The organism is Candidatus Zixiibacteriota bacterium (assembly GCA_029860345.1).
Taxonomy (GTDB): Bacteria; Zixibacteria; MSB-5A5; order GN15; family FEB-12; genus JAJRTA01.
In genome coordinates, this window is the sequence record JAOUBJ010000001.1 from 519,043 (window position 1) to 634,385 (window position 115,343).

Genomic DNA, 115,343 nt, shown 5'->3' on the forward strand with positions numbered 1-115,343 from the left:
AGCCAGGACTTTTACAATCCCACCGGATCGATGACCGATTTCTATCTGGAAAACTCCTACGGCAACTTCGTTGTCAGAGGGGATATCTTCGGCTGGTACCGGATGCCTGAGACCTACGCTTATTATGTAAGTGATGACGACGGCCTCACCAGAGGCCGCGAGGTGGCGTCAACAGCCCTGGACTCGGCGCGCAACTACGTGGCTAACTGGAACAGGTACGACTCCAACGGTGATAGCTACTGCGATGGGCTGGTCATTATCCATGCCGGTGGCGGCGCCGAGACGGGAGAGTATGGTATCTGGTCGCACAAGAGCAACATCACTCCGGTCTGGATAGATGGCGTCAGAATCTCCGCTTACACCATGAATCCGGAAGAGACCTACAGCGAGATATCACCGATCGGCGTCTTCTGCCATGAGTACGGTCACTTCCTGGGTTTGCCCGATTTATACGATGTAAGTGCCGCACCGCTCTCCAATGGATTGGGCGATTGGGCTTTGATGGCCACCGGAAGTTACAACGGCGCTTCCCGTCAACCGGCGCACCTGACCGCCTGGTCCAAAGCCGAGATTGGCTTCCTGCAACTCACCGATGTTGCCGAGAACCTGAGTCAGGTTACGATTTCCAACGTTGAGGACAATGCCCAGGCCTATCGCCTGCAAAACGACCTCTCCACCGTGTACGAATACTGGGTTGTCGAAAACCGTCAGCAGGTGGGCTTTGATGTTGGTCTGCCGTCATCAGGATTGTGCATCTATCATATTGATATGCACGCGCCCGGCCCCAGCAATCAGAACCCCGATTGGTACCACGTGGCTATGGAGCAGGCCGATGGTGACAACGCCCTGGCCTACAACAACAGTTTCGGCGACGCCGGTGATGTCTGGCCGGGCAGCTCGAACGCTCGCGCTTTTCACGACCTCACCGTTCCCGATACGCGGACCAACAACTCGGGACCCTCCAACAACGGCGCTACTACCCGTATCGGTCTCTGGAATATCTCCAACTCTGATTCTACAATGACCGCCGATCTGGATGTAGACTGGTCGCGTCCCTGGCCGCTTGAGGTCGGAGCCGATCCGTATCAGTTTGATGACAGCCCTCCGGGGGGGGATGGCGACAATGTTCTTGAACCCGGCGAGACTATCAGTTTCTACTGCACGCTGACCAACGTAATGCGTCCGGCCCACAACGCCACGATCTTGCTGGCCACTGACAATCCCAACGTGACATTCACCGTGCCCGAAGTAAGTCTGACAAGCTCGTTCGATGACGGTTCGTACACGAATCTCTCACCGATTGAGTTCGTCCTGGCCGATGCCTTCGTGCCGGTGATCGATTCGTTCACGCTCACCGTAACCAGTGACTCGACACCGTCGAACGAGGGCAGTGCGTGGTACACAACCGAGTTTCAACTTGAGACCGACCTGGGGCCGCCCCAGATTTTGATTGTCGACGATGACCGCGGTGCCGACTATGAAGATGTGTATCACGACATTCTCTATCGACAACGTATCCCCCACGTCATCCACCACAAAGATACCGCCGGCTCTCCATTGGGATCGACTTTGCAGCAATACCACATGGTCTTTTGGCACACCGGTGACTTCGCCGATTCCGTTTTTGATGCGAATGATGTTACAGCCATGAAGTCGTACTTCGATGCCGGCGGCAACCTGATGGTATCCACTATTTCCGGTGCTCGTCAGCTTCACACGTTGGACTCAGCCTTTATGAGCAACTATCTCGGAGCGATTTGGGAGTCCAGTCTGGCCTGGCCGTTTTTTCAGGGCGTTACCGGCAGCGAATTGGGTGACAACACCAAGTACCGCTATATGCCCTCGGTGCCGTCGCCGTTCGACGTCGACCTGGTCTCGCTTGTTGACAGCAGCCAGGCAGCCATGACCCTGGGGGGACGTCCTGATATCTGCGGTCTGACCTACCGCAAGTCCTACAACTCTGTGCTACTGACGCTTCCCATCGAATACCTGTCCGATCAGTTCAGTACATACAACACCAAGGACACCCTCATAATGCGCGTGGTCGACTTCTTCGGTGGCATTCCGATCGTATCCGCCGGGTCGGGTTGTTGTGAGGGAATCAGGGGTGATATCGCCGATCCCATGGACGGTATTATCGACATAGCTGACCTGGTCTACTTGATCGACTACATGTTCCTCACCGGGCCGGAACCGCCGTGCATGACCGAGGCCGACGTCAACGCCGACGGCTCGGAACAAGTTGACATTTCCGACCTTCTGTATTTGATTGACTATATGTTCACCGGCGGATCGCCGCCCGCAGCCTGTCAATGATTGCGTGGTCTCGCTTTCCGCCTGAAACCGGCATGTACACGCCTGATTTCGGAACCGACAAGATGACAGAGACCCGCCGCCACACCCCACCACCTCCCAATAAACCACCGCACTCGCATCGATTGTCAGTCGCTCTCGTCTGTTTGCTTCTCATCGGACTACTGCCGCTGATGACCCGGGCTGTCCCGCCGACCGACGAAGCCATCGAGAAATGGGTGGCCGAGGGAGTCTGGAAGAAAAAAGTGGAAACCTTCAACGCCTTCCGAATGGCCGGAGGCAACAGCCCGGAAGAGCACACACCGCTCGACCATCGACGTCTTGCCGGTAGCATGGCCTTGACCGACGCTATCGATACCGTGCATCTACTGGTCATCCTGGTTGACTTTGTCGACCACCCCTGGCAAAACGGCACTGAAGGTGATCCCAGCCTGATCGACTCGGTGCTTTTTTCCGAAGGTTACCTCAACCCGACCGGCTCGATGACCGATTTTTTTCTGGAAAATTCCTACGGAACCTTTCTGGTAAAAGGTGACCTCTACGGCTGGTATCAAGCACCGGAGACGTATGCTTGGTATGAGAACGGTGACGACGGCATGAGTCGCGGCAGAGATTTGGCCCGACACGCCGTGGAGATCGCTGCGCCGGACGTGCCGGATTTCGGCAAGTACGACTCCAACAACGATGGTTATTGCGATGGCTTGATTATCATCCACTCAGGCGCCGGGGCCGAGACCGGGGCTTACGGCATCTGGTCGCACAAAAGCAGTATCGAACCGCCGCTGGCCTACGACGGTGTTACCATGTCGGCCTACACCATGAACCCGGAGGAGTACCAGGGCGGTCTGTCACCGATCGGCGTGTTTTGTCACGAGTATGGACACTTCCTTGGTCTGCCGGACCTGTACGATATCGACTATGATCCTCCCTCGTCGCGCGGGTTGGGCAATTGGGCGCTGATGGCTTCAGGCAGCTATAACGGCGATTCGCGGGTACCGGCGCAGTTGATCGCCTGGTGCAAATCGGAGGTCGGCTTTCTAAACCTGATCGATGTCACCGAAAACATGCACCAGGTAGCCATTCCGTCGGTCGAGGACAACCCGGTGGCCTATCGACTGCACAACACCGTTACCACCGACAGTGAGTTTTGGGTGGTTGAAAACAAACAACCGTTTGGCTACGACGCGGCCCTGCCTGCATGGGGGTTGTGCATCTTTCATGTCGACAACAACGCTCCCTGGCCGAACATAAACCACCTCTGGTACCACGTCGCTATGGAGCAGGCCGATGGTCAAAACTCAATCGCCCTGGGCAACAGTCGGGGCGACGCTGGTGATCCCTTCCCCGGTGCTTCATGGGCGCGTGCTTTTCATGATCTGACCAACCCCAGTACGCACACCAACGATTCAGGCATTACGCACGGCGCCACCACGCAGATAGGCGTCTGGAATATCTCCAACTCCGACTCGATAATGTACGCCGACTTTGATCTCGAATGGTCACGACCGTATATCGAGCTGAGCAATTACGATTCGCTGGTGCTCGACGATGCCCCCCCCGGTGGCGATGGCGACGGCTACTTTGAACCGGGCGAAACGATCCGCTTCTACTGCCGAGTCACCAACCAAATGCGAACGGCCTTCAACGCCCAGGCAACCCTTACCGCCAACAGTCCGCATGTTACCGTCACGGTCGGGCAGGCCGCGGTTGCAGCTACTTTTGACGAGCTGGACTACATGAACTCCTCACCCATCGAGTTCGTGCTGGCCGATGCCTTTGTGCCGACTATAGATTCATTCGAACTTACAATAAGCTGTGACTCTACGGGATCGACAGCCGGTGGTGACGCCTACTCCAGAAGCTTCAGCTTTGAGGCCAACATCGGCCCGCCGCAGGTGTTGATCGTCGATGATGACCGAGGTCGCAACTATGAAGAGATGTATGCCGATGTGCTATATCGGCAACGCATCCCTTATGCGATTCACAGTAAAGAAACCGACGGTACCCCGTCCGGCGCAAAACTGTCGGACCATCGTATAGTCTTCTGGCACACCGGCGACTCATCGAACAACGTTTTGCAATCAGGCGATCTGGCGGCCATGAATCAGTATCTCGACAACGACGGCAATCTATTGCTGTCGACTATCTCAGGCGCCTTTGACCTGACCTTGCTCGACTCATCTTTTCTGCATGACTATCTCGGCGCGGTAGTGATAGGCGCTCATCGATCCTTTGCTTTCGATGGTGTCGACGGCAATCCTATCGGCGACAGTCGCAAGTTCCGCTATATAGCCGCACCGCCGGTCTGGTCCGACAATGCCATCGTAACCCCGGTCGGCGGCGGATCGGCTGCTCTTACGGTTTGGAACAATGGCAGTGTCTGCGCCGTCACCGTCGACTCATCGTGGCACAGCCTGTTGGTCAATCTGCCGGTGGAATATATCACCGACGATTTCGTGGCTCATGGATACGGCACGAAAGACACGCTGCTTTTGAGTTGTATCGATTTCTTCGGTGGCATCCCCATGATCGGCAACCCGGCGCCCTGCTGCGTCGGCATCCGGGGTGACGCCGCCGATCCTATGGACGGCGTGATCGATATCACCGATCTGGTCTATTTGATCGATTTCATGTTCCGGGGTGGTCCCGAGCCGCCGTGCTTTGAAGAGGCTGATGTCAACGGCGACTACGCCGACCCGCTTGAGATAACCGATCTGTTGTACTTAATCGATTACATGTACACGGGCGGTCCGCCACCGGTTGCATGTCCCTGACCACGGTTGCGGCCGACCGTGATCCGCCGAATGCGAGACACAAACTAGTGCTGCGCTTACCGCGCAGCGGCGGGCCTTGTGTCCGCCGACTTCAGTCACCCCGAGCGGAGTCGAGGGGGAATTCCTTCGGGGCGACGCAAGGCCGCCCCCTACGCGGAACCTGGTGCGATACGAACGCCCCTGTATGTCGTGTATACTGAACTCAATTCGGGTCGGGCGGCATCCCTGTGAGGCTGCCATCTTCGCCAAAACCGGAAGACGGCGGAACAAGCGAACTTGTTCCGCCGCTTCGTTGCAGCGACAGCCCTACGAGACGCAGAGACGGAGGGTCTACTCGACCAGACAGGCTGGGGGGGCCGCCGCTCCGTTGAACATGTAGTCAACCAGGTACACAAGGTCGGCTATGTCCACTTGTTTGAAAACATCGCCGATCAGATCGCCGTCGATGTTGGCCTCCTTCCAGCAGGTAGGTTCGGCGCCGCCTGAGAACATAAAGTCGACCAAAAACACCAGGTCGCTGATGTCTACGATATCAGCCGGGTCGCCATCGATGTTACCGCGGATATCTTTGCAACAGGAAACCGTTTTTACCACGCCGTTTGACGAGATCGGCTCGTATTCGGCCAGCACACCACTGAATGTAGGCCGTCGATCAAACGAGCTGTACTGATACCCATCCACCTGGATCACCGCACTGTCACCGACATCGGGTATGCCGACGGTGTGAAAGAAAAGTCGCAATATCGGACCCGTGCCCGGCATAAGTCCGGGGTAGGGGCCTTCTCCCACTCTCATGCGTAAGGTGAATCTCTTCGTCGCCGGCGACAGGTGAATCATCTGCGTATAGGTGAACGATTCGGTACGACATCCGGCGACGGTGAAGGAGTCGTAATACAACTCGAGATCACCGGAGTATTCGACGGGAATCATGATGTCGTCGGCAGGAGCATTGTTGGTGGCATACAGTGTGACTTCGACCGAGCCGGCTTTCTCGATTTCGACCTGCTCGCCGACAATGGTATCGGCCAGGACAGTTATGTAATGTTGTCTGTTTCGGGTGCGAGCATCGGACTGGGCGTCGATGGTGAGACCGACATCGTAGATACCGCCTTCGTTGAAAGTGCGGCTGACTGTCTGACCGCTGGCGGCTTCGCTGTCGCTGAAAGCCCAGGTCCAACTGTCCACCGATAACGACGAACTCCCTTCAAAGGTCACATCGAACGGCGCCCAGCCAATCACGGTGTCGGCGTGGAAGTTGACACCACCGTCGGTGGCGATCATTCGGCTGGAGTCCATGGTGCAGGGCAAACCGGCTGAGTCGGCCAGATAGTTCGCCCAATTGGTCAGACTGTAGTTGTAGAGACTCCGGGAATCATCCGGGTTCGTTTCGCTACTCGGATACTGGGCGATTGGGGTCAGTATGTGTTTCGCTGAATACCACGATACGGCCACCGGATCGGTCGAGGCCAACAGCATGTTGGTGCGCACAATCGTGTCGAGCGTTAGGGGCCCGGTACAGGATGTCCAGTTAGCGTCAACAATGTTCAGCCGGGGCCACGTCTCTTCCATGATCCGGGCCACCAAAGCGTAGGGGCCGAAGTAGAGGACGTCATGCAAGGGGTCGATACCGCCATAGCGTTGATAGTAGTAGGCAATTGTACCCATGCCCACCCAGTTCTTTACTGCGATAGTTGCACCGCCGCGAAAGTGCGCCTTGAGCACCGGGAAGTTGATTATGCACAGCTTCTCCAGGTCATACGTTTGGCTCTCTGTATCCCAGATTCCTTTACCGGCAGAGATATAGTAGTCTCCCGAGGGAGACTGGAACTTGGGATAGGTCACATGAGTCGATGGATCGTACAGATAGCCGTCGCTCATGTCGCCCTGGTCGTACTCCTGCGGTACGGCGTAAAAGATGGAGAACCAGTCCAACAGAAACACCGGGTATCCCTTGGCGTAAAAAGTGTTCACGACATCACCAATCGACTGCCGAATGTCGTCGGAATTGTTGTCGGCGTCGTTGATGCCGGTGCCGTGATCCTGAGTGTTGTCGGCGACTATTATCTCACCGCTAAAGCCGTCGGGATGTTCGAGGATTTGCGTAATCAGTCCCTTGACCCGATCATTGCTGGTAGTATTCTGGGCCGTCCACTGGTAGTTCCCTTTTATAACGACAACGTTGTCGGCGCCCACGATTCCATCAGGATGTTCGGCGGTACGGTATAGGTGAATTCCTTCGGTCGTCATTACGTTCCGCAGTTCGTCCATAGCCGCATCCCTGAGCGATGCATCCGGAACCGAGGCACTACCGGCCGCCAATGATGTCAGACTCGGTGCGATATTGTCCAGCACCACAACTTTTGCAATCGGATCAGGCACCTCCCAGACCGGAGGTACTTCGACTGCACTGGGCGTCCATCGTCTTTCCTCCGATTGAGAAACGTCGGGCGCTCCCGTAATCATCCAGACGACACCGGCCAACACCATCGCCACCGCGCTCACTTTGGCGAATCGTCTCAGCAGGAGACTTCCGGCCAGGAAGGCCGCCGCCGCCAATATCCACGACCCAGCCACCGGCATTGCGGCTCGCTGGCACGGATAGGTCAGCCGCTTGGGATTGGCCCCGCTTCGCACCAACAGCCAAATCAGGGCCATCGGTCCCACCAGCCAGTGCCAGTTATCTTTGATTTGACATAGTTTTCGCTTCGCATCCATTTTTAACCTCTTGAGCTTTTTGTCCACCTTCCAATGGCTGAGGTGCCGACCTTTCTGATTTCCAGCACCCGGGGGACCATGTCATCACCTACGGTTCAGGCCGGGCATGCTCCCGGCGGCGGACCGCCGTTGAACATATAGTCAACCAGATGAACCAGGTCGGCGATGGTGATATCATGAGTATAATCGCCCATGAGATCACCGTCGATGTTCGCCTCCTTCCAGCAGTCCGGATCAGCGCCGCCTGAAAACATAAAGTCGACTAAGTACACAAGGTCACCGATGTCAACGACGTCCAGTGGATCACCGTCGACATTACCTCGTATGTCTTTGCAACAGTCGGAAATCCGGACGACGCCCGCGACTGTGGCCGGTGCATAATCGGGCCAGACCCCGGCGAATAGCGGCAGATGATCGCTGGCGCCCACTGTGTAGCCATCGAGAAGAATCGCGACCGAATCGCCCGACGATGCTCCCACGGTGTGAAAGTGCAGCTTCACTACCGACCCGGTTCCAGCCTGCAAACCGGGGTAGTTGCTCGATGTTTGAAGTTGCAACGTGAGTTTTTTGCCCACGGGCGAGTAATGCAGAATCTGTACATCTTCAAAGAACTCAGTTCGACATCCGGCCACCGACATGGAGTCGTACTGCAAATCCAATGTACCTGAAAACTCCACCGGAATTGTAATACTATTCAGAGGTAAGACATTGGCGCCATTGATGACCAATTCGATATTCCCTCCGATCGGTAAGTCGAAGGTCGAGGCGGCGAGCGTATCGGCCAAGGCTGCGATATAACGATGTTTGGTGCGAGTACGAGTGTCGCCGTCTGAATCGACCGACACAGTCACGTCGTACAATCCGGGGTTTTCGTATGTGTGGGTGGCTGATGGTGTGGTGGATGAGCCGCCATCACCGAAATCCCATTCCCAGCTGTTAACGGAGAGCAGGGAGGTAGCTTCAAAACCGACTTCCAGCGGAACCGATCCAAAGGCAGTATCGACTTGAAAATTGACGCCCCCGTCAGAGACGGTGATCTCAGCCGAGTCTTTCGTGCACGGCATCCCGGCCGAGTCGACCAGGTAGGCTGTCCAGTTGTCCAGACACTCGCCATACAGCCCCGTTGCCAGATCGGGATCGGTCTCATTCGGACGATCTGCAACCGGGGTGAGAATGTACTTGGCGGCATACCATGACACCGCTACCGGATCGGTCGAGGCCAGGATCATATTTGTGCGGGCAAGAGTATCCAAAATGTGCGGACCGTCACAGGTGGTCCAGGAAGCGTCGACGATACTCAGTCTCGGATACGTTGCCTCCATAATCCGTGCCGTGAGCGCATAGGGAGTAAACAAGTAGGTGTAGTGAAGCGGGTCTATACCGCCGTAGCGCTCGTTGTAATAGGCTATGGTGCCCATGCCTATCCAGTTCTTTACCGCGATAGTAGCACCGGCCATCCAATGCGCCTTAAGGACGGGGAAGTTGATGATACACAGTTTGGAGGAATCGTAGCTGGATGTCTGCGGATCCCAGATGCCCTTGCCGGCTGAGATGTAATACTGCTCCGATGGAGATCGGAATTTCGGATACGTTACGCGGGTGTAAGAGTCATAGGTAAAACCATCGCTCATGTCGCCCAGTTCATACTCCCACACGACTTCGTAGAACATGCTGAACCAGTCGACCAGGTACACCGGGTAACCTTTGTCGTAGAAGCTGTTGACAACATCAACGATTGATTGTTCTTGGTCATCCGAGTTGTTGTCGAAATCGTTGATGCCGGTACCGTGATCCTGCGTGTTATCGGCTACTATTATCTCGCCGGTGAAGCCATCGGGGTGATTCAGGATTTGCCAAATCAGACCCTTGACCCGGTCTGCGCTGGTCACGTTCTGGGCTGTCCACTGGAAATTGCCCTTGATAAGCACGACGTTGTCGGCCCCTACAACACCCTCCGGCTGTGACTGATTTCGATACAGGTGAATTCCCTCGGCCGTCATCGCGCCCAGCAGTTCATCCATAACATCGTCGCTGAGATTCTCATCCGGCACGGAGGCGTCGCCTGCAGCCAACGTGACCATGGCCGGGCGAAGACCGTCCAGGACCACAACTTTGGAAGTCGGGTCGGGCACTTGCCATACCGGAGGTGGCGCGATGCTTTCCATCTGCCAGCGAACCGTCCGTGACTGCGAGACATCAGGGGAGCCGGCTATCATCCAAATGACTCCAGCCAGCACCATTGCAACCGCGCTCACTTTGGCGAATCGTCTCAGCAGAAGACTGCCGGCGAAAAAGGCGGCAGCCGCCAAGACCCAAGAAGCCGCAACCGGCATCGCCGCCCGCTGGCACGGATAGGTCAGCCGCTTGGGATTGGCGCCGCTTCTCACCAACAACCATATCAGGGCCATCGGTCCCACCAGCCAGTGCCAGTGGTTCTTGATTTGACACAGTCTTCGCTTCGCATCCATTTTTTACCTCTTGAGCTTTCTGTCCGCCGTCCCATAGCTGCGATGTCGACCTCTCTGACTTCCGGCACGTCCGGACAGTGTCGTCACCAACGGTTCAGGCTGGACAGGCACCCGGCGCCGGTCCGCCGTTGAACATATAGTCAACCAGGTAGACCAGATCAGAAATCGTCACCAAAGCACCGCCATCAGCGTCGACATCGGCTTGCGTCATGCAAGCCGGGGCATCGCCTCCGGAAAACATAAAGTCCACCATGTAGACCAGGTCCGCGATCGATATCTGACCGCCGCCGTCATAGTCAATGTCACCACGTTGGATACAGCAGCAAGCGTCACCAATCCCGTCGCCATTGCTGTCTTCCTGTCCGGGGTTCGGTGTGCTCGGGCAATTGTCGACCTCGGCGCACCAACCATCGGAATCGATATCGTTTTCAGCATCATTGGGACACAGGTCGCACACATCGCCGATCATGTCACCGTCGACATCGACCTGTTCCGGGTTGAAAACGTCCGGACAGTTGTCCACGCCGCAGGCGTCGGCCGGCTGGCCGGGGTCGGCGTAACCGTCGCGATCCGAGTCAACAGCGTAGCAAAGGTCGCCACCTTCGATGGCGTTGACGAATTGATTGACATCAAGGTCGGTATAGATATCTTCAATACCTGACGGCCAGGCAATAACCAGCGAATCTATCAACACCGCGTCACCAAGACCGAATTCCGCGTTAAGTGAATTCTGAGTGCAGTATCCGTTTTGCGACGAGATCTCGTGCGTTTGCCACACCGGCGCGCCGTCTATAGTCGCCTTGACCGACAGTCTGGCGCCGACGGCTGAATTGTTGGAGACCACGCCAACACAGTTGACATTGATCCAACTATTGGCGCTGCCGACCTCGTTGCGATACAGATTGTTGTTCTCCGACTCACCAAACCAACGGGCCACCACCAAGTCCTGGTCACCGTCGTTATCATAGTCACCCCAGGCGCATCCGTAGGCCCATCCGGTGTCTTTGGTAATTGCATAGTCCGTGATCTGAGCGAAGTTTCCGCTGCCGTCATTCTCATAAAACAAACATGGTTGCACGCCACCATAGCCCACGGCTACGAACAGATCGAGATCACCGTCGTTATCATAGTCAATCCAACTGCTGCCGATGGCATTCTTGGAGTCGGATACGACTACCCCACTGGTCACGCGCTCAAAAGTACCGTCGCCAAGGTTGCGATAGAGAAAGTTGTTGGACAAGCCGTTGTTGGCAACGAACAGATCAAGGTATCCATCGTTGTCATAGTCGCCCCAACTGGCCCCCCAGGACTTGCCGTAATTGCTGACGATGTCCTGGCCGGTAACCTGCACAAAGGAACCATCACCCTGGTTCTCAAAAAGGGAGTTGTGGGCGTTGGACTCGTTGGCCACAAATAGATCGAGATCGCCGTCGTTGTCGTAGTCGCCCCAGACGCCGCAGCGGGAGGGCACTGCCTCATCGACGATCGGTCCTGAGGTCACGGCTGTGAAGGACTCATCACCATTGTTGAGATAGAGAAAGTTCCGCAAGTTGCCTGAGGAATTGGCCACGAACAGGTCGAGATCACCATCATTGTCCAGGTCGCCCCAACTGGCTGCTTCGGAATAGCCACTGTTGGTCGCGGGCGGCTGGGCGGTCACCTGGGTGAACGCTCCGGCGCCGTCGCCCAGGTAGAGCAAATTGTTTTGATTGTACCAGTTGGCCACGAAGGCATCGACATAGCCGTCGTTGTTATAGTCGGCCAGGGTGGCGCCGTCGGAACTGCGACCGTCGGATACAATGTCGCCGGTAACAACTTCGGTGAAGCTGCCGTCCATGTTGTTTTTGTAAAGCATGTTGTCGTCGCCGCCGCTCTGCCCGTTGCTGACGAACACATCAAGCCAGCCGTCGTTGTCGACATCGACAAAGTTGGCGCTGCGTGAACCGCGACCATCGGACACGATAGCACTGAAAACGACCTCAGTGAACACATCAGCGTCGCACAGATCACCAACACCGTCGCCGTCAGTGTCATCCTGACCCGGATTGAAAACGGCCGGACAATTGTCGGTCGGGCAGTCACCCTCGCCGACATCAAGCAGACCATCGCCGTCGGAATCGACACCGTTGCAAAGAGCCGACAAACCTTCGACGGCCGTGTAATCCTGGTTGACTGTCACGTTCAGAATGGTGTCGGCCATGCCGGACGGCCAGGCGATGATTACCTGGTCAACGACCGTGGCATCGCCAAGTCCAAAACTCAGCCGGACGTCACTCTGGCTGCGGTGGCTATAATTAGTGCGCACCTCTCGCATTTGCGTAACACTGTTGCCGCCGATTGTCGCCGTCAGACGCACCTGCGCCCCGACACCCATACTGTTGGACACGACGCCGAGTGTCTTGATTCTGATCCAGTTGCCGGTCGAACTCTCATTGGTATACAAGTAATTGTCGTAGTCTTCCCAGTTGGCCATATAGATATCAAGGTCGCCGTCGTCATCGTAGTCGGCTGCACCGGTACCGGATGAATTCCCCAGGCGCGTCACGATCTCACCGACAGTTATCTCTGTAAAATCACCGGCGCCGTCATTCTCATACAATCGGTTAGGCGCCATGTATCTGGTGATCAGGATATCCAGATCGCCATCGTTGTCGAAATCACCCCACGTACCGCTGCCTGAAGGGCCGGTGTTGGCGGCCACCACACTGGACGTAAGCTCAACAAACACACCCGCACCGTCATTGCGATAGAGTTTGTCCGGTTCGCCGGGCGGGTTATACTGACCGTTGGCCAGCAACAGGTCCAGGTCTCCGTCGTTGTCATAGTCACCCCAGCTACCGCCATGCGAGGATGATGCATCCGAAGTCACCGGACTACCGGTCACTTTCGTGAACGTCCCATCACCTTCGTTGTGATAGAGAAAATTGTGTTCATGACCGGTGTTGGCCACGAACAGGTCCAGATATCCGTCGTTGTCGTAATCGCCCCAGGCGGCGCCCCACGAGTAGCCAATATCCGTTAAGAATGGTTCATCGTAGATACGTGTAAACGTCATGTCTCCGTTGTTATGATAAAGAGCATTGGTGCTCAGACTGTTGGGCACAAAGAGATCGAGAAAGCCGTCGTTGTCATAGTCACCCCAGGCACAGGTGTATGACGTGGCCTCGTCGGTCACAATGGCGCCCTCGGTGACCTTGGTGAAGCTTTGGTCTCCGTTGTTCAGATAAAGAAAATTCGCACGGTTCGACTGATTGGCTACATAGAGGTCCGGGAAGCCGTCGTTGTTATAGTCACCCCAACAGGGACCGGACGAAAAGGGCTGGAAACCGCCGCTCGCTTCGTTGACAATCGCCCCGTCGGTGATAAAAGTGAACTGCGTATCACTCTCATGATGATACAGAAAATTGTTCTGATCTTGCCAATTGGCAATAAACAGATCGACCTGACCATCCCGATCATAATCGCACCAGGCGACACCTGCTGAGATACCACCATTCGATACAACTTCGGCGAATTGAAGTCGCGAGAATGAGATTTCGGCGTATACCTGCGGTGACAGTAAGAACCCCGCAACGGTTACTGCCACCAGCAGGTACACGAACCTTGACTGGGTCGACCGAACCCGCCCGAAAAGGCGGCTGGTCTGTAATTTGTTTTGGATGTAACTTTTTTCCGTCTGCCTCGTTGTTGCACGCATCGTGAGTCTCCTATCTCTCAATTGATGTGCTGCGTCTCATAAGTCGTGAGTCCCGCAATCTGTCGACTAGTCGATCAACTAAATGGTCGTCCGGATTTCATCAACCTTACATTGATTCCGGATCAACACGACTTACCCCATTGACGAATCAGGTTCCCCGGCGTTGCGGTTGTGTGACCACCAGCGGCGGCGCGGGACGAGCGGCTATTGAAGAGTGATAAACGGATTGATCAGAGATCGCCGAGGACTTGATCTAATTGCGGGCGGAACCGTCGGCTCAGCGGCAAACGGCTGCCGTCCTCAAGCTGCACCAGGTAATCTCCGTGGAGATGAGCTTCAAGTTGCTTGACCCGGTCCAGGTTGACAATTACAGTGCGATGGATACGCGCAAATCCGGCCGGGTCCAGTTGCTGCATGATCCCCTTCATGGTTTCGCGCAGAAGATGCGTTCGCCGTCCGACGTGCAGTTTAACGTAGTTGCCGGCCGATTCGACCCAATCGATCTGGTCGATTTTGAGGATGGTAATGCGCCCACTTTCTCTGATGAGGATACGTCGGCGCAGTCGTTTCTCTTTATAGAGGCTGTCCATCAGCGACTCCGCCTCGGACGAACCATCGCCCCCCTGCCTTAGAGCCAACTCGCGCAGGGCACGATCGACGGCATCATGAAAGCGGGCCTGGTCGTATGGTTTGAGCAAGTAGTCCACGGCGTGAACTTCAAACGCTTTGACGGCATATTGGTCATAGGCAGTCACAAAAACCACGACCGGCATCCTCTGAGGACCTATCGTCTGAAAAACCTCGAATCCATCAAGCTGAGGCATCTGGATATCCAGAAAGACGAGTTGCGGCGCCGTTTCGACAATCGAGTGTACCGCCTCGCGACCGTTGGCACATTCGCCGATGATTCTGATTCTTGGATGATCTTTCAGCAGGGTGCGAATTCGCCGGCGGGCCAGCGGCTCATCATCAACAATGAGCGTTTCAACGGCATTGTTCATTGATGATCTGTTCCGGCCGGAAGCGGCGGCTCAGCGTTAAACGGCAGGCTGATCGTTACCCTCAGGCCCTTTTGGTCACCGTTTTCAAACTGAACCGACTGTTGGTTGCCATAGAGTTGTTTGAGCCGCTCACGGGTGTTGGCCAAGCCCAGGCCGTTCGACGAATCGCCGGTCGGGTCGCCGTTCAGCCCGGGACCGTTATCGGCCACGCAGAGTCTGAGCACAGCACCTTCCTGACGCGCCGTTATCGTGATTTCTCCCTGTCCGGAACCACGCGAGACGCCATGTTGCACGGCATTCTCCACCAGGGGCTGGAGGATCAGATTCGGTACCCTGGCGTCCAGGGTCTCGCCGGCGATTTCACGATTGACGATGAGCCGATCCTGAAACCTGAGCTGTTGAATCTCCAGATACCCGTCCAAAAAGGCCAGCTCTTTCCTTAGTGATACTTCCTGCACCGACTCAGAATCTAAGGCCACTCGCAACAGATCGCTCAATCGGGTTGTCATTTGATCGGCAGTTTTCGGTTCGGTGTGGATCAGCGCCGTAATGGCATTCAAGGTGTTGAACAAGAAGTGCGGATGAAGCTGCATCTTCAGCGCCTGCAACCTCGCCTCGGCCAAACGACCTTCCACCGCCACCAGACGCTTTTGCTCGTCGCTGTAACGACGGTAGTATCGAATAGCGTAACAAACGAATGCGATCAGAGCATAAGTGAGCACGGCGCCATGCAGCCGCGTCCAGATAGCACCTGTGAACCAGGGCCAGATACTGTCAAAGGTCATCCCCACCTGCAGATCGTAGAGAAGACGCAGACCGACAAGAATCATTGAATAAAGATAGATGTGTACGAGGCCGATCAGTATCCCCAGTCCCAGATGAGCCAGCCCGGCTCGTACCCAGTTCTTTCGGTCGACTGCTATCCATGCTGTAATACGCACTATTAGCAGGCTGAGCAGACCCCACATGTACCATTCGCCCATCGCCCACATGGCCGCCTGTTTCCAGGGTACCCAGGGAACACCGTCGATACAGTAGATAGCCCATTGGCGCGGCGCCTGCGCCAGCCCCAAAAAAGTCCAGCCGGCAATCAAGAGCAACCACTTGCGCCACCCCCGCATAGCGAATAAGGCGGAACTGACCTTCGGGCTGGTCGGCTGATCTGACGAGCTGTCTGCTATCTTTGTAGTATCCATCGTTTGCTAACCTGGTAAAGGCATCTACCTTCAATTAACGGACATTTGGCACCTTGGCAAGAGGATTCTTGAGAAGCCGTTGATGGTCTTGTACGAAATCTGTTTGACAACGTTACAATGTTCTTGCATCTAATCGGCTATGAAAGAAACTACCCAACTGATTTTCGACGGTCACAACGACACCGTCATGAACCTCTACTACCCCCACCGTGGAGGTGGTCGGTCTTTTTTTGAACAAAGCGACAAGGGACACATCGACCTGCCCAGAGCCTTAGCCGGTGGCTTTGGAGGCGGTCTGTTTGCGATTTTTGTCACCAACGATGACTGGATGAAAGGACCGCCCAAAGAAGATGTGACCATTAGCAAGGGTGGGTACTCCGTCAAACTAGCCTCGCCCGTTTCGCTGGAATCGGCCCGGGCTACGACGCTTATGCTGATGGAGCATCTTTTCCAACTGATAGACGAGTCCGACGGGCAGATGCGTCTGGTGTGTACAGTTGACGAGATCGAGCAGGCTATGCATGAAAAAGCCCTGGCTGTGGTGTTGCATTTTGAAGGCGCCGAAGTTATCGACACCGGTTTTGAAGCCTTGCACAAGTACTACCAACAGGGTTTACGATCGCTTGGCATCTGCTGGAGTCGTCCCAACGATTTCGGATGCGGCGTGCCGTTTATGTTTCCATCGTCGCCGGATGTCGGCCCCGGCCTGACCGACGCCGGGAAACAACTGGTGCAAGAATGTAACCAACTCGGTGTCATGATTGACCTGGCTCACTTAAACGAGAAGGGATTCTGGGACACAGCCGCCATCACCGACAGACCTTTGGTGGTGTCACACAGCGCCGCCCATGCCCTCTGTACGTCGGCCCGAAATATGACCGACCGTCAACTGGATGCCATCGGCGAGTCAGACGGGCTGATTGGAGTCAGTTTTTTTCGCAATGACCTGCGCGGCGACGGCGAAGTTGAACCGGACACGCCGCTGTCGGCCCTGGTCGACCAGATAGTGTATCTGGTGGAACGCATCGGTATTGACCATGTCGCCCTTGGGAGTGACTTTGACGGTGCCACAATTCCCAAAGAACTGGGCGATGTGGCGGGATTGCCCAAACTGGTTGATGCGCTAAGGTTGGTTGGTTTTAATGAGGCAGCCCTGACCAAAGTTTGTCGCGACAACTGGCTTCGGGTGCTCAGAGCGACTTGGAATTCGTGAAAGTTTTGTTGACAACATTCAAATATCAGTCCATGATTGAGGCGGATGAAAGACAGATTCAGAACTCAAGTTTGTGTGATCGGTCGACATAGATGAACTATCCGTTTTGGGACATACCATTCGGCTACGGAATGATGATGGCGACCATCGCCACCATCCACGTTTTTGTCTCCCACTTTGCTATCGGCGGCGGACTCTACCTGGTGGTGGCCGAAACCCTGGCCCGACGAAACCAGGACAAGCTGAAGCTCGACTTCCTCAAAACACTCAGCCGCTTTTTTATTCTGGTAACGCTGGTTTTCGGTGCTCTGACCGGTGTGGCCATCTGGTTCATCATCGGGTTGTTGAATCCGGCCGGCACCGAGGCGTTGATTCATCATTTTGTCTGGGGATGGGCAGCCGAGTGGTGTTTCTTCGCCATCGAGATTCTGGCGGCCATCTTGTACTACTATGGTTGGGAGAAAATGTCGGCGCGCAACCACTTGATCCTCGGCTGGATATATTTCATAGCCGCCTGGATGTCACTTTTCATCATCAACGGCATTCTCTCATTTATGCTGACCCCGGACGGCTGGTTGACCAGCGGCAGTTTTTGTGAAGGCTTTTTCAACGACACCTTTTGGTCATCGTTGGTCTTGCGCACCGGTATCTGTGTCATGCTGGCCGGATTGTACAGTACGCTGGTCGTGTCGCGTTATAAGAAATCTGACTTCAAAGCAAGTATCGTGCGCCTGAACGCTGTTTGGGGACTGGTAGGGCTGGCTATCATGTGGCCGGCCTTTGCCTGGTTCTGGGAGAGTATTCCCGACTCGATTACCACTCTGGCTCGGGAAGCCATGCCCACCACGACAAGTTCCGAAGCGCTGGCCTGGTGGTTCGGCGAACTGTTGCTTATCGGTTTCCTGTTGGTCGGTCTGCTCTTGCACAAACGGGTCAACCTGGTGGTGAGCATCATAATGATGGCCCTGGGGCTGGCCTGGTTTGGGTCGTTCGAGTGGATGCGCGAATCAATCCGCAAACCGTATGTCATATACGATTACATGTACGGCAACGGACTGGAACTGGCCAAGGCCGACACCTACTCAGAAGACGGGCTGTTGCCGCACATCAAATACCGCACCGGCGACGACGGCGCCGATCTATTCAGGCGGGCCTGCCGAAACTGTCATACTATCGATGGATACCATCCGCTGAAACCGGCATTAGATGGTACCGACGAAGTGTTCATCGCCGGGCTTATCAAAGGGGCGGATGTCTTCAAAGGAAACATGCCGCCATTCCTGGGAACCGAAGTGGAAGCCAACCTGATCGCCGCACATCTCTACAAACAACTTGACCACAGGTCGCTGAAGGACATTTACAATCTGGATGGTGTGGACTTGGGACGCAAAGTGTACCAGGTCCGTTGCGGCAAGTGTCATGAGTTTTACGGTTTCAACGACAAGTCGGAGTCGCTACTGGACCTCGAGCCCGAGGATGTTCACGACATTCTCGATATGGCCGGCGACTTCGCCGATGAGATGCCGCCATTCACCGGCGACGACACGGAGCGCGAAGCGCTGGTCAGATACCTGCAATACATGACCGAACAGGCCAAGGAGTCCACCGAATGAACCTGCCGGATTACAATTTTCTTTCGGTGCCACTGTGGCTGATAACAGCTTTGCATCTGTTGACCCTGACGGCGCATTTTGTCGCCATGAATTTTGTCTTCGGCGGCACCATGGTTCTTTTGTTCAGCCGTCTGGAAAACAAATGGCAGCAGGCCGAAATCAGGAAGTACGTCAAGCTGCTGCCTTCGGTAATGGCCGCCACCGTCACCCTGGGCGTGGCTCCGTTGCTCTTTTTGCAGTTGGTATATGGTCGCGTAGTCTATTCGGCGGCCATCGTGAGTGGCTGGTTCTTCCTGTTTGTCGTGGTCGCCGCGATGATTGCCTACTACTTGCTCTATGGCGCTTCCTTCGCCGCTGATAAACCGGACCGTGGCTTTGGACGATATCTCTGGCCCGCTCTGGTCACCCTCGCCTACGTTTCGTTCGCCTACAGTTCCATCTTCTCCCTGGCCGAACGTCCCGAACTCATTGAGATGATGTACGCCCAAGATCAAAGCGGTGGCGCCATCAATCCCGATATCGGCGCCTATCTGTTTCGCTGGCTACACATGATTCTGGGCGCCATCACCGTGGGTGGTTTCTTCGTGGGGATGATTGGACGAAACAACGATGCAGTTTTTCAGATTGCTCGGCGCGCCTTCCTGTACGGTATGGTGGCGGCAATGGCGGTCGGCTTGGTCTACCTTTTCACCCTTGGTGAATACATATTGGCCTTGATGCGATCGGTCGGAATCTGGGCCCTGACCGTTTCAATCTTCTTGTCATTGGGCTCGATGCATTTCTTTTTCAAGAAGAAATTCCTACCGGCCGGACTGATGTTATTCGTCTCGATGTTCGGCATGGTCGCCACCAGGCATGTATTGCGACTGATCCGTCTCGACGGTGTTTTCGATCCTTCCACCATACCGGTCGATCCACAATGGTCGGTCTTCGCGATCTTCCTGGTCTGTTTTGTCCTGGCCATCGTTTTGATCACATACATGTTGCGACTTTTCTTTAGTGACCGCTGATTATCACCTGATGAAGCCAACTTGTTGGTCGGCACTTTTTGCTTGCTTTGGCCGCATCTTCCCGCTAATTGGCCGATATGTTCAGACTCGCCGCACAAGATCTGGCCAAACGGTTCGGTCATCGAAAGCTCTTCAAGGATTTGTCGTTTGATCTGACAACCGGCGACTCGCTGGCCGTCACCGGCTCCAACGGTTCCGGGAAATCGACCTTGATGATAACCCTGCTGGGTCTGCAACGGCCGACCCGAGGCAAGATTATCTTCTCGGAAGGTGACACCGAATTGGACGACAGCGGCCGGCGGCGGCGGATAGCCTTTGTCTCGCCTTACTTCAACCTCTACGACCACCTGACCGCCGAAGAAAACCTGACCTTTTTCGCAACGGTGTCAGGCGGCAGTCTCACCGGTAAAGAGATCAACAGCGTGATGGAACGGGTCGGCCTTAAGGGACGGGGCATGGATTTGGTCGCGGAGTTTTCATCCGGAATGAAACAGCGGCTCAAATACGCACTGGCCGTGACATGCAAACCGGATTTTCTTTTTCTGGACGAACCGACTTCCAACCTCGACTCCGACGGCAAAAAGTTGGTCTTCGAAATCGTCGAACAGATGCGTTCGGACAGTATCATGGTTATCGCCACCAACGAAGAAGAGGAGTACCGCCTTGCCACAGCGCAGTGCCGGCTGGGTTAGTAAAGCACTGGCCGTATACGCCAAAGACTTGCGGTTGGAGTTGCGCAGTCGGTATGCACTGAACGCGATCCTGATGTTCGCGATAACGACGCTGGCCGTCGTATCGTTCTCGCTGGGCCAAAGCGGCCTCTCTGCAAAACTGTTGGCCGCGCTGTTTTGGGTGGTGATCTTTTTCTCAGCAATGTCCGGACTGGCCCAGGTGTTTATCCGCGAAGAAGAATCCGGTACCGCCCTGGCGCTGAGATTGTTGGCCGATCCCGACCCGGTCTTCATCGGCAAACTGCTCTTCAATTTCAGCCTGCTGGCTATCATGACCCTGATCGTAACGCCCCTCTTTTTCATCTTCACCGATGCCCCAACCGAACATGCGCTGACTTTTATTCCGGTCTTGGCTCTCGGCGTGATCGGACTCAGCGGTGCGACAACGTTGGTCGCGGCGATCATCTCGCGCGCCTCGGTCAAGGGAGCGCTGTTTGCCGTGCTCTCGTTCCCCATCCTTATGCCGCTGTTAATGGCGTTGGTGGCGGCGACCGAGACCGTTTTCGACGGCGGCAATTTGTGGGCGGTGGCTTCGGAGCTTCAGTTTCTTACCGCCTACGCAGTCGTAATGATTACTGCTTCCATCATGCTCTTCAAGTTCGTCTGGCAGGATTGAAGTCCGCAGGCTTGTCATACTGGCGTAGGCCAGTATCCAGTCTTCAAGTACGGTGCCCCATCCAAAGCCTCGCGACAGGTGGGTACCCCAGTATCTACTAACGATCCCACCCGACGCAAAGCCTCTGGTTGGGGTACCGTTCTTGCCAATAACCGTAGGTCGCCACAGTCAGTCGTCTTCTGAGGGCAGGAGCCCTGTGCTCCTGCCAATTTAGGCGGCATCGCAGGGATGCCGCCCTACGGTTTCGAGGCGCAGGGTCTCACCCGCCAAGGCGGAAAGGACCCAGCGCAACATTGAGTCGTCTTCGTTTCGTGGGCGGCAGACGTCCCCGCCTGAACCTGATAACGTGGCGCACGAGAACGTACACCACGCACAGAATTGGCAGGTTTGAAGACAGACCTGCCCTACAAAAGAGACCTGAAGTCCGGGCCACCCGACCCTTCGACTCCGCTCAGGGTGAGGCCAGGAGACTCAGGGGGACAAGCGGTGCGGAGCACGCAAAAGTGATTTATCACCCTCAAAACCGCACCAATCTTGTATAATCTCAGACGCAAAACGACGCCGTTTCGGTGGCCGAAACAATGTTGCTTTTTCGCAGGTTTAGGTTATACTTGCGCCGAGTTGATACGGAATTGGAGACCGGTTCGATATGTGGTGGAAAATCTTACTATTTCTCGCGATGTCGGCGATGATAATCGCCAGCTATATCACCCCTATGCCCCAGCAACAGATCGGCGAGTCGAGCCGGATTTTTTACTATCACATCCCACAAGCATGGATATGTGTGCTGGCTTTCGCAATGTCGATGATCTACTCAATAGTCTATCTGAAAAAGCACGACATCAGTTTCGATGACCGGGCTGCCGATGCCGCCCGACTAGGGTTGGTCTTCTGTCTGCTGGCCACATCGACCGGTTCGCTTTTTGCCAAAATCACCTGGGGTTCCTACTGGAACTGGGACCCACGGCAAACCTCGGTGTTCATCCTGCTGCTAATCTACGGCGCCTACTTCGCGCTTCGCGGCGCCATACCGGATCAGCAACGGCGCGCGGCCCTTTCGGCCGTCTATTCTATTTTTGCTTTTGTAACGGTGCCGTTCTTGGTCTTCGTGCTGCCACGCATGATTCCATCGCTACACCCGGCCGACTCGGTGGTCGATTCAGACATGAAATTCACAATGGGACCAATGGTGCGAGTGATCTTCTTCTCATCTTTGGCCCTATTCACCGTACTATATCTTTGGATGCTGAACTTGAGCAATCGTGTCAGTCGTCAGGTTCGCGCCCGAGAAGATTTGGAGTTTTGAAATGGACGGCATATATGTAGCCATGGCCGTGACTTTGGTCGTTTGGATCGGATTGTTCTTGTATCTGGTCCGTCTTGACGGCAAGGTCAAAAAACTCGAGGAGAAAAATCGTTGAACGCTAAGTATATCATCGGGGGCATAATAATTGTCCTGTTCGTTGTTTGGGGCGGATACTCGTTCATGCAGACAACGATTCAGTATGTGTCAATCGACGAGGCCCGAACCGCTGAACGAACGGTACAGGTCATGGGTAAGATCGATTTCGATGTGGTCAACTTCAACGCCGAGCAACAACGACTGGAGTTTGCGATCTATGACGCTGAGGCTACCAACGAAGCTACAGCCAAGCGGATGCCGGTGGTGTACCACGGCGTCGTTCCGGGCAATTTTGAGCAGGCAACGTCGGTCGTCCTGAAGGGCAAGAGTTCAGACGGAGTCTTCGAAGCTGAACAGATGCTTGTTAAATGTCCCTCCAAGTATCAGGGTGAAGGAACCGATGGTTACCAGGATATCGAGAAGCACCAGGATGGCAATGCAGCCACAGGAGCGTGAATCATTATGAGTTGGAATAGTCCCGGAGAGTTGCTGATTCTGTGCGCCTTCGGCATGAATCTGTTGATCGGGTTTTCATTTTTCCGCGCCGCCCGCGGCCACCACTCGGCTGACGGACTTGCGCGTAAGAGTTATCACACCTTTATGATCTGCGCCACTGCGGCGTTGGTTTACTTGTTCTATCTGTTCTTGAGCCATAACTACGCCATCGGATATGTCAACGAATACTCCGACAGCACCCTCGGTTTCTGGCTTATGTTGTCAGCCGTCTGGGCGGGCCAGGAAGGGAGCTACCTTTTGTGGCTGTTCCTCAGCGCAGCGTTCGGCTATGTCATTCTGAGATGGGGCGGACTCTACCGCAATTGGGCGATGGTTGTTTACTCGGCGATCAATCTGTTCTTCCTGTTTATACTGGTGAAGCTCTCACCATTTGCAATGATCGATCATGTGCCTCCTGACGGCATGGGTCTCAATCCGCTGTTGCAGGATTTCTGGATGGTGATTCATCCGCCGGTCATTTTCGTCGGATATGCCTCTGCCGGTGTGCCGTTCGCGCTGTGTTTGGCTGCTCTGATCACCAACAAGTACGCCGATTGGGGCAGGCAGATTTTCCCGTGGGTGGCCGTGACCGCTCTTATGATCGGCATGGGTAACATCCTCGGTGGTTACTGGGCGTACAAGACGCTGGGTTGGGGCGGCTATTGGGCCTGGGACCCGGTGGAGAATTCTTCGCTGATCCCATGGTTCTCATCACTGGCCCTACTGCACGGTCTGCTGATCATGAAACGAACCGATGGTGGACTCCGCAAAACCAATATTCTACTGGGAGCGCTGACCTTCATCCTGGTAATCTACGGCACCTTTCTCACCCGCAGTGGCGTGCTGGCCGACTTTTCGGTACACAGTTTTGTCGACCTCGGCACCAATGTCTACCTGATCGGGTTCTTAATTGCCTTCACTGTGATGACGATAGCCCTCTTTGCGGCCCGCGCTCGATCGGTGGGTCATGTTCGCATCGACTACAATTTCTGGGGACGTGAGTTCACACTGGTCGCGGCAACGGCGTTGCTGTTTATATTCTCGATGATAGTCTTGTTCTGGAGTTCTCTGCCGTTTTTGACTTCTGTTTTTTCCAACGAGCCCAGAGCAGCCGACATCAAAACATACAACGACTTCGCTTTGCCGTTAGCAGTCATCTATTCACTTATGCTGGCCGTGTCACCGTTTACCAAGCAGGACAATTTCAAACTGGCGTCGTGGCGCACTCGTCTGATTGCGAGTGCTGGTGTGCCGTTGGCTGGTGCTTTCGGTATCTTATGGGCTGTCTTTGGCATCGGCCTCGTTTTCACCGTTACTTTTTCAATAACCATCGCCGCTATGGCCATGTATCTGGCCAAGCCGGACTGGCGCAAAAAAATGGCGCCATCGCTGGTCGGATTGGTCATTGGTTTGGGCGTGTCGCTTCTGGTTGGCGTTCGTGAGCCGATGTTTCTTCTGTTGTTTGCAATGACCTCGATGGCTATTGTCACCAATCTCGGCGCGGCCGCCGGCTGCCTGCCCAATCGATGGAAATCTATGGCCGGACATCTGACTCACTTTGGGTTCGGAATCATGGTTATCGGCGTGGTTGTGTCGTCCGCCTTTGCAACCAATGAACAACTGATTCTGACTACCGAAGAGGGTGGCGAAAGCTACGGCGTACAGCTGGAATACATCGGCATGGCCAACGGCATTATGCATCCCAGAAACGAGTTGATTCTCACTCTCGATGACGGGGACGGCGGCCATGAGATCAGGCCGGAGTTGTACTACTCCGAACGCATGGACGGGTTGATGAAACGCCCACACATTGAGAGATACCTGCTGAACGACCTCTACTTCGCACCTCAGCAGATTCAAGCGGCTGAGGGAGGCGGGTTACAGATAGCCAAAGGCGAGACGCATCAGCTTGGAGAGTATCAATTGACCTTCCTCGCCTTTGAGATGGGTAGTCATTCAGAAGGGTCGGGAGATCTGAAGGTCTCAGTCAACTTGGCCGTCGAACATAACGGCCATGTCGACACCCTCACCCCGGGGCTGGTCTATTCGACCGATCAATACGGCGAACCTACGTACATCAGCGAACCGGCCTTTCTTGACGATCTCGGTACCATACCGGTCAATGTCGAGAAGGTCCTGGCCGATCAGGGAGCCGTCTTGCTGGATATCCCCGGCTTGATGGAAGGCAGTTCACCCGAAGTGCTGGTGTTGGACATCACCAAAAAGCCGTTGATTGTGCTCGTATGGATCGGCACCACTCTGTTGTTGGCCGGGTGCGTGGTCTCATTTTTGCGCAGACGCTCGGACGTAGCCTGATCGCCCGGCCGAGTGATCGTTGGTGAGGGAGTGTCGAGAGACCTGCGGAGTCGTCATTGCGAGGTATCACGCCAAACGCGTGATGCCGCGGCAATCTCATTTCGATATACTGATGTCATGCCGAGCGGAGTCAAGGTATGAGATTGCCGTGCTCCTCCGCGAAGCGCGGACTCGCTCACAATGACTGCAATCAGGACCTGTCCAACAAACCAATGAGGCTTCAACTATGATCGGACGCACGATACCGTTTCTGTTCCCGGCGCTCTTGTGTGTCGTCGCAGTGGTCGGCGCCGTTGAGGTTCCTTTTCATCCCGATCGTGGGCTGGTCGAGGTCGAGGTGCTGATCGACGGTAGGGTCAAGGGTCGCTTTGGAATCGACACCGGCGCCGATCGGCTGTACATCGATCAAAAGTTCGCTGAGAAAAACAGCCTGTCAAAAGTTGGGGGACCGCCACCCCGATTGATAGTCGGTGTCGAGGGTTCCAGTGCCGCCTCATGGGTCGAATTGCGCTCGCTCAAACTCGGTAGCGAGCAACTGTATAACCTGAAAGCATCAGCTATCGATCTGGGCGCACTCATCAAGGACCAGCGTCTGGGCTACCCGGACGGCCTGATGGGTCATGAAATCCTGCGGCAGTTCTATGTGACTGTCGACTATCCGCGCCGGAAACTCGAAATGAAGATGGAAGAACCGGACGTTTTCGCCACGAAGAAATTCGTGAGCATCCCCTTCAAAATCCACCGTCACTTAATAGTGGTCGAGGCTGTGTTCAACGACAAAGTAACAGCCCCGATGATTCTTGATTACTGCGCATCAACTACCCTGGTCACCCCAGACTTGGCGAAACGGTTGGGGATATCCAGTCTGGTCGGCGCTCGGGCCAGAATGGAGTCGATCCAGGTGGATGACAGTCTCTCGACCACGGGTGTCATGGTGAGCGTGCGGGATTTGAAAAACCTCAGACAATCAGCCGGACAGGTTCAGTTTGAAGGTATCCTGGGGGGAAGTTTTCTGAATCGTCACAAAATCACGGTCGACTACAAGCGAAAGAAGATCCACCTGCATACGAGATAGATTTGTAGGTCCGGTCTCTCTTCTCCTGCAGACCTGACGCGACCATCAGGACCGCAAGGGTCCAGACCTACGACTGGGCCGGTGTCATCTTCGCCTTGAGCAGATTGCGCTCAAGAACCATACCGGCTTGGTTGGTCAATGACATTATGGAGGCCAGCGTATCGTCCGTGATAGCGCCGCCCTCCCGTGGCGGTGCAGCCAAAACCACATACTGGACGTCATCGAGGATTTTCAAGGGAACAGCCGCAAAACAATCTACTTTGAGCCTATGGGCTTCATCTTTGGTCATGGCGAATTCCGGGCTCTTTTTGTAGAAGGTGACAGCCCGACCGGCTTTGCGCATGTGCTCGAACAATCCCCCCTTGGCCGAAAGGTTTAGAGCCTGTACCGCCTGTTGCGATTCCAGTCCGAAACCGACTCGACCGGCAAAGCTGTCCCACTTGGAATCGTACTCGAAAACCAGTACCATGCCCATCTGTAACCCTCGGAATAGCGCCTCACAGACGACTTGCAGAATCTCGTCGGCAGCTTTGGCCTCCATCAGGGCGCTGGTGGCGTTACGCAGAAAAGCCAGTTGCACTTCTTGATTACTGATTTTTTCGCGCATTCCGTGTTCGTCTTCTTCGGTGGCCTGGGCTGCCTGATGTTCGAACTCGTTATCGATATCTATCTGGAGGTCTTTGGCAATCTCGGATATCTGGTCGCGGCATTCTGTCAACAATTGCACCATGCTCTCTTTGGATATGTCGATCAGCGCCTTGGCCTGCGCTATTACGGCGCGGTAGGTGGGAGATTCCGGATCGGTGCCGCCCATGACATGGGAATAGAGGAGATCGGAGAGATAAACAATGTCGACGACGATTTCATCGGAATTGACGCCGGGTGGAAGGTCGATGCGGTGATGACTCGCTATAGGTTTGGACAACGTATCGGGCAGGTTCCAAATCCCCGCGACATACTCGCCGGCTTCCTGATGATCGATACCCAGGATGACTCGCTCGGTCTCACAGATATCAGGCGCGTCCGGTTCCAGTTTGGCTATCTGTTCGTATTTGTCCGGGAAACCACCGGCCAGAATAGCCTGACCGATGTCGTGAATGAAGCCTGCTATGAAAGCCACTTCGATCAGTTTCTTTTGATTGCTTTTGTGCGCAAGATATTTGGCAATCACGCCCGAGCTCAGAGACCGCGTCCAGAATGAGGTCAGATCGAAATTGCCTTTTTCAGAGAGTTTGTTGACCACCTCATAGACCGACATGGAGATTGCGATATTATGCACAGCCCGAAAGCCCATCATCACAATAGCGTGAGTAACGGTATTGATCTTGCCTGCGTAGTTGCCATAGTAACTCGAATTGGCCATGCGCAAAATACGGCTGGTCAATTGATGGTCGGAGAGAATGCAGTTGGCCAGATCAGCCGCTGAGCTTTTGGGGTCTTCCGATACCTGCTTGATTTTGAAAATAATCTGCGGGATCGATGGCAGATTGGAAAACTTCTCGAGTTTCTGTCTGAGGTCTTTGGCAATTGTTCGCTTCATGATTCTTCAAATATGGAGATTTCGGCTTCGTAATGTTCGGTGATTTCCTCAAGTAACTGCTCGATCCCGGCTTCGTCCAGCGAGAGCGCCTGGGCGGATCTAAGATCGCTCAGATTCTCGACGACGGCGTCGCCAAAACCGACACCCAGCCTCTTGGCCAGACAATTGCCCAGATGCACCACATGGGCCACCGGTGCAGCTTTGCCTTCCTCAACCGGCGGCAGCAGATGGTGAGCGAAGATAGCTTCGGTCAGGGCGGTCGGAAAATCCCAGGCTTCCAGCAGTAAAGCAGCGACATCGCAATGGTTGAAACCCAACTCGCGGGTCTCGACGTTTAGAAAGGTCTTCTTCTGTTCCTCCACTTCGGCCACGATCTCTTGGTAGCGGGTGGGCATCTTCTGCAAAAGCACCAGCTTGCCAATGTCGTGCAAGAGCGCTGCGATAAAAGCCTGTTCCGCCTCCGGATGCCGGACCGACTTGGCCACCTGACGCGCCGCCACGGCCGCCGAAAGCGAATGACGCCATAACTTAGCCTTGTATCCCTCGGCGTCATCCTTGGTGTACATAGAGTGGGCTGAGGTGGCCACTACCATCGACTGCACCGTGAAGAAGCCGAGTATCATTATGGCTTCTTCCAGGGTGGTGACGTTCTTGGGCCGTCCATAGAAGGAAGAATTGGAGAGTTTCAGCACTTTGGCAGTCAGTGACTGATCGCTCATCAGCACTTTTGAGATATCCTCAACCCGCGAGTCAAGATCGGCCGTCAGACCCATGACGGTGCTGACGATTGTCGGCGAGGCGGGCAGTTCGCCCACCGTTGCGATGATATTATCAAGTTCGACTTTGGTGTCTGTGTTCTGTTCCATTAACGTTAGTCCCCGTTTTCTGGCATACAATGAATTATCGGCAGTTTGGCTGGTTTGATTGAGCCGGTGACCAATAAAGACGCGGCCAACACAACGACACGTGGTGTTGGGCGATCCCGGACGACACCTTCCATATCTCTCACCGGCCGTCAGGCGAGTCGACTGACAGCACCTGACCCGTCCCGAACAAAGGTTGAGACGGCCACCCACATCCGCCCGGCAGCACCCTCCATCGTGCCCGCGTGATCTTCAGATCGCGTGGGGCCAGGTAGCCGAGTCTGAAGACGCGGCCAACACAACGACACGTGGTGTTGGGCGACCCCGCCCGACACCTTCCATATCCCTCACCGGCCGTCAGGCGAGTCGCCCGGCAGCACCTTATGGCATCCCTTATTCCATCTCAAATCTCACCGGTATGGCCACCCAACAACGTACCGGTTGATGGTTGGCGATAGCCGGACTGAACACAGCCGACTTGGCGGCTCGTATGGCGCTCTCAGCAAAACCGAAGTTGGGGTTGGTCACTTTCTCGACCCGGACCTCGGCTACCTTACCGGCCGCATCGACAAGTATGTGTATGATTACTTCCGCCTCCACTTCGGCCCGTCTGGCCAGCGGTGGGTATTCAGGCTGGTCCATGGCGATAAAAACCGGCGGCCGATCAAGATCGGGCGAGTTGGGTTCGTAGTCTCTGGTGTCCGGTTTATAGACGGTTCCACCACCACCACCGGGTGGGGCGAAGGGGTCGTAATCATCGAACGAACCGTCCTCGTACTCTCCGCCCTGACCGAGTTCCAATTCCTGTTCGATATCAAGATCGTCTTCGACCAACGTAACGTCATCAACGAAGGGACCGGTCATGCCCGGTTTCGGGGGCGGATTACTACCGCCTGACTGGCCAGGCCTCTGTTTGATGATCTCATATTGCTCGAAGAACAAGTTGACGCTGACGGTGTCCTTACCTGTAGCATCCCTTTCAATGACAAGCATCTTTTCCGCCGGCCACAATGAGATTACCAGGACGGGCACCAGGACGACCACCAGAGCCACAGCCCAGCCGTACAGCATGTGCCGTTGGTAGTTTGCCTTCATGAGGAAGGCTGTAGTTTCGCGAAAGAGGGTTGGGGTGTTCGCGTGAACAGCGGTTTGATAGTGACCAGTCATTGGGCACCTCCCATTCATGGCAGATGCCCGCTACCGGACGATTTATGAGCGTCGTTTAATCAAGGACAAAGTCTACCTTGTAGACCACACGGCACCTAACGGGCCGACCGTTCTGGATACCCGGCTTGAACTTACAATTCCAGGAGGCTTTAGCCGCAGCCTCATCAAGGGCCACGGTTCCGGATGATTTGGCAATTACTACGTCGATGACTTTGCCTGTTTCATCCAAGGCAGCGTTGACCCAGACGATTCCGGTAATCCCGGCCTGTTTGGCCAATCTGGGATAATCCGGAACCTCCTGATAAATCATTTCCGGCTGGATCTCCAGCGGAATGAATTCGTCCGGCGCCGGGAGATAGTCGTCCTCGGAGATATCTATCTCAATGCCGCCTTCACCGGCAGCGGTGGCGATATCGGGGGCCACGATCTCGGCCAACTCGTCACGAGTAGCCAACTGAACATCGTCGTCCAACACTTCATCGTCGGCAACAGGTTTGGGGATTCCTACCTTGGGCGCAATGGCCTGCGGCGCTTCCACCTTGACCTGGGGAGGTTTGCGGGCAATACTGGGTGGCGGCCCCAAATCAGCAACAGTCTTAATAACCACAGCAGCAGCCATGTCGGTATCAACCTCGCCCTTCATAGAGGTAATCCAGGCAACCAGCAGGACCAACAGTACCATACCGGTTGTAAGGCCGGTGCCATAGAGGAAGTTACGCTGATATTTCGACTTCAGCTCAAATGCGCCGTAAGGAGACCACAAAGAGTATACTGACATTTTCTAACTCACCTCTTTCACAGGCCGATGGCGTCACGGGCCGCCTGTACTTTTCTATTATCGGTGACTTCATCCCATTCGCCGAGAGCATAACGGTAGGAGAACTTCTCGTCTTTGGGAATGTCCCCCACCTCAATGCCCTTCTGCTCCGCCGTAAAAGCATTCCAGGATCGTTCGATTAGATCGATCTCGTCGAGGATATTAACCATATCCGCGTAGGTTGCATCGCGGTGTATCAAAATCAGCGTGTTCAGTTTGTCGTTGGCCCGGTTCTTGGCCACCAGCAGCCCCTGAAGCGTATCCGGGTTAAGCCTGTATACAATGGAATCGGGCGTATCCGGATGGGTCGGCAATAGTTCAGGCAAGCTGTCAGGTTTTACAAAGCCAATATTCCACCAGTAGCGACCGTCTTCGTCAACACGGATGGTCAGGAGATTGGATGCCCGAATGTCGACCTTTTTCTCAATCTCTTCTTCCGGCGGCAGATTGATTTCCATCGCCTGCGGCATGGCGAACACCGTCGTCACCATGTAGAAAATCAACAAGAGGAAGGCGATATCGACCATTGGCGTCATATCGATGCGGATGGCGATTCTCCGCTTTGGTCGCCTGAGACCCTTCTTTTGACCCTTTGATGCTCGTTCTGCTACTTCACCGCCCATATATAATCACTCTCCTTCGGTCCATTTCCGTCTCTATATATTAAACGATCAAAAAGGTCCAATCGTTCATTCGTCCTCGCCGAGCGACGTTTCCAGATCGGTGATGATCAGGAAGCGTTCCAGTTCGTTTTCCTGCATAGACTTCATAACGTCCTGCATCGTGCCGAATGAAGCCTGGTTGTCACCCTTGACCACAATCAGCGCTTTGTAGCTAACGGCACGGGCTCGGTTAACCTCGTTGTGCACCGAATATTTATCGCATGGCCGAACCGTCCGCGCGTTTACCATCATCGGCTTACCTTCGACCTCAATCTCAACCTTGGTGATATAGTCGACGTAGATCGAATCGTACTTGGTGACGGTGATGTTGATGACATCTTTGTCCGGCAACTCGATCTGTGAATGTGACTGAGGCAACTCGACCGCGCGGGCTTCCGGCGGTTTGAACTGCGTCGTGGCCATATAAAAGATCAACAGCAAGAAGGCAATATCCACCATTGGAGTCATATCGATCCTGATGGCTACGCGTCTCTTACCCATAGATTAGATCCCTTCCTTCTCTTTGAGAATCTGCAGGACTTCAAAGGTAGCTTCATCAGTGGTGTAGTTGAAGGCATCCACTTTGTTCACGAAGAAGTTGTAGAAGAAAATACCGAGAATACCGGACGCCAGGCCACCGGCGGTGTTAACCAACGCCTCAGAAATACCGACGGCCAGCGCCGAAGCGTCGATGACACCACCCTCAACGTTACCGGTGGCGGCGAAGGCGCGGATCATGCCTATGGTAGTACCCAACAAACCGACCATGGTAGCGATCGATGCAATTGTCGACAGAGCGATCAGGTTGCGCTCCAAAAGCGGTCCTTCCAGGGCATTGGCTTCTTCAATCGCCGACTGGGTCAGTTGGATTCGCTTTTCGCCGTCCAGATCAGACTGAGCTTTGACTTCGCGATAGCGATCAATACCGGCTCTGAGCACGTTGGCGGTGGTACCGCGCTGCTTGTCACAAGCAGCCATAGCACCGTCGAGATCGTCCTTCTGGATTTCACCGATCAGGTTCTTAAAGAAAACCTGCACCGAGCTCTTGCCCTTGGCCACGCCGTAAAGCGAAAAGTAGCGCTCGACGACAAATACCAGACACATGATGAAGATCATAATCAACAGCACGACCAGGGGGCCACCCTGATAAATCGAGTGTACAATTGGGTTATCCGATGTTCTGAAAACACCGTACCACAGACCGAAACCGATTGCGAATGCTATCAGCGCATTCAGGGTCACAAAGATTGTTTGTTTAACCACTTCTTTTCATCCTCTCAAAAACAGACCAACCTAAATTTCTATTCCTTTGACAGCTAACATTATCGAGGCTCCCAGGGTTACGAAAACACCCCAGGAGAGACTCTCCATGAACGCGCCGGGTCCATAGCTGTCACCCAGACTGTGATACAAAGCAGGCGCATCGAAACTGTAGTCACCACCCACAAATGAGGCGGCCAGCGCTACCGTGAAAACCAGCACCGGTACCCAGTTCAATCTCAAAATCGATTTTAGTTTCAGCGCCTTCTGGTCGGCAGTACCCTTGAGTCCGAAGAGACCAAACAGAGTGTAAGCCGGCAACAAAAGGCTAGCCAAAGTCAGAACCAGGAATATTAACCCGGTCAAAATAAGGACTATCCCTGAAGAAAAGACCTGTCCACCAACTGAACCCAAAGCAGCCAAAGATCCCAAGCCGGTCAAACGCGAGTAATCCTTGGTGATTTTCTTTTTGGCAACGTAGCCGTGAATCACTTCCTCCTTGGGCGCTGCACTGTAACCATCATCAACCCCGGCTCCGTCGTCCACCTGACCAGCAGCGCCGGTGGTGTCCCCTGGTTCATCGGTGGCGGCTTCGGTGGCGAAGGCGGCTGAATCGGTGGCCAGGCTGTCGTCGGCCACACTGCTGTCAGCTACTTCGGCCACGGCCTCGACCTGTGACTCTTCGATTGTCTCGTTGTAGGCCGAATACCAAGGGAGAAACAGCGCCGCCACCATGGCCACACAAGACGCGGCCAAAACGATTCGATCCGAGAACGATACGCGGTCTTCGAGCAGCGTACATTCGTCGCGCAACGCACCCAAGTCACTCCTATGGTCACGTTTCTCGCGAACCCGCTCGACTAACTTCTTTCGTTCGGTGTCGGACTTGAACTGATCCTTGATGCGTCCGGGATGGACATCGAAGCCGACATATCTATACCGTTGTTGCTCGCTGATTCGGCTCGCCGAGGGTTTCTTTTTGTTGTCTTCAGCCATTCAGACTCCTGTTTGACCGACGGTCACCACGAGCTAAAACTCGAAACTGGTGTCGTCACGTCCTTGCTTACATACCTGATTACCCGGTTCGCAGTTCAGACACTTGGTGTACCATTGATTGGCTTTCTGAAAGTCATCTGAGGACGCTGCCTTGTCTGAACTGTTTTCAGCCGCTCTGGTATGGTAACACTGGGCAATCCACACAATGAGATCTACATCGTTACAGGCGCCGTCGGTTGCTGCCAGGCACTGTTGCGCACTCAGCAGATGGGTCAACGCCTTTGAATAGTTCTTGGTACACACGCCGCCAAAATAGGCATATCCCAAAGCCTTCTTGGCGTCACAATTGTTGGGCTCTACCTCCAACAAACGTTTGAAGTACTTAACACCGTTTTCGCAGTCGGACAACTGATAAAGATAGGTGTTGGCCACCAAAAGAATGGTCTTGACCTCTTCCGGCTTGATGGCCAGATACTGTTCCATGTAGCCGACAGCTACCTCGTAATAATTGAGATTAGGGTCTATCCCTGAGTCGACTGGTTCTTCCATGTCCTCTTCTTCGAGGCTCTCCTCGTCGTCCGAACCGTCCTGGTTGGCGATGTTCAGGGCGCAATAGCCGGCGTTTTTGTAGATACCGGCGTTCTTGGAGGTATCGATACCCATGTCGATTCGCCGCTGATAGTAATCGAGGGCCTGCGCGTATTGTTTCTCATTGTGATAGGAAACCGCGACATTATACAGAAGTCGTTTTTGGTCGGGACGTTCATCCAGCGAAAGACTGTAGTACTTGATGGCGCTGTAGAAGTCCTTGTCCTTGCGGTAGTAGTAAGCGTCGCCCAGATATTGGTATAGTTCGACCGGCTTGATCCTTGTGGCTTCGGCGTTGTCGGGGTCTTCCAGCCATGTCAGATGTTTCTGAAGAGCCTCGCCACTCTTGACAAAATCCTGCACGCCCCAGAGCGCTTTGCCGTATTGAAAATATATATCTCTGGGCACATAGGGAATCGACAGAACATCTTCAAAATACTTCACCGCTTGCTCGGCGCCACCGACGTTAACATAGCCCATGGCAATCTCGAAATAGACGCGAACATTGGCCGTGTCCGGTTTAACTTCGGACAATTCCAGATAACGCTGGTAGGCGCCGATGGCTTCCATGAACCGGGCTTTGCGTTCATCCCGCGTACTGATCGACATGGCTGCCTTGAAATAAATACCTCCGGCACGCATCCAGGCCGGGGCGTGGGTGCTATCCTTTTGGAGAACCACCTTAAGCTTATCGATGGCACAAGTGTAGTCTCTCATCTCAAGACAAGCTTCCGCCCAATGGTAATACACCTCCAACGATGCCGTGTCGACTTGCAGGGCCAACTCGTATTCGCTGATGGCCAGAGAAGGGATGCCCTGATAAAAATTGGCATCACCAAGATGGAGGTGATACTCGGCGTTGCTTGAATCGAGAATGAGCGCAGCCCGGAAGGCCAAGTCGGCATCGGAGAACCGTTCGCGAGCCATCATCACCAGGCCAAAGCCGTTATCAAACTGTGCAACGTCGAACTTGCGTGCGCGCTTGCGGCCGTCGCTCATAGTTTTTTCGGCCTCGTCAATCTCGCCCAGCTCCAATTGACATCGACCCAGGAGATAAAGAGACTCCCAATGTTTCTTTTTCTTCTGGACGGCTAACTGGAAATTGTCCCTGGCCGGACCAAACTGGCGGCGTTCATAATATATCTTGCCCAGTTGGTTGTAATTCATGTGGTAGCCCGGATCAAGTCCGATCTCGGCTTCCAACAACTCCATCGCCTTGACCGTGTCGGCCGCGTCCAGAGCTTCGACAATGTTCGGCTTCAAATCATCAGCCGAGTATGCGACCGTAGCGCCGAACACAATGATCAACGCGGTCGCGAGAACAGATAGGCGCCAATTCCGAGGCGTAATGTACAAATCAAGAACCCTCATACGAAGAATCCCAAAATAAGGGGCCAAAATACAGGATATGTCGTTAAAGTCAAGGGAATATTTCGAGGCGGTCATGGGGTCGTGCGACGTCCCATTCGCTGCATGTTTTTCACCCAGGGAACCAGCCGCACCAAGGCATAAAGAGTCGCCAAAATACCGATTAGAGCCCGGGTCTCAAGCCCTAATAGGTCGGCAAACGAGTAGTCGATGTATATTCCACTTGCCAAAACAATTACTCCTGACGCTACGTTCATAGCGCGTGTCGCTCGTTTAATCACAACACTTCTCCTTCGCCTTATACAATCGAACCTACGTTCTCTTCCCATTCATCCAGGCGGCTCAAAAACCGCTATATGACCGTCTGATAAGACAATTACTGTGCCGGTTAGGCTAGCCAAGCCTGTGACGCATCGTTTAGTTGTTGTAAGGCACGAGCTTACAAGGAAAGAGAATCTGGCGAGAAAAAGTGCAGAGTCAACCGACGCAGATTATGCGTCGACCCGGAAGGCTGGCGGCGCACATTTGACACAGTTATATAGATGCACCACAACAGGTTACCATGAAGGGCGGGGGCCTACGGCTCAACGCAGCCAGGCACAATGAACTCGTACATTGGCTTCACCGGTAAACTCGAAAACGGCCCGGCCCGAGTAGTTTTGGGCTCGACCTTGAAAATCCAGGGCCGGGAAAAACTTGATTTTGGGCACTATCCGGCCGAGAACGGAGCGAATCTCCGAGTTTGTCTGCTCCGAGCCCATAAAACGACATTGCCCCAGAGTGTCAATTTGAACACGGGCCGAAACAGTATCCCGATGAAGCACCGGGTCCGCCCCCAGCGGATAGATATAGGAAGGCAGGCGTTGCGGAAGAGGCAGAGACATAAGACCGGACTGGTCGGCAAAGGACCGTAGTCTGAGAAACTCAAGAGGGTTCGATGTACTGTCCGGATTCGGAGGCCAAACCGGGGTTGGATAAGCCTCCGGACCAAAGAAGGAAACCAACAGATACAGGCTGGACGGGATCGACCGACCTTTTACACTGGCCGGAGCGAACTCGCTCCACAATATAGCCGTCAGCACCTGTTCATCGAATACGGGATAAGTACTTCTCACTATGCGTCTTTCAAGGACGGCGCCCGTTGCGTCCAGATCGATTGCGAACAGAACATAACGATACGATCCTGCCGTGGTGTCCACGTTGGGCGTAGCGTAATATGATCCGAACCGTGTCACCCTGGGCTGTGTGATGTCGTTTTGTTCAAGACAGTGATCATACAATCGTCGGTTGTTAAGATGGCCGAGCGAATCCACAGGAAAAGTGAATATCGGCCAACGATCCCCCGGCCAGAGAAGCACCTCCACGGGTAGCGTGGACGACACCTCTTGGTCATTCAACTTTGCCGGTGCGAACTTAATCTGCTTCAGGTATGGATCGATGTACTTGGCCAGGCGGGCATGAGCGGTTGGGGCGGTCAGGACATTCGACACCACGCCGTCGGCATCGATCTGAAGGTCTATGGCCACGATGGTTTCTCTTTGCAGCATGGGAGCGTTACCATCGCCGACGAATGTCGGCATTGATTGCGGGTAGGCTGCGGCAAAATCGTACAGGCTGATCCGTTCACTTTGGCCGGCCGCCGAAGCGGCGATTGACAGAATCGTAATAACTATGGTAGACAGGTATCTTGTGTACATGTGATCTCCTTTGTCGTTATACGTTGGTGGTCACGACAGGTACCCCACCCAACGGGTGGGTTTATTGGTTCGCCGGTGGTGTTGGGCGACCCCGCCCGACACAGGTAAACCTGATTCTCGCGCTTCGCGCGCTTGCACTCCGGTTTCCGTGGTAGCCAGGTCAATCTCATCCTCAATTTCATGGCCGTCAGGCGAGTCGCCTGGCAGCACATAAAACGCCGGTGGTCAAGATGCGACCGCACAGCCTTGCGATTCGATCCAAGATATGGCCCAAAGCAGGTAAAGGGAATAGTAAAAACTGGCGTATGTGTCAGAGGTCAAGGTTGGGTTCGACAACGCCCTAAGGACGAAAAACCGATTTATCGATATCACCCCGAGCGGAGTCGAGGGGTGAGCAGAGTTGAAGTCTGTATGTCCCGACGGGGGCAGACCGGTAGGTCTGCCCCGTGGTTGGGGTCCGGAAACGTTAGAATCAGAATCTGCTAAGGCGACGAGCGATGTCAGACCTCGCCACCTATATCTCAGGGAGGCTCATACCCGGGCGCATCCCATTTGCGGCCCTCGTGCTTATTCGCCTCCGAGTCATCGAATTTCTCACCTTTGTTTTTCCAGGCGTCCACCGCAAGACGCGATGCGTCATCGAGACCTTCCGGCATCTCCGTGCCGGCCATGGTCAGGCTATCCACCGCCAAATCTTCAGGTATCCGCGCTACAAATACACAGCGACCAAACTGCTGAGTGACAGCACCGCCCATGGATTCGACTTCGGCCTTGGCGGCGTCGAAGTCTGAAGTGAACAATAACAGGTCACGAGTCATCACAGAACTCCCGGGTGACAGAGGTGTTTTGAGCATCGACTTCTCATGGTGTGGCCAGTACCTTTCGTCTGTAAATGTTGTCATTCACGTTGACGCCCCACACCTTATCACTGGCACCGGCGGAAACCTGCTTGAGTCCGCCGGAGACCCGCTGCCACGAATTGCCCGCACGGCGATAGATATAGTCGCTAGAGTTGACACCCCAGACAGTGCCGTCCTTGGCCACCGATACATGTTTGAGCCCGCCGGAAATCCTCACCCATCTACTACCAACGCGCTGATAAATATAGTCTTTAGAGTTGACACCCCAGACTTGGGTCGAGCTACCAACGGAGATCTGTTTCAGGCCGCCGGGAATCCTCTCCCAACTATTACCAACGCGTCGGTAAATGTAGTTTTTGGAATTGACACCCCAGACCGTGCCGTCGGCGGCCACCGATACATATTTGAGCCCGCCGGGAATCCTCTCCCATCTATTGCCAACGCGCCGATAAATATAATCTTTAGAGTTGACTCCCCAGATTTGGGTCGAACTGCCAACCGAGATCTGTTTCAGGCCGCCGGGAATCCTCTCCCAACTATTACCAACGCGCCGATAGATATAGTCTTTGGAGTTGACTCCCCAGGTCGTGCCGTCGGCAGCCACTGATACATGCTTGAGCCCGCCCGGGATCTGCTCCCAGAAGCTCCAGCCGATTTGACCTCGGCTCCAACCACAGAGCGACAGAACGTTGGCATCCATGAGACAAGCTGCTTGGTTACTGGTGCAGTTTACGCAGTTCTTATTCGGAATCCCATAATAGCCGCTGTTGCCGCATCCGCACGAACCATACTCGTCCGCGGCGCCAAAGATATGGCATGTCTCGTGGGCGAAAACGCGGTTGATGGAATCGGGTCCCCAGCCATCGTTATCATAGTCCATTACTGTTCTAACGCCACCGGCATAAGCAAAATGGTTGAGAGGATACTGCGTGAAGAAAGCCGCATAGGCCCAGTTGGTGCTCAGTTTCTGCTTCAATGCGTTGACATAGTCTACCACACCCTGGTAATTCGCCGAGTAACCCAGCTTCTTCATAGCTGCGTTACGCCACGGATCTTCGTATTTGGCATAGGCGCCTGAGATGTTGGGGTCCGGCCCGGGTACAGCGTCGACTGTGACGAAGTTCAAGTCGTAGTGAAATGAGACGTTAGCGAGGGGATTGACATTGGCCAGGAAGTTCAATCCTTCAATTACCTCGGCTATGATCTTCTGGTATTGGGCCGAACTGATACTCAATCCGGAAGCGCTCGACCCTGAGTAGATATAATCTCTAGAGTTGACACCCCAGATATTGTTGACCGTTCCCGCGGAGACCTGCTTGAGTCCGCCGGGTACCCGCTGCCACGAATTGCCCGCACGGCGATAGATATTGTCGTTGGAGTTGACACCCCAGACAGTGCCGTCCTTGGCCACCGATACATGTTTGAGCCCGCCGGAAATCCTCACCCATCTACTACCAACGCGCTGATAAATATAGTCTTTAGAGTTGACACCCCAGACTTGGGTCGAGCTACCAACGGAGATCTGTTTCAGGCCGCCGGGAATCCTCTCCCAACTATTACCAACGCGTCGGTAAATGTAGTTTTTGGAATTGACACCCCAGACCGTGCCGTCGGCGGCCACCGATACATATTTGAGCCCGCCGGGAATCCTCTCCCATCTATTGCCAACGCGCCGATAAATATAATCTTTAGAGTTGACTCCCCAGATTTGGGTCGAACTGCCAACCGAGATCTGTTTCAGGCCGCCGGGAATCCTCTCCCAACTATTACCAACGCGCCGATAGATATAGTCTTTGGAGTTGACTCCCCAGGTCGTGCCGTCGGCAGCCACTGATACATGCTTGAGCCCGCCCGGGATCCTGTGCCAACTGTCGCCGCCAACGACAACTACGCCGACCGCAACAGAATCGGTCATATAGAGACTAGTACCGGTGCCGGTGGACATCGATGCCATGGTCGCTGCGCCTCGGCCTTTTAGTTTGAGCCCGCGACCGGCATCATGGTGGCGGGGAGACTTGAAATCTTGCGAATCCCATTTGGCGCCCTCCCTTGTCGACCTTGTCATCAGGCTTTCAAGTTCGGTGCCTTTGCAGGCATGGGTGGCTTTCCAGGCCTTGGCAATGAGCTTCTGCTGCTCATCGAGAAATTGTTGCACCTTTGTGTCGTGGGTGCTGAGGTCACGGAGTTTATGGGGCTTGGGAAGTTCCACGATTGATACGCTGTCTCCCAATCGGTGCAGGATGCGACCGCCTTTTTCCTCGACTTCCTTCTTGGTCTTCTTGAAGTTCTTGGTGTACACCATTAAAGGTTTGCTCATGACAAGCCTCCATTCCTGTTTAAGGGTCGGTTGTGATCATACTGATTCGCGATACGCGTCCTTTCAGCCACAAGGTAGCTGAGTTGATCTGCATCCGACGTCGGGTGTGTACAGCAAGTGGTGTGCGGTTTACGTCTGAGCTTTGACGTTCCACGTCATCCGCCTCCCAAAGGCGGAGAAGTCGGTAAGGCAGTCGGCCATATTTGCCGAACCCATTCGATGGTTTCGCAAACAAGGAGTAGTCCTTTTAGTAATTTGAGTATACCGAAACGCTCCCCAGTTGTCAAGTGGTAAAGAAAAAATGGGTCCACTTTCCAACCCACTACTTTCGGCAGGTCTCGTGTGCGCTCTGCGTCCTCGTGCGCCACGCGGATGTCATGCTGAGCGCAGTCAAAGCACAGCAGCAGACGAGGACGTCTGCCGCGCACAAGTCGCAGGGTCACAATCCCGACTGCGTCGAGATCAGGACCCTGCGAAACGCTATTTATGACACATCCTCCTTAGTTTGGGACGGAAATAGGGCAGTTCCCATAGGTCGGTCACCCTTGGTGGTCCCGACTCTGGGTGGCCGTTTCAAACCTCGTTTGGGACTGGAAAGGGGCGGAGGAGGATGTCTGCCGCCCATCGATGCACCTTGCTAAATCCCCTGCAACTGCGCCCGTAATTCGGCTACCGAGGAAACCGGGAGTTTGCAGACAGAATTACGGCAAACATAAGCCTTGACCTCGCCGTTTTCAGAACGGCGCCCCTCAAAAAGTGGCGTGGGACCGGACCCGGTGGAATTCGTGCCGATGGCAATGATGCGATTCGGCAGGTAGCTTGAATACAGTTCCTCGAGCATCGCATTACGAACCTCGCCTTCACCAACCAGCACGATTTCAATCTTGTCGGAGAGATAATAGTCCAGTGCGATCATGGCCGAAGACATACTGCCGGGACTGGCTTTCATCCTGCCGGACAGAGCATCAAGCGCCTTTTGTCCGGCATCGAAAAACGAATGTTCGTCGGTCAGGCGGTTGAGCCTGAGCAGATTGGAGGCCATAATAGATGCAGGTGCGGGGACCGACTCATCATGCTCACTTCGAGGACGGACGATCAGATCGTCGGCATTGGCCGGCCGGAGGTAAAAGACGCCTGAGTCATCCATAAACAACTCAACGGCGTTGGTGGTTAGTTCCTTAGCGAACTCAAGCCACCGTCCATTGCCCGAGGGGTCGGATTCGTACAGATTCAGCAGGCCCTGAGTGTAGTATGCGTAATCTTCCAAAAACTCTCCATCCGAGCGACGTCCCTCACGAAACGAATGTGTCAGCTTCCCACTCCGATAGAGTTGCTCCTGCACGAAATCTGCGTTTTTCAGGGCTGCTTCAAGGTATCTCTTGTCACCGGTGACTTGATACCCTTTGCACAGCGCCGTCAAGCCCAGTCCGTTCCACGAAGTCAGGATTTTATCATCGGTCAGCGGGCGTACTCTCTTGCTGCGCGCTTTGAACAGTTTAGCCCGACAGTCGCTAAGGAAACTGTCAAAGTCTTCGCGATCCGATCCTTCTCTTACCTTGCGGGAGTTTGGATCTATGTTCAAAATGTTATGACCTTCGAAATTGCCGCCAACGGTAACATTGTAGAAGCGATTGAACAACGCCGCGTCCTCTTTACCGAGCACGTTTACGATTTCTCTTTCGCTCCAGACATAGAACTTCCCTTCCTCCCCCTCGCTGTCGGCATCGAGGGTGGAGTAGATACCGCCGTTGTCATCGACCATCTCCCTGAGCAGCCAGTCCAAACTGCGCCGAACGATATCGAGATACCTCTCTTCGCCGGTGATTTGATAGGCGTCGACATAAAGCGGCACCAGCAGGCCGTTGTCATACAGCATTTTCTCAAAGTGCGGTACCAGCCAGGCTCGATCCGTGCTGTAGCGCGCAAAGCCGCCGCCCAGATGGTCGAAAATACCGCCGTTGGCCATTCCGTCCAGAGCCTTTTGAGCATCTGTCAGATAGACCGAATCGCCCGAGTGCTGAAAGTGACGCAGGAAAAGTGATAGTTCCATCGCGTGTGGAAACTTCGGGCGATCACCAAAGCCACCGTACATGTCATCGAAGTTGCCACGAAGATTCTGCACCGCCGACTTAAGCATTTCACGGCTTAAATTGCTCTTGGTCAGGCGGGTCTCAAAACGTTGCGAGACCTGAACAAACACCTGGCTTGCCTGGTCGGCAATCCCCTTGGGGTTATCGCGGTAGGCGGTTGCTATCTGAGTGAGGAGGTCCATAAAAGACGGCCGCCCATACCTGGCCTCAGAGGGAAAGTAAGTACCGGCGTAGAATGGTTTCAACTCGGGTGTCAGCCATACCGACATCGGCCATCCACCGCTCCCGCTGATCGCTGTGGTGAAAGCCATGTAGATACGATCAAGGTCCGGCCGCTGTTCCCGATCCACCTTGATACTGACAAAGTGTTCGTTGAGAAGGGCCGCGACCGTCTCATCCTCGAACGACTCTCGTTCCATTACATGACACCAGTGACAGGCGGCATAGCCGATGGACAGAAAGATCGGTTTGTTTTCTTCACGCGCCCGCTTCAGCGCCTCGTCGCCCCATGGATACCAGTTCACCGGATTGTGAGCGTGCGACAAGAGGTATGGAGAGTTTTCGTCGATCAAGTAGTTGGTATGTTTGTGTTCGGTTTGTTCGGCCTGTTCCATTTTGGCATCCTCCTGCGAGCGGCACGCGGCAGTACCTGTGATCATAACCCCGAGAAGCAAAGCACCAACCGTGCGAGCCGGCAGGGAGCAGATCTTGTTCATACCCATTGAGCGACTGAAACCCTTGCTGGTGTTTAGATTTGGGGACCTCTCATCTATCTTCATTCTTTGGACATCTTTCAGGTGTAGATTTGAACAAGCAAAACCGCCCGGTCCGGACACCGAGCGGTTTTTCACTTTATGCTATTACCAAGCGGAGTGTTGTTTCACAATACTATCTACTTGCCGGTCGAACCTTTGGAAGCGTAACCGCATCCGTCCATTGACTTGCAGCCGTCGCACCAGCCTTTTTGCTTTCCGTCGACGGTGAATGTTTCAACGTCAAGCTGGTTGGCCGTGGCATGATAGACACCATGAACCTTGACAAGCTTGTTGTGATACTTGTCCCCGGCCAGCAGATCTTTCGAATACTGGTTTTCAAGCAGGTTGACATAGATGCCGTCGGCCGTTTTTACAGCATGTTTGTGACCGAAGGCAGAGCAAGAGGCGCGGGCTCCTTCCGCTTTCTTCAGGTCACAGCCCATACAGACGAGGGTGCCGTCAAAAGTCTTATGGGCAGCCTCGGTTGTAACGGCTGCTGTTTTTGTGGCTCCCTGGTCATCACAGGCCTGTGCGCCTGCGGCCGCAACCAGCAATACTGCGCTTAGAATGGTCAGACTCTTTCTCACGGTTGGACTCCTTTGGTTGTTGCTTGTTCGCTTCATCCGACTGGACGGATAACAATCAAGCCACCATCGATGTTCCCCACCGGACGCTGCGGCAAGCCTTCCGCCGACCACGACGCGATGGTAACCCTAAGTCAAACTATGCTTTACGATTTGTGGAGAAAATTGGTCCGAATTACCCAAGACTCAGTCTACGCCGACGGTGGTGAAGATAAACGACGATAGCTGAATGCTGATGAAAGGTCGGTTTTGGTTCTCACCCTCGATGTGCTCGAAGTTCTTCCTCCAATCCAGACCAGCGGTGATATGCACGAAAAAGTTGTTGCCCACAAAGCCTCGCCCTCCGACTGCGAACAAGCGGCTGCTTTCGACAACGCCGGTGGGGAACGATTCTGTGTATGTCCCTTCAATCTCCATCCAGGGGCTGCTCCATTCGTCCGAGACCCGACCCTCGCCCTGCCGGTGGATATCGATTGTTGCCGACAATGCGATCTGCTCACCGAACCACCGGGTCAGATTGATCGACCAGTGATCGTAATCATTACCCAACGCCCCGCCCAGTAACTGTCCATGATAGAGATAACGGTTGCGTTCATGCATCTGGTTGAAGGTTCGGTTGGTGACCTTACTGTACTCAAGTTGGAGGTCGAGCGACGGCATCAGGTCGACAAGATGTGTCCCCAGGATGAGGCCTATCTCGTCAGGTTCCTGATCCTGCTGCTCCCGGCTGTCGATCTGGAAGTCGTCGATGAGGAGTTGGCCATACAGCTTATAGCCGACTTTCGGTTTGAAGGTGAAATCGAGGCCGATCATGCTGTTGTCGTTGGCCCCTTCGTTAAGTTGCGATCCATGAAAGAAGATCAGCGGGTTGAGATAGTAGAAATCGAGCTGTCGACCGGCGCCGCCGAACACTATCGTCTCGAACAGGCCAACACGCAGTCGCTTGTGCAGATGGATGTCCAGACGGTGACCGGCGAAATACCGGTTTTCAAACTGGGCCGTGCTGTCCTGATCCGGATTCATGCCGTCAAGCCGAGCCAGCCGGTATGACAAGGTGAGCCGACCCCATTTGACACGGTACGCCAAACCGTCCAGGCTGACATTCGATGACAGCACCAGCGAGTTGGGCAAGCCCCAGAACGATGCAAAGCGACCAACCGTGAGTTTGAATCGTTGCGTGTTAAACTGGGCGAAAGCGTTTTCGACGCCGCCCGCAAAACCGCGCCATTTCTTCCCGGTGTACGTTTCATCCTGCGCTCTGGCTTCATCCAAAACGAAATTGCCATATACGAACAAACGGTCGGTCGGACGTGCAGCCACGGCGCCGCGAAAAGATTCCAGGCTGATGGCCGATGACTCTTTTATACTGCGGAAATTCTCCAAAGCGAAGGCGGAGAGGCGTAAACTCCGCTGAGGGATATCTTTCAAAGGAGACAGCGGACCCAGCATGAGATCGTCCCGATCCAAGGTATAAGGTCCCAACTGAAAATCGTACCGATCCAGGTTGAGGGCATCGAGACGTTGAAAGCGCTCGTACAGGAATCCCTGTTCGGGGCCGCCTAATGGGAGCAACTCTGCGCCGACCGAGCCTGTAGCAAAAACCAGGAACAGCAGGGCCAGCAATATTCTGTAGATCATTGAACGATTCATAACAGCATCCTATGCTTCGAGTAGGCCGGGGCAGCCGTCCCGACGGTCTGGAATGACCGCTCAGGTACCGGAACCCTTGATCACCGCCGGAATGGTTCTGGCCAGTATCTTGGCATCGAGCCATAGCGACCAATGATCGATATACTCCAGGTCGAGCCGCATCCAGTCTTCGAAATCGATCTGGTTGCGACCGTTGACCTGCCACAAACAAGTCACGCCCGGTTTCACTGAGAGTTTGCGATGTTGCCAGGGGTCGTACTCGGCCACTTCCCTGGGCAGGGGCGGGCGTGGTCCCACCAGCGACATCTCGCCGCGCAAAACGTTGAAGAACTGCGGTACTTCATCGATCGAGTACTTGCGCAGGATTCGTCCGATCTTTGTAATCCGAGGATCACGCGCTATCTTGAAGACCGGGCCGCTCATTTCGTTTTGCTCCTTCAAGGTATCTTTCTTTTCTTCGGCGTCGGCACACATAGTGCGAAATTTGAACAGCTTGAATGTCTTGCCGTTCAAGCCGGAGCGTTCCTGACGGAAAAAAACCGGTCCGCGGCTTTCCAGTTTGATTGCCATAGCTGTAGCCAGCATCAGCGGCGCGGCCAGTAACAACCCGACCAAGGCACCAATACGGTCAACCAGAGCTTTTACCAAAAGGAGAGACTGATCCTCAGGTACGGCTCGATAGACCACTGTCGGCAATCCGCACATGAAGCCGGGACGCATTCTGGCCACTTTCGGCCGGAACGGTTCCGGCAGGAAACAGATAGTGACACCCATACGCTCAGCCAACTCAAACAGTGGGCGCGTGCGCAACAGATCGGGCGGTTCCACGGCGACAATCAGAGCGTCGATTTGACAGGTAGCTATCAATTTCTCCAGTGCTTCGGGTCGACCGATCAACGGCACGTCGCGGTAGCGCCATAGGTAGTCCTTGTGATAATCCAAAAAACCGATCAATAGCGTGTCGACATCCGGGGAGTCGAGAATCCGGTCGGCTAAACGTTGGGCCTGACGCCCGGTGCCGACAATGACGGCCTGCTTCTCAAAGGTGAGAGTTTTGCTCACGCGCGCTCTTTCCCTCAGGTAGGCGAGCGTGACCCGTGACAGAAACATGCCGGTTGACTGCAAAAGCAGATCTATGGCAAAATACACGCCCATGGTCAGGTTGGTAACAGCCCAGTTGAGCATAAATGCAGATGCGGACAAAGCCAACAGGATTGTCAACTCATCCACCATTACACCACCTAACCGTCGGCGGATCGAGGCCGATGTCAGCACCGGCTTGGGTCCCCTGGTCAACCGGTATACCAAACGGATCAGTACCAAAATGGCTGCCATCTCGATGAAGTTCGATCCCAACGTTTCGGTCAGGACCAAAGCACCGACCAGCGCCAATACCGAAAGGAAAGCGGAGCCTATCTGGCCGTGGATCGACAACAGTAGCTTTTTGGTAAACCGTTTCACCGCGCTCCCCCTTGACCGGGGATCGTGCTGTCAGGCGACTCGCCTGACGGCCATTGCTTTTGAAGGCGAGTGTCGGGCGGGGTCGACCGACACCACTCTGGTGATAATTCTGCAGGTGAGTAGAACATATAAGCAGCCCGCCTTTTATAAGGATTTCCCCATCTCTGAGCCTGCCGGCCCTGTGGATAGTTATCGACGCTGCTGTTCCCGGCTTTAGTTTTCATCAGTTCCAAGCTGTCTAATCAATGTCGGTGCTATTCGTTCTCGACCGTCTCCTCCAGGCGGTTTGAAGCCTTTGTCTCCGTGACTGATTGCAGTCTGCTTTGCACCGGCGACGGCACAATTGTCTCTTCGCCGTGGTGCGTTTTGGTCGGACGGGCATCCGGACGCTTCATGCGGAAGTGATCCGGAATCATTCGCTGTACGGCCCTGATAAGGTGATCGTTGTTCAACGGAGACTCGATGCGATAACGAACGTAGTTTTTCATTTGAGGATAGCCGTGAAGATTGTCCACTGCGATTTTGTCGGCAGCCAGGGCGTTGCCGAATGATTTCGGGTCGGCGACACGCATGAGTAGAAAATCGGCGGGAGTTGTGCGACAAAACAGACCGCAAGCATCCAGCGCCTGGGCGATACGCAACGATTCCTGACGCACTTCGGCCATGCGATTAACCACGGCCTCCTCGTTGGTCAGGACCGATTCGACAGTGCGGCAGAGAGCCTTTGTGAACACTGATCCGCTGTGGGCCTGGGCGATCTTCTCAATGGCAGGACGACCGGCCAACACTAATCCGATATCGGCCGAGTTGATCGAGAAGGCGGCGGTGAACGACCTGAGCACGATAACATTGGAGTGTGTCTCGGTTAACGGCAGCGCCGACACACCGTAGTAGTCGAAGTAGTATTCGTCGACAATCAGCGCTCCTTCAGGGACGGCGTTGGCTATCTCTTCGAGATTAGACAAGGAGTAAGTAGCGCCGGTAATTCGATTGGGATTGGCTATGTAAACGATGTCGGACCGGGCGTTGACGCCCTCTATCACCGACTGCGGACGGCTGGAGAACGGCGACGGCGACAGCCGTTCCTCAATTTCAATCTGCGAGCGGTCAGCCGCCTGTGCTACTTCCGAAGTCACCTGACCGGCAGCGACCAGGCGCGACGTGGGACCGCCGAACTGGGTCAGCAGGTCGCCCAGAAGGTCAATGTAGTCGGCGAACGGCAGGATCGTCTGAGGATCGACGGCCAGCTTTCTTGCGATGTCGGCCGTCAACTGATCCAGACGAACACTGTTGCTGGTGGTAGTCGTTATCATAGGTACTGTCCTTTCGGAAAGGGAGCTTTCTTTTGCGCTTGATATCGATGAGCCAAGAACTGCTCACCTGGGGCGTGATGATTGAGGATCGCTTGCGTGTGTCTCTGTTTTTTGTCTTCCATGACTTTACAGTGCACAAAGGGTTCTTGTCACCCTCAGGTATTGCAAGCTCTGTGCCGGTTCGCGCAGATACTGGGCCGCGCGCGTAAGCGATTGCCTTTCAACACACAAGGAGTGTGATTACAATGCGAAGCGGGCCGACGCTGAAACAATCAACGCAGCCATGGGGAGCTTTATTCCTGTCTTGATGGGCATTTCTTTCGCCGCAAATAAGACCGCCGCCTCCGCAACAGCGAAGGCGGCAGCCCTTAGGAAGGTAAGATAAGATGCGTGTGATCTTGTTTGATCAGAGCTTGCTGATGATATAAACCGAGGTCAGAACACCGGTAGCTGCCGACAGCCAGGTGCCGATGCTCTTACCCCAGTTGCGATCTTTTTGTATGCGTGTGGGAACGACAATCATGTCGCCCAGTTCCACTCGTTTGCCGAGCGCACCCCCGGACAAGACCTCACCGCCGGCTCGCACAATGCGAACCTCACTCTTGTCCGCGCGGCGGGTGAAATCTCCGGCTCGCTTGATATAGTGTTTGGCTTTCTTACCCCGTTCAAAACCGATTGTCCCATTGGCGCCAACGGCGCCGATAACCGGCACGCCGGTCGGGATGGTCGGTACGTAGATGCGGTCATTCGGCTTGAGCACGATGTTGGAGTTACACTCGACCAGGCTGGAAATCTTGTCGGTGTCTATTATAATCCGTTTCATGGCTCCCTGATCGTAATCGATTTCTGTCTGTTTCTCCGGACGACCCAGACTATCAACCACCAGGGGCTGGGATCGTGCCAAGAGTAATGGTAGATTTGCGCGCTGCAAATCCTGGGCGATTGAAGGCCGTTCCAGGACCAATCCCTTGGGAAAGGCTGCCTGTGTGTAACCACCGGCGCGGTTTAGAATCTGGCACAACGTCTCACCCCTTTCGGTCAGCACGTATTCTCCCGGAAAGACAACCTCGCCCTCGATTCTCACCGAACGCTCCTGTTGCCAGCGCGGTATCTGTCTGATGAACAGATGGTCGTCTTCCCGAAGCGTTACAGCTTGACGCTTGGCGTCCTGTACCAGGTCAATATACTCAAGAGTCACACCGCCGGCCAAATCTATGCGAGCCAGTTCCGCCTGTGAGCGATCGGCCGAGCGCGTATATGAACCGGCCAGAAAGACCAGATCGTCGGCTGACATACCATCATAGAGTGGATACCAGCCGGGCCGGCTGACCTCACCCTCGATATAAACGCGGCGGCGGTGGCGAACGTCGTCAATTGAATAAACATGGATCGAATCATGATCGGCCAGCAGGATATCAACAGCCGGGTCGCCATTCAGCACCTTTGTCAAGTCCAGCGCAATCACCTCGACCCGCCGGTCACGATGACGGCGGAAGAGGTCGGCTCGGTCCATATAGACATCGTAGGGCTGCAATTTCGATTGGCCTAAGACGTCGGAAACGCGAGTAGAGTCGTTTCGTTCGTAATAACCGGGATGTTTGACCAGTCCAAACAGGGCCACCAGGTTCTTTTTGGCGTTGAATATCGAATTGATAGTAATGTGATCGCCATCCTGCAAGGCTACCGTGTGAGTAGCTTCGGCCGGGTCGTTGCTCAGATTCAGATCCAGCACCTCCCACTGATCGTGCTCGGAAACCCGTTCCAGCAGGACGTGCTCCAAATACGCTTCGGCGGTGGCGTGGCCGGCCAGATTGATAAGGTCCTCAGCCGTTTCGCCACCCTTCAGTTCATAGATGGCCGGTCGCTTGATCTCACCTTTGATGGCTACACGCGCCCCGGCCACCGGGACAAAGATCACATCACCGGACTCCAAACGAACGTCGGTGGAATTGTCACCTTCCAACAAAAGTCGGTAAAGATCGACGATGGCCTTGGCTTTCCCTTGTTTCATCAACTTGATTAGGCGCATAGACCCGCGCTCGTTCGGTCCCCCGGCCATCGACAGAGCATTGAACAACGAAACCAGTGATGACACCGTGTATGCTCCCGGTCTCTGAACCTCGCCGGTGATGTAAATACGGATGGAACGAATCTTTCCGAGCGAACAGGTCAGTTCGAAATCGGAAAAGACTTTCCCGAACCGCTTTTGCGCGCGCTGAGTGAACTGGCCGAGCGTAAGACCCCAAACGGTCAACTCGCCCACGGTGGGAATGAACAGTTTGCCTTCGCGGTCGACGGTCAGGTTATACTCTTTCTCCACCCGACCCCACAGAAAGATGATCAGGTTGTCGCCGGGTCCTAAGACGTAGTCATCCAGCGACGCGACATCAGCCGGCGGCGACGTTTCCGCCGTGCGCTCAAAGAACTCAATGCCGAACGGTCTAAGCGATGCGACAGTCGCAGGCTTCACTTCCGGTTGGTTAGGCACCAACTCGGCCGGGCTTTCATAGTCAAAACTGCGACTTGGGTCGCCATCGATCTCAACCGGTGATGTGTAGTTCCCTACTTTGCCGGTTGATGCAGATTTTCGATGGTACTCTTCGAGTAGTTTTGACCTCTGCTCGTCCGTAAGCCTGTTGAGGTCCTGTGCTATCAGTTGCTCAAACCAGTTTAGGGCCACCAACACGATCATCAGGGCCACTATGAGTAGAATCTTTTTGAACATCATTACCTTCCTATCAACGCAACCTTCCTAAAGTCGTCGGCGTCCTGCCAACAGCGTCGAACCATGTCATTGCAATGATGATGCCGAAGCGCTGCACAATGCATAAGTGCATACTCTGCAGCGTGATAACTGTGCGAACCACGGCCGGCTAAAGAGCCGCCGAAGCGCTCTTTGGAAAAAGATTCTATTTGGTTTGGGAAAACTTCTCCGCTCGCATCCGGACATATACCCCGCCTTCCGAATGCGAGCGGTTTATGAGTCTAGAAACTGTACATCACGCCGATCGAAGGCATTATCTTAAACCAATGCTCTTCGTTACGAGTCAGGCGCATACTTCTTCCGTTCCACTGGCGGTTGTAAGTGTAGTGCCGGACGTTCTTTTGATTCAGCAAATTGATGACCTCCGCAAAGAGCGTGATCTGGCCTCGCGATGTGTTGAAATACCGATTAATTCGCAAATCAACACGGCTAAAAGCAGGATAACGCTCGGAGTACGGTTTACCCGCGTCAAAGTCGTAGTAGGTTCCATCGATTGTTGCAACTTCCTTCACGACGGCGGGTGTAAACGGCCAACCGGTGTGATAGTTCCAGGCAAGGTTCATCTGCCACTTGTGGTTCGGCCTGTAGTTGGCGTCAAAGTAGATCGTGTGACGCTGATCGGACGGGCCGGCAAGAGTTTGGTTTATGGGGACACTTGTCGGTCCCGAGGACATATCAACGTGATTCGGGTTCGTCAAAAGCACATTGGAGACATCATCTTCTACCCACGAAAGTGCATAGCTGGCCCACCAGGTGAACTTGCCGCTGGATTCTTTTCTCAGATAGAGCTCGATCCCCTTTGCCGTCGTGCCGTCGCGCATCACAGAGATACGATCCTCTTCCAACTCACCGAACAGTTCGAGATCACCCAGGAAATTCAGATGGCGCGGTCTCAACTCGGAGTAGCGCTTGTGGTAGGCGTCAAGCCGCAGGTGCAGTCCGTTTTCATACTGATGCTCAAGTCCGAGCGCCCAGTGCACCGCTTTCTGGGCCGGGAAGAAGTCGTCCTCGCCGTCTTCCAGGGCGATAGAATGAATCCGCTGGCTTTGGTAGTACTGTCCCCAGCCCCCCCGGAGACTGGTACGTTCGCCAAGCGTGTAAACAGCGTTGACACGCGGACTAAAATTGTCATCGCCGGAATATGAGACATGGTCGTACCGGACGCCCAGTTCGGTAGTCAATTGAGGGAACAGCCTGAATCGGTTGGCCAGGTATCCACCGATACGTTCACCCGATGATTCCATTACCACCTCGGTGCTATCGATTCGTTCTTCGATCTGACCCGTCTCATCTACAAAGAGCTGGTCTTCTGCAGCGAAATAGTCATACGATGCATCCAGACTGCGAAAATCGACCCCGGCCTTGAATAAGACACGATTGGACAGCTCATACTCCCAATCCTGTTTGATACCGACAAAGTCGAATTCTCGTTCGTCGTGAGCCGCTCCATCGAACGACAAATCTTGATTGGTGGAGGCGCCCTTGCGCTGGTTGGATACCACTCCCATCGAGGCGATAGTACGCGCCGTTAACTGCGGCTTGAGCGATGAGTGCAGTGTCAGCCATAAATAGGAATTGTCGTACTTGGTATCGACCGTATCCGCTTCACCGTCCTCATCGTCGACCATGTACAGATCGTCACCGGCGTGCAGAACATGGGCCGACAAAACATGGGACGGGCTGAGTTGGTACTGCAACTTGCCGAATGCATCGTAGTATTTGGGTCTGAACTTGCTCTCCGGGTCGACCATATCCATTATCAGGTCGAGATACCCACGTCGCGCCGAGAACAGCCAGGAACCCTTGTTCTCTGCAAAGCTGCCGTGCGACATAGCGCGGGCATTCATGAAACTGATGCCAAACGAGTACTTTCGTTCATTGACCGGCGGACGTTTCGATTTCATATCGAACACGCCGCTCATCCGATCGCCGTAGGGGGCCGTGAAACCACCGGTCATCAGGTCGATCCCTTCGATAGATGCAACGTCGATAATACTCAGGGCACCGCCGTCAATGTCTTTTAGATGAAACGGCTCGTACAGCTCCATGCCGTCCAGAAGGACCAGCACTTCGTCGTGCTGACCGCCTCGCACGGTGAACTTGGCCGAGTAGTCGTTTGAGGAGGTGCCCGGCAGACGACGCACGGCCCGATAAATATCGTCACCAAACTGCGGCATCGATTCGATATCCTTGCGCGAAAGAGACTGCTGCACGCTCGGCGTCGTCTCCATTATCGCAAACCTGCTTGGTGACACAACGATGTTCTTGACCGAAATCGGCTTGGGTGTCAGTTCAAAATCAAGGCGTAGAGTTTCCCCTGCCGTCACGACAAGATCGTCATACTGCCTAGGCTCGTAACCAATATGGCTGACTTTCAGCGCATAGGTTCCGGGATCAAGTCTTGACAGGCTGAAGTCGCCTTCGACGTCACTCCGGGTTCCGGTCAGACCGCCGACAATGGCAATACTGCTGCCGATCAAGATGTCCTTGGTTTCGGCGTCGACGATTCGCCCTTCAATCGTACCGCGTTGGCTTGCCGGTGTCGGGGCGGCTACAAGATGGGTCGCAAGAAGACCCATTGCCAAAACCGTCGTCATAACATATTGAACAAACTTCATCGATTGATCCTCTCGTGTCTTCTTTGCTTACCGGAGGTCTAACGAGACCTGCAACTGAACGGATCATCAACGAGTTTCAATCTCAACAAGGTGTCGGGCGCTGATGATCTCTGCCGTGTGAGTTACGCCATAGCAGTTTGGAAGTTTCACTAAATGCTGGATAAGGGACTACAATTTTCGACAGAGCAGTTCCCCCTTGCCGATGGGCACCACGACACTGTCGACTCGGGGGTCGGAGGCTGCATTGTCGACCAGCGGCTGCAGATCATCGGCGTGGCTGATGACATTGTCGGCCACCAGGATCCCGCCCGGAACAAGTTTGGGAATGATCAAATCGTAGCAATCGGCATACTGTTCTTTCTCAGCATCGAGAAAACAGAAGGCGATGGATTCTTCGTCGGTCAGAAGCTCGCGTGCATCACCGTGTCGCAACTCTACAACGTCATTCACCTGCGCCAACTCGAATGTTTCACGGGCCAGGGCGACTTTGTCGGCCAGGATTTCGAATGTAACCAGGCGGCCATCTCGCTGTCGGGCGGCCAGGGCTAACCACAATGCAGAATAACCGGCGCTGGTGCCGATTTCGATCATCGGACCCGGCGGGGCTGAGGCCGCCAATATCGCAATGAACCGTCCGGTGTCGGGCGGAATCTGACGCAGCCGGGCCATGCGTGTGGTGCCGTCGGTTCGGTCGCGGGCGTCGATTTCTTCAAGGCGGCGCATCTGCAGAAGAATCGACTTTGGGATTTCGTTGAGCATTTTTCAATATAGGCCCATCAGCCCACCAGATCAACATTGCACCTGCTTGGACTTGACGCCTGGTGAGAGCGAAGTATATTGCTCCCGACTCAAACAGACTAAAACTATGAACGACGAGCACGACAAGAAAGAGACACCCACCGCCGACCCCTCAGTTTGGGTAAATGAGCACGGCGACTATCTTTACAACTATGCCTACTCGCGGCTGCGCAACCAAACGGCCGCCGAGGATGCCGTGCAGGAGACGTTCCTGGCGGCGCTAAAAGGTCGTTTGAGCTTTACCGGCGCATCGTCGGAACGCACCTGGCTGGTCGGTATTCTCAAGCATAAAGTGGTCGATTACTGGCGCAAGGCGGTCCGCGAAACACCCACCGATCAGATAGAAAAACTACCCTGTGAGTCGGAAAAAGTAATGAGAGACTCCGGCGAATTCCCGGGGGCCTGGATTCCCGAAAGGTCACCCCTTGACTGGGGCGACAATCCGGGTGACAACTTAGACAAGAAAGAGTTTTGGCAGGTTTTGGATCGATGCCTGAAGGGCTTACCAGACCGGATGGCCGGTGTTTTTACCCTCCACGAGATGGAGGAGATCAGCACCGACGAAATATGTAAGGATTTAGAGATCACCCCGACCAATCTGTGGGTGATTCTGCATCGAGCCCGCCGTCAACTGAGGCGCTGCCTGGAGTTGAACTGGTTCGGTGGTGAGAAGTGGCCGGCGTGAGGTAGTATGAGTATATTGACCAAACTAAAACACAGGTTCCTGAACTGGGTCATTAAGAAGATACCCTCCTGCGAGGTCATGACCGAGCGTATCTCGCTGGCGCAGGATGGGAAACTGTCATTGTGGGGCCGCCTGATGTTCCGGATTCACCTGGATCTCTGCCACTGGTGCACTGCATATAACACGCAAATGACTTTCATCACCGAAGCCACCCGCGCCCGGGCCAAAGACGACGCCAGTGTCAAAGCCTCGCGCAACGAACTCTCATCCGATGCCCGCAGACGAATCATGCAGACGTTGCGGGACGCCGACAGTCAGTAGCGGAGTTTGTTGTGTCCGTGTGATCGGCCGAGCGCGCGGGTGGGATCGCCGAGTCTGAAGACTCGACCACCACAACGCATGCACAAGGTGAGATTGGGCGCGCCCCACTGTCATTGCCGCGCAGGCGGGAATCCATCTTCTCCTTCTCCGTCATACTGGCACAGGCCAGTATCCAGTCTCAGAATACAGTCCTGGATTCCGGCCTTCGCCGGAATGACATGCACCAATCTGTCTGCAAGTGACTGGACGCTTAGCATTCAGTATGTCAGGAACCTTGTGGTCCTGACATAGGTGTCAGGTCCATGAAGGACCTGCCCTACGAAGACTGGACTCCTGCTTTCGCAGGAACGATACCAGGGGAATGACGCGCGAAGCGCAAGGAACCCATTTATGGGTGATAAATCACTACTTATTGTCTTCTTCTTGCGGCGGCTCCGGTTCCGGCGGAGGGAAAAACCCTAACTGGGCCAGCATCGACACATTGTCCCAACTTACCCAGGTTTCTGCGATTTTGCCCTTTTCAAAGCGCTGCAGAACTATGTTTACAATCGTGAACTCTTTCCCGGTAGGCGGAAGATCGTTCATCTGCCCGGTCTGGGTACCAAAACCGGTCGCGACATAGGCCACCATGTCACCCTGAGCGAAGATCGGCCCTATGGAGTCACGGTAGTCAGGGACCGATTTCAGAAAGTCTGCGACGAATTCCTTTAACTGCTCGGCGCCGCGCATTTCCTGAAATCTCGGCGGCATGGCCTGGCAATGCCGAACATAATCCTCAGCCAACACCTCATCGAAATAGTCAACATTGCCTTTGGACATCTCCTCGTGGACACGAAATACAGTCGCGATGTTCTGTTGTTCAATCGAGGCGCCCTGGTCGCAGCAACCGGCGGTTATAATAGAAACCACAATCACAACAGCGCCGAGCAGTTTCAATGAATGCATAATCAATTCCTTCTCCTTTAGCTATCATAGACAGTGCACAGTTTCTGACCTACAAAACAAGAATTGCAGCTGAAAATCAACATTATTACACGCCTGAAAAACGCACCGTGTGGCAGCGGGACTCTATCTATTTTCAGCGCAGTAACTGCGACAAAAAAACTTGTAAGGATTGTGAACAGTATTCGACTAATCGGCAGCAGCGAGAAATACACGCAAAAACAAATATGGTTGATCATTGAAGATCAGCCATCGAAAGGAAAGAAAGCATGAGGATGCAAACTGCTCAAGCTATCCGGTGGAGTCTGCCTTTGAAATGGGCCGCCTTGACGACTATGGTGATGGTCTTCACTTTGGTCGGCGCGGCCGATGTCACGGCGGACATTATCAACGTGCCGGGTGACCAGCCCACTATCCAGGCCGGTATCGATGCCGCGTTTCTTATTTCCGACACCGTTCTGGTGGCCCCTGGGACATATTATGAAAACCTCAGATTGTCAACCAATGTGACAATTTCCAGCCATTACATGCTGGATGAAGACCCGGCTCACATTCTCAGAACTATAATAGACGGTTCCAACCCGACCAACCCCGACACGGGCAGTTGTATTATCATTGCTTACGCCAATAATGTCACCGTGCAGGGTTTCACCATAACCAACGGCACCGGCACCAAATGGCTCGATGAGCACGGGGCTGGGCTTATCTATCGCGAGGGCGGAGGGATTCTGGTTCAGGGCTGTGCACCACTCATTCGATACAACCGCATTGTATATAATCAGGCAACCGACGAATCGGGCGGCATGGCCTCCTCCGGTGGCGGCGGTATACGGGTTGGAGACGGCGAGGCTGAGATCTGCAACAATATTATCATGAACAACCATGGAGGCGGATACGGCGGGGGAATTGTCTTCAACTACTGCGGCGGCATTGTCCGGAACAACATAATCGCCCACAACATCGGCGGTTCGGATTACGGTGGCGGCGGTATCTGGCGAACGGGCGGGGCACCGGCTACCGTACTTGAAAACAACACTATCGTATACAACCAATCAAACTCGAACGGTGGCGGTATATGGTGTAGCTACGGTGGTCATGTGAACAGCAAAGGCAACATCATCTGGGGTAACACCGGCACTTCCAATCCGCAGATCAGCAACGTCACGTCGGTGACTGCCTCTTATTGCGCCGTGCAGGATGGCTTCCCGGGCGAGGGGAATATCGAACTAGACCCGGAAATGATCGAAGATTATTTCTACATAAAAGCTACTTCCCCATGTGTTGATGCCGGTGACCCTGCGACGGAACAAAACGATGTTGAAAACCAAAGCAAGGTCGGCGATGCCCTTTGGCCGGCGCGCGGCGGTCTGCGCAATGACATGGGCGCCTATGGCGGGCCGGGCGGATATTCTTTTGAATTGATAGCTGTGCTCTCAGATACGACCGTCGGTTGGGCACCTTTTGAAGTGAACTTTGAGGCTTACACCAGTCTTGCCGTCGACACCTGGACCTGGGATTTCGGTGATGAGGAGTCCGCCACTGTGCAGTTTCCAAATCATGTTTTTCAAGATCGGGGGCTATACGATGTAAGTTTGCAGATCGATGTCGGCGGTGAGTTATACGATGTTATCAAGGGTGAGATGGTCGCCGCGGTGGCCGACACGATGTACGCCGATAACGCAACCGTCGGCACCGACCCTGAAGTCGAGGTAGTGGTCTACGCCTATAATACCATCCCGCTGGAGGAAATCAACATCCCGGTCGTTTTCGCCGGTGACTTGGAATTGGAGTTGGATTCGTTTTCAACCGCTGGTTGCCGGACAGATTATTTCGAAGAACAGGCGCAAGTCCACTTTGTGCCCACCAGCAAAAAACTGACCATCAATCTACGCTCATCGCTGGCCGGGACTTCACCGGATTTGCCGCCCGGAAGCGGACCTGTGCTGAAACTCTATTTTCAACGAGTCTCAGGCAGCGTGGGCGATGTGGCGGCGATTGCAATTGACGGTTACTCGTCGGGTGGTACCGATCGCCTGCCCAACTATTCAGGCGAGATGGCTGCATATTCACCGGTCGCAGTCAACGGTGAAGTAGTCTATGCCAACTGCTGCTCCGGGATACGGGGCAACGTCGACGGCGATCCGGGCGACCAGATCACCATTGCCGACTTGGTCTATCTGGTTGACTTCATGTTTAACGCCGGCGCCGATCCCATTTGCTGGAAAGAGGCAAACATCGACGGAGATTTGATAGGCGATATACTCGAACAAGTAGATGTCGCCGACTTGGTATACCTGGTTGACTACATGTTTTCCGGAGGCGCAGCGCCGCAGATCTGTTTCTAAAAAAAGGGCTCTCAGACCCCTCTGCCGCTGTGCAACAAGGCGGGAGGATCGCATACATAGGGCGACCTCTTCCCGCCTTTCTTGTTGTTCAGTATGTAAGGTGTGTGCTATTATCGTACCAGAATATGGAGTGCCGACGAATTGTAAGAGAAAATGCCGGACCTAACCGCAGACAAAATCATCGAATTACTGAACCTAAAACCTTTACCGCTTGAAGGCGGGTTCTACCGAGAGACCTACCGTTCAGATGACATCATCAATCATGCAGCTCTACCCGAAAGGTTCCCCGACAATCGTTCGCTGTCGACAGCCATCTACTACTTGCTGACCCCTGAGACCTTTTCGGCCATGCACCGCCTGCCGGCCGATGAGATGTTTCACTTTTACCTCGGGGACCCGGTGACCATGCTGCAATTGCATCCGAACGGTTCCAGTGGGGTGCTTGCGTTGGGTCGCAATCTGGCGACAGGACAAAGCCTGCAAGCCTTAGTACCGCACGGCGCCTGGCAAGGAGCGCGATTGGTTGAAGGTGGTCGTTATGCCCTTCTGGGAACCACCGTGGCGCCCGGTTTTGAGTTTGATGACTACGAAGCCGGACATCGTGAACAACTCATCCGACAGTATCCCGACCGCTCAGAACTGATCACACTTCTGACCAAAGCGTAACCGAGCTGACGGCTATTTCGTCAGCGGTGGACGCGGCGCCACCATTATCGATTTCTCCCGCTGTAAAGTCACCAACCCGGGCTTGGCCTTGCGTGGCTTGCGCACGTAGCGCCGTTCGGTATAGACGATGGGCACCAGCGAGTCGTTGCGCGCCTTGCTGTGATATGCAGCCACGGCGGCGGCTTCTTCGACCTCCGCCTTGGATGGAACGAACGACTTGTTGGGAAACTTCAGTACCACGTGCGAACCGGGGCATTGCTGAGCGTGGAACCACAACTCGTATGGTCGGGCGTGGTCAAAAGTAGTGCGATCATTGTCGGCGCCGTCCCGCCCCACCAAAAGCCTGAGCCCGGTGGTCAACAGATACTCCCGATAGGGCAGTCGGACAGTCTGCTCAGCTTGCCCACCGCCGGGCCGACCACCCAGTGCCGTGAGTTCCTGTTCGTATCGCTTGAGGGCCGATTCGAAATTCGAGTGCAGGGCCGCCTGGATTTCGGTTATGGCGCTAATCTCGCCTTTCGTTATCTCCAGCCGCCTCTTGAGCAGTTGTTCACCGTCGCGCCCCTTGCGGAATTTTTTGAAGTACGCCTCCACATTTTGGCGAGGCGCAAGAGCCGGGTCCAACTTGATTGAGATCGTCTCACCTTTGTCGTCAAAGACATCGTCAACTGTTATATTGTCCAACCCGGTCCTAAGTCGGTCGAAGTTTATCTGTAACAACTCCCCCGTTCTCTTGTATCGCTCGAAGTCGACCGCTGTCTTGAGGTCTTCTTCGACTTTGGCCAGCCGCCTGGTCAGCTTTTTGAGTTGACGGTCGACGGCACCCAGGAGTCGCTTTTCGTCGTCGGCTTCTTCACGCCCTGACCTTTTCAGATCGCACATGGCCAGCGTGGCCAGCGAAAGCGTCTTGAACTTGGTGGCCGTCTGCGCTGACGTTTTCAGGCGAAAGGGATAGACCTCGACACCGTCCGGATGATCATATAGCTGTCCGCCCGATGCGCCTCGAAACTGTCCCACCGTTTCCTTGATCTGCTGAGCCAGACGCATGCAGGCAGCTTCGTCACAGGCATCAACCGACAATCCGTCGCAATCGGCGCGCGCGACCACCTCCCGGGCCAGAGTGCGACCGAAACCGTGCACCGTTTTGGCCAAAACGGCAGACACTGATTGTAACGTCTGATCATTCATAGCCGACCCTATTGACCCGGCTGTCACCTCGCGTGGATCTAGCTTGTCCGGCAGCGGTGGTGGTTGATAACGTTCACCTATCGTAAAACTTTTGCGCCTGAGACTGGCCAGCATGCCGAACGAATCGTTAAGATGCCACAGGTTGCCGTTGGGACCCAGCGCTTCAAACAGCAAGTGAGACCTGCCGTCTGTCTTTTCAACGGTGACTGAAATTATCCTATCAAATCCGAGTTGCGCGACGGCCGTGATACATCCTTCTTCGAGGGAGAATATCGAACGCGGTTTTTCTTTGGTCTCTACTCGTATCTTGGAAGCGGGCACCAGAAAGAGTCCGGCTCCGGCTGGGTGATAGCGCAGCCCCAGAGCGAGGCGGGCCTTGTCCTTCTTGAGGATGATATAGACGGCCCGTTCTTTCTTGTAGAACTCGGTAGCCGTGATACGGGCGCCGATTGCTTCGGACTCAAGCGACTCCACCAGGGCCATTATGTGCAGCGACGTTTGCATCCGGCGAATATAGGGCGGTACCCGACACTTTGCAACTAAGGACAGGTAAACCTGTTCTTCGCGCGTCGCCCATTGTTCCGTCATTGCTAGGAGGCTCCGCCTTTGGCGGAGACGAGGCGGCAATCTCATACCATGTCACCCTGGGCGCAGTTGAAGAGTGGTGTTGGGCGACCCGCCCGACACCTTGTGCTTGGTGTAAGTCCTCGTGCGTCGCGACCTTGTCACCCTGAGCGCAGTCGAAGGGTGAGGTGGAGAAAGTACTCAGTGAGAGGTTGGGGCAGATGAGGACGTCTGCCGCATGGCGGGTTCCCTCCTACGGCGGGCCTTTGGCGAAGACGGACCCGCCTTACTTGCGGTCTTTGTGAGGGCAGTGAAGAATCACGCGAAGCGCGTGATGTCGAAACCACAGGGGTTTCGACCTACGGGTGCTCCACACGTTGTGCTCGCCTCCTTGCGTTGTGCTCGCCGAGTCTTCAGACTCGGTGTCAATGGCCCACGCGATCTGAAAATCACGCCGGCACCAATTGCCAGGACCACAGGGGTCCTGACCTACTCGATGCAACAACCTCATGCTGAGCGGAGTCGAAGGCGGTTTCGATGATGCCACCGGTCGCATTGGAGGACTAACAAGCCTTCGTTTTGTTTGAACAAATCTCAAGCGTCGAGCGTATAATATATAGACAGCGGTGGGCGGTTGAAGTCTTTTCTTTGATTGGTGTAGATCTCCCCACCGCTATGGACGGCGGAGCAAGGACGCTCCGCCTTTTCTATTGCAACTGAATCATCCGGCTAAAACGACAAACGAAACCCGACCTGATTGATAGATTCGTTCTCAAAGGTCGCTATCACCCGTTGCACGTTAAGACTCAGCATCGATGTGACCGGCTTGACGACGGACAACTCGATGTAATGATCCCGACTGTTCATCCCCAACGACAAATCAAACGGATCAGCGTATGAGTACTGCCAGTTGAAATCGGCTGTGAACTCAAAACTGAAGTCGGTGAACAGTCGAAAACCGTTTATGCTGATAACCTGCAAAGTGCGACCGCGATCTTCGCCCGCATCGTCATAGTTCTGGTAAACCGAGATTTCGTTGGAGATGGGAAAGAAACCAAGCCTTCCGGATTCAGATTCCCAGGTTGGGATCACTCCGGCTTTGACGTCCGAAAGTGAACTTGTGGCGGTCAGTGTCAGCATGCATACGAGCAGAACAAGCTTGCGCATAGATGACTCCTCTTCTGTTAATGTTTGACTATTGTCATGAACTGTTCTGATCACGGCTTAAGGTAGGTGCCGGTCATGTTGTTTGTGAGCAGGTCCTCAAGACTTCTCTCAATCGAACGATTGGTGAAGCCCAACTCACGCCTCGCCTTCATGGATGAATAAGCCCAGTCGTATTCAAGCAATCTGACCAGGTCGGGGTAGAAGGATACTTTTCCTTTTCCGGTCAGTTTCGACCAGGTCACAGCGCCACGCGATGCGACATTCAGAAGGGTGCGCGGGAGTCTGACCAGGTGTGGCGCCACGCCCAGAATCGATGATATATCCAACAACAGGGCGCGCACGGTAATATTGTCACCGGCCAGAATGTAGCGCTCCCCCGGTCGTCCTTTTTCCAGAGCGCCGATCACGCCGGGCACGACATCGCGAATATCGACCAGGTTGATCCGGTTGGGCAGATCGGGCGCCAGGAGCCATTTGAAACTCTTGCGCGCTTTCCCCCTGTCATCGCCGGTCCGTGAGGGCGCTATTATAACAGACGGGTTGACCATTACCAGTTCGGTTGATGAGTTTGAGGCCAGTTTCTGCAGTTGATCCTCAGCAGAATGCTTGCTCAAAATATACGGGATGCGCAGATGGGCGAGGTTAAAATCGTGCTCTTCGTTGATAAGGTCGGACTCACTAAGAGCCTTTGATGTCTTGTTGTTTCGCCGTGCGCGGGCCCCAACGGCCGCAATAGTGGACACCTGAACGAATCTCTTCACACCGGCCTCGGCCGCCGCCTGAAACAGCTTCACCGCCGCCACGGTGTTGAGCGCGGCGAATTGCGTCGGCCTGTCCTGACGAAAATTCACCCATGCCGCGGTATGAATCACAGCATCGATACCTCGCAGCAGTTCTTGGAACGAAGGCGCCGTGTTGAGATCGCACTTTCGCTTTTCCAGCCCGACCCTGTCCAGATAGGCCGTATCCGAACTTTCCCGCACCTGGGCAATCGGCTGTACACCGCGCTGGACGAAATCATGAACGAGCTGCTTGCCCAACGATCCGGTAGCACCGGTTATTAGAGTTTTTCCGTCTGTTATCAACACTGCTTAGCTGCCGATGATAAATATGGTTTACCGCTGGGCCATTTCTACATAGATTCACACGTTGTAATTGTGATAAGGAATTATGCGGTCTTAATCAACGGCTTTTTGACAGGATGCTCGGTTCGACATGAGAAAACTTGCCCGCAAAGTTTGGAACGGCTGGAAAAAAGTGGCGCTCCGGATCGCCCGGTTCCAAACTGCGCTGTTGTTGACGCTTTTTTATTTTCTGCTGCTGGTCCCGACCGGGTTTGTCTTCGGACTCTTCGGCTGGGATCCGCTGGCAAAGAGAAGACTGCAACGTCGCAAGAGCAGTAACTGGCAACCGGCCAAGTTACCGGAACCTGACCGGGAGGCGCTCAAGCACCAGAGTTAGCCATGCGCATACTTGGGATTTCATGTTTTTATCACGACTCAGCCGCCGCTTTGGTGATCGACGGCAAGCTGGTTGCGGCTGTTGCAGAAGAACGGATTTCGCGCATTAAGCACGATCAGGAACTGCCGGTGCAGGCGGTGACTTTCTGCCTTGAGAAGACCGGGCTTAAGATCAACGATCTCGACTACATCGTGTTCTATGACAAACCGCTGACCAAATTCGACCGCATCCTGACCGGCTATATGGCCATGCCGGGGCGATCCTACCGCGCCTTTCTCAAAGCGATGCCGGTGTGGCTGCGCCGAAAACTCTGGACCGACATGGTGATTCACAAAGACCTTGGTTTCGACGGCGAGATTTTGTATACCAGCCATCACCTTTCGCACGCCGCCGGCGCCTTTTTTAGTTCGCCCTTCGAACGATCCGCGATTCTGACCGTTGACGGCGTAGGTGAATGGGCTAACGCTTCTTATGGAATCGGCGAAAACAATCGGGTGCGTCTGCTGGCCGAGATGCACTATCCCCACTCGGTCGGGCTTTTGTACTCGGCTATCACCTATTACCTCGGCTTTCAGGTAAACTCGGCCGAGTACAAAGTGATGGGGCTGGCCCCTTACGGCCGCCCTCGGTTTGCCGAGGTGATCGAGAATGAACTGGTGACAATCCACGACGATGGTTCTATCCACCTGAACATGGACTACTTCGCATTTCACTATGGCAGCACCATGACCGGCCGCAAACTGGAGGCGCTGTTCGGGCAGCCCAGACGCACACCAGAGAGTGCATTAGCACCGTTTCATAACGATGTAGCTGCATCGATTCAGGCGGTTCTCGAAAAGATCGTGCTCAGAATGGCCCGCCATGTACGCAAGGAAACCGGCTGCGAACACCTCTGTATGTCGGGCGGGGTCGCCCTCAACTGCAAAGCCAACGGACTGTTGCTAAAAGAGCGCATTTTTGACAAAATCTATGTTCAGCCCGCCTCCGGTGATTCAGGCGGCGCGATCGGCGCGGCGTTGTATGCACACTACAAAATCTCAGGCGACGACAAACAGCCCCAGCGAGAGTTTGGAATTGGACCTGAGTTTACCGATGACGAGATCGGTGACTTCCTAAACAAAAATGACATCCCGTTTCTCGATCTTGAGCTTAAGGCAAGACAAGAGCGGCTGGCCGAGTGTATCGCCAATGGCCACATTGTAGCCATCTACCAGGGCGCGATGGAATTCGGACCCCGAGCGCTGGGCTTTCGGTCGATCCTGGCCGACCCGCGTGACGATTTGATGAAGGAGAAAATCAATGCTGCCGTTAAGTACCGTGAAAAATTCCGTCCTTTCGCACCCGTGGTGCTAGAAGAATATGCTTCGGAATATTTTGAGTGTCATGAACCATCGCCGTACATGTTGTTCAACTTCCAGGTTGAGCAATCCAAACAAGCCGTAATCCCGGCTGTTACCCATGTCGATGGATCTTCACGGATTCAGACGGTGTCACGCGACGACAATCCGATGTACTATGACATAATCGAAGCCTTCCGGAAGATCACGGGCCTGCCGGTACTGCTGAACACATCGTTCAACCTGCGCGGCCATCCAATTGTCCATACGCCCGAGCAGGCCTTCGCTACTTTCTGTTCCGGCGGTATTGACTTTTTGCTGATGGGCCGATATCTATTGGATAAGCGACAACTGCCGACCGAGACGGTTGATCGGTTCGTTTTCGAAAAAAGTGCCGACTGACCGCGTTCCAAAAAACTCGGACGGATCAACCAACACGACTCAGGTGAAGTGCGATGTTTCGACGACTGCGAATATTTTCAGAGTTTCTTTACTTTTTGAAGACTTCCAAGAAATGGTGGCTCGGCCCCATACTTGTATTTCTGCTTTTGCTGTCCCTGTTGGTCGTATTCACCGAGTCCTCCGCCCTTGCGCCGTTCATTTATTCGCTGTTCTAACCACTCTATCGCCGGACTGCTGAATGCCAACCAGCCCAAAGACAGTATCGTTGACGGTCAGAGTGCTCGCCGCCTTCGTGTCGGTCGCTCTTTTCCTGGTGGTTATCGAGTTGGCCCTGGCCCTGGTGGCGCCGGACTTGTATCATCAAAACCAATTCTTTCCCAGCAATCGAGACATTGACTTTCCCGAGGTATACGATCGTGACGCCCGTCTGATGTGGCGGTTCCGTCCCGGAATCACCACTACCTCCAGACTGTTCAGCGATCTCGATTACTCTATCAACTCGTTGGGAATGCGCGGACCCGACCTGCCCGACAGGTCGGACGCCTATCGAATAATTGCAGTTGGAAACTCCTGCACTTTCGGCTGGGGCGTGTCGTTTGCAGATACCTGGGTGCACCGACTACAGAGCCTGCTGAACGAACAGATACCCGGCCGGACGGTCGAAATCATCAACGCCGGTGTGCCCGGCTACAGTTCGTTCCAGGGAAAAAGATACCTATCCGATGATCTAATCGCGCTGCAACCGGACATGGTTCTGGTAATGTTCGGGCACAATGATCACTTCCCGGCCGGTCGGTCGGTCTCGGACAGCGCTCAGCAACTGAGTAACAGTCTTTTGATCGAATCACAAAACCTGCTCTCGAAACTGAGGCTCTACCGATTGTTGCGTAAAGGACTTCTACAACTGACAAGCGAAAAGGCCGAGGCTCGTCTCGATGACATCGGTAGCGTCAAGCGCGTATCCAGACCTGAGTTCTTTGCCAACCTCAAAGAGATCGTCCGCATGGCTCGAAGCTTCGACGTGCAGCCGGTCCTCTTGATTCCGCCGGTAGCTTCGCTTGAGAATTACTATGAAGGCACGGTGTCGAACTTCCATCACCTGCACCAACTATATCAAAAAGAGATGGTCCGCGCCTCACAATACGAAGAAGCGCCGGTGGTAGACTTGCAGGCAGCCTTCGACAACCACCACACGCTGTTCGATGATGTGACCAACGACCCGATTCATTTCAACCGGCAGGGCCACATAGTCGCCGCCCGCACAATTGCCGAGGCTGTCGCGCCCATAATCGAGACACAATAAAAGCTGACAAGTCCAGGCCTCGTCACTATCATTCGCACCATGTCGGCTCGAAGGCAATCCAAACTGTTTCGGCTGGTCGCGGCCCTGATAGTGCTGGCCGTATTCGTTACGCTGGTTGAAATCGGCGTGCGGGTGAGTGGCGTCGATGATTACTTTCAGAATCGTTTCTTCGTTCTTAACCGGGCGCTCGATTACCCTGATGTTTTCAAGAAAGACCGGCAACTGTTCTGGCGCTTTCGGACCGAACGCAATGTGACCTCCCGGTTTTTTGAGGGACGAAGCTACCGCATCAACTCACGTGGTCTGCGCGGTGGCGAAGTCAGCCGCACAAAAACGAAGAGACGTATATTGACACTCGGCAATTCCTGCACCTTCGGATGGGCGGTTACCGATCAACAAACGTACTCTAATCAACTTGAGATGATGCTCGATGGCGAATACGAAGTCATCAATGCCGGCATTCCCGGCTACAGTACGGTTCAGGGATTGCGGTTTCTTGAACAGGAACTGCTTGAACTTGATCCGGACATCGTCACCATCATGTTCGCCTGGAACGACCACTGGGTGGCGGCCGACGGCATTGCCGACGAGGAACAGCAGTTCCCGCCTCAGATACTGCTCAGTTGCCAGAATCAACTGTCAAAACTTCATTCCTATCGACTACTGAAGAAACTGTTGCTGTCTCAACTCGAAGCGCATCCGGACTCGACCTGGGATCGAGATTCTATTGTCTACCGGGTCAGTCATCAGGGTTTTGCACGCAACCTCCTGGCGATCTGCCGACTTTGCATCGACCGGGGTATCACGCCGATACTTCTGACCTCGCCGGCTCCGTCATTGGATCGCTATGGTCACAACCGGGGTTGGGCGCCGGTCGTTCGCTTTCACCAGGTCTATTGCTGGCAGACACGACAGGTTGCGACGGCTCTCGATGTCGACATGATCGATGCCGAGATGGAACTCAATGTTCATGAGGGGATGTACGACGACACGCGGCACGACTTTATCCATTTCAATGCCGCCGGTCATCGGATAATAGCCGGACTCTTGGCCGACAAGGTGCGGCAGCTGGAGACACGCACGGCGACAGGGCAGTAGACAATTCGGGTAGATCGAAAGCCCTGCCCCGAAGGGTTGAATGCCATTTATGGCCGCGAAGCGCGTGATGTCAGAACCGCTAAGGGGTCCTGATTTACTCACACCCTCATCCTGAGCGGAGTCGAATGATGAACTTGAGTCGTGCCCGCGTGATCTTCAGATCGCGTGGGTCGTCGTAGCCGAGTCTGAAGACTCGACTACCACAAGAAACAGTTAAGAACAAGAATACATCATTGACTTTCACATATCGATCACCCTTATTACCGCCAGTCGTTGTGGTGCCGTCCATCGGGATGGATAATAGGGAAGACGGTTAAAAGCCGTCGCAGCCCCGCTACTGTAAGGGCTACTCCGCGGGCATCAAGCCACTCGTCGTTGACGGGGAAGGCGCTCGCCGGGGGAATGAAGCCCAAGCCAGGAAACCTGCCACAGCTTTATCGTTGTTTGTTGCCGTCAGCGCGGGCTGACCGGTTAACCCCGTCGCCGCCGGCAACCCAGGGCACGTCATGCGGCGGCATTTTGTAAACAGCCCAGAATCTCTCCCGAACCCAGAGTGTCTTGCAGGTCGAACAACCTGGCCCGAAGGGCAGAAAACACTGCTTGGCCGTGTCGTCCTGAGCGCAGTCGAAGGGCGAGGTTTCGACGGCAAGTGGTCCGTCAAGCAGCTTTTCCTGTTGGCACTGGTGTTAATGCCGCTGGTGTTCGCTGCAGGCAATCTCCGCGCCCAATCCAACACCCGTCTCAGTGGCACCGTAATCTCAAAAGAGGATGGCAGCGTTGTACCTCACGCCGAGTTGTCTCTGCTCGGAACTTCATATCGCGTGACTACCGATGACGCCGGATCGTTCGCGTTCGATAACGTACCTCTCGGCATCTATCGCCTACGGATAACCGCACCCGGCTTCGAAACCAACGAAACATCCGACTTGCAACTGTTGCCGGATATCACTCGACAAGTCAGGATCACTCTCGACCGCAAGACTTATCCGGTATCCGGAGTCACGGTGAAAGGAGTACGACAAATACAGCCGAACGGTGTCACCGTGGTTGATCGTCAACAGATCGAACGACTCCACCCCGAGGATGTCTCGGACATTCTCGAAACGGTGGAAGGTGTCCAGGTCGAGCGTGCCGGACCCGGAGGTCAGGCGACGATACGTATCCGAGGTAGTTCGACCAACCAGGTGTTAGTGTTACTCGATGGCCATCGATTGAACGCTGCATCAAGCGGCGTGGCCGATCTGAACAGCGTACCGGTGTCGGCAGTTGAGCGGATCGAGTTGTACAAAAGCGGTGCCTCGGCGCAATTTGGTCCCGATGCGCTGGCCGGCGCCGTGAATATCATCACGCATCCCACGGCCTCGCTAAGGCCGGCCACCGCTGAGGCTACAGTAACCACAGGTTCCTTTGGTACGCGACGGCAGAGCGTGAGCCTGGAAGTGCCGATCAATTCGGTCAACGTGACCCAACGTGTGGCTCTTGACAATCGAACATCGGAGGGCGATTTCGATTACAACTACCACGTCTCCCCCGGCAACACGGTATACCACGGTCCCCGCATCAATAACGCAAGCAGCAGTCGCAGCTTTTTTGGCTCCGGCACGATGTCGCACAGCAGCACGCAACTGGGATACTCGTTTCAACTCTACGATGCCGGCAACGGGCTGCCGGACAAAGCCTCCGGGCAAAACGAAAATGCCTATCGTGAGGACGACCGGTTGTTCTTTAGCAGTCGTCTGGATCATCAGTTTTCGCACCGGCTGGGTGCATCTTTGAGTGGTGGCTATTCACGAGGTGTACAGTTCTTTTCTGATCGCTTTGGACCTCTGCTCAATCAGTATGAAACTCGCTACACCGACAAGAATCTCGACGTCAAAGGGGAAGTTGTTTATCAAACAGGTGACTTGTCCGAGCTTCGAGCGGGATACCAATACCGGTACGCCCAACTCGACCACGAAGACTTGCTCCGGACGGTGTATGCAACCGCGGTTACCAGACGACGTACCAATTCGTTTTTTGTCAGCAGCCGGTATCCTTTCGATCTTTCACGATCCGGCCTGCTCGATGATCTCACCTTGACCGCATCGCTCCGCTACGACCACGCCACCACCGACCCCGACAAGAAGCAGATTCTTTTCCCTCAACCATTGACGCGCCACGTTGTCCACACCGAATCATGGTCGCCACGGTTGGGGATCACGATCACCCGGGGTGATCGCCTGCGGCTGGTATCCCGTGCCTCGTGGGGCCGGTCACTTAACTTGCCTTCATTCAGTGCTCTTTTCTGGCAGGGGACCGGCCGCTCGGCCGGCAACCCGGACCTGAGACCGGAACGGGCCGAGCATCTCGATGGTTCTCTTGAGGTCAGCACCAAGGTTGCGTTTATCACCTTCGCCGCCGGAATGACATTCTACCGCAAAGACGTTGAGGACCTTACCCTCTGGCTGCAATCATCGCCGGACGGCGCTTTCAAACCCCAGAACCTTGGATTCGCCAGGATCAAAGGGCATGAGGATTTTGTTAAGCTGACCTTGTTCAACGATGTTTTGGAAATGTCTTACGGCAACAGCATTACCCACGCTCTCAACAAGCGGCCCGACCACCACGACTACGACAAAAGCCTGGTCTACACGCCACCTTATGTCACTACATTCTCTCTCAGCCTGGCTTATGGGGTTCTTTTTGCATCTTACGACATCCGCTGGGTGGGGCGGCGTTACGCCTTAAGCGGCAACGAGAAATGGTACGATCCCTACCGCTTGCATGATCTAACCGTCGGATCGGAACTCAATATCGCCGAAGACTGGCGCCTCAGGTTGGACGGCAGAATCAACAATCTATCCGATGAGCCTTATGTCCTGATCGCGCAGCATCCCATGCCGGGCCGAGCCTACAACCTCTCGCTTACCATCAGCTACCAACCCAAAGGAACCAAACCATGAAAAGTCTATTACTCTCGCTGCCAAGCTTGTTTACCGTATGGTATCTGACGATCACACCGGCCGCCATGGCCGTGGACCCTACGGCCTGGGTAATCAATGCCAACGGTGAGACATTGTCCCGAATCAATCTGGCATCAACGGTCGTATCCAACGATCTGCTACCACTCGGAACCGACGTGCTCTCATATCCGAACCAGATTGTGGTTCGCGACACGCTGGCCTTCGTGGTCTGTTCCGGCACCGACGAGATTCAAGTGATTGACTTAAACCGTGTGGCTACTGTTGACTTCATTAGCACCGGCGCCGCCTCCAATCCATACTGGATGGCCTTTCTGGACAACCACACCGCCTATGTCACGAGTTTCGTTAACAACAGTCTGATCAAGTTAGACATGGATTCCGGCAGTGTCGTCAAGGAAACGGATGTTGGAACCTCGCCTGAAGGTGTGATTATCCACGATTTCAAAGCATACATCGCCGTCACCGGTTTTGACCCGGGGACATTTCTCTACGGGCAGGGAAAAGTTGCTGTCTATGATACCCAGAGCGATGAGAAACTGTACGATATCAACGTCGGCGTCAACCCTCAGTACCTGGCTGTCGATGCCCTGGAGCGTATCCATGTCGTTTGCACCGGTGACTATTGGTCGAGTTTCGGCGTGGTATACATCATTGACCCCGCCCTGGATTCGGTGGTCGACAGCGTCATCATAGGCGGTTCGCCCGGCCAGTTATCGATCAGCCCGGACGGCGTTGCCTATCTGGCCGCGGGAGGTTGGGACATTGACGGCTACGTCTACACCTATAACGCCGCCGCCGGTCAACTGCTGCACGGACCGGCCGACCCGCTTGTGGTCGATTTCGGATGTTGGACAGCCGTGCCATATCAGGATTCGTCTGTTTTTGTCGGCGGCATGTCGAACTTCGTGACGCCGATCGATTCAGCCGGATCGATCCAGGATCGTTTCACGCTGGGCAACGGACCGGTCCATCTCGATTTCAATTATCGACCCGGTGACCTAAGCGGTGATTTTTTAATAGACATTGCCGATCTGGTATATATGGTCGACTGGTATTTCACCGGCGGCACCGAACCATCGCACCCGAAATGGCGGGCCAATATGAACGGCGATTATGGTTACGACGTCGCAGATTTGGTATACCTGGTCGACTTTATGTTCACCGGCGGTCCGCCGCCCGTTATGGGACCCACATGGTTTGAGTAGATGAATAGAAAAAAGATGCATCCTGTTGTGATTGACGTTGACGGCGTGGTATTATCTGTTATATTGTAGTCTATCCGGCTTAATGAATGCCACGTTTTTTCGATCCGACAGGGGATCACCATTAGGATAATACAACTATGAACGGTTGGAGTTTTGAGTATACGATTGATCCGGACCTCACCAATCGTCTGGCCAATGTGAAGGTTTTCGGTGTCTGGAAGATTGAGACGGCCCGGAGTTTCAAAGAAGATTTCGAAGAGCAGACGGTTGAACTGATCAAGAGTCCCTGGGCCAAACTGTCCGATCTGTCAACCTGGAAAATCGCCTATCCCGAAGTGACCGATATTGTCGCCAACCATCTCAAATGGTGCCTTGCCCATAACATGGTCTGGTCGGTGAACATCATTGACAACCCGGCAACTTACAAGCAGCTTCAAAAAATGTGGGCACGAGCCGGTTCGGCCAAACAGTCCAAGACCTTCCGCACCCGCAACGAAGCCGAGACTTTTCTCAAACAACAGGGCTTCACTTTCGGCTCGGCCAAAAAGCCCAGCGGCTGGTAATAAATCACTTTTTTGCCGCTTCGCGGCCTGACATCCAGAAAACTACGAACAACATCTCTCAGTTTGAGTAGGTCGGGACCCTCTTAGCGGTTCCGACATCGACCAGCAGCGAAACTGTGTGTGTGGTGTACGTCCTAGTGCGCCATATAATCCTGTAGGTCAGGAGTGCTGGTCTCCTGACTTACGAGTCTTGACGACGTTACGATTTGTGTGACCGCTAGAGAGCGAGCTTGAGATAATGGCCGGCCCACCTCCAGAAACCCCCGTGGCGCGGAAGGAGTTCTTCCAGTTGCTGCACATCCTCCACCCATGTCGTCTGTCCCATTATCGAGACGAAATCAAGGAAGGCGATCATGGCGTAGGTACGCCCGATCAGGAACATGGTCTCTCCATCCATGATCATCCCGCGATAATCCTGGTTGTGCGAGCCGACGCTCAGAAACAGAATGACCTCCTCCTGCTCTTTGGGCGAAAGACCCATACCCCACCACGATTCTATCAGCGCCGCGGCCTCCTCTTTCAAGACCTCTCTTATGGCCGTGGCGTTGGTATGGGTTTCTCGACCGGTCGTCTGTTTGGCTCTGGCCAGAATATACTTACGCACGAAAGGTCCCCAGCCTTCCAGCGGGAGGATAGAGCTAATGGCGCGCTGGGAGGCGAAGAACTGGGTCTTCAGGTGCAACTTGGCTTTTTGCTTGAGTGAGTCGTCGACAATGTATGTCGGCTTGAAGCCCTCGGCGATCAACAACTCCGGTAGCGTCCGCACTGCTTCGGTAACCGAGGCGGGAAAGGGGAATAGTCTTTGGAACACTTCGCTTTGGGCAATACCGTCATTGAGAGCCTGAAGTTTGCCGACAACGTCTCCAACGTCCACGTCCATACTGTAGATACCGGTTTTGAATAAACCGCCGGCGGTCTCGATCTCCTGGCGCATTTCGTTCTGAAGAATCACGAATCGTGTGAACAGTTCGTTGGCCCTGGACATCTGCGGATTCTCGGCGCTGGGTGCGTTCTCCAGGGCCGGGGAAACCACCAGAACAACACAGCCGCGACAGGCCGCACCGAACAGCATAGCGCCCCAAAAACCGCTGTTCCAGAGCGAGTCGGGGATGTAGAGATGGGAGCCTTTGGGCATCAGGTTGTAAAGGATGGCTTTGATAATGTTGGAGTTCTTGGGACCGAATCCGGTGGTGTTGTGAACCTGCATGGCCGATGCCAGCCATCCTTTCTCTTGAAGCTCCAATAACATATCATCGTAATTATCCGGCTTGGTCAATGGTCGCAGGACAACCGGGATTTCACTCAGGTTGTAACCTTGAGAGAGAAGCAGGTCTCGGGCTGCATCCTTGAGAGCCACCAGGACAGGCCCGCGAGCCAGAACCGACCGGTCGTCCCAGGCCGGACCGACATAATGTTCGCCCACGCCCATTCCCGTGAAGATAGCCCCGCCTTTTGCAGGGTCCAGCTCGGTGACGTCGTAGAAGGCGATCTTTCGGTGATCGCGCAGGAGATTGTCAGGAATAAAAGGGAGGTAGGCAAAAAAGTCGGCGCTTCTGAACGACAGATCGGACGGGTTGGTGACGCTGACGTGCACTTTGATGAGATTATCGAGCCATTCCCGGCCGAAGCGTCGGGCATCGGCCTGAAGCGCCTCCGATTGCGCCACCGCAGCCCTGAGTTCCTCCTGGGATGCGCGGATGGCTTCTTCCCAGTGGCGGAACTCCCGAGAAAGACCAATCTCGTGGCCCATCGGGTCTTCCAGAAGGGCCAGCCAGAGTCGTGCCTTATGGATCTCGAAGCCGTTTTGGTCCAGGAAGAGCATGTAGGTAGGCATCTTCCCGGTCGTATCGTATGCCTTCACTTTTGAGATTAAGGCGTGAAAGTACGAGTTGATTGTCTGCCGGTATGAGACTTCATCCGGATTGCCTTCTGAATCCCGTCCTCGGAAATCATGTATCCAGAGAACATGGTAGTCTTCGGCGGCATGAATCATCCGTTCCAATTCCGGCTGGAACAGTTCGTTAATCACATAGTGAACATCGTTGGCATGTGTGAATTCCTGCTCAACCGCCTTTTCGATGATACCCTCCAGCTCCATCTCGCTGTCATGATCCTCAAAGCGAAGGGCGTAATGCAGGGGGAGCCAAACAAGCCGCGATTCGCCCCATGTTTTTTTGGAGCGGTGACGGTTCTCCTCGATGTACTCAATTAGGGTCCGAAAAACATACATCACAGCCTCGCGCTTCTCGGCCGGGAGGTTTGAGGAGTTGTTGATGTACGCGCCAAACAGCTTTGCCCCTCGCGACCCGAGTCCCAGGACTGAGTCGTGTCTTTTTCTCTGACCGAGGAGCCGGTTGTAGGGGAGGAGCACTTCGTCGAGAATAATCGACCTGGCCCTTGCCGCGATTCGAGAACCGGCGGAGCCCTCGCCAACTGCGCCGCCGGAACCGACCGCTAGTGAGAACGCTTTGGCCAATTCGTGGTGGTAGACTTCAACTTCCGCCTCGAAGGTATGTCCTGCGGGATATAGTGAGTCCTTGGCGTGCATGTGGCTCTTCAGGCTGTTGACCAAAGTCATGAACTCGGCAATATCGGATTCATCCTTCCCCGCACCCTGGTCCAAGAACGGCGCAGTGTAGATGTTGATCCACTCGGCGGCATGTCGGACAAAGCCGAGGGTTTCCTTAAGTTCTGCCGTGGGAACGAAATCTGATTTTTCGGTGCGACCGGCCAGGGGAAGCCGCACGCGGTCGGCCTTTGGACGGGTTTTCCCCAGATGGGGTTGGCCCAGGGGTATACTCAGACCGAGACTGAAGGAGCGGTCGCGCCCGGGGAGCCAGTCGAAACGCAAACTCCCGCCCATTCCAAGCGGGCCACCCCGGCGCAGAGGGAGAGAGAGGGACATCAGAAATGACCAGTTCTCCTGGCGAAACGAATAGTCTGCGCCAGCTTGCAGGAACAAAAACCGACTGGCCCCAAGAAAACGAAATCCTCCATCGAACTTCTTTTCCCCCCGTCTAAGGTATCCTTCACTTACCAGACCAAGTAATCCCCAGATCGGGTTGACGGCATCTTTGTAGACGCCGAGATTAAGCTCACCATTGACCTTTCCGTCGACCCCCTCACCACCCCAGGCAACCATGGGACTGATGTATGGTTTCCAAAGGGGTGGCATGCCCATCGATCTGAACATGAATCCTTCCTCGGCTGAAGGTGTCTGCTGGTCGGACTGGGCCGATTGAAACCCCAGTAGCAGAACAAGGATTAACACGGACAGTCTAATCCATTTGGACAGGTCAGCGATATTTAGACCGCCGTTAGTGTCGGCATCTGAGTTCGTCATAGCTTCAATCCCTGTCTATACTCTTTTGTTTGGCTAAATCTAATAAGACGGCGGCGAAAAAGCAACTCAGATGGCTGTGGGTAAACGTCAAGATTTCTAACCAATTTCCGATATAGTCAAAAAGTGAACAGTTAGCCTTTATCGGAGGATACCATGCGTACCCTGTTAGCAATCTTCGCAGTATTCGTGATGATGATTTGTTCGATCGCGCCGGCCTTCGCCGGAGAAGCAGAACGGGATATCGTCGACCGTTATCTCAAGAGAGCCAAAGAAAAACATACCAGCCGCCTAAGCTGGTTCTCCGGTCATTTCGGTATGAACCGGATCAACCGTCAAAACGACTACAACAAGTTTGCTACCAATGAGTCCGGCTACATTTCAAACGGCTCGCTGACCTGGCTGGATTTGGCCAGTTCGTTCGGTTTCGAAGCCGGGTTGATTTTCAAGGAGAAAATCGGTTGGTCGATTGGTGGCGAGTATTGGCTCAAATTGGGTGACAATCAGAGCGGGTCTTTTGACTATAATCCGCCCGGCGGCTTGGCCACCACCATCGATAATCTGAAGTCCGAAGTCCAGGTCTGGGGCATCACCACCGGCGTGCAGTATTTTGTCTTCAACCCGCCCACAGTGAACGAACAGTTGACCAAACCGGCCATCAGGATCGGCGGTAGCGTCGGCTACTATCAGGCCAGTTGGGACCTGTGGGACAATTACCAGAATCTGAATCTGGCCACGTCGTCATCTGAGAATACCAATATCACCTACAAAGGTACCGGCGTTGGCTTTACGGCCAACATTGGCGGCGATTACCCGTTGGGCTGGAACGGCTTGGTGGTTGGCGGCGACATCGGTTACTTGATGCTGAACTTCAAGAACGTTTCATGGTATAACAGCCGGGATGAAGAAGTGGTCGCCAGTTTCGACGGTACAAGTGCCGGCCGCGTGAATCTGGACCTGTCCGGTATCAAGGGTCGGTTCGAGATCAAGCGGTTTTTCAGTTGGTAGACAGGACAATCCGCCGGGGTTGACACCGGCTGCCAGCGACTGTACCTTGGGCGACCGGTGAACCTGAAACGGAGAGAACAGATTTGAAACGCTATTCGTGGATAATTGGATTATTGATAGCAGCAGGCGCGCTGTTGGTCACGATGACACCGCTGGTCTTAGCCGCCGAAACGCTTCCCGCCGACAAGGCCGGTACTATCGGTCAGCCAACAGGCAGACTTGCTTTTGTGCGTGACAAGAACATCTGGGTTATGAATGCCGACGGCAGCCAGCAAGAATTGATTTGCGAAGTCGGCAATGCCGACGGTCGGCCCAGTTGGTCGCATGACGGTAAACAAATAATGTTCACCCGCTCCGGCATAGTGAATCTGCAGGCGCCGGACAACACCGGTGGTGTACACAAAGTGTACGATCTGTTTATTGCCTGGATGGACTCCGCTTACGCCAACAATAAACTTTGGTGGACCAGACTGACCGATGACCTGGGCAGTCGCGATCCGGACTGGATTTCCCCCAACAAAGTAGTTTTCTACAAAGATGTCAACGCCAACAATGCCAACACCACCCGACCCAATTATCAGATATGTACCTTCGCACCCGACGGCAGCGACTTCGCACCTTTGCGCAAGGATTGGGCCAACCCGGGCGAGGATTTTTTGATCAAACCGACCATGAACGCCAAGGGTGATATCGTATGTGTTTACTTCGAGCAGGTGAGACCGATCGGACTGGCCGTGATTCCTGCCGGGCAGTACATGATGCCGTTCGGTGACATCGCCGCCATGGCCAAACAGAATGTCAACCTGGTTGCACCCTCTTTCTCGCCGGACGGCAAATGGCTCGCTTACATCAGCAACTCGATGAACGATGGCGGCCTGTATATCGCCACCCCTGATCTGACAGAGAAGTATCTGGTAACAGCAGCGCCGATAGGGACCTACATTCACCCGATCAAACCGTCGTTTTCGCCGGACTCGAAGTGGCTGACGTTTTCGACCCAGGACGGCTCGGTATGGATTATCGACATCACCGGCAACGGTAAACGACGCCTGACCGGTCCCGGGATGGATATTGCTCCCGCCTGGTCGAAGAAGTAGACAGTTTACTCCTACGCATAGTGTGGACGCGGTCGGTGGCAACACCGGTCGCGTTTTTTTTGTGGAGGGTAGTGGTGTTGATGTTGCGCTGGGTCCTTCTCGCCGCAGGCGGGTGAGACCCGGCGCGGAGGCAATCAGTTTGTAGGGCGGAACCCTCTTAGCGGTTCCGCCAACGTAAAGGGGCAGACGAGGGCGTCTGCCGCCCACAGACGCGGCAGAACCAGAAGCGGTTCTGCCCTACCTTCAGCTTGGCACTATCCGACACATTGGATCATCACTACCGACCCGTCTAAACAATTGACATCCAGGTAGCGTATAACCATATTGAGAGTATGAAAGTGAGGAATACAGTGCTTTTGATTATGGCGCTGTTCTTACTGGTCGCCCCGATCATTTCCTTTTCCATAAGAACAGCCCAGGCTACCGATTCGACCGGCAGCGATTCTGCTCTGGCCGAAGCGGACACTGCAACCACCCCACCCCCCAGTGTACCGCTGGTTTACACCGTCGTGATCGAGGACGCCATCGGCACCGTTACCGATGAACGAATCGAAGCGGCTATCGAAGAAGCAGACGAAAACGACGCCGACTTGCTGGTGATCATCATGGACACACCCGGCGGCTTCACCAAGCCGACCTGGTCGATATGCAAAAACATCCTCAATTCACCGGTGCCGGTCTGTACCTATATAGCACCATCGGGCGCTCGCGCCGGTTCGGCGGGAGTCTACATCACTTATGCCTCGCACTTTGCGGCCATGGCGCCCTCCACCAATATCGGCGCAGCTCATCCTGTCTCCGGTTCCGGCGAGGAGATCGACTCGGTGATGAACGAAAAGATCACCAACGACGCCGTGGCTCAGATTCGCGCCGCTGCCGAGAAGCGTGGCCGCAACGCCGAATGGGCGGAAAACGCCGTGCGAGAGTCGGTGTCGATCACCGATAACGATGCACTGGAAAAGAATGTCATCGATTTCCGGGCTGAAGACCTCGAAGACCTGCTGGATCAAATCGACGGCCAGGAAGCAGAACTCCCGTTGGGCAAGAAAGTGGTCAAAGTAAAAAACGCTCGCACCCGCGAAATCGAAATGACTTTCGTGCATAAGTTCTTAAAGATCATCACCTCGCCGGACATCGCGCTCATTCTTTTCTCACTCGGCAGCCTTGGCATCATGCTCGAACTGTACAACCCCGGCTCCATCTTTCCCGGCGTCGTTGGTGCCATCTCGCTGATTCTGGCTTTTTACGCCTTTCAAACACTGCCGATTAACTACGCAGGTGTTGCCCTGATAATATTAGCCATTGTGCTGTTCATAGCGGAGGTGAAAGTGATAAGCCATGGCCTTTTGACAATTGGCGGATTGATCTCGTTCTTCCTGGGTGGATTGATGCTTGTAGATACGGTGGACCCGGCTTTGCAGGTATCGCTGTCGGTCCTGATAACAGTGACGATCCTGGTTACTCTCGTTGCCGGTATCGCTGCCTGGATGGTGATACGCGCCTACAAACGACAACCGACCACCGGCAATGAAGGAATGATCGGAAAAACGGCTGAGGTGCGCAAACAGGGTCTCGTCTATGTCGATGGTGCCTTGTGGAAAGCAAGAGGTCAAACTGACCAACAACTCGAACCCGGCGACACTGTCGAGATAGTCGCCGTGGACAAACTAACACTGATTGTGAAGATTAACAGTTAACCAAGGAGGGTTCCCAATGACACTTCCGGTTCTTGGAGTTATTGCGTTCGCTGGTCTGGTGCTAATATTCAACATATTCAAGATTCTCAAAGAATATGAACGAGGCGTGATTTTCAGGCTCGGTCGCTTGATCGGCGCCAAAGGTCCCGGATTGATAATTCTCATTCCGATGATCGATAAGATGGTGCGTGTCGATCTGCGCGTAATCACCTACGATGTCCCGCCGCAGGACGTGATCACAAAAGACAACGTCTCGATCAAAGTGAACGCCGTACTTTATTTCCAGATAACCGACTCGAATAAGGCTATTGTGTCGGTGGCTAATTTCTTCGAGGCAACCAACCAGATAGCGCAGACGACCTTGCGGTCGGTGTTGGGTCAGGTGGAGCTTGATGATCTTCTGGCCAATCGAGACAAGATCAACGCCGAACTGCAGCAGATTATCGACGAGCAAACCGAGCCGTGGGGTATCAAGGTCAGTGTGGTCGAGGTTAAGAATGTCGACCTGCCACTGGAGATGCAACGGGCCATGGCCAAGCAGGCCGAGGCCGAACGTGAACGACGCTCCAAGGTGATCCATGCCGAGGGTGAATTCCAGGCCTCACAGAAACTGGCCGATGCCGCCGAGGTTATTGGTAAAGTGCCCAACGCGATGCAGCTCAGGTTCCTTCAGACGATGGTCGAGGTTTCGGCCGAGAAGAACTCGACTTTGATATTCCCGGTTCCGATTGATCTCTTGGGAGCTTTCAAGAACTATCTGGACCGCGATAAGCCTGGCGCATAAGGCGGGTGGCCCACCCCGCCGAGGCGGGGCTGTGGGATGATTTGCGGGGACAGGAAAAGTAGGTCAGGACCCTTGTGGTCCTGACGAAAAACAGCCGGCAGGGCGAACCCGATTACTCGAATGCCTGCGGGTTGCCGTCTCAGAGTTCGTCAGAGCGGAAGTTCATGCTTCGACTCCGCTCAGCATGAGGTGGTGGCGGGTGCAAACTGAAACAACCGGCACCCCACCCAGAACGCAGCGGCAGATGGGTTCCTCGGTACAACGGATAACGCGAGATCGCTTTGCAACTAGTCATAACAACTGAACCCAGTCCAGACTCATCCGGCGGGGCATGTCGATGGACCCTCGAAGGCGTCATTGCGAGGTTGCCGAAGGCGACCGTGGCAATCTCAATTCGTTGTACATCTGTCATGCCGAGCGGAGTCGAGGCATGAGATTGCCGGTCTCCCCCGCGAAGCGCAGGATGGCTCGCAATGACGAGGATTCTAACTTTCTCAACACTCCCGCTCAGCGGCGTACCAGATTGATCCCACTTGCGCTTTGGCTGGGGTTACTTGTTATTCCCGCCATACTGTCTGCTGCTCAGCCCGACAGTGTCGGACGGGCCTATATTGCGATTGGTTCTATGGCCCAAACGGTGGGCGGTGACATGGATGGCGCTACCTACTTTGAAGACAGCTACCGGCTCTACATGGTACCCAAAGTCTCATCCGGACTGGGACTGAAAGTGGCTCTGGGTGCGCGAGACCTGCGCGGCTCGATTGAAGCCTATTATGGTACCGCTGCCCACGATGCCGGTTGGTTGTCCATACCGTTATCGGCGCGGCGTCATGAAGTCGGGGTTAGCTGGCGCATTAATGCAGTCAGACGGTCGTCTTTGCAGTACTTTTTGATGACGTCGTTCTTTCTTCAGTTCCTACTGGTTTCAGACGGCGTCATTGTAGACGTCCCTTACAGTCTCGATGACAGACCCGAGGATGAGAAATTCTCCGGGTGGGGTGTTAAGCTGGGTCCTGGACTGCGTTACAATCTGTCGCCGCTGTTCGCTCTTCGCGGGGAGGCATCGTATGTGATTGCCGAATTCAGCTCGCTGGCCGGGCGTGATATTGAGGGTGTCGGCTCAAACGGATTCAGCTGGTCGGTCGGCCTTCTATATGCCTTTGAGAGGTTAAAGGGGAATTAGGCAGGCTGGACTTGATGCCCCGTCGGTCCCTGACAGAATGCCTGGATCAAGGGCTTGAATTGCCCCTTGCAAAAAAACGTTTTTTGCGTACTTTATAGGGACCCCGCTACTGAAGCTCCTCACTCAGGCTTTGGTAACTGTACTCATTGTCGTCTCGAAAGGAGCCGTTTCATGTTCATGTCGCCGGACAAAAAAAACCACAAGCAAACTTCTGTGCAGGTCTGTCTGACCGTACTGCTGGTTCTTCCATTAATGATGTTAACAGCCTCCGACGCTTTAGCCGATATCGCCGGCAAGCCCGAACATGTCGGACCGCTCGGTGATGGATGTTTCACCCAGGTGATGTACGAGTTGAACAATCCGGTGGATAAGAGTGACGGTCGCTGCCCACAATACGGCATTTGCGACGACCCCGGTGTGCGAGATACCTGGATTCCGGCGGTCGATGATCCGATCAAAGTGGTCCGGATATATTTCAATATCTTCACCGAGGATAACGGCAGCAACCCGGCCATATCGGTCGCTCACCTGCAAGAGGGCGTCGATGCCATGAACGACCAGTATCTGGGGTTGAGGATACAGTTCGATTACGACTATCGCTATATCGCCGACTCCCGCTTTCGGGACATGGATGGAGGCGGCGATTTCTATCAGGCCAAGGCCCTTTACGCTCTTGATCCGGAGTCGCAGTGCAATTTCTTTGTCGGTTCCGTCCACGATGGTAACTCCTATTTTTCATACGGCTGTTTCCCCTGGGACCCGGACTGCCTGACGGCTCAGGGCGGCATAATGATGAATCTGACCCAGATGCCACCATACAATTACAGCACCATGTCGCACGAAATGGGCCACAACCTGGGACTTTGGCACACCCATCACGGTGTGGCAGAGGTAACCGAGTGCGGCAACTGCTACGAATCGCCACTGGCTTTCGACCGTGATTACACCGGCGATCTGTGCTCGGATACCTATCCGACACCAATCACCTGGAGTTGCAGCCCGGCTTCCGGTACCGATGTATGCAGCGGCAACCCGTGGTCGCCGGGCGAGCCGAATAATATCATGAGCTACTCCCCCTGGGAGTGTCGCATCAATTTCTCGCAGCAGCAGGGCGGACGGATGCAATGCTGGTCCACAGATGTTCTCGACGGCTGGCTGGCCGTGGTGGAAATAGCTTCGGATGTCGTTGAAGGTCCGGCGCCATTGGATGTCAATTTCACGGCAACTACCGAAAAGACCGTCCTGGACTGGAGCTGGGACTTCAATGATGGTGGCGGCGCCGATCAGCAGAATCCGTCGCACACTTTTGTCAAGCCCGGTCTCTACGACGTCTCGGTTACAATCGAGACGCCCGAAGGGCCGTACTTCCGCATCAGCCGGGAGATGATCTGGGCCCAGGGAGACACGCTGAAGATTCCCGAGGTGGCCAGCACCGTAGGCATCTCGACGCGATTCGACGTTTATGCCGTCAACAGTCTGCCGTTGGCCGAGCTTTGGATTCCGTTTACATGGGCTGGACAAATGGATATGCAGTACGACTCGGCGACCACTACCGGGTTGCGTACAGAGTTCATGCCCGACCAGCAGCTTGTCAGCTACAGCCCATCCAACGATCGCGCCACATACAGGCTTCGCACCAACGGCATAAATGAACTACTGGCCGACTCTGGAGCCGTGCTCAGCTTGTGGTTTACCTGTCTTTCCGACCAGGGGTACGATTCATCACCGATTTCGCTGACCAGTTACTCAAGCTATACTCCGAAATATGTAGCTCGTCGCGCCGAAGTCGCGCCGGTTGAGTTAAACGGTATGTTCCAGATCTGCAAGGCCGGCGATGTTGACGGAAGCGGCTTCGGGCCGTTTATCGACGACCTGGTGTATATGGTCGACTACATGTTCAACCAGGGTCCGCCGCCGCCGATAATGGCCAACGCCGATGTCGACGGGTCCGGCTCGTTGGACATTGCCGACCTGGTTTACCTGGTGGATTATATGTTCAACGCCGGGCCGGCCCCGGTGTGCGGTACCATTTAGCCGCCCGGGTCCTTTGGGCCTGCTGATATACCCAGAATTCGTTGTGTTGGGTCTTGGACCCCGCTTCCTGCGGGGGTTGTGACCCGACACATTTGTGTGGTCGGTGTACGTCCTCGTGCGCCGACAGAGGGAGTTCGCGGGCGGTGTCGGACGACCCCGCCCGACAGCACATGCGCCACCGCCTATCCGCACCTGGTCCTGCCGTTCTTCACTGGCGAAACCGCTAATCAGCCGGGGCGGACGCCCTACAAGATCAATCTGCACTTATTTTTTAGAGACCCCCTTGAATTGTGGGCCGCTATATATTATTATGGGTGGTTGTGATAATTGTGGTCGAAATAAATGCCCAGATAGCGAGGTGCCTACATGACTGATACCAACACCGTGAACCGTTCATCAATCGGATTCTCTCAGATTCCGGACCAGCAGGTGTTTGAGTATGATCGCACCTTTGGCGCCAACCATTACGGCCGGCTCGAAGTGGTCGTTCGTCAGGCCGAGGGTGCCTGGTTGACCGATATCAACGGCAATAAATACCTCGACTGCCTGGCCGCCTATTCGGCCGCCAACCCCGGCCACTGCCATCCCAGAATCGCCCAGGCCTTGATCGACGCTTTGCAGGGCGGCTTTGCATCGGTTATATCCAACGTCGTCTACACCGATACGCGAACCCTGTTTTTGAAAAGACTGGCCGAACTGGTGCCGCAACTGGGGACTCGGTTCGGGGACAACGGCAACAAAGGTCTGTGCAAAAACGGCGGTGTCGAATCGGTGGAAACGGCCATCAAAATGGCCCGCTACTACGGCTGGAAAGTCAAAGGTATTCCCGATGGTCAACAGGAGTTGATCGTATTTCACAACAATTTCCACGGACGCATGATCTCGGTGGTCTCGTTTTCATCCAGCGATAAATACAAACAAGGTTTCGGTCCGCTGACGCCTGGTTTTGTGTCGGTTGAGTACGGTAGTATCGATGAGGTCGAAAAAGCTATCACCAAAAACACTTGCGGTATCCTGGTGGAGCCAATGCAGGGCGAGGGCGGCATGTACCTGCCGCCAGAGGGATTCCTGAAAAATCTCAGAGCGTTGTCCGACAAAAACGATCTGTTCCTGATCTTCGATGAAATCCAGGTCGGGCTGGGACGAACCGGCAAGATGTTCAGCTTCGAGCACGAAGGGGTGGCCCCGGACGGCGTTATACTGGGTAAGGCTCTTTCCGGCGGACTGGTGCCGCTGTCGGCTTTTGTCACCAACAGCAAGATGATGGATTTGGCTTTCCAACCCGGCTCCGACGGCTCCACTTTCGGCGGTTACCCGCTGGCCTGTGTAGCCGGCAACGCCGCTCTTGATGTCATTACTTCAGAAGACCTGACCGGTCGTTCTGAACACATGGGAGCCATTCTCAAAAAGAAAATCGACGATATCGCTGCACGATCCGCCCATGTCAAGGAAGTACGCGGTAAGGGATTGTTCATCGGTATCGAGGTCAACAACGGCGATGCCATGGTATATTGCCGAAAACTACTGGATATGGGACTCCTGGCCAATGATAGTCATGGCCATACCATTCGCATCTCGCCGCCGTTAATCATTGATGAAAACGACATCGACTACATCGTGGAGCGGCTGGAGAAAGTGCTGGTCGACTAGGCTGGTAAATTGATATGCATGCAAAAGGCAATCACGAGAGTGGTTGCCTTTTTTTGTCGGTGTGACTGGTCTTGAGACCGGCAGCGCGGATAGTGTGGCCTGTCGCTTTTCTTTAGCAGGGCGGGCCCGTCTTCGCTTGCGCGCCGCGGCGTGAACCTGCCACATCGTCAGGACCACAGAGGTCCTGACCTGCGAGGAGAGTTGTTGACCAACTCACTTACAAAAAGGCGCAGGACCGGTGAAGAACATCCAGTCGACCATGAAGATCAAGTCGGCAATGTCCACGATGCCATCGCAGTTTAAGTCGCCTCGAGCTACGTCGCACGGATCTACTTGCAACTCCGTCACGTTGATGATGACACTCTTATCGACTGTCCCACCGTCAGCGTCAGTAGCGCGCAAGACCACACTGAATTCGCCAAGATCATTGAACCCCGGCACCCAGGTGAAGGTCCAGGGATCACTCCCGGAGAGTATCGGATCGTTATCATGGGCCGGTCCATCGAAAGACAGAATCTCCAGATCAAACGGTGAGGCCGTACCCAGCACGTTGGCGACAAACGAAATCGGATGTGTCGCCTGACCCGCAATAGCGCTCGGACATACGATCTCGGTGCCGCCGACCACTATCGAAACAGCGGTTGCAACGTGTACAGGTGGTCCCTCCGGACCGTCGGGACCAATGGCACAGCCCGGTGGATAAAACTCGATTGGTACAAACGAGATCAGATCGCCCACCTGTCCTCCGGAAAACCAGAAGTCGGCAATCACGCCCTCACCGGCCGGGATTTCACCGCTGAGTGAAATCAAACCGACACAGGTAGAGTCCGGATTGCCACCGTAATCGCTGCTGGTGAAATCATGAAAGAGTTGAAAGATGTCCATACCATAAGTACGCCCGGCCAGTGTGACCGAGTCCGGTATGATAGGACCTCCGGTCGAGACGAACATAAAGGGAAAGCCGAGCGAATTAAATGGGGTGTCGTTGGAGTAATAGAGCGGCACTTTGAAGACGGTGTTCCCTACGTAGTACGCCTGCAGTTGACCAAGCCACAGACTATCCGGTTCGGCAAAGGCTGAACCGGCCAGACAGACGATCAGGATCATGACAACAAGAACTAATCCCTTTGACACAATGATTACCTCCAGGTTTAGATGCGAACAAAATGTCTGCGCTTGTCTTTAATATAACCCCTGAAGCCGAAGATGCAATCAAATAGCACCAATACAACGCATGCGAGTCGAACCAGTGTGTCAGATTCGACGGCGCAGGCTGCCGAAGTAGATCGCAGTCAAAGTTATAGCAGCGCCAAGCATTTGAATGAAAGTCAGACTCTCAGCAAAGATCAACCATCCCCACACGGTGGCCAGGATCGGCTGCAAAAGTAAAACCAACCCGCTCCTGGAGGCATCGAGTTTGGGCAACGAAACGGTAATCGACCACCATCCAACCGTCTGCGCCACCAACCCCAGGGCAATCAGGATACCGAGCGCATAGAGGTCCGGCGGCATGAACGGAGCCTCTTCCCAGCCTGAAGCCACGACCAAAAAGAAAGCCGTGAACAACGATGTCCAGGCCATCAAGACGCGAGAATCAGGACGCGGACCGAACTGCCCGGCCAGTTTCATGACAATAATGTAAGAGGCAAACATGAACCCGGTCAAAAGACCCAGGAGCACTCCGGTAAGGTACAGCCGAGTGAACTCAAAGTCACTACCGACTCCGATCAACAACACGATGCCAATGATCGCGCCTATCGCTGCGGCGAAGAATTTGATCGACAACCGTTCTTTGAAAACAAAGTAGCTCAGAACGGCTGTCACGAATACTTGAATATTGGCCAGAATAGTGGCCATTCCGGCGCCAGAATACATGATCGAACGATGCCACAAGAACAGGTCGAGAAAGAAAATGAACCCGGCCAGTAGCGACCAGCCAAAAATCACCCGTGGCATTATCAGCCGCTGCCGTGACGCTACCGCCCAGGCAAACAGGAAACCGGCACCGATAAAGGCCCGCCAGAATCCGGTCGCGGTAGGTCCCATACTACTGCCGAGCATCTTGGGGAAGACCGGAGCGAAGCTGATACAAATGGCTCCAAAGGCCAATACCAGAATCGGCGGCGTTCCAACTTTACGGAAGAATGATTCAGCCATGGTTCCTCAGTCTTGGTGCCGTAGGGCAGAACAGTTTCTGGTTCTGCCACACGCCAATGTCGGAACCACTAAGAGGGTTCCGACCTACTAACTGGCACATCGGGTGGCCGCCTCAAGCCTTGCTTGGGGCGGACAGCAAGACCCACCGCAACCTCCTCGGGATACTCTTCTGACACCTTGTTAGTATTCCTGCCAACGGTAGTCCGCCGATACGATCAATCCGATCAACGTCCAGGTCAACATCAGCGATGTGCCGCCATAACTAAGAAACGGCAGGGCCAGTCCGGTGACGGGCATGAAGCCAAGCGTCATTCCGACATTGACAAAGAACTGAAACAACAAAACAGCGGCCGCACCCATGGTAACGCCGGCGGCAAACCGTGAACGACATCGGGCGGCAATTCGGACAGCACGATAGAAGATTATGCCGAACAAGATGATCACAATCAGAGCGCCCCACAGACCGAACTCCTCCCCGAGGACACTGAAGACAAAATCGGTGTGACGTTCGGGCAGAAAATCAAGCCGCGTCTGTGAGCCGGACAACAACCCCTTGCCCCAGATACCGCCGGACCCAATGGCGATTTTGGACTGGATAATCTGATACCCGGCGCCACGAGGATCACGACCGGGATCAAGAAAAGTCAGGATGCGCAACTTTTGGTAGTCGGCCATACGATTCCAGATAAATGGCGTAATTATCCCAAAGGCAAGATTGGCCACCACCGCCATGACACTGAAGAGCAACCCGGGTCGCGTCAAAAACAGAAAAACCAACAGCACGACAAAATACAACGCCCAGGCCAGCCAGTGCGAGGCGGCCACCAGAGATGCCAGTGGAGACAGGATCAACACCAAATAGACCGGCGAGAGTCCGGACCAAAACCACAACACGAAAAGGATGATCCAAAACACCAGCGAAGTGCCCAGGTCCGGCTGTTTTAGTATCAACATCACCGGCAGCAGAGTCAGGATGGCCGAAAGGGCCAACCTCCGTTTGGACTCGGGCGGTAACTTGGTGTATGCGAAAAACCGTGACAGCGCCAACACTACGGCCAGCTTGGCTACATCGGACGGCGCCAGGTTTATGGGGCCGAATGAGAACCATCGCGTTGCACCCATCCGCGAACTGCCGATCACCAAAACCAGAACCAACAAACCCAGAGTTATTCCATAGAACAAGTAAGCACTGACATCAAAGAGCCTAAGCGGCAGGTGTACTACTACCATGAACCCAACCAAGGCCAGCACCAGCCATAGCAATTGGCGCAGGTAGAAATTCTGGCGGTAAACAGACTCGGCATGATGCTGGGCCGACATGATCAAAAGCACACCGATAAGTGACAATAACAAGGCGGCGCCGATCACCCGCCAGTCAAGATCGCGATAGTTCAGCATCAATCACCCTCCGCCGCTTCAGGACTCGAATCGACCAGCCGGGTGAGTTTTTTCTGCATGTAAACGTCGATTACTTTCTTCACCGACGGCGCCGCGACATCCGAACCATGGCCGGCGTTTTCGATAATGGCGCAGACAACGATCTCGGGGGCTTCAAGCGGCGCCACGCCGACAAACCACGAGTGGTTCTCACCGTGTGGGTTCTCGGCCGTGCCGGTCTTTCCACCCAAACTGTAAAGATCGTTCTTCAAACCGCGGGCGGTACCGTGTTCTCCATGCACAACCAGGCGCAACCCTTCCAAAAGGATCTTCGAGGTTGAAGCTGTGAACGGCAGCCGCCTGGCCACTTTGGCCGGTGGGCGGGACTCTCGTCCGTCGGGATGGAGTTCTTTAAGAATCAGACGGGGGCGGTATACAACGCCGTCATTGGCCAGACCGCAGAAAAACTGAGTCAGTTGCAGCGGTGTGACCAGGATCTCACCTTGTCCTATGGAGTTGTTCAAAACCAGTCCACGGCTCCATTTGTTCTTTCCGTACCGTCGGTCGTAATACTCACTGTTTGGATTGAGACCGTCCTCTTCGCCCGGCAATCCGAGACCGGTTACATAACCGAATCCACACAAATCGAAGAAGTGGCTCAACCTGTCCACGCCGAGCTTCACTCCCAATTGGTACAAGTAAACATCGCAAGACTGTTCGAGAGCTTGGGCGGCATTGGTCGTGCCATGACCGGCCGGCGCCCAACAGCGGAAGTAACGATTGCCGAATTGCCAGCCACCATAGCACGGTTTAAGGGTAGAGTTTTCGCTTATCAAGCCCTCCTCCAGACCGGCCCCGATGGTCACCAGTTTGGTGGTGGAACCGGGCGGATAAAGGCCGGTGATAGGCCGGTTGAGCAGCGGATGGGTGCTGTCGGCCATAATACTCTGCCACAAGCTCTCCGGGATGACGGTCGAGAATATGTTGGCATCGAAACCGGGATAAGAAGTCATGGCCAGCACGTCTCCACTGCGCGGATCCATGGCCACGATAGCGCCACAGCAGAAAGTATCGAGCACGTTGACACATTCCCTCTGGACATCATTGTCAATGGTCAACACCAGGTCGGCGCCGGCCAGCGCCGGGACGGGTGCTTTCCCTTCGTAAGGGCCACGACTCTGGCCGGAGGCGGTGACTTCGATGTAGGCCGTTCCCTCACGCCCGCGCAATAGGTCGTCATACCTTTTCTCGATACCTTTTTTGCCGATGATACTACCGAGCCGATAGTCGACATCGTCGACCCGATGCCGCTCCGCCTCGGAAACTTCACCCACGTAGCCGGTGAAACAGACAGACCCAAGCCCGGTCGTGTAGCGCCTGACCTCTTCCATCTGAATACTGACACCGGGGAAACGACTCCCCTGTTCCTCAATCACGGCTATCATCTCAAAGGGCACGTCGCGCATTATCGGGGCCGGCTGGTAGCGACTGACCATGTTTCGACGCAACCGCTTGAGTACTTCGGCCGTGTCCAGACCGATAAGGTCGGCCAGATTGAGCACGGTTGTATCGCGGACTGATTCGGAGGCTACTATTGATACCGTGAACGATGGTCGATTGTCTATGATAATGCGATGCTCACGATCGTACACCGTTCCTCGACCGGCCACCAGCGGCTGGACTCTGATCCGATTGTTGAGAGACTGTTCAGCCAGTTCGGCGTGTTCGGCGATCTGCAGTTTGACCAAACCGCCAATCGTAATCAGCAGAACGATCAGCGCGATCAACAGGCCGGCCTTTTCACGATACTGAATGCTTAGGGTGGAGCGTTGCATGAAACACTCAGAATAGCGCCTTGATTTTCGTTATTGTGATGCGGCCTTCCTTGATCAGGAAAAACAACCAGGCCGGAAGCGCCGTGTAGACGGCTCCGGGTAAGGCGATGGCAGTCAACTGGTACCAGAAGTCTACGCCGCCGTTCGTTAGCAGGATCAGAATGTTATGCAGGAAGACGCCGCCCACAATCAATAGTAGTCTGGCGTACAGTGAATCCAGGTTTAGTCTTTCCCGCGCATGATAGGCCGCCAGGCCCAGTCCGGCCAGCCACAGTACGTGCCAGCCGACAAGATCGGGTGAGCCGGACGCCAGAACCAGTCCCACGGCAAAACCGAACCAGGTCGCCACCAACTCAGATTTGTAGACAGCCACCGCGAGAACCAGCAAAGCGGCCAGATTGATCTGGGCCGTGTAGATGGCGGTGACACCCGAGAGCACCACAACGTGCAGGCCCATCAAAAACAGGTATAGCACAAACGGCAGAGCGCGTGTCATGGGTTCTCCGGTAAGAGAATAAAGAGCTCCTCAATGGTGCGGAAATTGACCACCGGCTCAAGCGTGACCATCGAGTACGGCATGTTTTGCGGTCGCTCAACCGATGTCACCACACCCACCTTCAACCCGGGCGGATAGATACCACCGAAACCGGAAGACAATATGGTGTCACCGACGGCAATGGCGCCCTGGTTTGGAAAATTCGAAAGGACCATGCCCTCTGTGGGCAGATAGCGCACAATTCCCATTTCCCGGCTGGTTGCGACGCGACCGGCCACGCGGTTGAGCGGATCGGTCAGACACTGTATTTTGGCATAACCCGGCATAACTTGCTGCACCCGTCCGACCAGCCCGACCTGATTGATGACCGGTTGATTGATCAGTACGGAATCGATGTACCCCTTGTTAATGGCTGCCGAGATAGGTAGCTGGCCACCGGTAACGGACACAACGCGAGCCGGCAGGAGCCGATAGCCGGGTGGCGGTTCGAAGCCCAGGACCGAACGCAGTCGAACGTTTTCGCGACCGGCCTCTGAAAGCGCGCCTACCTGCAGGCGAGCCGAGGCCAATGAATCCCGAAGCAGGCGGTTTTGTTCGTTCACACCGTCCAAATCCAGAACGGTCGAGCTTACTTTTTGAAAGGGAAGGTGAGTGGCGTCCAGAACGGCCTGACAGATGAGTTTATTAAAACCGGGCAAGCCGACAACCAGGATGATTACCAGGGACAGGATAACACCGAGATTAACGGCACGCCAACTCTTATAGGAAAGACCGGATCTCCTGTTTAGCATCGCAGACGCCTGTCAGATTCAATCCCTGGTCAGTCGACAGCATCCATAAGGGCCAGGACGTCGCCGGGTGAGGCAGCCTCCAGAAGTTTCTTGCGGTTTTCTTCAGGTTTCATCAGATACGACAAACGAGCCATCACGTTCAGATGGGCGCCGATAGCATCCTCCGGCGCAGCGATCAGAAAGAACAGCTTTACCGGCTTGTGGTCCATGGCGTCGAAGTCGACACCATCGTCACAGCGCCCGAAAGCGATTACGATCCCCTTCACCGACCTTGTCTTGGCATGCGGGAAGGCAACACCGTATCCAACACCTGTTGTCACCAGGTTCTCACGTTCTTTGATGTCCTTAAGAAGTTGGTCTGAGTCTTTGACCATATTGGAATGACTCACGAGTTCGACCAACTCCTCAATCACTCCGTCCTTTTCGGTGGTCTTGAGCCCGAAATTGACCAGGGTTTCATCGCAGAATTTAGATAGTTTCATAGATCACACCCTTATTCATATTTCTCGGCTTCATCAATCAGCAGCACCGGTATGTCGTCGGTGATACGGTATGACAACCTGCAGCTCTCACAGAGCAATTGGTTTTCCACTTCGAGATAATTCAGTTTGCCCTTGCATTTGGGACAAGCCAGTTTTTCCAGCAATTGGTTTGACAAAGCCATATCGGATTCCTCAACGTTCCTCAAACTCACCCATCTTGCGGTACTTGGCCAGCCGATCATCCAATAGCTCAGATACAGATTTGGCTCTAAGTTCCGCCAGGGCGGTCAGGATCTCCTTCTTTAACGTTTGGGCGGTAGCTGCGGGATCACGATGGGCTCCTCCCGTTGGCTCGGCCACTACCCGGTCAATCACTTGCAGTCGCATTACATCATCGGAAGTTACTTTCAGCGCCTCGGCCGCCTCCGAGGCCTTGGCGGCATCGCGCCAGAGAATGGCGGCACAGCCCTCGGGCGATATCACCGAATACCAAGCGTACTCAAGCATCAAGACAGTGTCGCCGACGCCCACACCGAGCGCCCCACCGGATGCACCTTCGCCGATTATGACAATAACAATCGGTACTTTGAGGCGGGACATCTCCTTGATGTTATGGGCGATAGCCTCCGCCTGACCGCGCTCCTCAGCGCCAATCCCGGGAAAAGCACCGGGCGTGTCGATCAGCACGATGATCGGGACGTCGAACTTCTCGGCCAGCCGGAATAAACGAAGCGCCTTGCGGTAGCCTTCTGGATGGGCCATGCCGAAGTTGCGCATCAACTTCTGTTTGGTGTCACGACCCTTCTGTTGACCCACGATCATCACCGGCATATCGTCAAGCTGAGCGAATCCGCCGATCATGGCGCGATCATCGGCATATCCACGATCGCCGTGGAGTTCCACGAAGTCGGTGGTCATCATCTCGATGTAGTCGAGTGTATAGGGACGTTTGGGATGACGCGACAACTGCACCCTTTGCCACCGCGTAAGACGAGTGTAGATGTCCTCGCGCAAGCGGGCCAGTTTTTTCTCCAGACCGACAATCTCGCCGTCAAGCTCGATACTCTCCCCAACAGAGAAATCGCGCATGTCGGAGATCTTCTTTTCCAACTCGACCAGGGGGCGTTCAAATTCCAAATAGGGTCTGTCGACCATGCTCTGCCGTTCTATGTTCTGTCGTTTTCGACGGTTCCATTGGCCGAGCGTCGATTGCGACGTCGACGAGCGACCAAACCGGTCACTAAAATAAAGAATGACACCAGAATAACAACCATAAAAACGGCCAAAACGGCCAGGACAATCACCCGGTTCCACAAGAACATACCAAGGGCAAAGCCTGAGAATACAACGCCCAGCCCATAGAAGACCAACACCACTTTTCGGGGCGAAAGTCCGGCCAGGGACAGGTAGTGAAAAAGGTGGCGGCGGTCAGCCTGCATGACGTTTCGACCGCTCAGCATCCGGCGTAAAAACGAAGCCGCTGTTTCCAGGATCGGTACACCCAAAGCCAATAGGGGAAGATACAAAGCCGACGCCGTGAACGACTTCAAAGGCGCCAACAAACTAAAAACGGCAAAGTAGTAGCCCAACTGCATGGAGCCTGAGTCTCCCAGGAAAACCCGGGCAGGATAACGATTGTAAACGAGAAACCCGGCCAGAAAGCCGATCAGACCTGGCATAAACAACACCCCCCAGCCTGAGTCGAGCAGCCGACCGATGACCAGAAGGGTGATCGCAGCGATCAGGGCTACACCACCGGCCAGGCCGTCGAGACCGTCGATCAGGTTCAGCGCATTGGTCATGACCACCACCCAGAGAACGGTTATCAAAAGTGAGGCCGCGCCAACATCGACGGAACCATACGGGGTGGTAAGAAACTCCACACTGATCCCGGCCGCGTAAAGCATGAGCCCGACCAAAATCTGCGCGGCCAGTTTGACATGTGCCGAAAGAGGCGAAAGGTCATCAGCCAAACCCACCAAGGTTATGACCATGGCGCCCAAAAAGACGTAGAAAAGCGACGAGGAGGCGCCGGGGGACCATTCTGGAAAAACCAGCCCGCACACCAGCAAAGCCAACCAAACGGCAAAGAACAAAGCCACGCCGCCGAGATACGGCACCGGCCGCTTGTGGCGTTTGTGTTTTCCCGGTCGATCCAGCAGTTCATGGCGATGACCCAATCGAATCAACACCGGTAAACTAATGGCCGTGATGGCCAGCGACGTAACTCCTACCACCAAAATCAAGTCAAACGGCATGGCTTACCCCCTCCCCCGCCTGAAAAGCAAAGTGGCAAGCACGACCAGGAGATTCAATACCAGGATCATCGGCAACACCAACAGTGAAAACCCGTTGGGCAAATGCTTTAGAAAATACCGCCACACCGAAAGATGATGACGACAGGCACGCACCGAACCACCCGCGTTACTACCGTGGCCCCAGTCATGAACAGAGCCCGCCCCGGGCACAAAGTAGTTTCGATAGCCCAGCGACTTCAGGCGCAAACACAGATCGGTGTCTTCCATGTACATGAAAAACCGTTCGTCGAAACCACCCACGCGGTCGTGAAGCGATCGCCTGATCATCAACACGGTCGCGGCCACTGCATCTACAACCGTTGTCTCGCGAAAATCCCCAAGGGTGTAGATATGTGAGTTGCCAAACGATCTGGCCAAGATGGAACCACGTGAAAAAGCCATGTTGTATATCGTTGGAAAACGTCGGCATGTGGCCTGAAAGCTGTCGTCGACGTTTCGCATCCTGGGTACTACCGCCCCCGCTTTGTGATCGTTTTGGATGACCGATCTCAGACATTCAATACAGTCCGAATCCAGTCGGACATCGGGATTGAGAAACAGCAAAAACTCCCCATCGGTTTCCCTGAGGGCCTGATTGCATGCGGCCGCGAAACCTCGGTTCTTGACATTGACAACAACCTTCGCGTGGGGAAACTGGTGTTTTATCTGTTCAGGGGAATCATCGTCGGACCCATTGTCGATCACGACCAACTCGGATTCGATACCTTCAATTGCGTGATGAAGAGAGGCCAGACAACCCGTAAGAGCGGGTGCGGAATTGTGAGTTACGATGACAATGGAGACTTTGTTTTTGACCAAAACCGGCGTCTTATCCTAGCCAAGTTTGCCGAACATCGACTTCAACCTCAACAGCCAGACCATCCAAATAGCCTCACGCATGATTTTCTTCGACATTTTGGATTCACCGGCCGTGCGATCGACGAAAATTATTGGAATCTCCTTGATGCTGAAACCCTTTTTCCACACCCGCATGGACATTTCAATCTGGAAAGAATAGCCGGAAGCCGTCACGGCATCCAAGTCCAACGCTTCAAGAACCTCCCTACGAAAACACTTGAACCCGCCGGTGGCATCTCTCAGGGGCAGACCGGTTATAATGCGAGTGTAGACATTGGCGCCGTAAGACAACAGCAGGCGCGACATCGGCCAGTTGATCACATTGACTCCGGAGATGTAGCGGGAGCCGAGAACCAGGTCGTGCTCCTGAATCTCTTTCAGAAAGTCCCTGATGTACTCCGGACCGTGCGAGAAATCGGCATCCATCTCAAAGATAAAGTCGTACTTTCGTTCGATAGCCCACCGGAACCCGGCCAGATAGGCCCGCCCCAGTCCCTCTTTCTTCTCACGATGCAGCACATTGACGTTTTCGTCCTCCGCTACCAGTCGGTCGGCGATCTGGCCGGTCCCATCGGGGGAATTGTCGTCGACTATCAAGACATGTATGCGCGGGTCCAAAGGCAAAACCGCATGGACTATCTTCTCGATATTGTCGGCTTCGTTGTAGGTAGGGAATATTATCAGAGCGCGTTGAGGTTGACTCATGAAAGAGGTTCTTCCTTTGTTTGTCCTTTTCGGCGGCGAAAAAGGAAATAGGCCGCAGATACCAACAGCAGGTATATGAGTGTCGAAGTGGTCATCATCTTGCCGGTTGCATATCTTTCAGAATTGTACCAAAACTGCACCTGCTCGGTTCCCGCAGGCAGAGCCACGGCGCGGAAAGTGCCGTAGGACCGAAGCAACTCAGTGGGCTTGCCGTCAATACTGACGTGCCAGGCATCGAAATAGTTGTCGGTCAGCACCAGCAACTGGTTGGCCGCGCAGCTTACGCCGACCGTCACAGAGTCTGTTTGGTAGTCAATTATCCAGGCGCTGTCGGCAAGAGTGCTGTCTTCGGTAATCGAAAGCGATGGTTCTTTTTCAAGATACACGATATCCTGAAGGTTCTCACTCCCTTGGAGAATCAGGGGATATATCTCCTTACGATCATCAAAGAGACGATACTTGTCCGACAAAAACACGCGCGGCAGGGCGTTGTTGTTTCTGTAAAGCTGGACCGATCCGAAAATGGCGGCCGCCGTAACCGGTTTGTCACCGAAATAGCCATCCGGCATTTGCTGATTGGCCGGCGCTACGATATAACCGGCTGAGGACAGGTTCAACAGACGCGGGTTGATCTGGTTTTTTGCTCCCGGTCCTCCCAGCAGTTCATCGAACCAACGCAGTTGGTTGCCGTGATAGCCGGTCACAACTTCGACACCGTAGTACGGCAACATATCTTCGGGCATCGCTTTGAAATTCATGACACGGTAATGGTCGGGCTGATTTTTGAGGTAGTCGGCCACCGGGTTGGGTCCCCAATGCTGGTTGGGGTCGACAGTATCGACAAAGCGTTGATTGAAACGGACACCATCCACGACTGAGACGCCGACAACCACCAGCAAGACGCCGGCGCCAGCCCGTCCTGAGCGAAACAACCAGATAGCGCCTGAAGCCAGCGCCGAGAACAAAAAGGCCAGCCAGGCACCGGACTGAATAGCCGGAAGATTAACATAAGCCAGGTCCAGCTTGGACATGTTCTGGTTAACCATTTGCCGGGGAGCATCCTCGTAGAAAACCGAACACCATGCACTCAGGGCGCCCTTACCGCCTGCTGAAAATATCAAAGCCAACAGAAGCATCAAAGCGGGCAATCCAAGCAGCCAATAATTGAAATTGAAAAACGGTTTCGACTCCGACGACCGGTTGCGTGAATCACGCAACCACTCAAGACCCATGCCGGCCAGGAGGGCAGCCGAAAACGAAAAGATGAACATTATCATTGAGGGCGCTCGAAGCGCTTTCACTTTTGGTATCAGATAGTAGAACAGTTTGAACAACGGGGTCGTCGCACCCAATGCATACACCAGAGCGAATATGGCCAACCCGCCGAAAAACCATGACTCCTTCCGTCGGTAGAACAGAAGACCTATCATGGCCACAAAGATAGTGACTACCCCGACCGCTTCGGAGTTGTCTTTGAAATAGTTCTTCCCCCAGTAGGCGGTTCTGGTGTTCTGGCTGGAGGTCCCGGCAAACTCCGGGATTAGCAAAGACATGGCCTCTTCTTCGTGCATCGACCACGAGGTCGCCCACTCCCAACCGGCTTTGGAATCGGCGCGCGGTGAGAATTCAGATGTGTAAAGATACCCGGGATAGAATTGAATGGCCGAAAGAAGCAGCCCAACCACCACAGCGTAGGCTGTTAGTGAGGCAGGACGCAGGACCGAAAGCAGGGCTTGCTTATCTCTCAGCATTACAATCAACCTGAACAGCGCGTAGAACGCAACCACCCAGAGAGTGAAGTATGACATCTGCGGGTGTGGTGACAAGATTATCACCCCAAGCACCATGCCGAGCGTGCTGAACATGAAAAACTGTTTCAAACCCCTATTATTGAACCCAAGCTCAAGAAACAGGATGACCAACGGAAAGAGAGTTGTGACGAATATCTTACCGTCATGGCCCGGAGCTACGAACGATATCAGATAGCCGGCGAACATGTAGCAGACAGCGGACATCAAAGCCGCGACTTTCGATAGCCGGAACCGCCGCGCCGTAAGATACATAAACAGCCCGGCCAGGAAGATATGAATCACCAGGTTGAGACCGAGCATACGGTAGATGGACCCAACGAATTTCAATGCCGAGAGTGGATAAAAAATGTCACCGTGAAAAGCCTCGACATACGGCATGCCGCAGAAGATATACGGATTCCACTGGGGCACGCTTCCATGCTCGGCGACATGGTCGACCAGATATGACCTGAAGAAGATACCTGCCTGAATCGTATCGGAACCGAAGAGCATCTTGTCGGAAAAGATGAACCCACCGAACAGGACCAACAACGCGATAAAGATCACGCCGAAAGCTATCGGCGCAAACCAGGGGGAGTTCTCGATATCGAATGAGCGGCTGGTCACTCGCTGAGTTGGTTGTTTGGTGCGTTTCTTCTTAGCCATACAGGATCACTTTGCTTACTTTCTTATACACAGGGCGATCAGGGCCGCTGTGACTTCGATCAGGATAGCCCACAACCGGGCCAAAACGGGCACCAGGGGAGCAATCGGTCCCAGAAAAGGCGCCAACATAAAACCCATGACCATCTCGCGGGGACCGAGACCACCCGGAGCAAACAATGTCAGATAACCGATCTGGTAGGCGGCGTTGAAAATCCCCGCCGCGGCAATCAGCGACAGATCGGCCTGAGGTATCACCGACATAACAAAGAGATAGAAGGCGATACCGTAACAAAACCAGCCGACAGCATAACCAACGAACAGTCTGAGGGCAACCTTTTTGTCCAGCGCAAAGTGCACCTGGGGTCGTGAGAGCCGTCGCAAAACAGCATTACCCATCCTCAACAGTCGCTGCGGCCAGAGCACCAACAGCGCCGACAATGCAATCCAAACAGCGGTGAGCAGATAGGTGCTGGTGGCGCCCAGCACGGCCACCTGGTCGACCAATAATCCCGGCTCCAACTGTAGAGCGACCACGAATACCAACAAAGAGGCCGGGATGGCGAACATCTGAACCAACACAAACGAAGCCGTTGCTTGTTCGGGAGGGATGCCTTCTTTTTTGGTCAGGTAGAGAATACCCAAGAGCGGCCAGATTTTCCCCGGAATGTACCTACCCATATCGGACAGGTAGAAAATCCGAAACGATTTGGTCAGTGACACTTTGTGGCCAAAACCGAGGATCAATCGTTGCCAGTTGGAGGACATAATAACGAAAGTGCCGAGACCGACCAAGACCGAAAGCAGGAGCGTCCAGTAGTCGATCTGCCACTGGTACTCTTTGATGTCAGTCCAGTTACTGTTTACTTGATGATAGACAAAATACACAACCACCAGGGTCAGGGCTATCTTGAGAATGGTACCGACTGTTTTCTTGAAGGTCATGAGATAACCGCGCACAGGCCGTGTGTTGAAAAAGTTCCCAGACCCGGTTTCGTCAGGTCTTGCGAATCTGCGCGAGTAGATTCGTGTGACCTGACGCGGCCAAGCCGCCCATAAATGGGTCTCGCGGGCTTCGCCATGTAGCACCAAAGAGCGCGAAGCGCAAAAGACCGATTTATCGGTGTCGGGGCTTGGACAGGCCGAAGGCAGGGTTGTGACCTGGTACCCCACCCAGAGCGCCTCGCGGCGGGTGGGTTTACCCGATACTCAGAAAAACCCACCTGGCGCTTCGCTATAGGTGGTGTACCAAAAAACGACCGCCCATGCGTCGTCTGCGTTCGGGGTGACAGTGGCCGACCCGGACAATCGCCGCCGCTGGTCGATAAAACTGCCATCGTGATAAGTTCCCCACAATCGCTTTGGGGCCAAGGCGACGGTTTGGGGTGCCGGTTAGTGGTTATCAGTACCGCCACCTGGTTTGTCATAGCGCATGAGCCGCATCATCTTTTTGCGCAAGTCGGACATCTCATCTTTGACCGCAACCTGTCCTTCGGCCATGAAACCCATCAGGAATAACGCTGAGCCGATTCCAACCAGTAACATGACAAGGTACAACAGGGGTCGATAGCCTTCTCCGTCCAGTCTCAGGTAAATGGCCACCAGTCCGACCACCAGTCCCAGAATCACCAGGATGGAACCTATTGAGCCGAAGAACAAAAGGGGTTTGCGCAAGAAGGTGATCTGGAATTTCACGGCCAGCAGGTCAAGCACTCCGATGGGTATGCGCCAGATGGAACCGAATTTGGAGGCGCCCCAGTTTCGTTCGTGCAGGGTCACCTTTGCCTCCTCTATACGAAAGCCTTTGTCGGCGGCCAGGGGCACCAGGTAACGGTGCCAGTCACGCCGCAGGAACACTTCTTCAACCACTTCCCGCCTGAACGCTTTGCATGAATTAAGGTCATGTATTTTCAGTCCAAAGAGCTTTCGTGACAGTCTATTGTAGACCCCCGAGACGAATGGTTTCTGGTAGTTGCCCTGTTTCCATCCGGCACACAAATCGGCCCCGTCGGCGATTTTGGCGACCAGCTTGGGAATGTCCTCAGGCAGAAACTGAAGATCGGCCGGGTAGAATACGAACACATCACCCCGAGCCAGGCCAAATCCGGTCAACAGCGCCTCGGTCAGGCCCAAGTTGCGCCCATGCGATTCGTACCGCACAAAACCGAACTTCCGCCCGGCCTCTTTGATCTTATCCAGTGTTCCGTCGGTCGAGCCGTCATCGATTATTACCAATTCGTTATCAAACGGAGCCGCCTGGTCCATTTCATGAAACAACCGGCAAAACTGTTCGATATTGCCTTCTTCGTTCATGGCCGGCACAATTGTCGTTACCAGGAAATCGTATTTATTGTCAGCCGTCACTGTCGGGACCTTTCAGCTCAGCGTAGAGCGCCTTCATCCGGTTGGAGGTCGGAGCGAATTTCAAAGCGCGTTCCAACTTTTGCAGGGCCAGGTTCTTATACATCAGACTTCCCGTAGCGTCATACCGATTCTTATAGAGTACCGCCAGAGTTCCGATAAGATTGTAGTTCGTTGGGGAAAACTCAATAGCTTTTTTCAACAACTGTTCAGCCTCGGCGTATTGACCGGTCGTCTGGGCCATATTTGCGGCCAACAGATAACCGGACATACTGTTGGGATAAGTCTCAGTAAACTCCTGCAGGTATTGCGCCACCTGATCGGATTCACCGGACCTATAACTGTCGACCAGCTTCTCAAATGTGGATAGCTGATAGCTGTCAGCCGTTGGATTTCCTGTGTGACCGGCAATCCGATACAACCGAACATTCATACGCCCCACCCGATAGGCGCAAATCCGAACAGCACCACCCATCACATAGGGGTGGTCGTTGCGGGCGCGTTGTTCGTTAGCTTCATCGAGAAGCAAATGGGTGATGGGGAACCTGGCAAACAACGTGGTGTCAACCTCGACTACGCCGAACATGTGAATAATACAGCCGAGGTCGTTGTCCTGAGTCAGGGTGGCGGCATAGGGGCCTGACAACACCGCGCCGGGCGAGAGAATCATGCCCAGATCGGCTGAATTGTCGCGCATGGTGTAAGTAGTCCAGTTAAACCAGCCGACCCCGAGCGCCGCACCTTGTCCGATGGTACTCCCAAAGGCGATTATCACCACTACTCGACCGGCCATCTGCGGGAGACTTATGCTGTATCTGCGCACCAGTATTACCGTCACCACGGTCAGTAGCGTCAGAATCGCAGCTATTCCGGCAGCCTCGAACTTGACCTCATCAAAAGCGAAGGGCCAGCCCCATCGTTCGGCCATGGCCGACCAGGACTGACTTACGACCACCATGACAATAGGGAACAACATAACCGGAAACAACCAGGGTATATTGCTTCTGGTGGCGGACGTCGAAAAGCCCGCCCACCAACGAGCCAGAAGAATGGCGGCAGCCCCGCAAAAAGGGTAGATTAGCACCATTTCATACCGAAGTGGTTGATAGTTCCAGATCATCAGTGAGCCATAGAAAGCAACTATCATGGCTGCAACAAAAAGCTGTCCGCTGGAAACAGCCGAGGATTTTCTCCTCCACATATCCAATCTACCGGCGTGGAAGAACAGGTAGCCCACATACACCGCTCCCAAAAGCGCCGCTGTGGTCATCCTGGGAAAGAGTTCCGAGTTCACGCCGAAGGAAACAAGTTTCCAAACGAAATCATCAAAAGACTGCAGCCCTTCAGGCGATCCATAGAGCGACAACGTTTTCTCGCCGATATAACCTGTCACCTCCTGCTGCGTTGGCAGGTAGCTGAAGACAATCCAGAACAACATGACCAAAGCAAAACCTGAGACATAAAAGATCGCCGGCCTGAAACGACCCGCCTTTTTGTCGGACACCAATGCCTCATGCAAAAGCATACAGGCAAACGGAAACAAAAACACAATTCCCGTGATCTTGCCGAAAAACACAGCCACAGCCAGGGCTGCGCCTCCAGCGGCATAACCGACCGGATTCCGGGCGTGCGTTACCAGCAAGAGACTCAAAGCGGCATAGAACCACATGGCGTTCTCCAAGAACGGAAAACGCCCGAAGAAAAACTGGCTGAAATTGAGACCGATCAGGGCCAGGTAGATCAATCCAGCCGCATGCCCGGCTGTCCTCCTCAAAAACAAAAAGAAAAACAACAGCCCGCCGAACGAGTAGATAAGTCCAACCAGTTTCGATTCGACCATGCCGGTCCCGACCAGTTTGAAGACAACCGTCGCCAGAACGGTGACCGATGACTTCAAAAAGAACACGTAGCGGTTGTCGTGGTACGGATTAAACTCACCGGCCTCGACATAGTTGGCTGCATAGAGCGTGTACTGGGGCGGATCGGTGTAGATATCGGTAGAGCCGGAAACATCAGCCGGTGGATCGGCATCCAGACGCCACAATCGCAAACCCAGGATCAGGGCAAGCAGACTTAGGGCGATAACCGTATCTCTTGAGATTCGAAAACGCATTTCGTTAGTCTCAGCCAAAGAACGCTTTCACTTGGTCGGCAACATACGTCACTTGCTCATCAGTCATCTCAGGATAGATAGGCAGAGATAATATTTCACCGGCCATCTTTTCGGTAATTGGGAAGTCCCCTTCACGACAATCGAGATAGTCAAACGCCTTTTGCATGTGGATCGGGATCGGGTAATGGATCAACGACGGCACACCGCTCTCGCTGAGATGCTTCTGCATCTGATCGCGCTGTTCGGTTTCGATAACATAGAGATGGAACACTTGCCTGAGGTCATCATCGAATCTCGGCAACTTGATCGGCACCGCGGCCAGTAACCGGTTATACAGCAACGCCACCCGGTTACGTTCTGAGTTCCAATGATCCAGATGCGACAGCTTAACCTTCAGCACCGCCCCCTGGATACCTTCCATGCGAGCGTTGTAACCGAGCAACTCGTGCACATATTTCTTGTTGGAACCATGGTCGCGTAGCATCCGGACCTTGCGGTCAAGCTCCGGGTCATCGGTTGTCACGGCACCGGCTTCGCCGTAGGCGCCCAGGTTCTTGCCGGGATAAAACGAAAATGCGGCCAGCCTGCCCATCGATCCGGCCGGACGGTCTTTGTACCTGGCCCCGTGCGCCTGTGCAGCATCTTCGAGTACCGGGATATCATGGTTGGCGGCCAGTTGTGTTATGGCGTCCATGTCGGCCGGGCAGCCGTACAGGTGCACCGGAATGATGGCCCGTGTTCGTGAGGTGATGGCCATCTTCAAGAGCGTCGGGTCCAGGTTTCGTGTTTCCGGGTCGATATCGACCAAGACCGGTCGGGCTCCGGCATGAACGATGGCGGCAGCCGTGGCAATGAACGTGTTGGCCGCCGTGATGACTTCGTCACCCGGTCCGACTTCCAGTGCCCGCAGGGCCAGGGTCAGCGCCGTGGTGCCGCTGTTGCAGCCGATGGCGAACTTGGTGCCGCAATAGTCGGCGTAGGCGCTTTCGAATTCCTGCACCGCCGGTCCCAGGACGTAGGCGGAACTGTCCAGAACCTTTCGGATAGCCTCATCGATCTCGGGCTTGATCGATTGGTAGTTGGCTTGCAGATCGAGGTATTTGATTTCCATATCATTCCTTGTAGCTCTGTCTTCGGTGTCTTGTCTTTGCAGGTCAGTCCGCCGCGGCGGACCGTGATCCTGACCATTGCGTTCTTCTTGTAGGCAGGTCTGTCTTCAAACCTGCCGATTGTGGCGGGTCCACGCCGCGGCGCGCAGGCGAAGACGGACCCACCCTGCGAGGAGGTTATGGTCACAGTAAGATAGCCGCCTTCGACCAGCCTGTCAAGGTGGCGGTTGGGGAAGATCAGTTCTCCTGTCGAAACCTGCCCCTCGACTGCGCTTGGGGCATCCCTTCGGGCCAGGGGTCTCGACCTACCAGACTGTCGGGTCAGAATTTTTAGGCGGGCCAAAACCAAGAACCGACAGAACAGCGACGGATGAGATGTGGACTCATCGGCGTCATTGCGAGGAGGGAACGCAGTGGCCGACGCGGCAATCTCAATTTGTTGTACATTTGTCATGCCGAGTGCAGTCGTGGCATGAGCCCTGGCAATTCACCCTTCGACTGCGCTCAGGGTGACGGAGTCGAGACGCACTCACACTTACATTGCGCGAAGCGTGAAAAAAATCGACCTGTCACCTGTGGTGGTCGAGTCTTCAGACTCGGCCACGTTACCCGGCGCGATCTGAAGATCACACCGGCACAATTCGTTGAGCACCCCTCGACTCCGCTCGGGGCATCCCTTCGGGCCAGGGGTTTCGACCTACAAGAAACTGGCGCACAACAATGGCGGGTTCACGCCGCGGCGCGCAGGCGAAGACGGACCCGCCCTACAAGAGTAACAACTTCATCGCTCGCTTGCTACCGTTCGAAGACAACCTTCCCGCCGACCAAAGTCATGTGAGCACGACCGGCCAGTTTCCAGCCTATGAACGGCGTGTTTTTGGAAAGCGACCGGATATCCTTTTCGCGCACCGTCCACTTCTTGTCCGGATCAATGATCGTAATGTCGGCCACCGTTCCTTCCTGTAACCGGCCGCCCGGCAGGTTGAGAATACGGGCCGGGTTGATTGTCATTTTACGAATGACATCGGCCCAACTGAGGTATCCCTTGTCGATGACGAATTTCTTTACCAGCCCCAGTGTCGTCTCCAGTCCGATCATCCCCGGCGGCGCCTGATCGAACTCGCAGTCCTTCTCCTCCATCGAATGCGGCGCATGGTCGGAGGCAATGCAGTCGATAGTGCCGTCCACCAAACCCTCAAGCACACCTTCCTTATCCTCGTGCGACCTTAAGGGCGGGTTGCAACGGAGACTGGTGTTGAACTCTTTGCCTATTTCTTCGTCGGTCAGCACCAGGTGGTGCGGGGTGACTTCGCAAGTGACATTTATCCCGTCCGCTTTGGCCTGACGGATAGCATCAACGGCTCCTTTGGTGGTTACATGCTGGATGTGCAACCGGCTGCCGGTCACGCGGCAAAGAGCAATATCCCGCTGCACCGCGATCTCCTCGGCCACCGACGGCGCTCCCGCGATACCCAACCGGGCCGACTGGTACGATTCGTTCATGACAGCACCGGCACAGAGAAACTCATCCTCGGCATGTTGCATCACCGGAATTCCGAACATACTCGCATACTCCAGCGCCCGCCTCATGATCTGTGGGTTCTGAAGGTAGCGTCCGTCGTCGGAGATGCCAACGGCTCCGACCTTGATGAGGTCACCGATTTCCGACAGCTCGGCCCCATTTGACTGCTTGGTGATAGCGCCGACCACATAGACTCGGGCATCGGCCTCCTTGGCCCGGTCTTGCACGAACTTGACTGTTTCCTGGTTGTCGATCACCGGCGTTGTGTTGGGCATGCAGCAGACCGAGGTAAACCCACCGGCGGCCGCGGCGCGACACCCGGTGATAACCGTTTCCTCGTCCTCGCGCCCCGGTTCGCGCAGATGCACATGTATATCGATCAATCCGGGCACCACCAGTTTGCCCGAGGCGTCAATAATCTGATCGTCGGCGAATCCTCTCAACAGCGTCGTTGATTTTCCCTCCAGCGCAATCTTGGCCACGCTACCGTCTTTGATAAACAGATCAGCATCACGCCCGAAGCCGAGTTCCGGATCGATGACTCGCCCGCCTGTTACCACCAGATCATATTTCTTGCTTGCCATTATTCGGTTTCTCCTTCCGTCCGCCCCGACAACAGATAGAGCACCGCCATACGTACTGCCTGACCGTTGGTCACCTGGTCGAGAATCACCGAACTCTTGCCGTCGGCTACATCGGAGGACATCTCGACACCGCGATTGATCGGTCCCGGATGCATGACTGTGTAGTTTCGATTGAGTCGTTTGAGCCGTTCCCGGTTGACGCCAAACAGAGCCGAGAACTCACGCCGCGATGGAAACAGCCCGGACTGTTGACGCTCTTCCTGAATGCGCATTACGTTCACAACGTCGGCGCCATCAAGCGCTTCGTCGAGATCGGTGTAGACATCACAACCGAACTGGTCCACCTCATAGGGCATCAGGGTCGATGGTCCGCAGACGGCCACCGAAGCACCCATCGTTTGCAGACCCCAGATATTCGAACGAATGACGCGCGAGTGTTTTACATCACCGACCAGCACCACGCGCAGCCCATCCAGTTTGCCGTACTTTTGTCGGATCGTGAACATATCCAAAAGTGCTTGCGTGGGGTGTTCGTGGCAACCGTCACCGGCATTGATAATATTGGTGTCCATGCACTGGGTAAGGAAATATGGAGCGCCTGAAGAGGAGTGTCGTACCACGGTCATGTCGATTTTCATTGCTTCGATATTCTGCACGGTATCGCGTAGCGACTCACCTTTCTTGACCGAGGATGTCGAAGTGCTGAAATTGACGGTGTCTGCCGAGAGGCGTTTCTCGGCCAACTCGAATGAAATTCGGGTGCGCGTCGACGGTTCATAAAAGAGGTTGAGCACCGTAATACCGCGCAAGGTGGGAACCTTTTTGATTCGACGTTCGATCACCTCGCGGAAAGTAACGGCCGTGTCCAGAATCTTCTCGATATCTTCGCGCGGAACACCCTCAAGCCCTAACAGGTGTCGTGAACTCAATCGGCTCATTTGGACCTCCCTGTCTTGGACTTGGCCGCTTTCCCGGTTTTGGTGGCCGAGGCTGCTTTCTCATCATGTTCCAGCCGGACCTGATCGGCGCCGTCCTTTTCATCAAGCTGCACCAGCACCCGGTCCGATTTGGCCGTGGGAATGTTGGCGCCTACATAGTCGGCTTTGATTGGCAGTTCTCTATGGCCTCGATCAACCAGCACGGCCAGTTGAATGGTACGTGGCCGTCCAAAGTCGACAATCTGATCCAGCGCCGAACGAACGGTGCGGCCGGTGAACAGGACATCGTCGACGATAATCACATTGCGATCAACCACCTCGAACAGAATATCGGTGCGTTGCACAATCGGTTGGGCCAGTGTGGAGTGGACATCGTCGCGGTACAAACTGATGTCCATCAGGCCCACCGGCACCTGGACACCCTCAATGTCCTCTATGGTGGCAGCAATACGGCGCGCCAGCGGAGCGCCCCGAGTCAGGATACCGATGAGCACCACACTGTCGGGACCTAAGTTGTGTTCCAGAATCTCGTGGGCGATTCGGGTCAAGGCGCGGCTGATTTTCTTGGCGTCCATTACGACGTCATTCTTGGCAGGCAAAGATACCTCCTGTATCGAAAAAAAAGATGGCTCTTTCCTTGGTTTGAGTTTGTCCGGCGGGAATTATGGCAGAGGTCATCGCTTTGGTTCTCGTCCTTTGGTGACCTCACAGGATCACTTTAAAAGGTTCATCCGTTGTCGGCGTTTTGAGTCAAGAGGACGACGGATGGTGAACTATTACGCTGTCGTTGGATAATAACAGGTTCGGCCACGCAGTCAAGCAGACGTGATAAAAAAAACGCACTATCTTCATCCGCGGTCGCCCGAGAGCGTTGAGACAATCGACGCCAGCCCGGGGGTGTCGAAAAACTCGCTTTTGGTGTGCAGTCGCGCCGACTGATGGTCTGACAGAGTCAGTACCATGTCGGTCAAATCATAGATGATATCGCCGTCATGGGTCACAATCATCATTCCCACCCGTTGTTTTTTGAGCTGTCGGCACAATTGAATAAAGCGCCCGACTCCCTCCTGGTCCAGCCCGCAGGTTGGCTCGTCGAAAAGGACAAAGCGGGGACGCATCGACAACACGGCGGCGAAGGCCAGCCTTCGTTTCTCACCGCCCGACAGGGTGATGGGATCGCGATCTCTGAATACTTCACCATTTAGCCCGGCCAGTTTGAACAGGGCTGCGATCTGGGCTTTGGCCGGCGCACGCCCAAAGTTGGACGGGCCGAAGGCAATCTCCTCGGTGCAGGTGGACAGAAAAAACTGACGCTCCGGTTGCTGAAACAGGGCGGTCACAGAGCCGCGCAGGCGATCCGGTGTAAGTTGACTGCCCTCGGCATCCGACAGCCGAACTTCACCCCGAGTCGGAGTCAGCAGACCACACATTAGCTGCACCAGACTGCTCTTGCCCGAACCTGAAGGACCGACAACACCCAGGATTTCGCCGGCCTCCAGACAAAAACTCAAGTTTTCGATGATCTGAGATTCGCCTGAATAGCCGAAGCCGAGTTTGACGGCCGCGATTTGCTGAAGCGCATCATCGGGCGGAGTCAGGTCAAAACTCGCCGGTATCATCTGATCTGAGTCTGCCGGTGAACAACTGAGAGAACTCCGCACACACAGTTCCTCATCGGCAAAAATCTCCCGGGGGCACCCATCGGCCACCACGCTGCCGTCCAGCATAACAATCAGGCGGTCATACTGCCTGGCCACGTGCGGGTACTGGGTAATCCGTATCTCAATGAGGTCCGGGGTTGCTGTCTTCAATCGTTTGAGTTCATCGGCCAGGAATGACTTACCGGCCTGGTCCAAAAACGAGTCGGGTTCGTCCAGTACCAGAATCGGCGGCCGCAGCACCATCACCGAGCCCAGAGCCACGCGCTGTTTTTCACCGCCCGACAGTTCGCTGGTAAGCCTCTTGCGCAGGTGCCCTATCCGGAATCGTTCGAGGGTTTCAGAAATCCTGCCTTCCATTTCATCCGGCCGAGTGCCCAGGTTCTCAAGGGCGAACGCTATCTCTTTCTCGACCGTAACCGCCACCATCTGATTGTCCGGGTTTTGAAAAAGTAAACCCACCGGCAAAACGGCATGGCTGGGATCATGAATCTCCAGACGTCCGCCTTGCGGCTCAAAAAGACCGGCCAGCATGAGCGCGAAAGTCGACTTGCCACACCCGTTGGCGCCCATGATGCACACCGATTCGCCCACTTCGATTGACAGAGTGAGATGGTTCAGCGCCGGTTGCGGTTGCTCAGGGTAGGAATATGTGACATTGGTCAGCTTTATCATGGCCTGCTACCAGCCGCGAGCCGAACGCAACTGCGTAATCTGCGCTACATGTGTACGGCCATGCACGGCGATAATCTCGACCAGATCGTACAGGCTGATCTTGCCGATCTCCGGATGCTCAGCCGTTCTCTGCCAACTCTCCTCCGGGATCGATTCAAGCATGAAGCAGCACCGATAGTGAACGCCGTGCAGAATAGCCATCGAGATTTCAATCGGCAGCTTAACGTCTGCTAACTTAGCCCACAGGTCCTGATCATACGGCTTGATGATCGGATTCTCCTCGGTCAGTATCCACTTCATCCGCACGAAGGCGTTGACGTGCGCATCGGCCAAATGATGCACGACTTGCCGAACAGTCCACTTGCCGACATCGTAAGGTGTGTCCAGCTGGGCATCATCGAGAGTTTCCACTGCTTCGCTCAAGGTCAGCGGCAGGGCGCGGATTTGGTCGATCAACTCTGTCGGCAACTGTGAACCGGACACTTTTCACTCCTTGGCAAAAGTCTTTCAGCGAACAATCTACGAAAGGAAATCGATGCGGGCAAGCCGACAAGTCGGCTCCTCGCGATGTGCGGCGATAAATCGCTTCTTGGCGCTTCGCGCCGCAGTAATCTCAACCTGAGCACCCCTACCTCACCCTGAGCGGAGTCGAAGGGTGAAGTGAAACCGTAGGTCGAAACCCGTCCCTTCGACAGCGCTCATCCTTCGACTCCGCTCGGCATGACATGAGTAACGCACGAAGCGCGAGAAAGTCATTAATGACCGCGAAGCGTGAGAAAGTCATTTATGACCGCGAAGCGCGAGAAAGCCATTTATGGCCGCTTCGCGCGAAAAACAGGTTTACCTGTGTTACTCCGCCGGCAGCAGGTCCGAGTCTGAATTCCTGATCATCTCGATGTACCCCACTCCGCGGGCACCGAAATATGCTTCCGGCGCTGAATACAACTCGTCATCAAGAGCATCATCCAATGAAATAAAGCGGTAGCCCTGCTCCTCCAGCCGGGTCAGCAGTTCATCAAGGAATTCCGCGTTGAGTTGATTGGCCCTCAACAGGAGAATGTGACGACAGCGACGTTTCAGCACTTCCGAGGCCTGCCCTTCGGCCCGCTTTAACTGTTCGAGAACATGATCGAGATACTCGTCGCCGATACTGAAATAGTCGGCCGAGTCGATTTCGTCGCCCAGTTTCTCCAGTGAGAGGTTGTAGAGATAGTCCTCTACCACAATGGTGGCATGGGCCGTGAAAATATCGTTGGCGGCCAGGTATCTTTTTACCTCGCGCTTGGCCTCCACAGTATTGCCGTAATGCAAGAATGGATAGCGGAAAAAACGCTGTTTCTGGCCGAAGCCTGCGAGCATCGGCTCAAGCGCATTGTGACCGTTGGACAGATCCCGGATAAACGGCTCCCAGCCCAACTGGTGCAGGTCCTGGTGAGATTTGGTCAGGCTGCCCAGCAGGTGACCGTCATTGAGCCAGGCGCCCAGCAGATCATAGTTTCCTTCGATTGAGTTGCCGACCACGAATCCGGCCGCCGGCGCCTTGTGGTTCTTCAGAGCCCGGAGCAAGCCGCTGGTAACATGTTTCGCGTCGGTTTCGGTGAACGACGAGGCTACCGGTAGTTCATCGAAGGTGATGCATATTTGGCCGGTTGTCTTTTTCTTGGCCTTTGCTTTTTGGGCCGTCACCGGCGGCCCTACCACCAGGGCCGGGACAAGAACCAGTAAGGCCCAGACCAGAGCTCGCTGATAAAGTCCCAATCGCGCCTTGCGGTGGGTCTTGCGCATTCGCACCGACGACTTTGTGTGACCCGCCGCGCTAGTCTTGAGTAGGGCAGGATCCCTGTGATCCTGCCAATCTCGGCGGCATCGCAGGGATGCTGCCCTACTAATCGCAGCGTATGGAGTCACAACCCCGCCTTTGTCGGGATCAATACCCGACCCAACGGTGAGGGGGTTTCGCAGCGTTCTCAATATGTCTCTCTGCCTCATGCCTGAGTACCCCCCTTCAATTCGTGCACCATCATCATGTTGGTCTTGTGCGCCGAACCGAACGGCACGCCGCCGGTGATGATCAATTTGTCGCCGCGGCGGGCCAGTTTGAGCCGACGACAAAGTTGTGAGGCGCAAGCGACCATCTCATCAAATGACTGCGGTTGATCGGACTCGACAGCGTAGACCGAGCGGCACAACGACAATTGCCGTTGCAGCCGCGGTTCCGACGTAATCGCAATAATCGGCTGGGCCGGAAACAACTTGGAAATCAGCGTCACCGTGAAACCGGAAGTGGTGAAGGCGAGAATCAGTTGAGCATCGCATAGTTCCTGACAACGACTGACAGCATCGGCAATCGAGGGTGCGATTTCTGCCTCTGTCGTTGGCGTGACCGGATTGGCCGGCGGCTGCAAGTGGGCTTCGGTAGTCTCGATTACCCGACGCATAGTCTGGACCGCTTCCAGGGGATACTGACCAACCGCAGTTTCGGCTGAAAGCATGACACCATCGGCAAAGTCATAGACGGCTGTCGCCACGTCGTTGATCTCGGCTCTGGTGGCGCGGGGATGGAAGCGCATCGACTCAAGCACCTGGGTAGCGACAATTACCGGAATGTGATGCTGGTTGGCTTCGGCAATAATCTGTTTTTGCAGTCTTGGCAGTTCTTCCGGCGCGAATTCCACACCAAGATCGCCGCGTGCTATCAAGACCCCGTCGCTATGGCGCATGATGCTGTCGAGCCGCTTGATTGCCTCCGGTTTCTCCAGCTTGGCAATAAGCCGCTGACTCCCGCTCCATCGTTTTATCAGCCGACGCCCTTGCTCGATATCGTCGGAGCTGCGGACAAACGATAAGGCGATAAAATCGGCATCGAGCCGAACTGCTGTTTTGATGTCGTCTTTGTCCTTGGCCGTAATTGTAGGCAGGTTGATTTTGGAATCCGGCAGATTGATCCCTTTGCCGCTGGAAAGCTGGCCTGAGTTGCGGGCTTTGAGCGTTACACGGCCCTGCGATGCAGTGATCACATCGAATGCGATGTTGCCGTCATCGATGAAAACCCTCTGTTTCGGCTGGATAGCTTTGAGGACTTCCGGATAATTGATTTCAAACGTTCTCTTGGCCGGGTCGGAGCGACGACGACCGAGATTGATCGTCTGGCCCGGTTTGACCGCAATTTCTCCTTTGAAGCGGCCCAGGCGGAGCTTCGGTCCGCCTATATCCATAATCAAGCCAACAGGATAGCGACTTTTCTTGCTACCCTCACGGATAATACGAGCCGCCTTAAGAAAATCGGCCGTTACTCCGTGCGAGCAGTTGATCCGAAACAGATTAACCCCAGCCTCGACCAACTGCCCGACTTTTTTGGCAGATGCGATGGAAGGCCCATAGGTAGCGATGATTCTGGTCTTTTTCATCGGTAGTAGATTATCGCGAAGGCCAATCGAAATCAACAAAAAGCTGACCGACGAACCGTAATTGAGTTCACGTCAACAAGTTACACCGGGCGAGCGACAGCTCGACGGGGGCTACAATGCGACTGCCAAATATAGTCCAAGTTTTTTCGGTCACACTCTTGGAATCTGGTCGAGATTTTCGTATAATAGGAACACTGGATTATGTTGGGTGTCGGTGCTCCGAGATGAGAGGGAACACGAACTTAGCAATGGAATTGTGCGTATGAGTAGAAAAGTAATTATAGCGGCCAACAACATGATTTTCACCTCGAAGATAATGACCGCGCTTGACGGCATGGAAGTCGAAGGGATCAAGGCGATTCGGTCGGATGATATCTTCACCAAGGCGCAGGACCTGAGTCCTGATCTGATCATTATCGATTTGAATCTTAACGGCATAGAGGCCCCTTCGTTGATTAACAAACTGCGTTCTTACGGATCGACGCGGAAGATCCCGATCGTCTGTTATTCGCCGAGTGCGCTGAAAGACCAGATGAAAGCGGCCAAGTCGGCCGGGGCTACCGAGGTCTTGCCGAATTCTCGAATGACTTCAAAGATGAACCAGATTTTGGGTCGTTACGTCCAGAACTAATCCGCTGGCCCTACGACTTTAACCGGACGCTCACATAGCGTCCGGTTTTTTTTGTGATAAGTCACCCATAGATGGGTTCCTTGCGCTTCGCGGCGATAAATCGCGTTCTTGCGCTTTGCGCCCTCCCCATGTCATGCCCGCGCCCCTTTGTCATTCCCGCGAAGGCGGGAATCCATCTTCAAATGAATGTTCCACAATACCCCGCCCAGAGGCATCGCGGCGGGTGGGAGAATCTGGTTCCATCGGTTCTTGCAACCGCCGCAGACGAAAGTGTGAGTACCTACCCGGGTTGTCGAAACCTCGCTGCACGACCCCTTCGGGACTGGGGTCTCGACCTACCTGACGGACCGACGAAGGCATTGTTGCCTCAATCGGCTCGATAACCTATACTGACCTCATTATGACAGACACCAACACTGAAAAACAGAAACTCCTCGACACCATCAGTGCCTACGCCGAACTGGCCAAAGAAATAGGATTCGCAAAGGCGATGCGTGAGTACCTGGCCGACGACGCCGTCATGATGGTCGACAAGCTCGCCCCGATCCAGGGGCGCGAGACAATCCACAAACACCTGTCACAGTTTGGTGATGTAAATATTACCTGGGCTCCGTTCTATATCGACATGGCTGCTTCGTGTGATCTGGCCTACACCCTCGGCAGTTGGCAACTTCACACAACCGGCGAAGACGGACAACCGGAGATTCATCCGGGCAACTATGTCACTATTTGGCGTAAGCAACCGGATGGTGAATGGCGCTGTGTTTTCGATGCCGGTCATCCCGGGCCGCCGCCGGCTTAGAACAGTATCGTCCAGCCCTCCCGCTTGGCCTGCTTCTTGGTGTACGATACACCGTGCACTTTCAGATTGTTCTGGTCAAGCAGTGTAATCGTGCCACCCTTGTTACTCAATTGAACGTCCTGCGGCAGATGAATCACGCGAGTACCGCCCGCTTCCAGGGTGCCGTCCAGCAGCATCGGGTGGTCGGCCCGATCGAGTATCCGCCACTCGTTGAGCGAGACATCGTCGGGGCCGAGATTGATCAACGTCACCGTCTCATCCTCGGGTGTGCCACCGACCGGGTTGA

The 115,343-nt window shown here is 54.5% G+C and carries 89 protein-coding genes and 1 riboswitch (2 of these 90 only partly in view); of the genes, 33 read left to right on the forward strand and 56 right to left on the reverse strand.

From position 1 onward, the window contains the following. Positions 1 to 2,316, forward strand: the 3' portion of a protein-coding gene (locus tag OEV49_01770; GenBank protein ID MDH3889784.1) for a M6 family metalloprotease domain-containing protein. 351 nt of this gene lie to the left of the window's left edge; 2,316 of the gene's 2,667 nt are visible here — the last part of the coding sequence; its start codon lies beyond the left edge, outside the window; the stop codon is at positions 2,314 to 2,316. 32 nt (positions 2,317 to 2,348) lie between these two features. Beyond that, positions 2,349 to 5,087, forward strand: coding sequence for a M6 family metalloprotease domain-containing protein (locus OEV49_01775; GenBank protein ID MDH3889785.1), 2,739 nt, complete (start codon positions 2,349 to 2,351; stop codon positions 5,085 to 5,087). A gap of 330 nt (positions 5,088 to 5,417) precedes the next feature. Here OEV49_01775 and OEV49_01780 read toward each other — a convergent pair whose 3' ends face one another. From OEV49_01780 to OEV49_01800, 5 genes are all read right to left on the reverse strand, one after another. Next, positions 5,418 to 7,802, reverse strand: a complete 2,385-nt coding sequence (locus OEV49_01780) for a DUF362 domain-containing protein (GenBank protein MDH3889786.1) — start codon at positions 7,800 to 7,802, stop codon at positions 5,418 to 5,420. A 95-nt stretch (positions 7,803 to 7,897) separates the two neighbouring features. Beyond that, entirely contained in the window at positions 7,898 to 10,270 is a 2,373-nt protein-coding gene (locus OEV49_01785) for a DUF362 domain-containing protein (protein ID MDH3889787.1), read from the reverse strand. A 94-nt stretch (positions 10,271 to 10,364) separates the two neighbouring features. Next, positions 10,365 to 13,967 carry an FG-GAP-like repeat-containing protein gene (locus tag OEV49_01790; GenBank protein MDH3889788.1) on the reverse strand — a complete coding sequence of 1,201 codons (3,603 nt, stop codon included), beginning with the start codon at positions 13,965 to 13,967 and terminating at the stop codon, positions 10,365 to 10,367. A gap of 230 nt (positions 13,968 to 14,197) precedes the next feature. Beyond that, complete coding sequence (locus tag OEV49_01795; protein ID MDH3889789.1) at positions 14,198 to 14,968, reverse strand: LytTR family DNA-binding domain-containing protein; 771 nt, start codon at positions 14,966 to 14,968, stop codon at positions 14,198 to 14,200. Then, positions 14,965 to 16,164 (reverse strand): histidine kinase, encoded by a 1,200-nt coding sequence (locus tag OEV49_01800; GenBank protein MDH3889790.1) that lies wholly within the window; start codon positions 16,162 to 16,164, stop codon positions 14,965 to 14,967. The genes OEV49_01795 and OEV49_01800 overlap by 4 nt, the downstream gene beginning before the upstream one ends. Before the next feature lie 139 nt (positions 16,165 to 16,303). Here OEV49_01800 and OEV49_01805 point away from each other — a divergent pair, with 139 nt between their 5' ends. The 10 genes from OEV49_01805 to OEV49_01850 all read left to right on the forward strand — a co-directional run bounded on the left by OEV49_01805 (position 16,304) and on the right by OEV49_01850 (position 26,635). Then, positions 16,304 to 17,377: a dipeptidase gene (locus tag OEV49_01805; protein MDH3889791.1), complete on the forward strand. Its 1,074-nt coding sequence runs from the start codon at positions 16,304 to 16,306 to the stop codon at positions 17,375 to 17,377. A 92-nt stretch (positions 17,378 to 17,469) separates the two neighbouring features. Then, positions 17,470 to 18,990, forward strand: coding sequence for a cytochrome ubiquinol oxidase subunit I (locus OEV49_01810; GenBank protein ID MDH3889792.1), 1,521 nt, complete (start codon positions 17,470 to 17,472; stop codon positions 18,988 to 18,990). Then, complete coding sequence (locus OEV49_01815) at positions 18,987 to 20,000, forward strand: hypothetical protein (protein MDH3889793.1); 1,014 nt, start codon at positions 18,987 to 18,989, stop codon at positions 19,998 to 20,000. Before OEV49_01810 ends, OEV49_01815 begins: the two co-directional genes overlap by 4 nt. Before the next feature lie 77 nt (positions 20,001 to 20,077). Further along, positions 20,078 to 20,692 (forward strand): ABC transporter ATP-binding protein, encoded by a 615-nt coding sequence (locus OEV49_01820; GenBank protein MDH3889794.1) that lies wholly within the window; start codon positions 20,078 to 20,080, stop codon positions 20,690 to 20,692. Further along, positions 20,664 to 21,347, forward strand: coding sequence for a heme exporter protein CcmB (locus OEV49_01825; protein ID MDH3889795.1), 684 nt, complete (start codon positions 20,664 to 20,666; stop codon positions 21,345 to 21,347). The genes OEV49_01820 and OEV49_01825 overlap by 29 nt, the downstream gene beginning before the upstream one ends. A 649-nt stretch (positions 21,348 to 21,996) precedes the next feature. After that, positions 21,997 to 22,653 carry a cytochrome c biogenesis protein gene (locus OEV49_01830; GenBank protein ID MDH3889796.1) on the forward strand — a complete coding sequence of 219 codons (657 nt, stop codon included), beginning with the start codon at positions 21,997 to 21,999 and terminating at the stop codon, positions 22,651 to 22,653. Position 22,654: 1 nt separating this feature from the next. Further along, a complete protein-coding gene (locus OEV49_01835) occupies positions 22,655 to 22,768 on the forward strand; it encodes a CcmD family protein (GenBank protein ID MDH3889797.1) in 114 nt (37 codons plus the stop codon). Further along, on the forward strand, positions 22,765 to 23,205 hold the full coding sequence (locus tag OEV49_01840; GenBank protein ID MDH3889798.1) for a cytochrome c maturation protein CcmE: 441 nt from the start codon (positions 22,765 to 22,767) through the stop codon (positions 23,203 to 23,205). Before OEV49_01835 ends, OEV49_01840 begins: the two co-directional genes overlap by 4 nt. A 6-nt stretch (positions 23,206 to 23,211) precedes the next feature. Next, positions 23,212 to 25,560 carry a cytochrome c biogenesis protein CcsA gene (gene ccsA, locus OEV49_01845; GenBank protein ID MDH3889799.1) on the forward strand — a complete coding sequence of 783 codons (2,349 nt, stop codon included), beginning with the start codon at positions 23,212 to 23,214 and terminating at the stop codon, positions 25,558 to 25,560. A gap of 226 nt (positions 25,561 to 25,786) precedes the next feature. Then, the gene (locus OEV49_01850) at positions 25,787 to 26,635 is read left to right on the forward strand and encodes a pepsin/retropepsin-like aspartic protease family protein (GenBank protein ID MDH3889800.1); all 849 of its coding nucleotides are present in this window, start codon (positions 25,787 to 25,789) and stop codon (positions 26,633 to 26,635) included. A gap of 67 nt (positions 26,636 to 26,702) precedes the next feature. Here the strand turns inward: OEV49_01850 and OEV49_01855 are convergent, their stop codons facing one another. The 21 genes from OEV49_01855 to OEV49_01955 all read right to left on the reverse strand — a co-directional run bounded on the left by OEV49_01855 (position 26,703) and on the right by OEV49_01955 (position 54,764). Then, positions 26,703 to 28,175, reverse strand: a complete 1,473-nt coding sequence (locus OEV49_01855) for an HDOD domain-containing protein (GenBank protein MDH3889801.1) — start codon at positions 28,173 to 28,175, stop codon at positions 26,703 to 26,705. Further along, positions 28,172 to 29,041, reverse strand: a complete 870-nt coding sequence (locus OEV49_01860; protein ID MDH3889802.1) for an HDOD domain-containing protein — start codon at positions 29,039 to 29,041, stop codon at positions 28,172 to 28,174. Before OEV49_01860 ends, OEV49_01855 begins: the two co-directional genes overlap by 4 nt. A 390-nt stretch (positions 29,042 to 29,431) precedes the next feature. Then, positions 29,432 to 30,205: an energy transducer TonB gene (locus OEV49_01865; protein MDH3889803.1), complete on the reverse strand. Its 774-nt coding sequence runs from the start codon at positions 30,203 to 30,205 to the stop codon at positions 29,432 to 29,434. 55 nt (positions 30,206 to 30,260) lie between these two features. Beyond that, positions 30,261 to 30,983 carry a TonB family protein gene (locus OEV49_01870; protein MDH3889804.1) on the reverse strand — a complete coding sequence of 241 codons (723 nt, stop codon included), beginning with the start codon at positions 30,981 to 30,983 and terminating at the stop codon, positions 30,261 to 30,263. A gap of 17 nt (positions 30,984 to 31,000) precedes the next feature. Further along, positions 31,001 to 31,645: a biopolymer transporter ExbD gene (locus OEV49_01875; protein ID MDH3889805.1), complete on the reverse strand. Its 645-nt coding sequence runs from the start codon at positions 31,643 to 31,645 to the stop codon at positions 31,001 to 31,003. A 66-nt stretch (positions 31,646 to 31,711) separates the two neighbouring features. Beyond that, the gene (locus OEV49_01880; protein MDH3889806.1) at positions 31,712 to 32,185 is read right to left on the reverse strand and encodes a biopolymer transporter ExbD; all 474 of its coding nucleotides are present in this window, start codon (positions 32,183 to 32,185) and stop codon (positions 31,712 to 31,714) included. Positions 32,186 to 32,188: 3 nt separating this feature from the next. Then, the gene (locus OEV49_01885; protein MDH3889807.1) at positions 32,189 to 32,947 is read right to left on the reverse strand and encodes a MotA/TolQ/ExbB proton channel family protein; all 759 of its coding nucleotides are present in this window, start codon (positions 32,945 to 32,947) and stop codon (positions 32,189 to 32,191) included. Between the two features lie 30 nt (positions 32,948 to 32,977). Further along, positions 32,978 to 33,940, reverse strand: coding sequence for a hypothetical protein (locus OEV49_01890; GenBank protein MDH3889808.1), 963 nt, complete (start codon positions 33,938 to 33,940; stop codon positions 32,978 to 32,980). Between the two features lie 33 nt (positions 33,941 to 33,973). Then, positions 33,974 to 35,899 (reverse strand): tetratricopeptide repeat protein, encoded by a 1,926-nt coding sequence (locus OEV49_01895; protein MDH3889809.1) that lies wholly within the window; start codon positions 35,897 to 35,899, stop codon positions 33,974 to 33,976. A gap of 71 nt (positions 35,900 to 35,970) precedes the next feature. After that, on the reverse strand, positions 35,971 to 36,126 hold the full coding sequence (locus OEV49_01900; GenBank protein ID MDH3889810.1) for a hypothetical protein: 156 nt from the start codon (positions 36,124 to 36,126) through the stop codon (positions 35,971 to 35,973). 354 nt (positions 36,127 to 36,480) lie between these two features. Further along, a complete protein-coding gene (locus OEV49_01905; protein ID MDH3889811.1) occupies positions 36,481 to 37,593 on the reverse strand; it encodes a hypothetical protein in 1,113 nt (370 codons plus the stop codon). A 521-nt stretch (positions 37,594 to 38,114) separates the two neighbouring features. Beyond that, on the reverse strand, positions 38,115 to 38,447 hold the full coding sequence (locus tag OEV49_01910; GenBank protein MDH3889812.1) for a hypothetical protein: 333 nt from the start codon (positions 38,445 to 38,447) through the stop codon (positions 38,115 to 38,117). A 7-nt stretch (positions 38,448 to 38,454) separates the two neighbouring features. Next, positions 38,455 to 40,770: a hypothetical protein gene (locus OEV49_01915; GenBank protein MDH3889813.1), complete on the reverse strand. Its 2,316-nt coding sequence runs from the start codon at positions 40,768 to 40,770 to the stop codon at positions 38,455 to 38,457. Between the two features lie 637 nt (positions 40,771 to 41,407). Then, positions 41,408 to 43,474 (reverse strand): thioredoxin domain-containing protein, encoded by a 2,067-nt coding sequence (locus OEV49_01920; protein ID MDH3889814.1) that lies wholly within the window; start codon positions 43,472 to 43,474, stop codon positions 41,408 to 41,410. Positions 43,475 to 43,752: 278 nt separating this feature from the next. Next, complete coding sequence (locus tag OEV49_01925; GenBank protein ID MDH3889815.1) at positions 43,753 to 44,202, reverse strand: hypothetical protein; 450 nt, start codon at positions 44,200 to 44,202, stop codon at positions 43,753 to 43,755. Between the two features lie 183 nt (positions 44,203 to 44,385). Beyond that, positions 44,386 to 45,849 carry a capsule assembly Wzi family protein gene (locus OEV49_01930; GenBank protein ID MDH3889816.1) on the reverse strand — a complete coding sequence of 488 codons (1,464 nt, stop codon included), beginning with the start codon at positions 45,847 to 45,849 and terminating at the stop codon, positions 44,386 to 44,388. 60 nt (positions 45,850 to 45,909) lie between these two features. Next, on the reverse strand, positions 45,910 to 47,310 hold the full coding sequence (locus tag OEV49_01935) for a sugar transferase (GenBank protein ID MDH3889817.1): 1,401 nt from the start codon (positions 47,308 to 47,310) through the stop codon (positions 45,910 to 45,912). A gap of 254 nt (positions 47,311 to 47,564) precedes the next feature. Next, positions 47,565 to 48,623 carry an aminotransferase class I/II-fold pyridoxal phosphate-dependent enzyme gene (locus OEV49_01940; GenBank protein MDH3889818.1) on the reverse strand — a complete coding sequence of 353 codons (1,059 nt, stop codon included), beginning with the start codon at positions 48,621 to 48,623 and terminating at the stop codon, positions 47,565 to 47,567. A gap of 406 nt (positions 48,624 to 49,029) precedes the next feature. After that, on the reverse strand, positions 49,030 to 51,351 hold the full coding sequence (locus tag OEV49_01945) for an SLBB domain-containing protein (protein ID MDH3889819.1): 2,322 nt from the start codon (positions 51,349 to 51,351) through the stop codon (positions 49,030 to 49,032). Positions 51,352 to 51,608: 257 nt separating this feature from the next. Then, positions 51,609 to 54,005: a TonB-dependent receptor gene (locus OEV49_01950; GenBank protein MDH3889820.1), complete on the reverse strand. Its 2,397-nt coding sequence runs from the start codon at positions 54,003 to 54,005 to the stop codon at positions 51,609 to 51,611. Positions 54,006 to 54,173: 168 nt separating this feature from the next. After that, entirely contained in the window at positions 54,174 to 54,764 is a 591-nt protein-coding gene (locus OEV49_01955; GenBank protein ID MDH3889821.1) for an O-methyltransferase, read from the reverse strand. A gap of 106 nt (positions 54,765 to 54,870) precedes the next feature. On the opposite strand from OEV49_01955, the gene OEV49_01960 reads away from it, so the two are divergent. Together OEV49_01960 and OEV49_01965 are read left to right on the forward strand one after the other, a co-directional pair. Next, the gene (locus tag OEV49_01960; GenBank protein MDH3889822.1) at positions 54,871 to 55,488 is read left to right on the forward strand and encodes a sigma-70 family RNA polymerase sigma factor; all 618 of its coding nucleotides are present in this window, start codon (positions 54,871 to 54,873) and stop codon (positions 55,486 to 55,488) included. A 6-nt stretch (positions 55,489 to 55,494) separates the two neighbouring features. Beyond that, positions 55,495 to 55,809: a zf-HC2 domain-containing protein gene (locus tag OEV49_01965; GenBank protein ID MDH3889823.1), complete on the forward strand. Its 315-nt coding sequence runs from the start codon at positions 55,495 to 55,497 to the stop codon at positions 55,807 to 55,809. A 405-nt stretch (positions 55,810 to 56,214) separates the two neighbouring features. Here the strand turns inward: OEV49_01965 and OEV49_01970 are convergent, their stop codons facing one another. Beyond that, positions 56,215 to 56,754: an ester cyclase gene (locus OEV49_01970; GenBank protein MDH3889824.1), complete on the reverse strand. Its 540-nt coding sequence runs from the start codon at positions 56,752 to 56,754 to the stop codon at positions 56,215 to 56,217. A 266-nt stretch (positions 56,755 to 57,020) separates the two neighbouring features. On the opposite strand from OEV49_01970, the gene OEV49_01975 reads away from it, so the two are divergent. Beyond that, positions 57,021 to 59,096 (forward strand): PKD domain-containing protein, encoded by a 2,076-nt coding sequence (locus OEV49_01975; GenBank protein MDH3889825.1) that lies wholly within the window; start codon positions 57,021 to 57,023, stop codon positions 59,094 to 59,096. Between the two features lie 153 nt (positions 59,097 to 59,249). Then, positions 59,250 to 59,762: a cupin domain-containing protein gene (locus tag OEV49_01980; GenBank protein ID MDH3889826.1), complete on the forward strand. Its 513-nt coding sequence runs from the start codon at positions 59,250 to 59,252 to the stop codon at positions 59,760 to 59,762. Positions 59,763 to 59,774: 12 nt separating this feature from the next. Here the strand turns inward: OEV49_01980 and OEV49_01985 are convergent, their stop codons facing one another. From OEV49_01985 to OEV49_01995, 3 genes are all read right to left on the reverse strand, one after another. Beyond that, complete coding sequence (locus OEV49_01985) at positions 59,775 to 61,538, reverse strand: NFACT RNA binding domain-containing protein (GenBank protein ID MDH3889827.1); 1,764 nt, start codon at positions 61,536 to 61,538, stop codon at positions 59,775 to 59,777. Positions 61,539 to 62,243: 705 nt separating this feature from the next. Beyond that, positions 62,244 to 62,681 carry a hypothetical protein gene (locus OEV49_01990; protein MDH3889828.1) on the reverse strand — a complete coding sequence of 146 codons (438 nt, stop codon included), beginning with the start codon at positions 62,679 to 62,681 and terminating at the stop codon, positions 62,244 to 62,246. A gap of 50 nt (positions 62,682 to 62,731) precedes the next feature. After that, on the reverse strand, positions 62,732 to 63,769 hold the full coding sequence (locus OEV49_01995) for an SDR family oxidoreductase (GenBank protein MDH3889829.1): 1,038 nt from the start codon (positions 63,767 to 63,769) through the stop codon (positions 62,732 to 62,734). A gap of 127 nt (positions 63,770 to 63,896) precedes the next feature. On the opposite strand from OEV49_01995, the gene OEV49_02000 reads away from it, so the two are divergent. From OEV49_02000 to OEV49_02035, 8 genes are all read left to right on the forward strand, one after another. Beyond that, a complete protein-coding gene (locus OEV49_02000) occupies positions 63,897 to 64,142 on the forward strand; it encodes a hypothetical protein (GenBank protein MDH3889830.1) in 246 nt (81 codons plus the stop codon). 2 nt (positions 64,143 to 64,144) lie between these two features. Continuing rightward, complete coding sequence (locus tag OEV49_02005) at positions 64,145 to 65,881, forward strand: carbamoyltransferase (protein MDH3889831.1); 1,737 nt, start codon at positions 64,145 to 64,147, stop codon at positions 65,879 to 65,881. Positions 65,882 to 65,934: 53 nt separating this feature from the next. Further along, on the forward strand, positions 65,935 to 66,096 hold the full coding sequence (locus OEV49_02010; protein MDH3889832.1) for a DUF5989 family protein: 162 nt from the start codon (positions 65,935 to 65,937) through the stop codon (positions 66,094 to 66,096). 23 nt (positions 66,097 to 66,119) lie between these two features. Next, a complete protein-coding gene (locus tag OEV49_02015) occupies positions 66,120 to 67,184 on the forward strand; it encodes an SGNH/GDSL hydrolase family protein (GenBank protein ID MDH3889833.1) in 1,065 nt (354 codons plus the stop codon). A gap of 39 nt (positions 67,185 to 67,223) precedes the next feature. Beyond that, positions 67,224 to 68,282 carry a GDSL-type esterase/lipase family protein gene (locus tag OEV49_02020; GenBank protein MDH3889834.1) on the forward strand — a complete coding sequence of 353 codons (1,059 nt, stop codon included), beginning with the start codon at positions 67,224 to 67,226 and terminating at the stop codon, positions 68,280 to 68,282. 259 nt (positions 68,283 to 68,541) lie between these two features. Next, positions 68,542 to 68,728, forward strand: a riboswitch (cobalamin riboswitch). Positions 68,729 to 68,971: 243 nt separating this feature from the next. Further along, a complete protein-coding gene (locus OEV49_02025) occupies positions 68,972 to 71,224 on the forward strand; it encodes a TonB-dependent receptor (protein ID MDH3889835.1) in 2,253 nt (750 codons plus the stop codon). Beyond that, entirely contained in the window at positions 71,221 to 72,450 is a 1,230-nt protein-coding gene (locus OEV49_02030) for a hypothetical protein (GenBank protein MDH3889836.1), read from the forward strand. Before OEV49_02025 ends, OEV49_02030 begins: the two co-directional genes overlap by 4 nt. Positions 72,451 to 72,587: 137 nt before the next feature. Further along, on the forward strand, positions 72,588 to 73,013 hold the full coding sequence (locus tag OEV49_02035) for a hypothetical protein (protein MDH3889837.1): 426 nt from the start codon (positions 72,588 to 72,590) through the stop codon (positions 73,011 to 73,013). A gap of 217 nt (positions 73,014 to 73,230) precedes the next feature. On the opposite strand, the gene OEV49_02040 is transcribed toward OEV49_02035, so the two are convergent. Beyond that, complete coding sequence (locus tag OEV49_02040; GenBank protein MDH3889838.1) at positions 73,231 to 76,356, reverse strand: hypothetical protein; 3,126 nt, start codon at positions 76,354 to 76,356, stop codon at positions 73,231 to 73,233. A 153-nt stretch (positions 76,357 to 76,509) separates the two neighbouring features. Here OEV49_02040 and OEV49_02045 point away from each other — a divergent pair, with 153 nt between their 5' ends. The 7 genes from OEV49_02045 (at position 76,510) to rocD (ending at position 85,806) form a co-directional block, all read left to right on the forward strand. Continuing rightward, on the forward strand, positions 76,510 to 77,361 hold the full coding sequence (locus tag OEV49_02045; protein MDH3889839.1) for a hypothetical protein: 852 nt from the start codon (positions 76,510 to 76,512) through the stop codon (positions 77,359 to 77,361). An 83-nt stretch (positions 77,362 to 77,444) separates the two neighbouring features. Next, the gene (locus tag OEV49_02050) at positions 77,445 to 78,458 is read left to right on the forward strand and encodes a hypothetical protein (GenBank protein ID MDH3889840.1); all 1,014 of its coding nucleotides are present in this window, start codon (positions 77,445 to 77,447) and stop codon (positions 78,456 to 78,458) included. A gap of 332 nt (positions 78,459 to 78,790) precedes the next feature. Continuing rightward, positions 78,791 to 80,155 (forward strand): nodulation protein NfeD, encoded by a 1,365-nt coding sequence (locus OEV49_02055; GenBank protein MDH3889841.1) that lies wholly within the window; start codon positions 78,791 to 78,793, stop codon positions 80,153 to 80,155. Positions 80,156 to 80,171: 16 nt separating this feature from the next. Then, on the forward strand, positions 80,172 to 80,939 hold the full coding sequence (locus tag OEV49_02060; GenBank protein MDH3889842.1) for a slipin family protein: 768 nt from the start codon (positions 80,172 to 80,174) through the stop codon (positions 80,937 to 80,939). A 430-nt stretch (positions 80,940 to 81,369) separates the two neighbouring features. Then, on the forward strand, positions 81,370 to 82,122 hold the full coding sequence (locus OEV49_02065) for a hypothetical protein (protein ID MDH3889843.1): 753 nt from the start codon (positions 81,370 to 81,372) through the stop codon (positions 82,120 to 82,122). A gap of 171 nt (positions 82,123 to 82,293) precedes the next feature. After that, positions 82,294 to 84,156 carry a PKD domain-containing protein gene (locus OEV49_02070; protein MDH3889844.1) on the forward strand — a complete coding sequence of 621 codons (1,863 nt, stop codon included), beginning with the start codon at positions 82,294 to 82,296 and terminating at the stop codon, positions 84,154 to 84,156. Between the two features lie 366 nt (positions 84,157 to 84,522). Next, complete coding sequence (rocD, locus tag OEV49_02075; protein MDH3889845.1) at positions 84,523 to 85,806, forward strand: ornithine--oxo-acid transaminase; 1,284 nt, start codon at positions 84,523 to 84,525, stop codon at positions 85,804 to 85,806. Positions 85,807 to 86,019: 213 nt separating this feature from the next. Here the strand turns inward: rocD and OEV49_02080 are convergent, their stop codons facing one another. The 24 genes from OEV49_02080 to pyk form a co-directional block, all read right to left on the reverse strand. Further along, positions 86,020 to 86,940 carry a hypothetical protein gene (locus OEV49_02080; protein ID MDH3889846.1) on the reverse strand — a complete coding sequence of 307 codons (921 nt, stop codon included), beginning with the start codon at positions 86,938 to 86,940 and terminating at the stop codon, positions 86,020 to 86,022. 120 nt (positions 86,941 to 87,060) lie between these two features. Next, the gene (locus OEV49_02085) at positions 87,061 to 87,963 is read right to left on the reverse strand and encodes a DMT family transporter (protein MDH3889847.1); all 903 of its coding nucleotides are present in this window, start codon (positions 87,961 to 87,963) and stop codon (positions 87,061 to 87,063) included. Positions 87,964 to 88,143: 180 nt separating this feature from the next. After that, complete coding sequence (gene rodA / locus OEV49_02090; protein MDH3889848.1) at positions 88,144 to 89,361, reverse strand: rod shape-determining protein RodA; 1,218 nt, start codon at positions 89,359 to 89,361, stop codon at positions 88,144 to 88,146. Then, positions 89,361 to 91,175, reverse strand: a complete 1,815-nt coding sequence (mrdA, locus tag OEV49_02095; protein MDH3889849.1) for a penicillin-binding protein 2 — start codon at positions 91,173 to 91,175, stop codon at positions 89,361 to 89,363. The genes rodA and mrdA overlap by 1 nt, the downstream gene beginning before the upstream one ends. Before the next feature lie 7 nt (positions 91,176 to 91,182). After that, positions 91,183 to 91,671, reverse strand: a complete 489-nt coding sequence (locus tag OEV49_02100) for a hypothetical protein (protein MDH3889850.1) — start codon at positions 91,669 to 91,671, stop codon at positions 91,183 to 91,185. Then, positions 91,668 to 92,462: a rod shape-determining protein MreC gene (gene mreC, locus OEV49_02105; GenBank protein MDH3889851.1), complete on the reverse strand. Its 795-nt coding sequence runs from the start codon at positions 92,460 to 92,462 to the stop codon at positions 91,668 to 91,670. The genes OEV49_02100 and mreC overlap by 4 nt, the downstream gene beginning before the upstream one ends. A gap of 29 nt (positions 92,463 to 92,491) precedes the next feature. Then, positions 92,492 to 92,944 carry a PTS sugar transporter subunit IIA gene (locus OEV49_02110; protein ID MDH3889852.1) on the reverse strand — a complete coding sequence of 151 codons (453 nt, stop codon included), beginning with the start codon at positions 92,942 to 92,944 and terminating at the stop codon, positions 92,492 to 92,494. Positions 92,945 to 92,955: 11 nt separating this feature from the next. After that, positions 92,956 to 93,126 carry a Trm112 family protein gene (locus tag OEV49_02115; protein MDH3889853.1) on the reverse strand — a complete coding sequence of 57 codons (171 nt, stop codon included), beginning with the start codon at positions 93,124 to 93,126 and terminating at the stop codon, positions 92,956 to 92,958. Positions 93,127 to 93,136: 10 nt separating this feature from the next. After that, complete coding sequence (locus tag OEV49_02120; protein ID MDH3889854.1) at positions 93,137 to 94,099, reverse strand: acetyl-CoA carboxylase carboxyltransferase subunit alpha; 963 nt, start codon at positions 94,097 to 94,099, stop codon at positions 93,137 to 93,139. An 11-nt stretch (positions 94,100 to 94,110) separates the two neighbouring features. Continuing rightward, a complete protein-coding gene (locus OEV49_02125; protein MDH3889855.1) occupies positions 94,111 to 95,202 on the reverse strand; it encodes an undecaprenyl/decaprenyl-phosphate alpha-N-acetylglucosaminyl 1-phosphate transferase in 1,092 nt (363 codons plus the stop codon). 3 nt (positions 95,203 to 95,205) lie between these two features. Continuing rightward, positions 95,206 to 96,060 (reverse strand): glycosyltransferase family 2 protein, encoded by an 855-nt coding sequence (locus OEV49_02130; protein ID MDH3889856.1) that lies wholly within the window; start codon positions 96,058 to 96,060, stop codon positions 95,206 to 95,208. A gap of 15 nt (positions 96,061 to 96,075) precedes the next feature. Beyond that, complete coding sequence (locus OEV49_02135; protein MDH3889857.1) at positions 96,076 to 96,804, reverse strand: polyprenol monophosphomannose synthase; 729 nt, start codon at positions 96,802 to 96,804, stop codon at positions 96,076 to 96,078. Continuing rightward, the gene (locus tag OEV49_02140) at positions 96,801 to 99,260 is read right to left on the reverse strand and encodes a YfhO family protein (GenBank protein MDH3889858.1); all 2,460 of its coding nucleotides are present in this window, start codon (positions 99,258 to 99,260) and stop codon (positions 96,801 to 96,803) included. Before OEV49_02140 ends, OEV49_02135 begins: the two co-directional genes overlap by 4 nt. 15 nt (positions 99,261 to 99,275) lie before the next feature. Continuing rightward, on the reverse strand, positions 99,276 to 100,202 hold the full coding sequence (locus OEV49_02145; protein MDH3889859.1) for a flippase-like domain-containing protein: 927 nt from the start codon (positions 100,200 to 100,202) through the stop codon (positions 99,276 to 99,278). Positions 100,203 to 100,649: 447 nt separating this feature from the next. After that, complete coding sequence (locus OEV49_02150; protein MDH3889860.1) at positions 100,650 to 101,621, reverse strand: glycosyltransferase; 972 nt, start codon at positions 101,619 to 101,621, stop codon at positions 100,650 to 100,652. Further along, complete coding sequence (locus OEV49_02155; protein MDH3889861.1) at positions 101,611 to 103,731, reverse strand: tetratricopeptide repeat protein; 2,121 nt, start codon at positions 103,729 to 103,731, stop codon at positions 101,611 to 101,613. Before OEV49_02155 ends, OEV49_02150 begins: the two co-directional genes overlap by 11 nt. A 10-nt stretch (positions 103,732 to 103,741) precedes the next feature. Continuing rightward, positions 103,742 to 104,842, reverse strand: a complete 1,101-nt coding sequence (locus tag OEV49_02160; GenBank protein MDH3889862.1) for a DegT/DnrJ/EryC1/StrS family aminotransferase — start codon at positions 104,840 to 104,842, stop codon at positions 103,742 to 103,744. Positions 104,843 to 105,635: 793 nt separating this feature from the next. Continuing rightward, positions 105,636 to 106,946 (reverse strand): dihydroorotase, encoded by a 1,311-nt coding sequence (locus OEV49_02165; protein MDH3889863.1) that lies wholly within the window; start codon positions 106,944 to 106,946, stop codon positions 105,636 to 105,638. Further along, positions 106,946 to 107,884 (reverse strand): aspartate carbamoyltransferase catalytic subunit, encoded by a 939-nt coding sequence (locus tag OEV49_02170; protein ID MDH3889864.1) that lies wholly within the window; start codon positions 107,882 to 107,884, stop codon positions 106,946 to 106,948. Before OEV49_02170 ends, OEV49_02165 begins: the two co-directional genes overlap by 1 nt. After that, positions 107,881 to 108,483: a bifunctional pyr operon transcriptional regulator/uracil phosphoribosyltransferase PyrR gene (gene pyrR, locus OEV49_02175; GenBank protein ID MDH3889865.1), complete on the reverse strand. Its 603-nt coding sequence runs from the start codon at positions 108,481 to 108,483 to the stop codon at positions 107,881 to 107,883. The genes OEV49_02170 and pyrR overlap by 4 nt, the downstream gene beginning before the upstream one ends. Positions 108,484 to 108,732: 249 nt before the next feature. Next, the gene (locus tag OEV49_02180) at positions 108,733 to 110,217 is read right to left on the reverse strand and encodes an ATP-binding cassette domain-containing protein (GenBank protein ID MDH3889866.1); all 1,485 of its coding nucleotides are present in this window, start codon (positions 110,215 to 110,217) and stop codon (positions 108,733 to 108,735) included. A 6-nt stretch (positions 110,218 to 110,223) separates the two neighbouring features. Beyond that, the gene (locus OEV49_02185; GenBank protein ID MDH3889867.1) at positions 110,224 to 110,700 is read right to left on the reverse strand and encodes a putative metal-dependent hydrolase; all 477 of its coding nucleotides are present in this window, start codon (positions 110,698 to 110,700) and stop codon (positions 110,224 to 110,226) included. Positions 110,701 to 111,066: 366 nt separating this feature from the next. Beyond that, the gene (locus OEV49_02190) at positions 111,067 to 112,002 is read right to left on the reverse strand and encodes a polysaccharide deacetylase family protein (GenBank protein MDH3889868.1); all 936 of its coding nucleotides are present in this window, start codon (positions 112,000 to 112,002) and stop codon (positions 111,067 to 111,069) included. Positions 112,003 to 112,202: 200 nt separating this feature from the next. Next, complete coding sequence (pyk, locus tag OEV49_02195) at positions 112,203 to 113,624, reverse strand: pyruvate kinase (protein MDH3889869.1); 1,422 nt, start codon at positions 113,622 to 113,624, stop codon at positions 112,203 to 112,205. A 262-nt stretch (positions 113,625 to 113,886) separates the two neighbouring features. Here pyk and OEV49_02200 point away from each other — a divergent pair, with 262 nt between their 5' ends. Both OEV49_02200 and OEV49_02205 read left to right on the forward strand, forming a co-directional pair. Then, the gene (locus OEV49_02200; GenBank protein ID MDH3889870.1) at positions 113,887 to 114,255 is read left to right on the forward strand and encodes a hypothetical protein; all 369 of its coding nucleotides are present in this window, start codon (positions 113,887 to 113,889) and stop codon (positions 114,253 to 114,255) included. Positions 114,256 to 114,655: 400 nt separating this feature from the next. After that, entirely contained in the window at positions 114,656 to 115,057 is a 402-nt protein-coding gene (locus OEV49_02205) for a DUF4440 domain-containing protein (protein ID MDH3889871.1), read from the forward strand. Here the strand turns inward: OEV49_02205 and OEV49_02210 are convergent. After that, positions 115,054 to 115,343, reverse strand: partial view of a DUF2278 family protein gene (locus tag OEV49_02210; protein MDH3889872.1) — the final stretch only. 730 nt of this gene lie beyond the right edge of the window; only the last 290 of its 1,020 coding nucleotides appear in the window; its start codon lies beyond the right edge, outside the window; its stop codon occupies positions 115,054 to 115,056. The two genes, OEV49_02205 and OEV49_02210, sit on opposite strands and share 4 nt — an antisense overlap.

Coding starts and splice junctions, on each gene's coding strand:
- OEV49_02065 (MDH3889843.1), top strand. CDS start 81,370: ATGAGATTGCCGGTCTCCCCCGCGAAGCGCAGGATGGCTCGCAATGAC.
- OEV49_01865 (MDH3889803.1), bottom strand. CDS start 30,205: ATGACTGGTCACTATCAAACCGCTGTTCACGCGAACACCCCAACCCTC.
- OEV49_01895 (MDH3889809.1), bottom strand. CDS start 35,899: ATGAGGGTTCTTGATTTGTACATTACGCCTCGGAATTGGCGCCTATCT.
- OEV49_02000 (MDH3889830.1), top strand. CDS start 63,897: ATGAGAAAACTTGCCCGCAAAGTTTGGAACGGCTGGAAAAAAGTGGCG.
- OEV49_01835 (MDH3889797.1), top strand. CDS start 22,655: ATGGACGGCATATATGTAGCCATGGCCGTGACTTTGGTCGTTTGGATC.
- OEV49_02135 (MDH3889857.1), bottom strand. CDS start 96,804: ATGAGTCAACCTCAACGCGCTCTGATAATATTCCCTACCTACAACGAA.
- OEV49_02120 (MDH3889854.1), bottom strand. CDS start 94,099: ATGGTCGACAGACCCTATTTGGAATTTGAACGCCCCCTGGTCGAGTTG.
- OEV49_01780 (MDH3889786.1), bottom strand. CDS start 7,802: ATGGATGCGAAGCGAAAACTATGTCAAATCAAAGATAACTGGCACTGG.
- OEV49_01860 (MDH3889802.1), bottom strand. CDS start 29,041: ATGGAACAGAACACAGACACCAAAGTCGAACTTGATAATATCATCGCA.
- OEV49_01880 (MDH3889806.1), bottom strand. CDS start 32,185: ATGGGTAAGAGACGCGTAGCCATCAGGATCGATATGACTCCAATGGTG.
- ccsA (MDH3889799.1), top strand. CDS start 23,212: ATGAGTTGGAATAGTCCCGGAGAGTTGCTGATTCTGTGCGCCTTCGGC.
- OEV49_02035 (MDH3889837.1), top strand. CDS start 72,588: ATGAACGGTTGGAGTTTTGAGTATACGATTGATCCGGACCTCACCAAT.
- OEV49_01815 (MDH3889793.1), top strand. CDS start 18,987: ATGAACCTGCCGGATTACAATTTTCTTTCGGTGCCACTGTGGCTGATA.
- OEV49_01985 (MDH3889827.1), bottom strand. CDS start 61,538: ATGACGGAACAATGGGCGACGCGCGAAGAACAGGTTTACCTGTCCTTA.
- OEV49_01820 (MDH3889794.1), top strand. CDS start 20,078: ATGTTCAGACTCGCCGCACAAGATCTGGCCAAACGGTTCGGTCATCGA.
- OEV49_02100 (MDH3889850.1), bottom strand. CDS start 91,671: ATGACACGCGCTCTGCCGTTTGTGCTATACCTGTTTTTGATGGGCCTG.
- OEV49_02010 (MDH3889832.1), top strand. CDS start 65,935: ATGTTTCGACGACTGCGAATATTTTCAGAGTTTCTTTACTTTTTGAAG.
- OEV49_01800 (MDH3889790.1), bottom strand. CDS start 16,164: ATGGATACTACAAAGATAGCAGACAGCTCGTCAGATCAGCCGACCAGC.
- OEV49_01970 (MDH3889824.1), bottom strand. CDS start 56,754: ATGCATTCATTGAAACTGCTCGGCGCTGTTGTGATTGTGGTTTCTATT.
- OEV49_01980 (MDH3889826.1), top strand. CDS start 59,250: ATGCCGGACCTAACCGCAGACAAAATCATCGAATTACTGAACCTAAAA.
- OEV49_01990 (MDH3889828.1), bottom strand. CDS start 62,681: ATGCGCAAGCTTGTTCTGCTCGTATGCATGCTGACACTGACCGCCACA.
- OEV49_01790 (MDH3889788.1), bottom strand. CDS start 13,967: ATGCGTGCAACAACGAGGCAGACGGAAAAAAGTTACATCCAAAACAAA.
- OEV49_01955 (MDH3889821.1), bottom strand. CDS start 54,764: ATGCTCAACGAAATCCCAAAGTCGATTCTTCTGCAGATGCGCCGCCTT.
- OEV49_01775 (MDH3889785.1), top strand. CDS start 2,349: ATGTACACGCCTGATTTCGGAACCGACAAGATGACAGAGACCCGCCGC.
- OEV49_02125 (MDH3889855.1), bottom strand. CDS start 95,202: ATGCCGTTTGACTTGATTTTGGTGGTAGGAGTTACGTCGCTGGCCATC.
- OEV49_02165 (MDH3889863.1), bottom strand. CDS start 106,946: ATGGCAAGCAAGAAATATGATCTGGTGGTAACAGGCGGGCGAGTCATC.
- OEV49_01870 (MDH3889804.1), bottom strand. CDS start 30,983: ATGTCAGTATACTCTTTGTGGTCTCCTTACGGCGCATTTGAGCTGAAG.
- OEV49_01915 (MDH3889813.1), bottom strand. CDS start 40,770: ATGAGCAAACCTTTAATGGTGTACACCAAGAACTTCAAGAAGACCAAG.
- OEV49_02020 (MDH3889834.1), top strand. CDS start 67,224: ATGTCGGCTCGAAGGCAATCCAAACTGTTTCGGCTGGTCGCGGCCCTG.
- OEV49_02005 (MDH3889831.1), top strand. CDS start 64,145: ATGCGCATACTTGGGATTTCATGTTTTTATCACGACTCAGCCGCCGCT.
- OEV49_01950 (MDH3889820.1), bottom strand. CDS start 54,005: ATGAAGTTTGTTCAATATGTTATGACGACGGTTTTGGCAATGGGTCTT.
- OEV49_02180 (MDH3889866.1), bottom strand. CDS start 110,217: ATGATAAAGCTGACCAATGTCACATATTCCTACCCTGAGCAACCGCAA.
- OEV49_02040 (MDH3889838.1), bottom strand. CDS start 76,356: ATGACGAACTCAGATGCCGACACTAACGGCGGTCTAAATATCGCTGAC.
- OEV49_01975 (MDH3889825.1), top strand. CDS start 57,021: ATGAGGATGCAAACTGCTCAAGCTATCCGGTGGAGTCTGCCTTTGAAA.
- OEV49_01875 (MDH3889805.1), bottom strand. CDS start 31,645: ATGGGCGGTGAAGTAGCAGAACGAGCATCAAAGGGTCAAAAGAAGGGT.
- OEV49_01890 (MDH3889808.1), bottom strand. CDS start 33,940: ATGGCTGAAGACAACAAAAAGAAACCCTCGGCGAGCCGAATCAGCGAG.
- OEV49_02160 (MDH3889862.1), bottom strand. CDS start 104,842: ATGGAAATCAAATACCTCGATCTGCAAGCCAACTACCAATCGATCAAG.
- OEV49_02155 (MDH3889861.1), bottom strand. CDS start 103,731: ATGCGTTTTCGAATCTCAAGAGATACGGTTATCGCCCTAAGTCTGCTT.
- OEV49_02170 (MDH3889864.1), bottom strand. CDS start 107,884: ATGAGCCGATTGAGTTCACGACACCTGTTAGGGCTTGAGGGTGTTCCG.
- mreC (MDH3889851.1), bottom strand. CDS start 92,462: ATGCTAAACAGGAGATCCGGTCTTTCCTATAAGAGTTGGCGTGCCGTT.
- OEV49_02140 (MDH3889858.1), bottom strand. CDS start 99,260: ATGGCTAAGAAGAAACGCACCAAACAACCAACTCAGCGAGTGACCAGC.
- OEV49_01905 (MDH3889811.1), bottom strand. CDS start 37,593: ATGTACACAAGATACCTGTCTACCATAGTTATTACGATTCTGTCAATC.
- OEV49_02110 (MDH3889852.1), bottom strand. CDS start 92,944: ATGAAACTATCTAAATTCTGCGATGAAACCCTGGTCAATTTCGGGCTC.
- OEV49_02085 (MDH3889847.1), bottom strand. CDS start 87,963: ATGGCTGAATCATTCTTCCGTAAAGTTGGAACGCCGCCGATTCTGGTA.
- OEV49_01960 (MDH3889822.1), top strand. CDS start 54,871: ATGAACGACGAGCACGACAAGAAAGAGACACCCACCGCCGACCCCTCA.
- OEV49_01850 (MDH3889800.1), top strand. CDS start 25,787: ATGATCGGACGCACGATACCGTTTCTGTTCCCGGCGCTCTTGTGTGTC.
- OEV49_01805 (MDH3889791.1), top strand. CDS start 16,304: ATGAAAGAAACTACCCAACTGATTTTCGACGGTCACAACGACACCGTC.
- OEV49_02205 (MDH3889871.1), top strand. CDS start 114,656: ATGACAGACACCAACACTGAAAAACAGAAACTCCTCGACACCATCAGT.
- pyk (MDH3889869.1), bottom strand. CDS start 113,624: ATGAAAAAGACCAGAATCATCGCTACCTATGGGCCTTCCATCGCATCT.
- OEV49_01945 (MDH3889819.1), bottom strand. CDS start 51,351: ATGATGTTCAAAAAGATTCTACTCATAGTGGCCCTGATGATCGTGTTG.
- OEV49_02025 (MDH3889835.1), top strand. CDS start 68,972: ATGCCGCTGGTGTTCGCTGCAGGCAATCTCCGCGCCCAATCCAACACC.
- rocD (MDH3889845.1), top strand. CDS start 84,523: ATGACTGATACCAACACCGTGAACCGTTCATCAATCGGATTCTCTCAG.
- OEV49_02145 (MDH3889859.1), bottom strand. CDS start 100,202: ATGACCTTCAAGAAAACAGTCGGTACCATTCTCAAGATAGCCCTGACC.
- OEV49_01940 (MDH3889818.1), bottom strand. CDS start 48,623: ATGATAACGACTACCACCAGCAACAGTGTTCGTCTGGATCAGTTGACG.
- OEV49_01965 (MDH3889823.1), top strand. CDS start 55,495: ATGAGTATATTGACCAAACTAAAACACAGGTTCCTGAACTGGGTCATT.
- rodA (MDH3889848.1), bottom strand. CDS start 89,361: ATGCTGAACTATCGCGATCTTGACTGGCGGGTGATCGGCGCCGCCTTG.
- OEV49_01930 (MDH3889816.1), bottom strand. CDS start 45,849: ATGAATCGTTCAATGATCTACAGAATATTGCTGGCCCTGCTGTTCCTG.
- OEV49_02060 (MDH3889842.1), top strand. CDS start 80,172: ATGACACTTCCGGTTCTTGGAGTTATTGCGTTCGCTGGTCTGGTGCTA.
- OEV49_02190 (MDH3889868.1), bottom strand. CDS start 112,002: ATGCGCAAGACCCACCGCAAGGCGCGATTGGGACTTTATCAGCGAGCT.
- OEV49_01810 (MDH3889792.1), top strand. CDS start 17,470: ATGAACTATCCGTTTTGGGACATACCATTCGGCTACGGAATGATGATG.
- OEV49_02015 (MDH3889833.1), top strand. CDS start 66,120: ATGCCAACCAGCCCAAAGACAGTATCGTTGACGGTCAGAGTGCTCGCC.
- OEV49_02030 (MDH3889836.1), top strand. CDS start 71,221: ATGAAAAGTCTATTACTCTCGCTGCCAAGCTTGTTTACCGTATGGTAT.
- OEV49_01855 (MDH3889801.1), bottom strand. CDS start 28,175: ATGAAGCGAACAATTGCCAAAGACCTCAGACAGAAACTCGAGAAGTTT.
- OEV49_01785 (MDH3889787.1), bottom strand. CDS start 10,270: ATGGATGCGAAGCGAAGACTGTGTCAAATCAAGAACCACTGGCACTGG.
- OEV49_02045 (MDH3889839.1), top strand. CDS start 76,510: ATGCGTACCCTGTTAGCAATCTTCGCAGTATTCGTGATGATGATTTGT.
- OEV49_01795 (MDH3889789.1), bottom strand. CDS start 14,968: ATGAACAATGCCGTTGAAACGCTCATTGTTGATGATGAGCCGCTGGCC.
- OEV49_01830 (MDH3889796.1), top strand. CDS start 21,997: ATGTGGTGGAAAATCTTACTATTTCTCGCGATGTCGGCGATGATAATC.
- OEV49_01910 (MDH3889812.1), bottom strand. CDS start 38,447: ATGCTCAAAACACCTCTGTCACCCGGGAGTTCTGTGATGACTCGTGAC.
- OEV49_02115 (MDH3889853.1), bottom strand. CDS start 93,126: ATGGCTTTGTCAAACCAATTGCTGGAAAAACTGGCTTGTCCCAAATGC.
- OEV49_02055 (MDH3889841.1), top strand. CDS start 78,791: ATGAAAGTGAGGAATACAGTGCTTTTGATTATGGCGCTGTTCTTACTG.
- OEV49_02070 (MDH3889844.1), top strand. CDS start 82,294: ATGTTCATGTCGCCGGACAAAAAAAACCACAAGCAAACTTCTGTGCAG.
- OEV49_02200 (MDH3889870.1), top strand. CDS start 113,887: ATGAGTAGAAAAGTAATTATAGCGGCCAACAACATGATTTTCACCTCG.
- OEV49_01920 (MDH3889814.1), bottom strand. CDS start 43,474: ATGGAACAGGCCGAACAAACCGAACACAAACATACCAACTACTTGATC.
- mrdA (MDH3889849.1), bottom strand. CDS start 91,175: ATGCAACGCTCCACCCTAAGCATTCAGTATCGTGAAAAGGCCGGCCTG.